Source organism: Streptomyces sp. NPDC051909, assembly GCF_040681095.1.
In the GTDB taxonomy this organism is placed as follows: domain Bacteria; phylum Actinomycetota; class Actinomycetes; order Streptomycetales; family Streptomycetaceae; genus Streptomyces.
Genome location: NZ_JBFAYA010000017.1, coordinates 1 through 115,069 on the forward strand (window position 1 = coordinate 1; position 115,069 = coordinate 115,069).

Annotated in this window: 93 protein-coding genes and 4 pseudogenes (1 of these 97 cut by a window edge); 44 read left to right on the forward strand and 53 right to left on the reverse strand. The window is 71.7% G+C overall.

Going from position 1 to position 115,069, the window contains the following annotated elements; translation table 11 throughout:
• Nucleotides 1–98: 98 nt before the first annotated feature.
• On the forward strand, nt 99–920 hold the full coding sequence (locus AB0M18_RS25390) for a sirohydrochlorin chelatase (RefSeq protein WP_365761773.1): 822 nt from the start codon (nt 99–101) through the stop codon (nt 918–920).
• Here AB0M18_RS25390 and AB0M18_RS25395 read toward each other — a convergent pair.
• The 4 genes and pseudogenes from AB0M18_RS25395 to AB0M18_RS25410 form a co-directional block, all read right to left on the reverse strand.
• Nucleotides 821–1,378 (reverse strand): annotated as a pseudogene (locus AB0M18_RS25395) (TIGR03086 family metal-binding protein); the annotation flags it as partial. The gene AB0M18_RS25390 and the pseudogene AB0M18_RS25395 sit on opposite strands and share 100 nt — an antisense overlap.
• A gap of 140 nt (nt 1,379–1,518) precedes the next feature.
• On the reverse strand, nt 1,519–2,124 hold the full coding sequence (locus AB0M18_RS25400; protein ID WP_365761775.1) for a DsbA family protein: 606 nt from the start codon (nt 2,122–2,124) through the stop codon (nt 1,519–1,521).
• Nucleotides 2,125–2,223: 99 nt separating this feature from the next.
• Nucleotides 2,224–2,790, reverse strand: a complete 567-nt coding sequence (locus AB0M18_RS25405) for a DUF1697 domain-containing protein (RefSeq protein ID WP_365761777.1) — start codon at nt 2,788–2,790, stop codon at nt 2,224–2,226.
• A gap of 92 nt (nt 2,791–2,882) precedes the next feature.
• Nucleotides 2,883–4,094, reverse strand: a complete 1,212-nt coding sequence (locus AB0M18_RS25410) for a S8 family peptidase (protein WP_365761779.1) — start codon at nt 4,092–4,094, stop codon at nt 2,883–2,885.
• A gap of 520 nt (nt 4,095–4,614) precedes the next feature.
• Between AB0M18_RS25410 and AB0M18_RS25415 the strand changes: the two genes are divergently transcribed.
• Complete coding sequence (locus tag AB0M18_RS25415) at nt 4,615–5,472, forward strand: aminoglycoside phosphotransferase family protein (RefSeq protein ID WP_365761781.1); 858 nt, start codon at nt 4,615–4,617, stop codon at nt 5,470–5,472.
• On the opposite strand, the gene AB0M18_RS25420 is transcribed toward AB0M18_RS25415, so the two are convergent.
• A complete protein-coding gene (locus AB0M18_RS25420) occupies nt 5,469–7,097 on the reverse strand; it encodes an IS200/IS605 family accessory protein TnpB-related protein (protein WP_365761783.1) in 1,629 nt (542 codons plus the stop codon). The two genes, AB0M18_RS25415 and AB0M18_RS25420, sit on opposite strands and share 4 nt — an antisense overlap.
• A 258-nt stretch (nt 7,098–7,355) precedes the next feature.
• Here AB0M18_RS25420 and AB0M18_RS25425 point away from each other — a divergent pair, with 258 nt between their 5' ends.
• On the forward strand, nt 7,356–8,186 hold the full coding sequence (locus AB0M18_RS25425) for an alpha/beta fold hydrolase (RefSeq protein ID WP_365761785.1): 831 nt from the start codon (nt 7,356–7,358) through the stop codon (nt 8,184–8,186).
• On the opposite strand, the gene AB0M18_RS25430 is transcribed toward AB0M18_RS25425, so the two are convergent.
• The 4 genes from AB0M18_RS25430 to AB0M18_RS25445 all read right to left on the reverse strand — a co-directional run bounded on the left by AB0M18_RS25430 (nt 8,183) and on the right by AB0M18_RS25445 (nt 12,545).
• The gene (locus AB0M18_RS25430; protein ID WP_365761787.1) at nt 8,183–8,905 is read right to left on the reverse strand and encodes a 3'-5' exonuclease; all 723 of its coding nucleotides are present in this window, start codon (nt 8,903–8,905) and stop codon (nt 8,183–8,185) included. The two genes, AB0M18_RS25425 and AB0M18_RS25430, sit on opposite strands and share 4 nt — an antisense overlap.
• 88 nt (nt 8,906–8,993) lie before the next feature.
• A complete protein-coding gene (locus tag AB0M18_RS25435; RefSeq protein ID WP_365761789.1) occupies nt 8,994–10,247 on the reverse strand; it encodes an SAV2148 family HEPN domain-containing protein in 1,254 nt (417 codons plus the stop codon).
• An 88-nt stretch (nt 10,248–10,335) separates the two neighbouring features.
• Complete coding sequence (locus AB0M18_RS25440; RefSeq protein ID WP_365761791.1) at nt 10,336–11,640, reverse strand: copper amine oxidase; 1,305 nt, start codon at nt 11,638–11,640, stop codon at nt 10,336–10,338.
• Nucleotides 11,641–11,720: 80 nt separating this feature from the next.
• Nucleotides 11,721–12,545: a Tat pathway signal sequence domain protein gene (locus AB0M18_RS25445; RefSeq protein WP_365761793.1), complete on the reverse strand. Its 825-nt coding sequence runs from the start codon at nt 12,543–12,545 to the stop codon at nt 11,721–11,723.
• 161 nt (nt 12,546–12,706) lie between these two features.
• Between AB0M18_RS25445 and glgX the strand changes: the two genes are divergently transcribed.
• Entirely contained in the window at nt 12,707–14,827 is a 2,121-nt protein-coding gene (gene glgX / locus AB0M18_RS25450; RefSeq protein WP_365761795.1) for a glycogen debranching protein GlgX, read from the forward strand.
• Here the strand turns inward: glgX and AB0M18_RS25455 are convergent.
• A complete protein-coding gene (locus tag AB0M18_RS25455) occupies nt 14,796–16,028 on the reverse strand; it encodes an MFS transporter (RefSeq protein WP_365762032.1) in 1,233 nt (410 codons plus the stop codon). The genes glgX and AB0M18_RS25455 overlap by 32 nt on opposite strands.
• 90 nt (nt 16,029–16,118) lie before the next feature.
• Here AB0M18_RS25455 and treY point away from each other — a divergent pair, with 90 nt between their 5' ends.
• A complete protein-coding gene (gene treY, locus AB0M18_RS25460; RefSeq protein WP_365761797.1) occupies nt 16,119–18,470 on the forward strand; it encodes a malto-oligosyltrehalose synthase in 2,352 nt (783 codons plus the stop codon).
• Nucleotides 18,471–18,581: 111 nt separating this feature from the next.
• Here the strand turns inward: treY and AB0M18_RS25465 are convergent, their stop codons facing one another.
• The 3 genes from AB0M18_RS25465 to AB0M18_RS25475 all read right to left on the reverse strand — a co-directional run bounded on the left by AB0M18_RS25465 (nt 18,582) and on the right by AB0M18_RS25475 (nt 22,684).
• Nucleotides 18,582–20,780, reverse strand: coding sequence for a hypothetical protein (locus AB0M18_RS25465; RefSeq protein ID WP_365761799.1), 2,199 nt, complete (start codon nt 20,778–20,780; stop codon nt 18,582–18,584).
• A 142-nt stretch (nt 20,781–20,922) separates the two neighbouring features.
• Complete coding sequence (locus tag AB0M18_RS25470) at nt 20,923–21,885, reverse strand: cytochrome P450 (protein ID WP_365762034.1); 963 nt, start codon at nt 21,883–21,885, stop codon at nt 20,923–20,925.
• 241 nt (nt 21,886–22,126) lie between these two features.
• Nucleotides 22,127–22,684: a DUF1707 and FHA domain-containing protein gene (locus AB0M18_RS25475; RefSeq protein WP_265867965.1), complete on the reverse strand. Its 558-nt coding sequence runs from the start codon at nt 22,682–22,684 to the stop codon at nt 22,127–22,129.
• Nucleotides 22,685–22,901: 217 nt separating this feature from the next.
• On the opposite strand from AB0M18_RS25475, the gene AB0M18_RS25480 reads away from it, so the two are divergent.
• A complete protein-coding gene (locus tag AB0M18_RS25480; protein ID WP_365761801.1) occupies nt 22,902–23,876 on the forward strand; it encodes a GNAT family N-acetyltransferase in 975 nt (324 codons plus the stop codon).
• Nucleotides 23,877–23,958: 82 nt separating this feature from the next.
• Nucleotides 23,959–25,710 carry a malto-oligosyltrehalose trehalohydrolase gene (gene treZ, locus AB0M18_RS25485; RefSeq protein WP_365761803.1) on the forward strand — a complete coding sequence of 584 codons (1,752 nt, stop codon included), beginning with the start codon at nt 23,959–23,961 and terminating at the stop codon, nt 25,708–25,710.
• Here the strand turns inward: treZ and AB0M18_RS25490 are convergent, their stop codons facing one another.
• The 4 genes from AB0M18_RS25490 to AB0M18_RS25505 form a co-directional block, all read right to left on the reverse strand.
• Nucleotides 25,711–26,868, reverse strand: a complete 1,158-nt coding sequence (locus tag AB0M18_RS25490) for a Xaa-Pro peptidase family protein (protein ID WP_365761805.1) — start codon at nt 26,866–26,868, stop codon at nt 25,711–25,713. It abuts the gene before it with no gap.
• Between the two features lie 97 nt (nt 26,869–26,965).
• Nucleotides 26,966–27,919 (reverse strand): hypothetical protein, encoded by a 954-nt coding sequence (locus tag AB0M18_RS25495; RefSeq protein WP_365761807.1) that lies wholly within the window; start codon nt 27,917–27,919, stop codon nt 26,966–26,968.
• Between the two features lie 56 nt (nt 27,920–27,975).
• The gene (locus AB0M18_RS25500; RefSeq protein WP_365761809.1) at nt 27,976–28,863 is read right to left on the reverse strand and encodes a LysR family transcriptional regulator; all 888 of its coding nucleotides are present in this window, start codon (nt 28,861–28,863) and stop codon (nt 27,976–27,978) included.
• An 18-nt stretch (nt 28,864–28,881) separates the two neighbouring features.
• Nucleotides 28,882–29,412 (reverse strand): tetratricopeptide repeat protein, encoded by a 531-nt coding sequence (locus AB0M18_RS25505; RefSeq protein WP_365761811.1) that lies wholly within the window; start codon nt 29,410–29,412, stop codon nt 28,882–28,884.
• Nucleotides 29,413–29,521: 109 nt separating this feature from the next.
• Here AB0M18_RS25505 and AB0M18_RS25510 point away from each other — a divergent pair, with 109 nt between their 5' ends.
• A complete protein-coding gene (locus tag AB0M18_RS25510) occupies nt 29,522–30,268 on the forward strand; it encodes a hypothetical protein (protein WP_365761813.1) in 747 nt (248 codons plus the stop codon).
• A 50-nt stretch (nt 30,269–30,318) separates the two neighbouring features.
• Here the strand turns inward: AB0M18_RS25510 and AB0M18_RS25515 are convergent, their stop codons facing one another.
• The gene (locus AB0M18_RS25515; protein ID WP_365761815.1) at nt 30,319–30,960 is read right to left on the reverse strand and encodes a nucleoside/nucleotide kinase family protein; all 642 of its coding nucleotides are present in this window, start codon (nt 30,958–30,960) and stop codon (nt 30,319–30,321) included.
• A 98-nt stretch (nt 30,961–31,058) separates the two neighbouring features.
• Here AB0M18_RS25515 and AB0M18_RS25520 point away from each other — a divergent pair, with 98 nt between their 5' ends.
• Both AB0M18_RS25520 and AB0M18_RS25525 read left to right on the forward strand, forming a co-directional pair.
• Nucleotides 31,059–31,463, forward strand: a complete 405-nt coding sequence (locus AB0M18_RS25520; protein ID WP_365762036.1) for a VOC family protein — start codon at nt 31,059–31,061, stop codon at nt 31,461–31,463.
• A gap of 91 nt (nt 31,464–31,554) precedes the next feature.
• Complete coding sequence (locus tag AB0M18_RS25525) at nt 31,555–31,908, forward strand: hypothetical protein (protein WP_365761817.1); 354 nt, start codon at nt 31,555–31,557, stop codon at nt 31,906–31,908.
• 13 nt (nt 31,909–31,921) lie between these two features.
• Here the strand turns inward: AB0M18_RS25525 and AB0M18_RS25530 are convergent, their stop codons facing one another.
• Nucleotides 31,922–32,686, reverse strand: a complete 765-nt coding sequence (locus AB0M18_RS25530) for an NAD(P)H-binding protein (protein ID WP_365761819.1) — start codon at nt 32,684–32,686, stop codon at nt 31,922–31,924.
• 123 nt (nt 32,687–32,809) lie between these two features.
• On the opposite strand from AB0M18_RS25530, the gene AB0M18_RS25535 reads away from it, so the two are divergent.
• The gene (locus tag AB0M18_RS25535) at nt 32,810–32,962 is read left to right on the forward strand and encodes a hypothetical protein (RefSeq protein ID WP_365761821.1); all 153 of its coding nucleotides are present in this window, start codon (nt 32,810–32,812) and stop codon (nt 32,960–32,962) included.
• A 5-nt stretch (nt 32,963–32,967) separates the two neighbouring features.
• Here the strand turns inward: AB0M18_RS25535 and AB0M18_RS25540 are convergent, their stop codons facing one another.
• Nucleotides 32,968–33,333, reverse strand: a complete 366-nt coding sequence (locus tag AB0M18_RS25540) for a DoxX family protein (RefSeq protein ID WP_365761823.1) — start codon at nt 33,331–33,333, stop codon at nt 32,968–32,970.
• A 95-nt stretch (nt 33,334–33,428) separates the two neighbouring features.
• On the opposite strand from AB0M18_RS25540, the gene sigJ reads away from it, so the two are divergent.
• Nucleotides 33,429–34,370 carry an RNA polymerase sigma factor SigJ gene (gene sigJ / locus AB0M18_RS25545; RefSeq protein ID WP_365761825.1) on the forward strand — a complete coding sequence of 314 codons (942 nt, stop codon included), beginning with the start codon at nt 33,429–33,431 and terminating at the stop codon, nt 34,368–34,370.
• Here the strand turns inward: sigJ and AB0M18_RS25550 are convergent.
• On the reverse strand, nt 34,350–34,583 hold the full coding sequence (locus AB0M18_RS25550) for an NAD-dependent epimerase/dehydratase family protein (RefSeq protein WP_365761827.1): 234 nt from the start codon (nt 34,581–34,583) through the stop codon (nt 34,350–34,352). The two genes, sigJ and AB0M18_RS25550, sit on opposite strands and share 21 nt — an antisense overlap.
• 80 nt (nt 34,584–34,663) lie before the next feature.
• Between AB0M18_RS25550 and AB0M18_RS25555 the strand changes: the two genes are divergently transcribed.
• A complete protein-coding gene (locus tag AB0M18_RS25555; protein ID WP_365761829.1) occupies nt 34,664–35,329 on the forward strand; it encodes a TetR/AcrR family transcriptional regulator C-terminal domain-containing protein in 666 nt (221 codons plus the stop codon).
• Between the two features lie 40 nt (nt 35,330–35,369).
• Nucleotides 35,370–36,233, forward strand: a complete 864-nt coding sequence (locus AB0M18_RS25560; protein WP_365761831.1) for an alpha/beta hydrolase — start codon at nt 35,370–35,372, stop codon at nt 36,231–36,233.
• Nucleotides 36,234–36,270: 37 nt separating this feature from the next.
• Here AB0M18_RS25560 and AB0M18_RS25565 read toward each other — a convergent pair.
• Together AB0M18_RS25565 and AB0M18_RS25570 are read right to left on the reverse strand one after the other, a co-directional pair.
• A pseudogene (locus AB0M18_RS25565) lies at nt 36,271–36,913 on the reverse strand (hypothetical protein); the annotation flags it as partial.
• A 75-nt stretch (nt 36,914–36,988) separates the two neighbouring features.
• Nucleotides 36,989–37,384, reverse strand: coding sequence for a RidA family protein (locus AB0M18_RS25570; protein ID WP_365762038.1), 396 nt, complete (start codon nt 37,382–37,384; stop codon nt 36,989–36,991).
• Between the two features lie 91 nt (nt 37,385–37,475).
• Here AB0M18_RS25570 and AB0M18_RS25575 point away from each other — a divergent pair, with 91 nt between their 5' ends.
• Both AB0M18_RS25575 and AB0M18_RS25580 read left to right on the forward strand, forming a co-directional pair.
• Entirely contained in the window at nt 37,476–38,471 is a 996-nt protein-coding gene (locus tag AB0M18_RS25575; protein WP_365761833.1) for a WYL domain-containing protein, read from the forward strand.
• Entirely contained in the window at nt 38,452–38,838 is a 387-nt protein-coding gene (locus AB0M18_RS25580) for a VOC family protein (RefSeq protein WP_365761835.1), read from the forward strand. The genes AB0M18_RS25575 and AB0M18_RS25580 overlap by 20 nt, the downstream gene beginning before the upstream one ends.
• Here AB0M18_RS25580 and AB0M18_RS25585 read toward each other — a convergent pair.
• Nucleotides 38,833–39,264 (reverse strand): ATP-binding protein, encoded by a 432-nt coding sequence (locus tag AB0M18_RS25585; RefSeq protein WP_365761837.1) that lies wholly within the window; start codon nt 39,262–39,264, stop codon nt 38,833–38,835. The two genes, AB0M18_RS25580 and AB0M18_RS25585, sit on opposite strands and share 6 nt — an antisense overlap.
• Nucleotides 39,265–39,401: 137 nt before the next feature.
• On the opposite strand from AB0M18_RS25585, the gene AB0M18_RS25590 reads away from it, so the two are divergent.
• The 3 genes from AB0M18_RS25590 to AB0M18_RS25600 are packed head-to-tail and all read left to right on the forward strand — an operon-like array spanning nt 39,402 to nt 41,235.
• Nucleotides 39,402–40,223 carry a helix-turn-helix transcriptional regulator gene (locus AB0M18_RS25590; RefSeq protein ID WP_365761839.1) on the forward strand — a complete coding sequence of 274 codons (822 nt, stop codon included), beginning with the start codon at nt 39,402–39,404 and terminating at the stop codon, nt 40,221–40,223.
• Complete coding sequence (locus AB0M18_RS25595) at nt 40,220–40,465, forward strand: DUF397 domain-containing protein (protein ID WP_365761841.1); 246 nt, start codon at nt 40,220–40,222, stop codon at nt 40,463–40,465. Before AB0M18_RS25590 ends, AB0M18_RS25595 begins: the two co-directional genes overlap by 4 nt.
• On the forward strand, nt 40,465–41,235 hold the full coding sequence (locus tag AB0M18_RS25600; RefSeq protein WP_365761843.1) for an SDR family oxidoreductase: 771 nt from the start codon (nt 40,465–40,467) through the stop codon (nt 41,233–41,235). The genes AB0M18_RS25595 and AB0M18_RS25600 overlap by 1 nt, the downstream gene beginning before the upstream one ends.
• 26 nt (nt 41,236–41,261) lie before the next feature.
• On the opposite strand, the gene AB0M18_RS25605 is transcribed toward AB0M18_RS25600, so the two are convergent.
• From AB0M18_RS25605 to katG, 3 genes are all read right to left on the reverse strand, one after another.
• Nucleotides 41,262–41,510 (reverse strand): hypothetical protein, encoded by a 249-nt coding sequence (locus AB0M18_RS25605; RefSeq protein ID WP_365761845.1) that lies wholly within the window; start codon nt 41,508–41,510, stop codon nt 41,262–41,264.
• Between the two features lie 23 nt (nt 41,511–41,533).
• A complete protein-coding gene (locus AB0M18_RS25610; RefSeq protein WP_365761847.1) occupies nt 41,534–42,307 on the reverse strand; it encodes a hyaluronoglucosaminidase in 774 nt (257 codons plus the stop codon).
• Between the two features lie 123 nt (nt 42,308–42,430).
• Nucleotides 42,431–44,656, reverse strand: coding sequence for a catalase/peroxidase HPI (gene katG / locus AB0M18_RS25615; protein WP_365761849.1), 2,226 nt, complete (start codon nt 44,654–44,656; stop codon nt 42,431–42,433).
• Nucleotides 44,657–44,803: 147 nt separating this feature from the next.
• On the opposite strand from katG, the gene AB0M18_RS25620 reads away from it, so the two are divergent.
• Nucleotides 44,804–45,262 (forward strand): Fur family transcriptional regulator, encoded by a 459-nt coding sequence (locus AB0M18_RS25620; protein WP_365761851.1) that lies wholly within the window; start codon nt 44,804–44,806, stop codon nt 45,260–45,262.
• A 63-nt stretch (nt 45,263–45,325) separates the two neighbouring features.
• Here the strand turns inward: AB0M18_RS25620 and msrB are convergent, their stop codons facing one another.
• The 4 genes from msrB to AB0M18_RS25640 form a co-directional block, all read right to left on the reverse strand.
• Nucleotides 45,326–45,733, reverse strand: a complete 408-nt coding sequence (gene msrB, locus AB0M18_RS25625) for a peptide-methionine (R)-S-oxide reductase MsrB (protein ID WP_365761853.1) — start codon at nt 45,731–45,733, stop codon at nt 45,326–45,328.
• Between the two features lie 10 nt (nt 45,734–45,743).
• On the reverse strand, nt 45,744–47,135 hold the full coding sequence (murC, locus tag AB0M18_RS25630; protein ID WP_365761855.1) for a UDP-N-acetylmuramate--L-alanine ligase: 1,392 nt from the start codon (nt 47,133–47,135) through the stop codon (nt 45,744–45,746).
• Between the two features lie 121 nt (nt 47,136–47,256).
• Nucleotides 47,257–47,727, reverse strand: a complete 471-nt coding sequence (locus AB0M18_RS25635; RefSeq protein ID WP_365761857.1) for an indole-3-glycerol phosphate synthase — start codon at nt 47,725–47,727, stop codon at nt 47,257–47,259.
• 106 nt (nt 47,728–47,833) lie between these two features.
• The gene (locus tag AB0M18_RS25640) at nt 47,834–48,649 is read right to left on the reverse strand and encodes a pyrimidine reductase family protein (protein ID WP_365761859.1); all 816 of its coding nucleotides are present in this window, start codon (nt 48,647–48,649) and stop codon (nt 47,834–47,836) included.
• 51 nt (nt 48,650–48,700) lie between these two features.
• Here AB0M18_RS25640 and zapE point away from each other — a divergent pair, with 51 nt between their 5' ends.
• From zapE to AB0M18_RS25655, 3 genes are all read left to right on the forward strand, one after another.
• Nucleotides 48,701–49,795 (forward strand): cell division protein ZapE, encoded by a 1,095-nt coding sequence (zapE, locus tag AB0M18_RS25645; RefSeq protein ID WP_365761861.1) that lies wholly within the window; start codon nt 48,701–48,703, stop codon nt 49,793–49,795.
• 33 nt (nt 49,796–49,828) lie between these two features.
• Nucleotides 49,829–50,254, forward strand: a complete 426-nt coding sequence (locus tag AB0M18_RS25650) for an OsmC family protein (protein ID WP_365761863.1) — start codon at nt 49,829–49,831, stop codon at nt 50,252–50,254.
• 118 nt (nt 50,255–50,372) lie between these two features.
• On the forward strand, nt 50,373–51,743 hold the full coding sequence (locus AB0M18_RS25655) for an alkaline phosphatase PhoX (protein ID WP_365761865.1): 1,371 nt from the start codon (nt 50,373–50,375) through the stop codon (nt 51,741–51,743).
• Here AB0M18_RS25655 and AB0M18_RS25660 read toward each other — a convergent pair.
• A pseudogene (locus AB0M18_RS25660) lies at nt 51,744–52,223 on the reverse strand (SDR family NAD(P)-dependent oxidoreductase); the annotation flags it as partial.
• Nucleotides 52,224–52,229: 6 nt separating this feature from the next.
• Here AB0M18_RS25660 and AB0M18_RS25665 point away from each other — a divergent pair.
• Both AB0M18_RS25665 and AB0M18_RS25670 read left to right on the forward strand, forming a co-directional pair.
• Nucleotides 52,230–52,619, forward strand: a pseudogene (locus AB0M18_RS25665) (TetR family transcriptional regulator); the annotation flags it as partial.
• 31 nt (nt 52,620–52,650) lie between these two features.
• A complete protein-coding gene (locus AB0M18_RS25670) occupies nt 52,651–53,517 on the forward strand; it encodes a PPK2 family polyphosphate kinase (RefSeq protein ID WP_365761867.1) in 867 nt (288 codons plus the stop codon).
• Here the strand turns inward: AB0M18_RS25670 and AB0M18_RS25675 are convergent.
• The gene (locus tag AB0M18_RS25675; protein WP_365761869.1) at nt 53,503–54,972 is read right to left on the reverse strand and encodes a helix-turn-helix domain-containing protein; all 1,470 of its coding nucleotides are present in this window, start codon (nt 54,970–54,972) and stop codon (nt 53,503–53,505) included. The genes AB0M18_RS25670 and AB0M18_RS25675 overlap by 15 nt on opposite strands.
• 85 nt (nt 54,973–55,057) lie before the next feature.
• Here AB0M18_RS25675 and AB0M18_RS25680 point away from each other — a divergent pair, with 85 nt between their 5' ends.
• Nucleotides 55,058–55,255: a hypothetical protein gene (locus AB0M18_RS25680; protein WP_365761871.1), complete on the forward strand. Its 198-nt coding sequence runs from the start codon at nt 55,058–55,060 to the stop codon at nt 55,253–55,255.
• A 27-nt stretch (nt 55,256–55,282) separates the two neighbouring features.
• Nucleotides 55,283–56,182 carry a polysaccharide deacetylase family protein gene (locus tag AB0M18_RS25685; RefSeq protein ID WP_365761873.1) on the forward strand — a complete coding sequence of 300 codons (900 nt, stop codon included), beginning with the start codon at nt 55,283–55,285 and terminating at the stop codon, nt 56,180–56,182.
• Nucleotides 56,183–56,225: 43 nt separating this feature from the next.
• Here the strand turns inward: AB0M18_RS25685 and AB0M18_RS25690 are convergent, their stop codons facing one another.
• The 4 genes from AB0M18_RS25690 to AB0M18_RS25705 form a co-directional block, all read right to left on the reverse strand.
• Complete coding sequence (locus tag AB0M18_RS25690; RefSeq protein WP_365761875.1) at nt 56,226–57,320, reverse strand: acyltransferase family protein; 1,095 nt, start codon at nt 57,318–57,320, stop codon at nt 56,226–56,228.
• Between the two features lie 91 nt (nt 57,321–57,411).
• The gene (locus tag AB0M18_RS25695; protein ID WP_365761877.1) at nt 57,412–58,062 is read right to left on the reverse strand and encodes an ABC transporter; all 651 of its coding nucleotides are present in this window, start codon (nt 58,060–58,062) and stop codon (nt 57,412–57,414) included.
• Nucleotides 58,059–58,877 (reverse strand): ABC transporter ATP-binding protein, encoded by an 819-nt coding sequence (locus tag AB0M18_RS25700; RefSeq protein ID WP_365761879.1) that lies wholly within the window; start codon nt 58,875–58,877, stop codon nt 58,059–58,061. The genes AB0M18_RS25695 and AB0M18_RS25700 overlap by 4 nt, the downstream gene beginning before the upstream one ends.
• A gap of 185 nt (nt 58,878–59,062) precedes the next feature.
• Nucleotides 59,063–59,737: an AIM24 family protein gene (locus AB0M18_RS25705; protein ID WP_365761881.1), complete on the reverse strand. Its 675-nt coding sequence runs from the start codon at nt 59,735–59,737 to the stop codon at nt 59,063–59,065.
• 72 nt (nt 59,738–59,809) lie between these two features.
• Here AB0M18_RS25705 and AB0M18_RS25710 point away from each other — a divergent pair, with 72 nt between their 5' ends.
• From AB0M18_RS25710 to AB0M18_RS25725, 4 genes are all read left to right on the forward strand, one after another.
• Nucleotides 59,810–60,502, forward strand: coding sequence for a peptidyl-tRNA hydrolase (locus tag AB0M18_RS25710; protein ID WP_365761883.1), 693 nt, complete (start codon nt 59,810–59,812; stop codon nt 60,500–60,502).
• 86 nt (nt 60,503–60,588) lie between these two features.
• Nucleotides 60,589–61,971, forward strand: a complete 1,383-nt coding sequence (locus tag AB0M18_RS25715) for a DUF692 domain-containing protein (protein ID WP_365761885.1) — start codon at nt 60,589–60,591, stop codon at nt 61,969–61,971.
• Nucleotides 61,968–62,987 (forward strand): TIGR04222 domain-containing membrane protein, encoded by a 1,020-nt coding sequence (locus tag AB0M18_RS25720; protein ID WP_365761887.1) that lies wholly within the window; start codon nt 61,968–61,970, stop codon nt 62,985–62,987. Before AB0M18_RS25715 ends, AB0M18_RS25720 begins: the two co-directional genes overlap by 4 nt.
• A gap of 156 nt (nt 62,988–63,143) precedes the next feature.
• On the forward strand, nt 63,144–64,829 hold the full coding sequence (locus AB0M18_RS25725; RefSeq protein WP_365761889.1) for an alpha/beta hydrolase: 1,686 nt from the start codon (nt 63,144–63,146) through the stop codon (nt 64,827–64,829).
• 49 nt (nt 64,830–64,878) lie between these two features.
• Here the strand turns inward: AB0M18_RS25725 and hemQ are convergent, their stop codons facing one another.
• Together hemQ and hemG are read right to left on the reverse strand one after the other, a co-directional pair.
• Entirely contained in the window at nt 64,879–65,592 is a 714-nt protein-coding gene (gene hemQ, locus AB0M18_RS25730; protein ID WP_365761891.1) for a hydrogen peroxide-dependent heme synthase, read from the reverse strand.
• Nucleotides 65,593–65,609: 17 nt separating this feature from the next.
• A complete protein-coding gene (hemG, locus tag AB0M18_RS25735; protein ID WP_365762040.1) occupies nt 65,610–67,088 on the reverse strand; it encodes a protoporphyrinogen oxidase in 1,479 nt (492 codons plus the stop codon).
• Between the two features lie 143 nt (nt 67,089–67,231).
• Here hemG and AB0M18_RS25740 point away from each other — a divergent pair, with 143 nt between their 5' ends.
• On the forward strand, nt 67,232–68,605 hold the full coding sequence (locus tag AB0M18_RS25740) for an FAD-dependent oxidoreductase (protein ID WP_365761893.1): 1,374 nt from the start codon (nt 67,232–67,234) through the stop codon (nt 68,603–68,605).
• Nucleotides 68,606–68,840: 235 nt separating this feature from the next.
• Here AB0M18_RS25740 and hemE read toward each other — a convergent pair whose 3' ends face one another.
• The gene (gene hemE / locus AB0M18_RS25745; protein WP_365761895.1) at nt 68,841–69,917 is read right to left on the reverse strand and encodes a uroporphyrinogen decarboxylase; all 1,077 of its coding nucleotides are present in this window, start codon (nt 69,915–69,917) and stop codon (nt 68,841–68,843) included.
• 91 nt (nt 69,918–70,008) lie between these two features.
• Between hemE and AB0M18_RS25750 the strand changes: the two genes are divergently transcribed.
• From AB0M18_RS25750 to AB0M18_RS25760, 3 genes are all read left to right on the forward strand, one after another.
• Nucleotides 70,009–70,725 (forward strand): DUF3000 domain-containing protein, encoded by a 717-nt coding sequence (locus AB0M18_RS25750; RefSeq protein ID WP_365761897.1) that lies wholly within the window; start codon nt 70,009–70,011, stop codon nt 70,723–70,725.
• 319 nt (nt 70,726–71,044) lie between these two features.
• Nucleotides 71,045–71,710 carry a response regulator transcription factor gene (locus AB0M18_RS25755; RefSeq protein WP_017242457.1) on the forward strand — a complete coding sequence of 222 codons (666 nt, stop codon included), beginning with the start codon at nt 71,045–71,047 and terminating at the stop codon, nt 71,708–71,710.
• Nucleotides 71,711–71,820: 110 nt separating this feature from the next.
• The gene (locus tag AB0M18_RS25760; protein ID WP_365761899.1) at nt 71,821–73,101 is read left to right on the forward strand and encodes a ribonuclease D; all 1,281 of its coding nucleotides are present in this window, start codon (nt 71,821–71,823) and stop codon (nt 73,099–73,101) included.
• 58 nt (nt 73,102–73,159) lie between these two features.
• On the opposite strand, the gene AB0M18_RS25765 is transcribed toward AB0M18_RS25760, so the two are convergent.
• Complete coding sequence (locus tag AB0M18_RS25765; RefSeq protein WP_365762042.1) at nt 73,160–74,203, reverse strand: alpha/beta fold hydrolase; 1,044 nt, start codon at nt 74,201–74,203, stop codon at nt 73,160–73,162.
• A 408-nt stretch (nt 74,204–74,611) separates the two neighbouring features.
• Between AB0M18_RS25765 and AB0M18_RS25770 the strand changes: the two genes are divergently transcribed.
• Nucleotides 74,612–75,826 carry an acetyl-CoA C-acyltransferase gene (locus tag AB0M18_RS25770; RefSeq protein ID WP_365761901.1) on the forward strand — a complete coding sequence of 405 codons (1,215 nt, stop codon included), beginning with the start codon at nt 74,612–74,614 and terminating at the stop codon, nt 75,824–75,826.
• Nucleotides 75,823–77,961 carry a 3-hydroxyacyl-CoA dehydrogenase NAD-binding domain-containing protein gene (locus tag AB0M18_RS25775; RefSeq protein ID WP_365761903.1) on the forward strand — a complete coding sequence of 713 codons (2,139 nt, stop codon included), beginning with the start codon at nt 75,823–75,825 and terminating at the stop codon, nt 77,959–77,961. Before AB0M18_RS25770 ends, AB0M18_RS25775 begins: the two co-directional genes overlap by 4 nt.
• 117 nt (nt 77,962–78,078) lie before the next feature.
• Here the strand turns inward: AB0M18_RS25775 and AB0M18_RS25780 are convergent, their stop codons facing one another.
• The 9 genes from AB0M18_RS25780 to ngcE form a co-directional block, all read right to left on the reverse strand.
• Nucleotides 78,079–79,593, reverse strand: a complete 1,515-nt coding sequence (locus AB0M18_RS25780) for an amino acid permease (protein ID WP_365761905.1) — start codon at nt 79,591–79,593, stop codon at nt 78,079–78,081.
• A gap of 144 nt (nt 79,594–79,737) precedes the next feature.
• Nucleotides 79,738–81,657: a 1-deoxy-D-xylulose-5-phosphate synthase gene (dxs, locus tag AB0M18_RS25785; protein WP_365761907.1), complete on the reverse strand. Its 1,920-nt coding sequence runs from the start codon at nt 81,655–81,657 to the stop codon at nt 79,738–79,740.
• Nucleotides 81,658–81,881: 224 nt separating this feature from the next.
• Nucleotides 81,882–83,216 carry a sugar ABC transporter permease gene (locus AB0M18_RS25790; protein WP_365761909.1) on the reverse strand — a complete coding sequence of 445 codons (1,335 nt, stop codon included), beginning with the start codon at nt 83,214–83,216 and terminating at the stop codon, nt 81,882–81,884.
• Complete coding sequence (locus tag AB0M18_RS25795) at nt 83,213–84,007, reverse strand: ATP-binding cassette domain-containing protein (protein ID WP_265868444.1); 795 nt, start codon at nt 84,005–84,007, stop codon at nt 83,213–83,215. The genes AB0M18_RS25790 and AB0M18_RS25795 overlap by 4 nt, the downstream gene beginning before the upstream one ends.
• Nucleotides 84,008–84,159: 152 nt before the next feature.
• Nucleotides 84,160–85,260 (reverse strand): substrate-binding domain-containing protein, encoded by a 1,101-nt coding sequence (locus AB0M18_RS25800; RefSeq protein WP_365761912.1) that lies wholly within the window; start codon nt 85,258–85,260, stop codon nt 84,160–84,162.
• A gap of 122 nt (nt 85,261–85,382) precedes the next feature.
• Nucleotides 85,383–86,603: an ROK family transcriptional regulator gene (locus tag AB0M18_RS25805; protein ID WP_365761914.1), complete on the reverse strand. Its 1,221-nt coding sequence runs from the start codon at nt 86,601–86,603 to the stop codon at nt 85,383–85,385.
• A 156-nt stretch (nt 86,604–86,759) separates the two neighbouring features.
• Nucleotides 86,760–87,764 carry a carbohydrate ABC transporter permease gene (locus tag AB0M18_RS25810; RefSeq protein ID WP_365761916.1) on the reverse strand — a complete coding sequence of 335 codons (1,005 nt, stop codon included), beginning with the start codon at nt 87,762–87,764 and terminating at the stop codon, nt 86,760–86,762.
• 15 nt (nt 87,765–87,779) lie between these two features.
• Entirely contained in the window at nt 87,780–88,709 is a 930-nt protein-coding gene (locus tag AB0M18_RS25815; RefSeq protein WP_365761918.1) for a sugar ABC transporter permease, read from the reverse strand.
• 55 nt (nt 88,710–88,764) lie between these two features.
• Nucleotides 88,765–90,204: an N-acetylglucosamine/diacetylchitobiose ABC transporter substrate-binding protein gene (gene ngcE, locus AB0M18_RS25820; protein WP_365761920.1), complete on the reverse strand. Its 1,440-nt coding sequence runs from the start codon at nt 90,202–90,204 to the stop codon at nt 88,765–88,767.
• 392 nt (nt 90,205–90,596) lie between these two features.
• On the opposite strand from ngcE, the gene AB0M18_RS25825 reads away from it, so the two are divergent.
• A complete protein-coding gene (locus AB0M18_RS25825; protein WP_365761922.1) occupies nt 90,597–94,418 on the forward strand; it encodes a GH92 family glycosyl hydrolase in 3,822 nt (1,273 codons plus the stop codon).
• A 74-nt stretch (nt 94,419–94,492) separates the two neighbouring features.
• On the opposite strand, the gene acnA is transcribed toward AB0M18_RS25825, so the two are convergent.
• Nucleotides 94,493–97,213, reverse strand: coding sequence for an aconitate hydratase AcnA (gene acnA / locus AB0M18_RS25830; RefSeq protein ID WP_365761924.1), 2,721 nt, complete (start codon nt 97,211–97,213; stop codon nt 94,493–94,495).
• A gap of 293 nt (nt 97,214–97,506) precedes the next feature.
• Between acnA and AB0M18_RS25835 the strand changes: the two genes are divergently transcribed.
• From AB0M18_RS25835 to AB0M18_RS25860, 6 genes are all read left to right on the forward strand, one after another.
• Complete coding sequence (locus AB0M18_RS25835; protein ID WP_365761926.1) at nt 97,507–98,685, forward strand: hypothetical protein; 1,179 nt, start codon at nt 97,507–97,509, stop codon at nt 98,683–98,685.
• 65 nt (nt 98,686–98,750) lie between these two features.
• The gene (locus tag AB0M18_RS25840; RefSeq protein ID WP_365761928.1) at nt 98,751–99,107 is read left to right on the forward strand and encodes an extradiol dioxygenase; all 357 of its coding nucleotides are present in this window, start codon (nt 98,751–98,753) and stop codon (nt 99,105–99,107) included.
• Nucleotides 99,108–99,203: 96 nt separating this feature from the next.
• Complete coding sequence (locus tag AB0M18_RS25845) at nt 99,204–100,733, forward strand: UDP-N-acetylglucosamine 1-carboxyvinyltransferase (RefSeq protein ID WP_365761930.1); 1,530 nt, start codon at nt 99,204–99,206, stop codon at nt 100,731–100,733.
• Nucleotides 100,734–101,042: 309 nt separating this feature from the next.
• On the forward strand, nt 101,043–104,708 hold the full coding sequence (locus AB0M18_RS25850) for a LamG domain-containing protein (protein ID WP_365762044.1): 3,666 nt from the start codon (nt 101,043–101,045) through the stop codon (nt 104,706–104,708).
• Between the two features lie 212 nt (nt 104,709–104,920).
• The gene (locus tag AB0M18_RS25855; RefSeq protein WP_365761932.1) at nt 104,921–111,523 is read left to right on the forward strand and encodes an RHS repeat-associated core domain-containing protein; all 6,603 of its coding nucleotides are present in this window, start codon (nt 104,921–104,923) and stop codon (nt 111,521–111,523) included.
• A 2-nt stretch (nt 111,524–111,525) separates the two neighbouring features.
• The gene (locus AB0M18_RS25860; protein ID WP_365761934.1) at nt 111,526–112,617 is read left to right on the forward strand and encodes a hypothetical protein; all 1,092 of its coding nucleotides are present in this window, start codon (nt 111,526–111,528) and stop codon (nt 112,615–112,617) included.
• A gap of 90 nt (nt 112,618–112,707) precedes the next feature.
• Here AB0M18_RS25860 and AB0M18_RS25865 read toward each other — a convergent pair whose 3' ends face one another.
• On the reverse strand, nt 112,708–114,261 hold the full coding sequence (locus tag AB0M18_RS25865; RefSeq protein ID WP_365761936.1) for an MFS transporter: 1,554 nt from the start codon (nt 114,259–114,261) through the stop codon (nt 112,708–112,710).
• A gap of 129 nt (nt 114,262–114,390) precedes the next feature.
• Nucleotides 114,391–115,069 carry the 3' portion of an alpha/beta hydrolase gene (locus AB0M18_RS25870; protein ID WP_365761938.1) on the reverse strand. The gene runs 167 nt beyond the window's last position, so 679 of the gene's 846 nt are visible here — the last part of the coding sequence; its start codon lies off the right edge, out of view — the gene reads right to left on this strand; its stop codon occupies nt 114,391–114,393.

Sequence of the window (115,069 nt, forward strand, 5' to 3'; positions counted from 1 at the left end):
TCCTGCTCGTCGGCGTCGCCATCGACCTGCTGATCTTCAGCCCCCTGGAGCGCGCGGTACTGCGCCGCCGCGGACTGCTGGTCAAGGGCTGAACCCCGATGAGCACCCCTGTCCTCCTCGTCATCGCGCACGGCAGCCGTGACCCGCGGCACGCGGCGACCGTCCAGGCCCTGGTGGCCCGGACCGCCGCGCTGCGGCCGGGGCTGCGCGTGGAGACGGCGTTCCTGGACTTCAACCTGCCGTCCGTGACGGGGGTGCTCGACCGGCTCGCCGCCGAGGGGGTGCGGGAGGTCGTCGCCCTGCCGCTGCTCCTGACCCGCGCCTTCCACGCGAAGGCCGACATCCCCGCCGTCCTGCGGCAGGCCCCGGCCTCGCTGCGGATCCGGCAGGCGGAGGTCCTGGGCCCGTCCCCGCTGCTGCTCGCGACGGTGGAACGGCGCCTGTACGAGGCGGGCCTGACGCCCGCCGACAAGAGCACGACCGGGGTCGTCCTGGCCTCGGCGGGCTCCACCGACCCGGAGGCGATCGCAGTGATCGCAGAAACGGCGCGGGAGCTGCGGAACACCGGTTGGTGCTCCGTGCGGCCTGCGTTCGCCTCCGCATCTCTTCCCAGGACGGACGAGGCGGTACGGGCGCTCCGCGCCGAGCCGGGCGTCCGCCGGGTGGCCGTGGCCCCGTACGTGATCGCCCCGGGCCGCCTCCCGGACCGCATCGCGGCGGGCGCGGCCGACACCGGGGCGATCCTCGCGGACGTCCTGGGCCCCTCGCCCGAACTGGCCCGGCTGCTCCTGGAGCGTTACGAGCCGGCGGCTGCGGCCCTGCGGCCGCTGAGCGCGAGGGCCCTGGTGAAGGCCGGGGCGTCGTCCGCCGTGGCGACGGCCGCGTCGAACCCCTCGTACTCCCGGTACATCTCCGCGTAACGCCCGACGACCTCGAGGACGAACGCCCCGGTCTCCTCGGGCACCTCGTACTCCTGCCCGGTGCTGTGGGCCAGGTCCCAGCCGTGCAGCGCGAGTTCGAGCACGAGCATGGCCGCGACCTCCCCGGCCGGCATGCCGCTCCCCCCGAGGTCGATCTCCCCCTCCCACGCCTCCGCCTTCCCCCAGGCGGCGAGCGCCCGGTCGAGCTGCGCCGCGTACCGCTCGGCCCAGTCCGCGTCGGCGGTGAAGTCCCGCTGCACGGTCTCCTCGGGCAGCTCGGTCCGCAGCGCCCGGTGCTCCAGGCCGTGGGCGCCGTAGAGGACGAGATGGTTGGCGAGCTCGCGGACGGTCCAGTCGGTGCAGCGGGAGGGCCCGGCGAGCTGTTCGGCGGTGACGCCGCGCGTGACACGGACGGACTCGGCGGCGCAGGCGGTGAGGTGTCGGTGCATCGTGTTCATGGTCCCGACGCTAAGTGCCGCCGTCCGGGCCGGTCTTGAAGTTTCGCGACAGCGGGGCGGACGGGGCCGGCGAACCCGGTGGACCGCACGATCGGCAGCATGATCGACTCCACCCATGAGTCTGAGCCGGCCGGCAGTCGCTAGGAGAAGTCGAGGCCGCCGGTGCGGGTGCGCTTGAGTTCGAAGAGGTCGGGGTGGGCGGCGAGGACGCGGAAGCCGTCGAAGAGTTCCACGGCGCGCTCGCCGCGCGGGACCGCGCGCAGGACCGGGCCGAACCAGGCGGTGCCGTCGACGTGGAGGGTGGGGGTGCCGACGTAGGCGTCGGCGTCGGGGTCCTTGCCGGCGTCGTGGCTGCGGCGGACGGCCGGGTCCCACGCCGGGTCGTGGGCCGCGGCGGCGAGTTCGGCGGGCAGGCCGAGCTCGGCGAGGGACTCGGCGATCACGGCGTCGAAGTCCTTGTTCTTCTGCTCGTGGATGCGGGTGCCGTACGCGGTGTAGAGCGGGCGCAGGATGTCCGCGCCGTGCTGCTCGGCGGCCGCGGCGGCCACCCGGACCGGGCCGATGGAGGCGTCGACGAGGGTGCGGTACCAGTCGGGCAGCTCGTTGCCCTCGTTGTGGAAGTACAGGCTCATGACGTGGAAGCGCACGTCGATGTCGCGGCGCTGCTCCACTTCGAGGATCCAGCGGGAGGTGATCCAGGCGAAGGGGCAGGCGGGGTCGAAGTAGAAGTCCACGGTGGTCGTCATGGGGACAAGCCTAGGGCCGGTATGGCCCGGTGGGGCGGGCCAATCACGACGTACTCGGCTGGGCCAATCCGGCCCTTCCCCTCAGTCCCCTCGGTCCTCTCAGTCCTCGTGTGCCGTCATCTCGACCAGCTTCCGCACCGTGTTCCAGTTGCGCGCCGTGACCGTGACTCCCTTGAAAAGGGCCGGCCGGGACAGGGCCTCGCCGAGTTTCGAGGTGCCGAGGCCGCCGGGGGCGTACAGGTAGAGCACGCGGTCGCCGAGGGCGAAGGCCTCGGGCCGGAAGGACTCGCGGTCGAGTGCGGCGAAGCGCTTCTCGTCGACCCGCTCGGAGAGGTAGAAGGCGTGCAGCTGCTTACCCTCCAGCTCCTCGGCGGGGAAGGGGCAGTCCGCGGCGACGGCGGCGAGGTAGGCGTGCTCGCGCACGAGGCAGTCGACGCTGAAGCCGAAGTGCTTCTCGATCGCCGCCTCGACGCCCTCCCGGACCGCTTCGTCCGCGGTGTCGGGCGCGTCGGCGGCGGTGGTGAAGACCGCGTTCCCGCTCTGCAGATACGTCTTCACGTCCCGGTGGCCGAGGCCTTCGAGGACGGACCGCAGCTCCGCCATGGGGACCTTGCGGTGTCCTCCGACGTTGATGCCGCGCAGCAGCAGGGCGTAGATCTTCGTCATGGCCACACCATAGGACGACCGCCGTGCCCCGTGGGGGAGGGCGCGGCGGTCGCCGGTCGTGCGAGGAGGATCAGCGGAAGGTCAGCGGAGCATCACTCGACGATCTTCAGGAGCTTGTTGGCGGTGCCGGGCGAGGCGTTGCCGATCTTGTCGGGGGTGGCTCCGCCGACCAGGGCCTCGGCGACCTGGTCCGGGGTGGCGTCGGGGTGGCCGGCCAGGTAGACGGCGGCGGCGCCGACCACGTGCGGGGTGGCCATCGACGTACCGGAGATGGTCTTGGTCCCGGTGTCGCTGTCGTTCCAGGCGGAGGTGATGTCCGAGCCCGGCGCGTAGAGGTCGACGACCGCGCCGAAGTTGGAGAAGCCGGACTGCTCGTCGTCCTTGGTGGAGGAGGCGACGGTGATCGCCTCCTGCACGCGGGACGGGGAGCCCTCGCCTGCGTCGGAGGACTCGTTGCCGGCGGCGACGCCGAAGGTCACGCCGGAGGCGATGGCCTTCTTGACCGCGTCGTCGAGGGCCGGGTCGGCCCCGCCGCCGAGGCTCATGTTGGCGACGGACGGGCCCTGGTGGTTCTTGGTGACCCAGTCGATGCCGGCGACGACCTGCTCGGTGGTGCCGGAGCCGTTGTCGTCCAGGACGCGGACGGCGACGATCTTCGCCTTCTTGGCGATGCCGTGGGAGGAGCCGGCGATGGTGCCCGCGACATGGGTCCCGTGGCCGTTGCCGTCCTGGGCCTCGTCGTCGTTCTCCACGGCGTCGAAGCCGTAGGAGGCCCGGCCGCCGAAGTCCTGGTGGGTGATGCGGACGCCGGTGTCGATGACGTACGCGGTGACACCCTCGCCCGCGGTGTCGGGGTAGGTGTACTTGTCGTCGCCGGCGGTCTCGGTCTGGTCGACCCGGTCGAGGCCCCACGACGGCGGGTTCTCCTGGGTCTCCTTGATGCTGAACGTGCGGTTCTGCACCACCTTGGCGACGGACGGGTCGGCGGCGAGGCGCTTGGCCTCGGTCTCCGAAAGGCCGTTCACCGAGAAGCCGTTGACCGCGGAGTCGTAGCTGCGGCGCAGGGTGCCGCCGTACTCCTTCGCGAGGTCGGTCTTCCCGGCCTGGTCGGTCTTCTCGTCGAGCAGCACGACGTAGCTGCCGGCGACGGCGCCTTCGACACCGAGTCCGTAGACCGTTCCTTCGGCGGGCGCGGGGGCCGCACCGGCGAACGGGCCGTAGAGGACGGTGACTCCGGCCGCGGCCGCGATAGCGGTCGTGACGGCGATGTAACGGGTCCGGCGGACACGCTTGTGTATTGCCATGAAGAGGGGTCTCCTCGTCAGGATTTGTGGGGGGTTGAGCCATCGGACGCAAACTCTCCGGTCGCTCGTTCGAAACCCTGTCCCATTGACGAGTGCAAATCAACCCCTTCTCGGACCTGTGACTTATCCAACAAGGCTTCTTAATGAGAAGGGTGGAAAATCTCCCCAACTCCCCCCTTGACTCGGGCGACTTGAGGATTCCGGGAGGGTGACGGAGGAGGATCAGCCGCGCTGGCGAGCGGACCAACACCCTGTTTCCATCGGTAACCAGACGCTGCCTCAACTCGTCGGTTCCGATGGCCCCGCTGTAGTCATCCTGGAAGGCGGGCGTGGCCACCACGCAGGGCGGGATCGGCGAGAAGCTTCCGGTCGGTCATGATCCGGCAGGGCCTGTCCGGGACGCGGTCATCGCCGTGACGGGCCGTCGGTACGTCAAGGTGACCAGCACGGATGCGAGACTTTGACGTCATCGCAACTGTCGGGCGCATCAGTGATACACCTCTGCTGTGGGGAGAGAACGATGGACGAGGCGCGGGCCCGGGAGATCCTGACCGCCGCCGGACTGCGGGCGGCCGACGCGACCCTGCTCGCGCTCGGCGAGAACGCGGTCTTCGCGCTCGGCGACCTGGTGGTGAAGGTCGGCCGGGACGCCGAGCTGCTGCCGCGCGCGGAGCGCGAGCTGACCCTTGCCGGCTGGCTGGAGTCGGCCGGCGTTCCCGCCGTACGGGCCGCGGAGCCGAAGCCGCTGCTCGTCGAGGGCCATCCGGTGACCGTCTGGCACCGGCTGCCGGAGGCCGTACGGCCCAGCGAGCCGCACGACCTGGCGCCGCTGCTGCGGGCGGTGCACGCGCTGCCCGAGCCGACCGAGTTCGAGCTGCCGCGGCGCGAGCTGCTCGGCGGGGTGGAGCGCTGGCTGCGCCTTGCGGGCGACGCGATCGACCCGGCCGACGCCGCCTATCTGCGCGAGCGCCGCGACGCCTTCGCCCCGACCGCCGCCGCGCTCGTCCCGCATCTCACCCCCGGGCCGATCCACGGCGACGCGCTGCCCCGCAATGTGCACGTCGGCCCGGACGGTCCGGTCCTGGTGGACCTGGAGACCTTCTCGTCCGACCTGCGCGAGCACGACCTCGTGGTGCTCGCGCTCTCCCGGGACCGCTACGGCCTCGACCCAACCGCCTACGACGCCTTCACCGCCGCCTACGGCTGGGACGTGCGCGAGTGGGAGGGCTGCGCGGTGCTGCGCGGGGCGCGGGAGACCGCCAGCTGCGCCTGGGTGGCGCAGCACGCGCCGACGAACCCGAGGGCGCTCGCCGAGTTCGAGCGGCGGGTGGCCTCGCTGCGGGACGGCGACCCCGAGGTGCGCTGGTACCGTTTCTAGAGACTGAGCGGGAGTGAGTCCTGTCGCCAGGTCTCGCGCTCAGCCGCGTGCCCCGAACGGTGTTGGGCACGCTGGTCGCCCGCTTTCACGCCGCGTCCGGTCCCAGCGGATCGTGTCCGTGGTCCGGGGATGCGGGGGCGGGTTCCCTCACGCCGACAGTCACCATGTCCGGCCTGGGCGGTCCGATGCCCGCGACGATCGCTCTGGTCGTCGCGGGGCGGTGCCGCCCGTCGCCGGATACGGTGCCCGAGGGCGCGTCGTCCGATCGCCACGGCAGCACTGTCGTGGCGAGTTGTCTTTCGGTGCTGGGCGGTGAGGGGCTGCTGCCAGTGCTGGGCGCCCCATTTGCTGGTGTACGCCGGATCCACGGCCGCAATCGTGATGCCGAGTTCGGCGGCCATCGACACGAGCCGGGCCCGCAGCCGGGCGACGGGCATGCCGCTGATGAGGTTGCGGAACCGTTTGCGGCGGCCGTGCTTCTCGCGGGTCTTCTCCGCGGCGAAGTCGAGGTCTTCGATGGCGATAGTGAGATTGTGGCGCTGGGCCCAGTGCAAGAGCCGGGTGAGGGCGTGGCGTACCTGGGCGTCCCGGTGGGCGGTGTTGCCGGACAGGTCGTAGAAGAAGCGACGTGGCTCACCCATCGGGTTGCCGTGCCGGTCGAGACGCCAGGAGGCCAGGTGGTCGGCATTGGTGTCCACGCCGATCACGCCGCCCGCCCGCGCCGTCTCCAGTGGCACGGTCTTCACTGGGGGAATGGTCCAGGAAGCGGTGAGGTACCAGCGTCCACGTGCGGTGTCGTGGTGGATGCGGTAGGCGACCGCACGGTTCGTGGCCACGCGGTCGGCCCACTGCTCGCCTCGATGCCGGAACGCCACGGTGCCGGTGAGGACGTACCGGCCGCGTGGGGAGTTGGCCAGATGAGCCAGCGTGGCCGGGAGCTTGAGCGACATTTCGCCGTCGGGGGTGACGCGGATGGTCTCGTTGCCGAACCGCTTGCCCGTCTCGCCGTCCGCAGTGAGGAACCAGCGCGCGGCCTCCCACCGCTCCCGCCACTCCGTCTCGGTGAGTTGGGCGGCGTCGAGATGATGCCGAGCGCGGAACAGGCGTCCGCCGCCCCGTACAACCCGGACCCGCCCAGCTTCCCGGTCGGCCCGCTCCCGGGCCAGACGGTCCTCCAGCACACCCAGACGCCGGGACTTGGCGAACCACTCCCACCGCGTCCGGTACCCACCCGGACACCGCTTCGAGCCTTTCTCGCCGACTGGCAGTGACAGGCGCTGTGCGACCGTCCTGACACCCGCTTCCAGCTCCTGGATGTGCGCGAGCTGCCCGCGCCGTGACAGCGCCCACTGATCATGGGTGGCCTTCGTGATGCTCCCGGCCCACCGGGAAGACGACTCCCCGCTCAAGGCTCGCTTCCGCGCCGCCCACGTGTCCGCCGAGTGCTCCAGCCCCTCCGCGCACCGTCGCCTCAGATCACGACCGGCCAGCGACCCCAGATGCGCACCGACCAGCCGCAGTACTTCCACGTCTCCGGGTGTCAGGTGCTTCAGGCGCGTGCGGATCGAAACCCCCGAAGGTCCCAGGGCGACGAACGGCGCCGACAACTCGCGCAGCACACCCACCCCAGCACCCCACCCTGACCATCCGAACGAAGCCCGCCATACGGCACAACGGCCACAGCCACCAAAAGGTCACTCATGCGAACCTGGATCATTCATTCGCTCACCCATCGGTCTGAGCCACACCCAGCGCACGCACTCCCCACAGACCAGAACGCACTCCCCCAAACTCAAGCGACAACAGCTCGCCCCCTCTTACGGCATCGCCCTTCTGACATCATGAGCCCTGTCGAACCGGCGGGTAACGAACGGGGTGTTGGGATGCGGATGGAACTGTCGGACGTCACGCTGGACGTCGAGGTGAGCGGCGAGGGCCCGGCCGTGCTGCTCCTGCACGGCTTCCCCGACTCGCACCACCTGTGGCGCCACCAGGTCCCGGCCCTGAACGCGGCCGGGTTCCGGACGATCACGCCCACCCTGCGCGGCTTCGGCGGCTCGGACCGGCCGGAGGGCGGCCCGGAGGCGTACCACCCGGCGAAGCACGTGGGCGACGTCCTCGAACTCCTCGCCCGGCTCGACGTCGACCGCTTCCACCTGGTCGGCCACGACTGGGGCTCGGGCATCGCCCAGGCCCTCGCCCAGGTCGCGCCGGACCGGGTGGCGAGCCTCGGCATCCTGTCCGTGGGCCACTTCGCGGCGGTCCGGAACGCCGGCTGGGAGCAGAAGCAGCGGTCCTGGTACATGCTGCTGTTCCAGCTGGCGGAGGTCGCCGAGACCTGGCTGGCCCACGACGACTACGCGAACCTCCGCGAGATGCTCGCCGAGCACCCCGACCGGGAGGCGGTCCTGGAGCCGCTGAAGGAGCCGGGCGGCCTGACGGCCGCGCTGAACATCTACCGCGCGGGCCTGCCTGCCGAGGTGCAGTTCGCCCCGGAACTCCCGCTGTCACCGCTCCCGGAGCAGGTCCCCGTCCTGGGTATCTGGTCCACCGGCGACCGCTTCCTCACCGAGCGTTCGATGGCGGACACCGGCGAGCACGTGGCCGGCTCCTGGCGCTACGAGCGCGTCGAGGACGCGGGCCACTGGCTCCAGCTCGACCAGCCGGAGAAGGTGAACGAGCTGCTGCTCTCCTTCCTCAAGGAGAACGGCTAACCCACCACCCCCGCGGGCGCGTGCAGCGGCCACGTCGGGTCCACCACGGCCTCGGTGTCACCCTTCCTGCGGAGGAAGGACTGGAAGTCCTCGGCCCACTCCCGGTACCAGACGATCTGGCGCTCGTGGAGCCGGGCCGGGTCGAGGGCGGCGACCGAGGCGTGCCGCCCGGCTATCGCGATGGCGACCCGGACCGCGGCGAGCGCGTCGGCGGCGGCCTGGTGGGCGGCGGTGAGCTCCACCCCGTACTCCCCGCAGACCGCTTCCAGGGTGCGCTTGCCGCGCCGGTAGCGGTCGACGGCGCGGTCGATGGTGTACGGGTCGAGGACCGGACCGGTGGCGGCGCCGCCGAGCCGCTCGCCGAGCGAAGGCAGTCCGTGCCGGCGCAGCTCGGCCGAGAGCAGGGTCAGGTCGAAGGACGCGTTGTAGGCGACGACCGGGACGCCGCGGCGCCAGTAGCCGGTCAGGGTGTCGGCGACCTCGTCGGCGACCTCGCGGACCGGGCGGCCCTCGGCGGCGGCGCGTTCGTTGCTGATGCCGTGGATCGCGGACGCCTGTGCCGGGATGCGGATGCCCGGGTCGGCGAGCCAGTCGTGCTGGCGCACCACCTCGCCGCCGTGGACGCCGACGATCGAGGCCGTGACGATGCGGGCCTCCAGCGGGTCCGTACCGGTCGTCTCCAGGTCGAAGCCGGCCAGCTCTTCCCCGTACCAAGCCATCGGGTCCTCCTTACGTGATCTCCCCCGTGGTGCTGAAAACCTTCGCACGCGCCACTGACAACGCGGTCGCCGGGCGTCGGGAGGCCGGTCAGGAGACCGGTCGGGAGTCGAGCCACACGGACTCGAATTCCTCCCGGTATGTCGAGAAAAGTCCGTGTTCGGCGCCCGTGTCGGGACCCTGTCCGGCCCGCACCACGTTCCGTCCGCCGCCGCGCAGGACGAGCACCGGCGCCTCCATGCCGCGCGCCTTGCGCAGATACGACTGGACGACCGCGACCCCGTCGGGACCGTCCCCGTCGACCAGGTAGGCGGTGAAGCGCGGGGTCTCGTCGAAGACGTGGATCTGGAAGGCGCCGGGGTCGCGCAGCTTGGAGCGCACCCGGCGCATGTGCAGGATGTTCATCTCGACCGAGCGGCTCAGCTCGCCCTTCTTCAGGCCGAGCTCGCGCTCGCGCCGCTTGACCGCGCTGCTCGCCGGGTTGAGGAAGAGCAGCCGTATGCGGCAGCCGGACTCGGCGAGGTGGACCATGCGCCGGCCGGAGAAGTTCTGCACGAGGAGGTTCAGGCCTATGCCGGTGGCGTCGAGCCGGCGGGCCCCGCCGAACAGGTCCTCGGCGGGCAGCTGCCGCTGCAGCCGCACCCGGTCGGGGTGCACGGACACCACGTCGGCGTAGCGGTCGCCGACCAGGTCCTCGACGGCGTCGACCGGCAGCCGGTCCGCCGAGGGCACCCCCGCCCCGCTCCCGAGGATCTCCAGGAGCCGGGCGGAGGCCCGTTCGGACTGGGCGAGCACGGTCAGCGACAGGGCCCGGTTGCGGGAGACGACATTGCGCGTCACCTCCAGCTCGTCCAGGGCGAGTTCGACCTCGCGCCGGTCGTCGAAGTACGGCTCGAAGCAGGGCCAGTGCTGGACCATCAGCTCGCGCAGTTGCGGGAGGGTGAGGAAGCTCAGCACGTTGTCGTCGGCCGGGTCGAGCAGATAGCCCTTGCGCCGGGACACCTCACGGACGGCGACCGCCCGCTGGACCCACTCCTGCCCGGCCGGCCCGGCCGCGGCCACCACCCACTCCTCGCCGTGCACCGGTTCGTACACCGGCCGGAGCACGGCGGCGACGACGGCCCGCAGCCGCTGTTCGACGAGATTCAGCCAGATGTAGGCGCGGCCGGCCCGCTGGGCCCGGGTGCGCACCTCGCTCCACGCCTCCGCGCCCCACTCCAGTTCGGCGCCGATCTCCACCGGCCGGGCGACGGAGACCGCGCCGGGCGGCACCTCGCCGGGGTCGGCCGGTCCCCCGTCGTGACCCGCCTCGCCTGGGGGCAGCTCCAGACCTCCCGAGCTCACCCGCGCACCGCCTTCTGCTCCCGACAACGATCAAGGAAGGGTACTCCGGGAGCGGGAGGCGGTGCAGCAGGATCGCCGGGCCGGTTGCTCAACTGCCCAGATTCGGGGCCCCGTTCTGACCGGCGAGATCAGCCGGAGTGAGCGGATTCATAGCGGTTACGTCCCTGGGCGCGAGCTGGAATCCCTGCCAGTGGACCGGCATCGGCTGCTGGTCCTCGTCCCGGGCGATGTGGTGGAACCCGATGTTGACCCAGACCGCCGGGTTGGTCAGAGTCTCCCCGTTGACCCATTTGTCCACGCTGTTGGGCGCGTTCCGGCCACAGTCCAGGATGTTGTTGCTGGCGAACTGCTCGCAGGCGCGGGCCTGGGTGAAGTAGACGTCGTGCTTCGTGAACGGGCGGCCGGCGTAGGTGTTGGTGTGGCCCGGCACGATCTCGTACGAGCGGGCGTGGCCGTCCTTGTTCTTGCCGTTCTGGCTCACCACCCGCCACCAGCGCATGTTCTTCGCGTCGCCGGCGAGCTCCTTGGTGACGACCGTGCGGGTGGTCTTCACGGTCGGGCTGCCGTCCCGGGCGGGCGGGGTGACCTTGGAGTCGTACTGCTCGACGCGCCCCTTGGAGTTGCCGTCGAGGCCGAAGTCGAGCTTCCAGAAGACGTTGTGGGCGTGGCTGGTGGCGTAGTCGCGGGCGCCCTTGCCGAGGGGCCAGCCGCGCCCGTCGGTGGCGTTGTAGTCGACCGGCGAGAGGCTGCCGGTGGCGCCGACGTTGGCCGAGATCATTCCGTCGGAGGAGAACCGCCACTCGCTGATGTACTCGTACCAGCCGACCTTGTTGACGGTGTAGACGAGCAGGTCCTTGCCCTGGGCCTGCCAGACCTTGCCGGGGGTGTCGGCGGCCATCCGGTAGGCGTGGCCGCGGGCCCGGGTGGTGGTGCACAGGCCGTTGACCTTGCCGACGTCGGGCACCTTGACCGAGGTGATGGTGCCGCCGGGGCACTCGCCGGGCTTGAGGTTCTGCAGGCCCCAGCCGAAGCCGGCGCCGGTGAGGTCGTCGTACTCGGCGTTGCCGTCGTCGTACGGGACGTGGATCTGGGCGAGCTTGGCGCTGTCGAGGACACGGATCGGGGCACGCTCGCCGGGCGGCTGGTAGGTGACCTTGTCCAGGATCAGGCCGGAGTCGGTCGAATAACGCCAGCACATGCGCCAGACGGTGCCGCCGTCGAGCTTCTGCTCGACGCGGTACGCGGCGGAGCAGTCGGCCGCCGGCGGCGGTGCGGGTGCGGCCGGGGCGGCCGGGGCCGCGCTGGCGGGGACGGTGGTGGCGGCGCCGATCAGGGCGCCGGCGGCGAGAACGGCGCCCGTGGTGCGGGCGTGCCGGAGTCGCGAAGAGGACATGCGGACGTACTCCCTCGGTACGGTCGTGCGGTGGTGTGGTTCCGGGCCGGTGGTCGGCCGGCTCCGGGCCGGGCCGGTGGTCAGCCGACGCGGGTGACGGTGCGGGCGCTGAGGTCGACGATCAGGCCGCGGGTGTCGATCCAGGCGCCGTTCAGCACCTTGGTGACGAGGCGGACGCAGCGGTGCTCGCCGCACTTCGCGAGCTGCGGCGGCACGTCCTTCTCTCGGTAGGTGCGGTAGACGTCGCCGTTGAACCACAACTGGTCCGGCGCGGTGAGCTCCTTGCCGGTGGCGTCCTTATAGTCCTCCTTGACGCCCTTGCCGAGCGGGCTGTCGAGGATGAGCCTCAGCGCGGCCCGCAGTTCCTCGGGGTGGGCCGAGGGCTGGACGCCGCGCTGCGCGCCGGAGGCCTCCACCTTCCCGGTGTCGAGGTTGACCGTCCTCGTGACGAGCTCGTCGCGGCCGTAGTCGTAGAGGCGGACCACGGCGCGGCGCGGTCCGCCGGTCTCCTCGCCGGGCCGCGGGTCGGCCAGCTCGGTGCCGAGGCGCTGCGGCCCCCGGCCGCCCTCGGCGTCGCGCTGGGCGGTGGCGGCCGGCGGGGTCAGCGCCAGGGCCTCGGCCCGCTTCAGCTCGTCGTCGGTGAGCGGATCGGTGCCCACTCCCTTCGCCCCCTCGGGCGGTGCCGCGGCCAGGGCGGCGGGCCCGGGTGCCGGGCCGTCGGACGTGGCGGCGCCCGGTCCCGTTCCCGTGGCGGCCGCGGTGCCGCTGCCCGACGGCGGCCCGGCGGCCCCGGCGGCTCCGGCGCTGCCCGGCAGGGTGACGGCGACCGCGACCGCGGTGCCGGTCACGGCCATGGCGGCGCCGGCCACCACCTTCCCCAGGTGGCGGCGCACGATTTCGTACACGTTTCCCCCCTACTCGTACAAGTCTTTCCGCATATCCCCCGGTTCGCGGCATGGTCACCCGTTAGGACGAGTCGACGTCCTAGGAGGTTGGGTCTCTTTCGGGCAGGATCTGGCCGAGTTGGACCCCTCTTGCCCCCGGACAGAAGTGGAAGAGTTCGTCTATGCAGGTCTGGCCGGGACAGGCGTATCCCCTGGGCGCCACCTATGACGGCGCCGGCACCAATTTCGCGGTCTTCTCGGAGGCCGCGCACCGGATCGAGCTGTGTCTGCTCGACGACGACGGCGGCGAGACGTCCGTGGAGCTGCGCGAGACCGACGCGTTCGTGCGGCACGCCTATCTGCCGGGCGTGATGCCCGGACAGCGCTACGGCTTCCGGGTGCACGGGCCGTACGCGCCGGAGCGCGGGCTCCGCTGCAACCCCGCGAAGCTGCTCCTCGACCCGTACGCGCGGGCGGTCGCGGGCGCGGTGGAGTGGCACGAGGCGGTGTACGGGTATCCCTTCGGGCGGCCCGACGCCCGCAACGACCTGGACTCCGCCCCGCACACGATGACGTCCGTCGTCGTCAACCCGTACTTCGACTGGGGCGACGACCGGCGGCCGCGCACCGAGTACCACCACACGGTGATCTACGAGGCCCATGTGAAGGGCCTGACCATGCTCCACCCGGACCTGCCCGAGGAGCTGCGCGGCACGTACGCGGGGCTCGCGCACCCGGCGGTCATCAACCACCTCAAGGAACTGGGCGTCACCGCCCTTGAGTTGATGCCGGTGCACCAGTTCGTCAACGACCACCGGCTCGCCGACGCGGGCCTGTCGAACTACTGGGGCTACAACACCATCGGCTTCTTCGCCCCGCACAACGCCTACGCCTCGTGGGGCGACCGGGGCCAGCAGGTCCTGGAGTTCAAGTCGGCGGTGCGGGCGCTGCACCAGGCCGGCATCGAGGTGATCCTCGACGTGGTCTACAACCACACGGCCGAGGGCAACCACCTGGGCCCGACGCTGTCCTTCCGGGGCCTGGACAACCCCTCGTACTACCGGCTCGGCGACGACCCGCGCTACTACACGGACACCACCGGCACCGGGAACTCGCTGCTCATGCGGTCCCCGCACGTGCTCCAGATGATCATGGACAGTCTGCGCTACTGGGTGACCGAGATGCATGTGGACGGTTTCCGCTTCGACCTGGCGGCCACCCTGGCCCGCCAGTTCCACGAGGTGGACCGGCTGTCCTCGTTCTTCGACCTGGTGCAGCAGGATCCGGTGGTCAGCCAGGTGAAGCTGATCGCCGAGCCCTGGGACCTGGGCGAGGGCGGCTACCAGGTGGGCAACTTCCCACCGCAGTGGGCCGAGTGGAACGGCAAGTACCGGGACTGCGTGCGCGACCTGTGGCGCGGCGAGCCGCGCACGCTCGCCGAGTTCGCCTCCCGGCTCACCGGCTCCTCCGACCTCTACCAGGACGACGGGCGCCGCCCGCTGGCCTCGGTCAACTTCGTGACCTGCCACGACGGTTTCACCCTGCGCGACCTCGTCTCGTACAACGACAAGCACAACGAGGCCAACGGGGAGGGCAATCGGGACGGCGAGAGTCACAACCGGTCCTGGAACTGCGGCGCCGAGGGCGACACCGACGACATCGGCATCCGCGAACTGCGCCAGCGCCAGATGCGCAACTTCCTGGCCACCCTGATGCTGTCGCAGGGCGTGCCGATGCTCGCCCACGGCGACGAGTTCGGGCGCACCCAGAGCGGCAACAACAACGCGTACTGCCAGGACAGCGAGATCTCCTGGGTGCGCTGGCCCAAGCCGGGCAGCGAACCGGAGTCCACGCTCCTGGGGTTCACCCGGGCGATGGTGCGACTGCGCCGTGAGCACCCGGTGTTCCGGCGCCGCCGCTTCTTCCACGGGCGGCCGGTGGAGGGCACCCACGACGAGCTCACCGACATCGCCTGGTTCACGCCGGAGGGCGTGGAGATGACGGCCCGGGACTGGCAGGCCGCGCACGCGCAGGCGCTCACCGTCTTCCTCAACGGCAACGCGATCTCCGAGCCGGGCACGCAGGGCGAGCGGATCTCCGACGACTCCTTCCTCCTGATGTTCAACGCCTCTTCGCAGGAGCTGGAGTTCGAGGTGCCGGACAGCCACGGCGAGTGCTGGAAGGTGGTCGTGGACACCTCCCATCCGGAGGGCATGCCGCCGCAGGAGGGCCCGCGGGTCGCGGCCGGCGAGCGGGTGACGCTCGCCCCGCTCACGCTGACGGTGCTGCGACGCCCGGCCTGAGCCCGTCCGGGCCGGGCTCCTTCGTACGGGAGGCGCGCACGGTCCACGACAGCACCGCGCACCCCACGGCCGCCCCGGCCGCCACTCCGAAGGCGGCCGGGGCGCCGTGCGTCTCGGCGAGCCGGCCGGACACGGCGAGCGCCACGGCCTGCCCGCCGACCACGCCGCTGGTGAGGAAGGCCATGCACTCGGCGAGCCGGGCGGGCGGCGCGGTGCGCTCGGTCAGCCCGAACACGGTGATCAGATGCGGGGCGTAGGCGACGCCGAGGACGACGACCGCCGCGTACAGCCCTCCCAGGGTGTCGACGAGGACGAGCGGCACGGCGAGCACCACGAGCGCGGCGGTGGCCGCCCGCCAGCGGGCGGGCAGCCCGATCCCGGCGGGTACGGCGGCCATGGCGAAGCCCGCGGCGGCGCTGGTGACGCCCATCGCCGCGTACACGAGCCCGGCCTGGTCGGGCACGCCGAGCCGTTCGGTGAGGGCGGTGATCCCGGCCTGCGAGGCCCCGAACATGGCGCCCTGGAGGACCATCGCGCCGCGCAGCGCGTACGTGGAGACCGGGAGCCGCGTCCGTTCGGCGGCACTCGAACGGGTGAGCTTGGGCGCGGCCGCCGACCGGGCGCTCGGGTGGAGGGCGAAGGCGGTGCCGCAGCCGGCGAGGAGCGCGGCGGCGGTCAGCAGGGCGGCGGCCGGGTGGGCGACGGTGGCGGCGAGGCCGACCAGGGCGGGTCCGAGGACGAAGGACACCTCGTCGAGGGTGCCTTCGAAGGAGAGCACCGTCGCCACGGTCCGGTCGTCGGCGCCCGCCCGGCGGGCCAGGGTCACCGAGCGGGTCCTGGCCAGCGGGCCGATCTGCGGGACGGTGGCTCCGGCGAGCGCGCCGAGGGGGATCAGCAGGCCGGTGGGGGCGCGGCCGAGGGCGGCGAGCACCAGGGCGGTGACGGCGGCGGCGTTGGCGAGGGCGGCGGCCAGGACGACGGGCCGCTGTCCGCGCCGGTCGGCGAGCCGTCCGATCAGCGGCCCGGCGCCGGTCTGTCCGGCCGCGAGCGCCCCGCCGACCAGACCGGCGGTCGCCAGCGAGGCGCTTGTCTCGGCGACCAGGAGGAGGCTGCCGAGCTGGCACATGGCGGTGGGCAGCCGGCCGAGGAAGGAGACGGCGGGCAGGACCGGGCCGAGCAGACGGAGCGTGTCGCGATACATCCGGAGCATCACGCGAACGTAACGCGGCTCACCCGAACGGGCGCATGGGGCGATGACACGGAACCCTCCGCGCGGGGTACGTACGTTCGCATGACGTCCTTCTCGCCGGGCTCGTCCTCGGAACGCGCGCTGCCCACCGCGACCTACCGGATCCAGCTCCAGCCGGAGTTCCCGTTCGCCGCCGCCGAGGCGGCCGTGCCACGGCTCGCCGCGCTCGGCGTCTCGCATCTGCACCTGTCGCCGGTCCTTGAGGCGGTGCCCGGTTCGACCCACGGCTACGACGTGACCGATCCGGGCCGGGTACGGGGCGAGCTGGGCGGCGAGGACGGGCTGCGGGCGCTCGCGGCGACGGCCCGCGCGCACGGCCTGGGCCTCGTCCTCGATCTCGTGCCCAACCACATGGCGGCCTCGCCCCGGCACAACCGGGCGCTGCGGGAGGTGCTGCGGGAGGGTCCGGAGTCGCCGTACGCGCGCTGGTTCGACATCGACTGGGCGGCCGGCGACGGGCGGATGCTGCTGCCGGTGCTGCCGGCCCGGCTCTCCGAGGTGCGCGACCGGCTGCGGGTCGCGGACGGGGTCCTGGTTCTGGACGGGCAGGAGTTCCCGCTGCGGCCGGGCACCGAGGACCTGCCCCTGGACGAGCTGCTCGACGCCCAGTGGTACCGGCTCGCGTGGTGGCGGCTCGCTCGCACCGAGCTCAACTACCGCCGGTTCTTCACCATTTCGGACCTGATCGGGGTGCGGGTCGAGGACCCGGAGGTGTTCGCCGCGACCCATGCCAAGGTCCTGGAGCTGGTCGCCGACGGTGTCGTCGACGGGCTGCGGATCGACCACCCGGACGGACTCGCCGATCCGGAGGGCTATCTGGAACGCCTCGCCGAGGCGACCGGCGGACGCTGCTGGACGGTGGTGGAGAAGATCCTCACCGGCACCGAACCGCTGCCCGCCTCCTGGCCGGTGGCCGGCACCACCGGCTACGACGCCCTGCGGTACGTGGACGGACTCTTCACCGACCCGGTGGGCGCCGACGAACTCGGCGACGTGTACCGGGAGTTCGCCGGGCGGGCCGGGGACCGGGGCGGCTACTGGGCGGCGACCGCGCGCCGCGCCGCCTACAAGGTCGTCACCCATGAGCTGGCCTCGGAGACCGCCGCCCTGACCCGGCTGGCCGGCCGGATCTGTGCCGCCGACCCCGCGCTGCGCGACCACGCACCCTGGGCGCTGCACACCGCGATCCGCGAACTCCTCGTCCGTGTCCCGGTCTACCGCGCCTACCGCACCGGCGGCGAGCACGTCCTCACCCCGGAGGCCGCGCGCGGCGCCAAGGCGGCGTTCGCGGTGCCGGAGGAGGCGACGGCGGTGGACGTGGTGCGCGACCTGGCGCTCGGCGTACACGGCGACGGGCCCGAACACCGGGCGTTCCGGGCGCGGTTCGCGCAGACCTCGTCCGCGCTGCGCGCCAAGTCCGTGGAGGACACCGCGTTCTACCGCTACACCCCGCTGCTCTCGGCGAACGAGGTGGGCGGCGACCCGGGCCGCCCGGCGGTCACCCCCGACGAGTTCCACGCCTTCTGCGCCCGGCTGGCCCGCGACTGGCCGGGCACCGGCACGGTGCTCACCACCCATGACACCAAGCGCAGCGCGGACGTACGGGCCGGGATCGCGGTCCTGTCGCAGTGCCCGCAGCGCTGGGCGGAGCTCCTGGAGGAGGTGGCCGGGGTGCCCGCGCCCGATCCGCACCTGGCGTGGACGGCCTGGCAGACCGCCTTCGGCTTCGGCACCCCCGACCCGGCCCGGCTCGGCCCCGCCGTCCTCAAGTCGGTGCGCGAGGCGGGCCTGCACACCAGCTGGACGGAGCCGGATCCGGCGTACGAGCGGGCGGTGACCGAGTTCGTGGCGGCCGGCCCGGGCCGGATCCCGCTCCGTACCGCCTCCGAGACGGCCTTCGCGCTGGAACCCCACATCCGCGCCCAGGTCCTGGGCGCCGCGCTGGTGCAGCTGACCATGCCGGGCGTGCCCGAGCTCTACCAGAACACCGAGCGGGAGTACCGGGCGCTCGTCGACCCGGACAACCGGGCGCCGTACGCGCCGGGCCCGGACGACGACAAGACGGCGCTGGTACGGGCGGCCCTCGGCCTGCGCCGTACCCACCCCGAGTGCTTCGGCCCGGCCGGGCACTACACGGCGCTGCCGGCGACGGGCCCGACGGCCCCGCACTGTCTGGCCTTCACCCGCGCGGACCGGGTGCTCACGGCGGTGACCCGGCTGTCGCTCCGCCTCGCGGAGGCGGGCGGCTGGCAGGACACGGCGCTGGCGCTGCCGGACGGCCGGTGGCTCGATGTCCTCGACGGCGTACGGGAGTTCAGCGGCGGCGCGCAGACTCCGGTGAAGCTGGCGGAGCTGTTCGAGTCGCGGCCGGTGGCGCTGCTGGCACGAACCTGACTCCGCCGGGGAGAAGTTGAGGGGCGAGGAAGGCGAAGGGACTACTGCGTCGATTGGATTCGATTGAGAAGGAAGCCCCTTCATGGCCTCGCCTTGGGAAGAACCTAACACTCAGGCGGGGATCAGGTCGCGCAGATTTTCCGGCGTGATCACCCGCGAGCCCGGGGCGAGCCCCTCGGGGCGCTCCAGACCGATGTAGGTGACCGGCTCCTCGGGTGCGGGGGTCCGGCCGTCCCACAGCTCGGTCCGGGCGCCCGCCGCGGTCATCAGGTCGGTGAGGTGCCGGACGGTGAGCGGGGTCCGCTCGACCAGGCCGCGGACGAGGACGGCGAAGGTCACCTTGTTCTCCTCGACCCGGTTCCCGTGCGGCTCGCCCTTGAGGTAGAGGTGCAGCCAGCGGGCGTGCCAGCCGCCCTCGGCGTCACGCTGGAAGGCCAGCGGCAGGGCGATCCGGCCGGGTCCGCGCAGGTCCGACTTCATGCGCACGGTGCGCGGTTCGAAGGGCCGGCCGCCCTGGTCGGCCTCGCGCAGCATGAAGCCGAAGAACGACTCCTCGACGCGGTCGAAGCCCTCGCCGCCGAAGACGTGCACCTGCGGCACGACGAAGTCCCCGCGCACCGCGCCGAGCCGCAGGTCGATGAACTCCGAGGCCCCGTCGGGCGCGTTGGTGACATCGCCGGAGTGCGTGCCCTCGACGGAGGTGAGGGAGGTGTACGAGAGCCAGGTGACGGCGTCGTAGTCGGCGTCCAGGACCAGCGCGGACAGGTCGTGGTCGGTGACGGCCTGCGCCTGCTTCCAGTACGTGAAGAAGCGCAGCAGCTCGCCCTCGACCCGCGACACGGAGCCGCGCGGCAGGGTGCCGAGGCCGGCCGCGGCGGCCCGGCCGCTCAGCGGCAGCGCCACGGCCAGGGCCTCGGGGTCGACCAGGAGCCGCTCCGGGACGGTGATCCGGCGCCGGATCTCGGCGTCGAGCAGCGCGGTCAGCCGGTCCCGTACGGCCTCGGGCAGGGGCCCGCGGGTGTCCTCGGTGACCCAGGCGCCGCCGGACCGGTTCACGAACACCCGGCGCGGCGCGCCGGCTTCGGCGACTCCTGTGCGGATCCGCCCCGTGCGGTTCTGCGCGTGCTCGCGCAGGGACAGCACGACACGGCCGGACACCCGGGCCGCGGCGCGCTCGGCGGCGGCGAGGACGGCGTCGAGTTCCGGGCCTTCCTGCGCGGTGCGGACGAGCCGGTCGAGCGCGCGGAACAACGCGCCGGGCGCGGTGGTCGCGAGCAGGTCGGCGGCGCCGGTGACGTCGCCGTCGGCGAGCAGCGCCTCGACCCGGCCGGCGAGCGAGGGCGCCTTGCGCTCGCCGCGCGCGACGGCGAACACCTCTGCCGCGTGCGGCCACTTCGGGTACTCGTGCGGGTGCAGCCGCTCCCCGAGCCGCTTCCAGGCCTCCCGGTGCCGGGTGACATCGGCGAGCTTCGCGGGCTGCGCGGCGACGACCGCGTCGAGCGCGGCGAGCATCGCGCGGCGGTGCGGCCGGGAGGGCGCGCGGAACCGGGTGGGCTCGCGCAGGCTCACGTCGCCGTCGGACAGCGCGCAGGCGAGCCGCAGCACATCGGTGACGGTGTCGACGAGCAGGGCGGCCCCGGCCTTCAGCCGCGCCCGGTTGACCACGGCCCGGATCTCCCGGACCGGGATCTTCTCCGGCTGCGGCCCGTGTGCCTGGCGCCTGGCGAGCACGGCCAGGTCGGCGAGGTGCTCCTCGCCGAGCGGGGTGCGGCTGCCGGCGAGGGCGAGGTACAGCGCGCTCACCTCGTCGAGGAGGGAGCCGCCGGGGTGCAGGAGCGTGACCCGGTCGCCGGCCGCCGCGACGAGTTCGCCGTGGGCGGCGAGCAGCTCCTCGTACGAGTGCTGGTAACGCCCGTACGTGGGAAGGGTCAGCAGGTCGAGCACCCCGTGACTGAGCTGCCCGAGCACCAGGGGGCGCGCCGTCTCGTCGGCGAGCGCCTTGACCAGGCACTCGGCCCAGAAGGCGGCGGTGTCGGGCACGCCGGCCGGGAAGTCGACGAAGTACGTGTTGTGCCGGACGTGGTCCCCGACGAGCTCCCGGACGGTGTCCAGGGTGCGGGCGGCGAGCGCGAGCACCGCCTTCTCCTCGCACCCGGAAAGGGCGGTGAACAGCTCGCCCGACAGCTTGAACCCGACCGACATCAGCGCCACGTCCAACTGCCGTGCGGCGGCGGCCCCTTGGCCGGTGCCGGAGGGGACGGGGACGCGGAGGGTGTGTCGTACGACCAGGCGTTCGAGGGTGTGGACCATGCGGGCATGGTTCCAGGGCCGGGCAGCCGGGCGCACACGGATTTCGAACGGGAGGCATGGGCGCGCCGACAACGTTAAGGCGGCCGGCCGGGCCCGAAGGCGGCCGGCCGGGCCTGACGACGCCGGTACGCCCTGAAGACGCCTAGCCGCCGGGGCGGACGATCAGGCTGCGCGGGGCGCGGGTGATCACTCCGGTGCGTCCCGGGCGGAAGCCGTCGGCGAGGCGGAGCCGGGGCATGGCCCGGAAGAGGGCGCGCAGGGCGTACTCGGCCTCCAGGCCGGCGAGCGTCACGGCGGGGCAGGGGCCGGGGCCGAAGGTCAGCTGGCCGGGGTCGTCGCGCAGCAGGTCGAAACGGTCCGGTTCGCGGAAGCGCTCGGGGTCGCGGCCCGCGGCCCCGAGGAGCAGGGCGACCGGGGCGCCGGCCGGGAGGGTGCCGCCGCTGACCGTGATCTCGCCGCGGGTGCGACGCATCATGATCTGCACCGGCGGCTCGCGCCGCAGCGACTCGGTCCAGGCCCGGGCGACCAGGCCGGCGGGCGCGTCGCGCAGGGCCTCGACGCGGTCCGCGTCGGTGAGCACGTCCGCGAGGAATCCGGCCAGGGCCTTCTCCCGTACGGCGATCTGCGCCGTGCACTGCCCGGCGAGCGCGGAGGCGGCCCGGCCGCGCACCAGCCGCATCATGTCCCGGTACGGCACGCCGACGGCGGCGGCCACGGTCCCGGCGGGCAGCCAGTGACAGAAGTCCGCCACCAGGTCGGCCCTCGGCCGGTCGGCGATCCGGCGGGCGAGCACGAACGCGGTGCGCTCGGCGACGGCCCGCAGTTCGCCCTCGTCCACGTCCGTGTGCGTCTCGGCGCACGGCGGGTCGCCGGGCCGGTGCCCGTGCGTGAACCGCGCGTCGGCGAGCGCCCCGGCCACGTCCGCGTACCGGCTGAGCACCCAGGCCCGCAGCAGCGGATCGTGCGTGAGCGGAAACTCCTCGCGCAGCACGCGATACGTGCGGTACGGATCGCGCCCGGCCCCCGGCTCCAGCGGACTCGGCGCGACCCGCCGCGGGCGCTCCGCCGCGGCCGCGGCGGCGGCCTGCGACCCGGCGGGCGCCATCGGGGGCAGCACGGCCCAGTGCTCGCGCCACCCACCCTGCCTCCGGTACGGCTCGTGGCTCATCTGGCCCCCTCGGTGGTCGGCCGGCTCGACTGGTGCGGTCCCCCAAGCACACCACCGATCGAGTGACATCGCAGCACGTACACCGCCGAACGGGTCGAATTCGACGCGAATCGACCGAAGTCGCTGAAGGGTAGAAGGGGCCGAAGGGGCCGAAGGGGCCGAAGCGTCCGGCCCGTGCTCAGTTCAGCGACAGCCGGAACGACATCTGGCCGAACCCCACCGCGTCCCCCGCCCGCACCACCACCGCGCCCGTGACCCGCCGGCCGTTCACCGTCGTGCCGTTCGTCGAGCCGAGGTCGCGCAGGATCCACGTGCCGGCCTGGGAGGAGAGTTCCGCGTGGAGGCGGGAGACCGTCTCGTGGCTGAGCCGGAGGCCGTTCACCGGGTCACGGCCGATGCGCAGCGGATACGGGCCGGGCACCGGGAGCAGGAGCTTCGGGAGGCGCTCGGTGTGCCAGGCGCGGCCGAGGCGGGCCGTGAAGGCGGACATCTTGCCGACCGCGCCGACCACGCGGCGGGTCCAGGTGGACTCGGTGGCCAGGTCCGCCGTGAGGAGGGCGAGTTCGTCGGAGCGGCGGGCGACCAGGGCCCGCTCCATGCGGAAGAGGAACGTGTCGTGCGACAGACGTCCCTGTGCCGCGCCCTCGCGGAGCACCGCGAGCGCGCGCTCCCGCTCGGCGTCGGTCAGCCGAGGCGCGTCCGGCGGTCCGGCCGGCAGCTCGTAAGGGGTCGTCACATCGTGATTGTCCGACGGGAGGCACCGGGGTGTCCAGAAGGGCCGTCGGCGGCCACCGGACAGGGCGACAACTCAGGTGCCACGCGGCCCGATCGTTGCTACGGTCGGCCGCCGATCACACCGGTCGGACCACCGGTCGGACCACCGACCGGACCATCGACCAGACCCACCGGCCGGAGCACCGACCGGATCACCGAACCACTGGGGGAACCCGTACATGACGCATGACCCTGCGCTCCTCGTCCGACCGCTCGCCGGACCGCAGGAGCTCGACCTCTTCAACCGGCTCGACTACGTCCTCGACCACGAACTCCCCGACGACCTCGCCACCGGCCGCCGCCTCCCCGAGTGGATGTGGGTGGCCCTGCGCGGCGACCGGCTCGTCGGCCGGATCGGCTGGTGGACCGGGCGGCCCGGCACCGCCCCGCAGGCACTCGACTTCTTCGACCTGGACCCGGAGCTGTCCGCCGAGGACGCCGCGACCATCGGCCTGCGCCTCCTCCAGACGGCGACCGCGGCCGTCGTCCCGGAGGGTGCGCCCCGCCCCGAGTACGGCCGGTTCATGCCGGCGGACTGGCGCGAGGTCCCGGAGACCCGCACGCGCCTTGAGCGCCTCTTCGGCGTCCTGGAGGCCTCGGGCGCCCGCCCGCTGGTGGAGCGGCTGCGCCTGGAGTGGCGGGCCGGGACCGCCGTGCCCGAGCCGACCGGGCGGCTCGCCTTCCGCCCCGTCCGCGACCGCGAGGACCTGCTCGCGCTGATGACCCCGGTCATGGAGGGCACCCTCGACGCCCACGGGCAGGCCGACCTCGCCACCGGGCTCTCCCTGCGCGAGGCCGCCGAGCTGCACTACGACGAGGAGCTGGCGCACTACACCACGCCCCTCGCCTGGTGGCGGATCGCCGAGCTGCCGGAGACCGGCGAGCCGGTCGGCTTCGTCGTGCCCGCCCGCAACAACTACCACCCGATCATCGCGTACATCGGCGTGCTGCCCGCCCACCGCGGCCATGGCCACGTCGACGAGATCCTCGCCGAGGGCACCCGGGTGCTCGCCGCCGAGGACGTGCCGAACATCCGGGCGGCGACCGACGTCGGGAACGTGCCCATGGCGAAGTCCTTCGCGCGGGCCGGTTACGTGAACTTCGAGCGCTCGATCAACTTCGTGTGGGACGCGCCGGGCGCGGCGGGCGCCTGACTGCCAGGATGGACTCCGCAGCCGTTGATCAGCCGACGGTTGATCAACCTGTCGGTTGACCAGTCGACGAGGGGACCTTCGCGTGCTGTTCGAGGTGTGGGCGCCGCACGCCCGTGACCGGGTGACGCTGGAGCTGAACGGCGTCCGGCATCCGCTGGAGCGGGACGCCGAGCGGGCCGGCTGGTGGACCGCTGTGCTCCCGGCCGCCGACGGCGACCGTTACGGCTACGCCCTCGACGCCGGGCATGTGGTCCCCGACCCCCGCGCCCGGCGCCTCCCGGACGGCCCGGACGGCCTCGCGGCGGTCGTCGACCACGACACGTACGCCTGGCGGTACGAGACCCCGCGGCTGCGGCTACGCAGCGGCGTCGTCTACGAGCTGCACATCGGCACGTACACCCCCGAGGGCACCCTCGACGCGGCGGCCGACCGGCTCGGGGAGCTCGCGGGGCTCGGCGTCACCCATGTGGAGCTGATGCCGCTGTGCCCGTTCCCGGGGGTGCGCGGCTGGGGGTACGACGGGGTGGCGCCGTGGGCGGTGCACGAGCCGTACGGCGGGCCGGCCGCGCTGAAGCGCTTCGTGGACACGGCGCACGGCCTCGGACTGGGCGTGATCCTCGACGTGGTGCACAACCACCTGGGCCCGTCCGGGAACCATCTGCCGTCCTTCGGGCCGTACTTCACCGAGACCCACCACACGCCGTGGGGCGCGGCGGTGAACCTGGACGCGCCGGGCTCGGACGAGGTCCGCGCGTACTTCCTGGGCAGCGCGCTGGCCTGGCTGCGGGACTACCGGATCGACGGGCTCCGGCTCGACGCGGTGCACGCGCTGGCCGACACCCGGGCGCTGACCTTCCTGGAGGAGCTGTCGGCGGCCGTGGACGAACTGGCCAGGGAGCAGGGCCGGCAGCACTTCCTGATCGCCGAGTCCGACCTGGCCGACCCACGCACCACGACCCCGCGCACGGTCGGCGGGCTCGGCGTCCACGCGCAGTGGAACGACGACTTCCACCACGCCCTGCACACCGCGCTCACCGGCGAGTCCCAGGGCTACTACGCGGACTTCGCGCGGGCCCCGATGGCCGCGCTCGCCAAGACCCTCACCCGGGTCTTCTTCCACGACGGCACCTGGTCCTCCTTCCGCGGCCGGCACCACGGGCGCCCGGTGGACCGCGAACGCACCCCCGCGCACCGCTTCCTCGGCTACGCCCAGACCCACGACCAGATCGGCAACCGGGCCACCGGCGACCGCCTCTCCGCCACCTGCTCCCCCGGCCTGCTCGCCTGCGCGGCGGCCCTCGTGCTCACCGGCCCGTCGGTGCCGATGCTGTTCATGGGCGAGGAGTGGGGGGCCACGACCCCCTGGATGTACTTCACCGACCACACCGACCCGGAGCTCGCGGAGGCCGTACGACGCGGCCGGCGCCGCGAGTTCGCCGCCCACGGCTGGGCCGAGGAGGACATCCCCGACCCCCAGGAACCGGCCACCCGCGACCGCTCGGTCCTCGACCGCGCCGAGCGCGAACGCGACCCCCACAAGCGCCTCCTGGCCTGGCACCGCGAACTCATCGCGCTGCGCCGCACCCTCCCCGACCTCACCGACCCGGACCTGGCCGGCGTGAAGGTCGCCTACGACGAGGAGGCCCGCTGGCTGGTCTTCCGCCGCGGCGACATCCGCGTCGCGGTCAACCTGGGCAAGGCCCCGGCCACCATCGCCCTCGGCTCGAACGGCCGCGACCGGGTCCTCGCCGCGTGGGACCCGACGGACCCCCCGGCCCGCGACGGCCTGCTGACCCTCGCGGCGGAGTCGGCGGTCGTTCTCGCCGACGGGTAGTCACTCCACGATGGCCATCTCGTGCGGGGTGTTGTTGAAGCGGCGGCCCGTGCCCGCCTCCGTCAGCGTGACGATGTCCTCGATGCGGACGCCGAAGCGGCCGGGGAGGTAGACGCCGGGCTCGATGGAGAAGCACATGCCGGGGACGACGGGTCGGGTCTCGCCCTCGATCATGTAGGGGGGTTCGTGGGTGGTGACGCCGATGCCGTGGCCGGTGCGGTGGATGAAGTACTCGCCGTAGCCGGCGTCCGTGATGACCTTGCGGGCCGCGCGGTCCACGTCCTGGCAGGCCGCCCCGGACCGTACCGCCTCGAAGCCGGCCTGCTGGGCCTCGCGGACGAGGTCGTGGACGCGGCGCTCCTCGTCGGTGGGGGCGCCGACGTGGACGGTGCGGGTGGTGTCGGAGCCGTAGCCGTGCTTGAGGCCGCCGAAGTCGAGGACGACCATGTCGCCGCGCTCGATGGTGCGGTCGCCGGCCTCGTGGTGGGGGTTGGCGCCGTTGGGGCCCGAGCCGACGACGGTGAAGTCGACCTGGGAGTGGCCGAAGCGCAGGAGGAGCGCGGCGAGGTCGGCGGCGACGTCGGTCTCCTTGCGGCCCGCGAAGCGCACCTTGAGGATCTCGCGGTACGCCTGGTCGGCAGCGGCCCCGGCGGCCTCGACCCGGGCCAGTTCGTGGGCGTCCTTGACGGCCCGGAGCATCGGCAGGGCCTCGGTGAGGGAGACGTACGAGGTGCCGGGCAGGGCCTGCTGGAGGCCGAGCAGGTGCATGGCCCAGGCGTTGTCGCTGACGCCGAAGCGGCCGGAGGCGTCGAGGAGCGGCGCGGTGACGGCGTACGGGTCCTTGCCGTCGGTCCAGTCCCGCAGGGACAGCGCTGCGGTGCCCGCGGCCTTCTCGGCGTCCGGGGCCTCCAGGGTGGGCACGACGAGCACCGGGTCCTGGCCGGGGGCGATGACGAGCACGGTGAGCCGCTCGGTGATCGCGGTGGGCTGGTACCCGGTCAGATAGACCAGGTCGGGCCCGGGCGCGACCAGCACCCCGTCGAGCCCCGCCGCGGCGGCGGACTCGGCGGCCCGGGCCATCCGGGCCCGGTAGTCGTCGGCGGTGAAGGGGGCGGGGGCGGTGCCGCTCTCGGACGCGGATGCGGTGCTCTCGGGCATGGGTGATCTCCTCCTCGACGTACCCCGACGTACCCCGACGTACAGCATCCTTCCGGGAGCCGCCGGGTCCGGCTACCCGGCTACCCGGCTACTCCGGCTACTCCGGCTCGCGGACGATGAGGCGTTCGAGCAGGGCCTGGAAGTCGTCGCCGACGACGATGCGGAGCTGGCCGTCGTCCTCGGCGTGTTCGCTGAGCTGGGTGAGGGTGCCGGCCCGCCACCAGAAGACGTAGGGGCTGATGGCGCCGGGGGTGTCCTCGTAGCCGGAGGCGGCGAAGGAGGCCATCGCGCCGAGGGCCGGGACGATGGTGGTGTCGCGGATGGGGTGGAAGGCCAGCTGGTGGCGGAAGGGCATGGCGACCAGGGCGCCGTCCTCCGTCAGCGGACGGCCGGTGACACGGCGGACGACCGCGTCGAGGTCGAGGACCCGGCTCGCCGTGTAGAAGGAGTCGCCGAGGATCACCTCGAAGCGCATGCCGTCCGCGTCCTTGACGGTCTCGTGGCCCTCGACCGGCAGCCCGCGCAGGTTGTCGATGGCCCGCTCGCGCAGCCGGACGGGGTCGCCGAGGCGTTCCAGGGCCTCGTCGGTGAGGGTCATGACGCTCTCCGGCAGGTCGAGCGCGAGGACCTCGTAAAGGCCCGGGGCGACGGTACGGGCGTAGCCGAACGCGCCGGGGTCGATGCCGTCACCGCTGACGACCCGCGGGTAGAGCTGGGCGCGGATCTGCTCGGGCGGCAGGGTGTCGAGGGCGGAGGGGCCTTCGAGGGCGCGGACGACGAGCCGGACGTGGCGCTCGATGAGGCGCGGCCAGATGCGGGTGCCGCGCGGGTCCTGGTGGCAGACGGCGGCGAGGTTCCCGAGGCCGAAGCGACGGCCGGAGTCGTCGGTCACGGAGTCGGCGTAGACGGTCACTTCGAGGCCGAGTTCGGCGAAGACCGCGCGGACCTCCCTGCGGAAGAGCGCGGCCTCGCGCTCGGAGAAGTACGTGAACTCCGGGTCCCGCGGCGCGTCGTCGCCGTCCCGCCTGGGCCCCCGCCGGAACCACCCCACGTCGTCCCGCCTTTCGTCGCCTGTTCCCGCCGCTCGATTTCGCCGTACCCGCCAGATTAGCGATCGGCCGCCTCCCGGTGGCCGAGACGACGGACCAACTCCGCCACCGGACCGTCCGGTTCCCGGCCGTGGAGAAGTTCGGTGCGGTGTACGAGGCGGGGCGCGGCGAGCGGCACAAGGGCCGCGTCGGAGGCGAGCGGGGTGGCGGACCGGGGCAGCAGGGCGAGCCCGTGCCCGGCGGCGGCGAGCGCCGCGACCGTACGGGCGTCGGTGCCCTCGTACCGCAGCGACGGGCGGAAGCCGTGCCCGCCGGGCGCCCCGTGGGCGGCGCGCAGCCGGTCGAGCGGGAGGCCCGCGTCGGGGGCGTCGAGCCAGCGGGCGTCGACGAGGTCGGCCAGGTCGAGCCTGGTGCGCCGGGCGAGCGGGTGGCCGGCCGGCAGGACGACGGCGAGCGGTTCCTCGGCGACCGCGAGCGCGGTGAGCGGGGCGACGTCGGGGAGCCGCAGCGGGTCGCTGGGCGCTGCGACGCCGTCGACGAGTCCGAGGTCGGCGCCGCCGGTCGCGACGGCGGTGGGCACCCCGTCGCGGGGCAGGGTGCGCAGGGTGACGCCGGTGGCGGGCAGCGCGGCGAGGACCCGCGGGTGCAGGGCGAGCGGGGTGGCGGCCAGCGTGAGGGTGCGGCGCGGCGGGGCGGCATACCGGGCGAGGTCGGCGCGTGCCGCGTCGAGCCGGAGCAGCAGCGAACCCGCGTGTTCGAGGAGCCGTTCCCCGGCCGGGGTGGGCGCGACCGGCCGCCGGCCGAGCAGCACCAGGCCGAGGTCGGTCTCCAGGGCGGCGATGTGCTGGGAGACGGCGGACTGGGTGTAGCCGAGTTCCCGGGCCGCCGCCGAGAAGGAGCCGAGCCGGGCGACGGTCACGTACGTACGGAGGAGGTGCGGGTCCATGGGCGGTGCGAGCGCGCCTCAGGAGGGGCCGGCGGTCTTGAGCAGATCGCGGGCGTAGTACGCGAGGGAGCGGTTGTAGCGCGGCAGCAGCGGGGCCAGTGCGCCGAGCGCGAGCGAGGCCGCTTCGCGCTCGCGGCCGGTGTCGGCGAGCGCGAGGGCGAGGAAGCCGTCGACGGCGGCGGACAGCGCGGTCTCGTCGGCGTCGAGCCGGTCGGCGGGGATGGCGCGCTCCTCGGTGAGGAGTTCGACGCTGACGTCGGGGCGGCCGAGGTTGCGCAGGCTGCTGGCGAGCTGGATGACGGCGCGGCGGCGGCGCAGCCCGGTGAGCCCGCCGTCGAGGGCCCGCCGGTAGAACCGGACGGCCAGCTCGGGCTCGCCCGTCGAGTCGTGGGCGGCGCCCAGCTCGAAGAGGGCGACCGGGTCGTCCTCGGGGAGCTCGGCGGCGAGTTCGGCGATCCGGGCCCGGAAGCCGGCCGGATCCCGGTCCTTCTCGTACGCGTCGAGCTCGGCCCAGCGATCGGCGAGGCGCTGCTCCCAGTCGTTGTTCATGGCGGCACCCTATCCGGCGGATCGGACCGAATGCCCATAAGCATCTGTGATGGAGGGTGCAGGAATCATCGTTGGACGTGAACGGGGCGGCGCGCCCACCATGGTCGGCATGAACTCCCACCTTCCCCGGATCGCCCTGGTCGGCGACCGTTCCCCGCACGTCAAGTCCCATGTCCGCATCCCGCTCCTGCTCGACGCGCTCGCCGAGCAGGACGGTCTCGTCCTCGACGCGTACTGGATCCGCAGCGGGGACGCGGCGGAGCCCGGCGCGGTGGAGGGCTTCGACGCGGTGTGGCTGCTGCCGGGCAGCCCGTACGAGAGCGAGGCGGGCGCGCTGGCCGCGATCCGTACGGCGCGCGAGGAGGGTGTTCCGTTCCTCGGGACCTGCGCCGGCTTCCAGCACGCGCTGATCGAGTACGCGCGGGACGTCTGCGGTCTGACCCGCGCCGCGCACGCCGAGAACGACCCGGCGGCCGACACCGGCGACCTGCTGATCGCACCGCTCGCCTGCTCGCTCGTCGGCCACGAGGGCGCGGTACGGGTGACGTCCGGCTCGCTCGCGGAGTCGGTGCTCGGCGCCGAGCGGTCGACCGAGCGCTACCACTGCAACTACGGGCCCGACAGCCGTCATCTGGACACCCTGGAGGCGCACGGGCTGCGCTTCACCGGCGTGGACGACGACGGTCAGGTCCGGATCGCGGAACTCCCCGGCCACCCCTTCTTCCTGGCCACCCTCTTCCAGCCGGAGCTGGCCGGCGACGGCTCCCGCCCGCACCCGATCGTGCGCGCCCTGGCGCGGGCGGCCGTCACCCGGGCGGGAGCCGTGCCGGCGGCATCCGTGCCGGTGACGGGCTGAAGTCCACGTCGGAGGCGGCCGAGGGTAACGCCGGGCGGGGATACGGGAGTTCAGTCCATCCGTACGACGAGATGGGCGCGGTCCCGGCCGCGCGCGACGAGCCGGGCGTTGGCCTCGTCGGACTCGGCGACCCAGCGTTCGGCGTGGGCCGGCTCCTTGCCGAAGCGCACATGCCGGGCGACCAGGCGCGGCACCCGGCGCCGGTCGTCCAGGTCCAGGTACCAGGCCTCGTCGAGGAGCGGGCGGACGGCGGCCCACGGGCCCTCGTCGTGCAGCAGGTAGTTGCCCTCGGTGATGACGAGGGGGACCTCGGGCGGTACGGGTACCGAACCGGCGACCGGCTCCTCCAGCCCCCGGTCGAAGGCGGGCGCGTAGACGGTGACCCCGGGTTCGGCGGCCCGGATCCGGGCGAGCAGCGCCGCGTATCCGGCGGCGTCGAAGGTGTCGGGCGCACCCTTCCGCCCGGCCCGGCCGAGCCGTTCCAGCTCGGCCTGCGCCAGATGGAAGCCGTCCATGGGCACCAGGACGGCGAGCCCGTCGAGCCGGGCCACCAGGCGTCCGGCGAGCGTCGACTTCCCGGCCCCGGGCGGCCCGGCGATCCCGAGCACCCGCCGCCCACCCCGGCCCCCGCCCTCGCCCTCGGCGAGCCGCCGGGCCCGCCCGGCGAGGCGATCGAGTTCCCGCGCGTCCATGCGGGGCATTCTCGCACCGGGCGGCGGGGGTGTCCCTTGGCAGCAGACACGTCATACGTATTACCTTCGCCCTCATGGACACCACCCCGCCGCCCACGCTGCCCGCCCTCGCCCTCGTCACCCTCGTCGTCCGCGACTACGACGAGGCCGTCGACTTCTACACCCGCGCCCTCGGCTTCGAGCTCGCCGAGGACACCGACCGCGGCGACGGCGCCCGCTGGGTCGTCGTACGGCCCCGGGGCGCGGGCGCGCACGGCACCGGCCTGCTGCTCGCGCGCGCCAAGGACGAGGCGCAGGCGTCGGCGGTCGGCGCGCAGACGGGCGGCCGGGTCGGGTTCTTCCTGCACACCGACGACTTCGCCCGTGACCACGCCCGGATGACGGCGGCCGGGGTGCGCTTCCTGGAGGAGCCGCGCCACGAGCCGTACGGCTCGGTCGCCGTCTTCGAGGACCTGTACGGCAACCGCTGGGACCTCCTCCAGCCGTCGGGCGGGGCCGCCTGAAATCCGGTGGTCCCGGCAGAGCCCGCGCCGGTACGGTCACGGCTCCCCGTCCCGTACCGGCCCACCGGGCCCGCGAACCGAGAGCGACACCATGACCAGCCGCCGCGCGACCACGACCCTCTGGCGCCCCACGGGCCCCAAGGCGCTGGACCTCGTGCGCGCCCTCGACTGGAAGGCGTGGCCGCCCCGGCTCCCGGAGCAGCCGATCTTCTACCCCGTCCTGAACGAGGACTACGCGATCCGGATCGCCCGCGACTGGAACGTGAAGCACAGCGGCGTCGGGTACGTGACCCGCTTCGAGGTCGACACCGCCTTCCTGGCCCGCTACCCGGTGCAGCAGGCCGGCGGGCGGACGATCCTGGAGCTGTGGGTGCCGGCGGAGGAGCTGGACGAGTTCAACGCGCACATCGTCGGCGCGATCGAGGTCGTCCACACCTTCCGCTGATCCGGACTCCTGGCTAGGCCTTCCTCCTGGCGGCCAGGAAGTCCTCGAACGTCCGCTTCCCCACGGCCCGTTCCGGCGTCAGGTGCCCGCCCGCGGCGAAGGCGCGGTACGTCTTGCCCGGGAGCCGTACGGGCAGCAGGCGGCGGCGCCGGCCGCTCGCGGCCAGGTAGGCGCGGGCCAGGTCGGCGAAGGTGCGCACCTCGGGGCCGCCCATGTCGGGCACCCGCCCGGCGGGCGCCCCGGTGGCCAGTTCGGCGAGCCGGGCGGCGACCTCCGCCACCTCGATGGGCTGGTCGGAGATCCCGGAGAAGTACGGCATGACCGGCGACTTCGCGAAGGCGGCGAGGACCTGGTGGACCAGGTCGTGGAACTGGGTGGTGCGCAGGATCGTCCAGCCAAGGCCGGGCTGTCCGGACTGCTCGATGATCTTCTCGACCGCGAGCTTCGTCCGATAGTAGGGGAACGGCACGCGGTCGACGCCGACGATCGAGATGTAGACCAGATGGCCTACCCCGGCCCGCCCGGCCGCCGCCACGAGGTGCCGGGCCGCCTGCTCGTCGCCGCCGCGCGGGGTGCTGGCGCAGTGCACGACGGTGTCGACGCCGTCCAGGGCCGCGTCCAGAGCGGGCCCGCCCTCGCGCAGGTCGACGGCGTACGGCTGGGAGTGGCGACTGAGCACCCGCACCTGGTGCCCGCCCGCCCGCAGCCGCTCGGTGACCAGCCGGCCCAGGGTGCCGGTGCCGCCGGTGACCAGGATCGTCTTCGTCTCGCTCGTCATCGCGATGCCCTCGCTCTCTCTGTTCGCATCGTCCGCCGAGAAGAGGACTGATCGCGACCGCGGAAATGTGACATCGGCCGGTCGGGCGCCCGGATCTTCGTCGGCACCGCCCCGCGCCGCGAGGTGTACGAGCAGTCGCTGCGGGCGGCGGGCTTCCGCGACCTGGAGTGGGTGCCGCTGGAGGTGTCGGAGGCCTGCCGCCGCGCGTACGACGCGGACTTCTGGGCCGATCTGACCGGCAACCCGCCGCTGGAGATGCTGCGCTGCCGGGCGTAGGAGGTCTAGTAACGCCCCCAGGCCACGAAGACGATGAGCGCGAGATAGACCAGGTCCACGCCCATCACCACGAACTCGCGGCGGCGCAGGCGCAGCGCCGCCGCGCCGACCATGATGAGCGCGAGTCCGGTGGCCGCGACCGGCACGAGACCCGGCGCGATGTCGAGCACGGCGGGCAGGACCATCCCGAGCGCGCCGAGCATTTCCAGCGCCCCGATGGCCTTGACGCCCGCCGCCGGGAAGTCCTCCACCCAGGCCGAGCTGTGGCCGAAGGCCGCTATCTTCTCCTTCGGCATGATCAGCTTGAGGCTGCCGCCGAGGAAGTAGGCGGTGGCGAGCAGTCCGGTCACGGTCCACAGCGCGATGTTCATGGGGTTCACTCTCTTCCGGTGAGTCGGTGTCGCCCTCTTGGACAGAGCACGCCCGCGCGCTGTGACACGGGTGGAACGACGGAGGGGAAAAGCGGGTGGCGGAGACCACGGTGGAGAGCGCGGCGGCGAGCTACCGGCCGCTGCTCTTCTCGATCGCGTACGGCATGACGGGCTCCGTCGGCGACGCCGAGGACCTGGTGCAGGACGCCTTCCTCGGCATGGCCAGGGCCCAGCGGGCGGGCACGGTGATCGACGCGCCCAAGGCGTATCTGGCAACGGCCGTCACCCGTCTCGGCATCAACCATCTCGGCTCGGCGCGGGTGCGCCGCGAGACCTATGTCGGGGACTGGCTCCCCGAACCTCTCGTGGCGTACGCCGACGGCCCCGACGGCCCCGGCGGCAGCCCGGCCGAGCACGCCGAGCTGACCGACGCGCTCTCGATGGCCCTCCTCGTCCTCCTCGAAGCGCTCTCGCCCATGGAGCGGGCGGTGTTCGTGCTCCGTGAGGTCTTCGGCCACGCCTATCCGGACATCGCGCGGACGGTCGGCAAGAGCGAGGCGAACTGCCGCCAGATCTTCGCCCGCGCCCGCCGCCGCATCCCCGCCGACGCCACCGCCCCTCTCTCCCGCGAGCGCCGCGCCGAGGGCGCCGAACTCGCCCGCCGCTTCTTCACCGCCGCCGACGGAGGGGACCTCGACGCCCTGCTCGGCATGCTCTCGCCGGACGTCGTCTTCCACGGGGACGGCGGCGGCAAGGCCCAGGCCATCAGCCGTACGGTCCACGACCCGCACCAGACCGCGGCCCTGCTCGTCGCGGGCTTCCGCCGGCTTCGCACCCTCGGCGCGACCCTGCGCCCGGCGCAGGTCAACGGGGCCCCGGGGATCGTCCTGTACGACACGGAGGGCCGTGTCCTCAGCGTCGTCGAACTCCACCTGGTGGACGGGCGGATCGGGGCGATCCACTCCCTCACCAACCCCGACAAGCTCGGCCACCTGGGGCCGGTCTCCGACCGGGGGCTACTGCCCAGGTTCCGCTGAGCCGAGCCCACCCGCGGCGTGGGCGAGGGCGCTGGGGGTGCGGCAGCCGACGATCGTGGGGCCGGGGACGACGGTGATCCGGTCGGCGAACCCCGCCAGCTTCGGCACGCTGCGCTCGCGGCACACGCCGACGACCTCGTAACCCCGGTCCAGCGCGTGCCGGACCATGTACTGCCCGAGCTTCCCGGAAGCTCCGACGATGCAGACCTTCATCGCACACCTCACCTCCGCCTTACCTTGTAAGGTACGGTAGCCTTACACCGTAAGGCGGTCAACCGGAGAGGACAAGGCGCATGCGAGCGGCGCGTACCCCGCTCAGTCGCGAGCGGGTGATCCGTACGGCCATGGCGGTGGCGGACGAGAAGGGTTCGGCCGCGCTCACCATGCGGGCCGTCGCACAGCCGCTCGGCGTCGAGGCGATGTCGCTCTACCACCACGTGGCGGGCCGCGAGGACATCCTCGACGGGATGGTCGACGCGGTCTTCGGGGAGATCGACCTGCCGCAGCGCGACGCGGACACGGGCTGGAAGACGGCGATGCGCGACCGCGCGCACTCCGCTCGCGCCGCCCTGCTGCGCCACCCGTGGGCCGTCGGCCTGATGGACTCCCGCGCCCAGCCCGGCCCGGCGACCCTGCGCCACCACGACGCGGTCCTCGGAGCGTTGCGGGCAGGCGGCTTCTCGGTCCGGATGACGGCACACGCCGTCTCCCTCATCGACAGTTACGTCTACGGCTTCGTGCTCCAGGAACTGAGCCTACCGTTCAACGGCGAGGCGGAGTCGGCGGAGGTGGCGGGCGCGATCGTGCGCGCCATGCCCGCCGACGCCTACCCCCACCTCGCCGAACTCGCCACGGAACACGTCCTCAAGCCGGGTTACGCCTACGCCGACGAGTTCGCCTACGGCCTCACCCTGATCCTGGACGCCCTCGCCCCGGACGAGCGGCCGTTCGACCACTAGGCCGCTAGGCCGCTAGGCCGTCGTATCCGAGTGAGGCGCCATGAGTGCAGGCCCCGCCCCCTATCGCACCGGGTCGGTGACGTCGAAAGACGGCACCCGTATCGGCTACCGCCGCCTGGGCGAGGGCCCCGGGGCCGTACTGATGCACGGGGCGATGATGTCCGCGCACAACTTCATGAGGCTCGGCACGGCACTCAGCCGCACCTGCACCGTCTACCTCCCCGACCGTCGCGGACGGGGCTTGAGCGGACCCTACGGACCGGACTTCACCCTCCAGCGGGCCGCCGAGGACGTCGAGGCGATCATGGACGGCACTGGAGCCCGCCGCGTCTTCGCTCTCAGCGCGGGCGCCATCCCGGTCCTGCAGTGGGCACTGGACGCGCCCCCCGATTGCAGGGTCGCCCTCTACGAGCCGCCCCTGCCCGTGGGCGGCTACGACCCCGCGGGCTGGCTGGACCGCTACGACCGGGAGATGAGCCGGGGACACCTGGCCGCCGCCATGGTCACGGTCGCCAAGGGCACCAAGGACTCCCGAATCCTGCGGATTCTCCCCCGGACGGTCGCCGTCCCGCTCATGAGCATCGCCATGCGGGCGCAGGCCAAGCAGGTCGCTGCCGACGAGGTGCCACTCGTCGATCTCATCCCGACCATGCATCACGACGCCCAACTCGTGCTCGGCGCACATGAACTCATCCGAGCGTCCGCAGCCGTCGGCACCGACGTGCTCCTGCTCGGCGGCAGCCGCAGCCCTCGCTACCTCAAGGACGCCCTCACCGCGCTGCGGGCCGCCATCCCCCGCAGCCACAGGGTCACACTCCCCGGCGTGGGGCACCTTGCCGCCGACAACGGAGGGCGCCCCGACCGGGTGGCTCGCCTGCTCGACGACTACTTCTCCACCAGGTGACGGTCGGGGTGGCCGAACGTGGACGATCTTGCCGGCCTCAGAAGATGCCGGCCTGCCTGTGGCGCGTGGGGTCGTCGAGGATCTCGCGGAGCCATGGGGTGCGGGCGGCAGGCAGGCGGGCGAGAGTGGACCGGAAGGTTACCGGGTCGGCACGGAACGGGAAGTTGTAGCGCGGCGGGGCAGGCGGGTAGTCGTCGCGGAGGACGCCGGCGGGCATCCGGCCCGAGGTCGGGACGGGCAGGTACGGCTCGGGAAAGGCCAGCGACTTCCACACGCCGAACGGCAGGGGGACCCGGCACGCGGAGACGGAGGCGGCCGGGCCGGCGGGGGTCCAGGTGCGCCCGGTCTGCGGATGGGTGGGGACGAGAAGGATGTCGGCGTCCGCGTCGGGGGCCGGCAGACCGGGTCCGGCGAGGACGGCTCGCCGGGCCGGTGGGCCCGCCGGCAGCAGGGTGTCGAGGGCGCGTCGGAACATGTCGGCGGTCAGTCCGTCCGGGACGGTCACCGAGCGAGCAGTCGTCGATCCGGGTCGCGACGGCCCGGCCGCAGGCCGCACACCCCATGTTCGGACCCTCCGCCCCGTCGAGACCGCAGCAGTAGCCACTGCCACGGTTCTCCGGGATCAGCACGGTGCCGTGGGCCTCGCCCGGCGCGATGACGGCCGCACCGGACTCAGAGAGGCACCGCACCCCGCGCACACGAAAACGAACAAACGTCCTCCGTCTGGGAAACGGAGGCATCATCGCATGCCCACGTCACGCGACGGCGGTGCCCTCCAGTTCGACCAGGAGGCCCGGGACCGCCAGGCGCGTGACGCCGAGCATCGTGGAGGCCGGGGCCACACCCGCCGCGGCCAGGCGGCCCGCGAGGAGGCCGTAGTGCGGGAAGAGGGCGTCGACGTCGGTCGTGTAGACGTTGAGGCGGACGAGGTTGGCGAGGGTCATGCCGGCCTCGGCGAGGACGGACTCCAGGTTGGCGATGCTCAGGGCCAACTGCCCTGCCATGTCGCCCTCGTGGCGGGGCTTGCCGTCGGGGCCGGTCGCGGTCTGGCCCGAGATGTAGAGAGTGCGGGTGTGACCGGAGACGAGTTCGGCCTGGTTGAAGCCCAGGTCCACGGACCAGTTCACCGGGTTGATCGCCGTGCGTTCCACTGCCACTTCAGCTCCGTTCTTCGGATGTCGTGGGACGAGCCTCGCAAGGAATCACGACACCCTTCGTCATGTATTCCGTTACGGTTCCGGGATGCGCGCCGACCGGCTGGTCTCCCTGGTACTCCTGCTGCGGCAGCGCGGGCGGATGACCGCCGACGCGCTCGCCCGCGAGTTGGAGGTGTCCACCCGCACCGTTCTCCGCGACATCGAGGCGCTGTCCTCGGCCGGCGTCCCCGTGTACGCCGAGCGCGGCCGGCACGGTGGCTTCGGGCTCCTTCCCGGGTTCCGGACCGAGCTCACCGGGCTCAACCACGACGAGGCGCTTGCTCTGCTGACCGCCGGATCGGGGCGTGGGGAGCGGGCGTTCGGGCTCGGGGCGGCGCTCGCGTCGGCGATGCGGAAGGTGGTCGACGCGCTGCCGGACGGCCCTCGGGGCACCGCGAGCGACGCGGCGCAGCGCATCCTCATCGAGCCGGAGACCGACCTGCTCTCCCGCCGGGCGGCCGCGGACGACGAGGAGATACCCGGCCCCGCGATGGCCGAGGTCCGGCGCGCGGTGCTCGCGGGACACAAGCTGCGCATCCATTACGCGGCCACGGACCAGGCCCCGCGCTGGCGCACGGTGGACCCGATCGGGCTCGTCACCGTGCGCGACAAGGCCTATCTGCTGGCCACCCGCTCCGGCGAGGACCGCACGTACCGCCTGTCACGGGTGCGGGCCGCGGAGGAGCTGCCCGAGCCGGCCGAGCGCCCGGGCCAGGTCGACCTCGACCGGATCTGGCGGGAGCGCTCCGCCCGCTTCCTCGCCGACGGCGACCACCTCACCGTACGGATGCGAGTGGACCCGGCGCGGCGCGAGGAGCTGTTGAACACCGCGCTGGCCGTACGCATGGAGGAGCCCGGCATCGGCAACTGGCTGCGGCTCGAAGTGACCTTCCAGGACGCGCGGCACGCCGAGTGGGCCCTGTGGCAGCTCGGTACGGACGCGGAGGCACTGGCCCCGGAGTCGCTGCGCACCGCGCTGCGTGCCCGTGCCGCAGCCCTTGCCGCGCACTACGATGCCGAACATGGCATGCCGCATCAGTGAGTTGATCCTTGACTGTGCCGCCCCCGAGCGGCTCGCCGCGTTCTGGAGCGAGGTGCTCGGGTACGTGGAGATCGAGCGGGAGGAGGACGGCAGCATCGCCATCGGGCCGCCCGACGCCGGGTTCGGCGGCCCGCAGCCGACGCTGATCCTCAGCCCCAGCAACACCCCGAAGCCCGGGAAGCTGCCGCTGCACCTCGATGTGAACCCCACCGACCGCGACCAGGACGCCGAGCTGGAACGGCTGCTGGCGCTCGGCGCCCGGCACGCCGACGTCGGGCAGACGGGCAAGGAGTCCTGGTACGTGCTCGCGGACCCCGAGGGGAACGAGTTCTGCCTGCTGCGGGCTCGGCTCGAACCGGTGTCATAGATCGAGCTCGGCGCGGACCGTCTTGCCGACCGGCAGGCGGTCCAGGACGTCCCAGCGGGTCGCGAGCGCGTCGACGAGGAGCAGGCCGCGGCCCGTGTCCGAGAGCGGCAGCGGGGCGACGAGGCCGGGCCGGCGTTCGGTGCGGGTGTCGGAGACGTCGACGGCGAGGAGTCGTTCCGGCGTGTACGAGAGCGTCAGCTCGAAGTCCCGGCCGGGCACCCGCCCGTGGGTGACCGCGTTCGCGGCGAGCTCGGCGACGATCTGCGCGACGGTGTCGGAGAGCGACGTTCCGTAGGCGTGCCCCCAGCGGTCGAGCTGGTGGACGGCGAGCCGGCGGGCGAGGCGGGCGCCGCGCGGGGTCGAGCTGAAACGCTGGGTGAACACACGTACGGTAACCGGCGCTTCGCGGGTCTGAGGGGGAGTCATGAGGCCAATGTGGCCACTTCCGGCCCGGTATCCCAGGTCAGAAACTCGTACGCTCCGCAAGCGTACGACCTCGGAGGGTAGACAGTACTCATCACGGCCCGTGACGATGTGCGCACGAAGCACGAAGGAGGTGCGTGATGACAGACGGCGACGCGGAGCCGGAGACCTCGGACAGTCTGAAGGCGTTCGGAGAGGTGATCAAGGCATTCCGCAAGCGGGCGGGGCTCACTCAGGAACAGTACGCCCCGCAGATCGGGTACTCGGTGGAGACCGTCGCGTCGGTCGAACAGGGACGGCGGTTCCCGTCGCCGAAGTTCGTGGACCGGTCGGAAGAGTTCTTCGACGCCTTCGGGGCGATCAAGGGTCCGGCGAAGCACCTGTCACGGGAGCCAATGGCCAACTGGTTCCGCCGTTGGGCCGCGCTTGAGGCGAAGGCGCTGTGCCTCTACACGTACGAGAACCGATTCGTACCTGGACTGCTCCAGACCGAGGCGTACCAACGCGTCCTCTTCGAGGAGCAGTTGCCGCCGTTGGGCGACGCGGAGATCGAGGAGAACATCGTCACTCGCGTGAAGCGGCAGAAGCTGCTCACCGAGCGGGTCAACACGGCGTACAGCTTCATCATCGAGGAGCACGTGCTACGGAGGGAGACTGGCGGACCCGAAGTCCACCGCGCACAGATCGAGCACATCCTGCGGATGTCCGAGCGGCGCAACATCGAGATCCAGGTGATGGAGCAGCGGCGGGGTAACCACTCGGGGCTCGCCGGAGCCATGCGGTTACTCGAGACTCCTGAGAACCGCTGGTACGGGTACGTCGAGGCACAGCGAGCCGGTCTGCTCATCTCCGACGCAAAGGAAGTCGGCGTCCTCCAGATGCGGTATGCCAGGATGCGGTCACAGGCTCTTACGCTGGAAGACTCCCAGAGCCTGTTGCGGCAGATGCGAGGAGCGACATGAGCACGACTGACCCGGCCTGGTTCAAGAGCAGTTACAGCAGCAGCGGCGACGGCGACTGCGTGGAAGTCGCCCTCTCCTGGCACAAGTCGACCTACAGCAGCGGCGACGGCGACGACTGCGTCGAGGTCGCCACCTGCCCCACCACCGTCCACGTCCGCGACTCCAAGCGTCCGGACGACGCCCAACTGGCCCTCGCGCCCGCCGCCTGGAGCGCGTTCGTCGGCGGCTGCGAGCGCCTGTAGTGGCGTACCTGGACGGGCTGTTCTCCCTCTCCGGGCGCACCGCCCTTGTCACGGGCGGCAGTTCCGGCATCGGCAAGGCCATCGCCCGGGCGCTCGCCCGGGCCGGGGCCCAGGTCGTCATCATCGCCCGGCGCAAGCCGGAGCTGGAGGCGGCCGTCGAGGAGTTCACGGGTCTGGGCGCCACCGCCGCCTGGGTCAGGGGCGATCTGGTCACCCCCGACGGTGTACGGGCCGTCGCCGAGGAGGCCGCCGCCGTCTACGGCGAGCCGGACATCCTCGTCAACTCGGCCGGGATCAACCTGCGTCCGCCCATGTCCGAGCTCACCGAGGACGTGTGGGACCGGACGATGGCGGTGAACCTGGCGGCACCGTTCCTGCTCGGGCAACGCTTCGGGCCCGGGATGGCCGAGCGGGGCTTCGGCCGGATCATCCACGTGACCTCGCAGCAGGCCCACCGTGCGTTCGTGCAGTCCGGGGCCTACGGGGTGTCCAAGGGTGGTCTGGAGTCGCTTGCGCGCTCGCAGGCCGAGGCCTGGTCGTCGTCCGGCGTCACCGTGAACACCCTCGTGCCCGGGTTCGTGATGACCCCGCTGAACGAGCGCCTGTCCTCCGACCCGGCCCGGGTCGCCGACCTGGCGGCCCGCACGCTGATCGGACGCAACGGCCTCGCCGAGGACTTCGAGGGCGCCGCCGTCTTCCTGGCGAGCCGTGCCTCCGCGTACGTCACGGGGCAGGCGATCTTCGTGGACGGCGGGTTCTCCGTCCACTGACGGCGCCCGGAGGAGGGCCGGTGGCGTTACTGCCCCGGCTCTCCCGGCGTCGGCCCGCCCGCGAACCACTGCTCGCCGGCCGGGTCGGCCTCCTGCGCCAGAGCCGCCTCACCGGGCAACTCCTGCGCCTGGGGCGGAACGGTCGGCGCCGCGAGCCGCGCCTTCAGGTCGGCGTTCTCGGCCTCCAGGTTCGCTATGCGCTTGCGCGCGAAGTAGAGCTCGACGACCGCGTCCTGGAACTCGGCGACCAGCTGGTCCGGGGTGAGCTGCACCATCGGTGGGTTTCCTCTCCTGTGTCCTATGCGGGGGCGATACGAGTGGGGATTCCGGCGGGGCCGCGCCACCACAGCTCGCCGTTCTGGGCGTAGAGGGTGCCGCCGCCGTGGGAGGAGACGGTGCCGGTGGGCGGGGTGGTGACGTTGCCGATCTCGACGGTGCCGTCGACGAGCAGGCCCGGCTTCTCCGTACGCTGGACGATGTGGACCTGGGCGCGCGGGGTGGCGCCGCGGTCGATGCCGATGCCGATGAGGCCGGTGCCCTTGACGGTGAAGTCCTCCAGGCCCGCGTTGTTGCGCAGGACGATCAGGGCGCCGGTGGTGGGGCCGTTGGTCGCGGTGACGTAGATGCCCTGCGAGGCGGTGCCCTGCGTCTGGAGGTCGATGGACAGCGCGGAGGCGCCGCCGTCGGAGCCGTCGGCGTAGCCGACGTGCGCGATCTTCAGCGTGCCGCGGCTGTTGCGCTCCTTGCCGCTGAGGTACATGGCCGAGCTGTCGGCGTTGTAGGAGCTGACGTTGAGCGCGGAGCCGCCGCCGGAGGTGGCGGCCAGGAAGACGGTGGCCGCGTTGTCGACGGTGTTCGTCGACTTCACGTACAGGCCCTCGCCGTCCGTCGTGGCGTAGAAGCGGGGCGCGGTGACCTGGCCCTGGGCGACGACCGGGCCGGGGAAGGTCGTGGTCTCCCCCGCCGTCTCCGACGTCTCCGCGGCCCCGGCCTCCCCCGCCGTCGCTCCGACGGCCACGGTCACGGCTCCGGCCGTGAATCCGCCCATGAACAGTCTGCGTGTGACAGTCATGCCCCCTCCTTCGATCGATTCGGGTGATCGATTCGGGCGCCATTCTGTCAGGACACGCGAGGGGCCCCGGGCGGAGGAACCGCCCGGGGCCCGGTCACCGGCACGTCACGTGCCGAGCGCCGATCAGCGCAGGTCGAACCGGTCCAGGTCCATGACCTTCGCCCAGGCCGCGACGAAGTCCGTCACGAACTTGTCCTTGGCATCGTCCGAGGCGTACACCTCGGCGACGGCGCGGAGTTCGGCGTTCGCGCCGAAGACCAGGTCGGCACGGGTGCCGGTCCACTTGACCTTGCCCGAGGCGTCGCGGCCCTCGAACGTGGACTGGTCGTCGGTGGTGGACTTCCAGGCGATGTCCAGGTCGAGCAGGTTGACGAAGAAGTCGTTCGTCAGCTTGCCGGGGGTCTCGGTGAGGACGCCGAGGGAGGTCTGCGGCTGGGTGACGCCCAGCGCGCGCAGACCGCCGACCAGGACGGTCATCTCCGGGGCGGAGAGGGTGAGCAGGTTCGCCTTGTCGACGAGCAGGTACTCGGCGGGGAGGCGCTGGCCCTTGCCCACGTAGTTGCGGAAGCCGTCCGCCTTCGGCTCCAGGTTGGCGAAGGAGTGGACGTCCGTCTGCTCCTGCGTGGCGTCGACGCGGCCCGGGGAGAACGGCACCTCCACGGTCACGCCGGCGTCCTTGGCGGCCTTCTCGACGCCCGCGGTGCCCGCGAGGACGACGAGGTCGGCGAGCGAGACCTGCTTTCCGCCCTTGGCGTTGAAGGACTCCTGGACGCTCTCCAGGACGCGCAGCACCTGGGCGAGCTCGTCCGGGTTGTTGACCTCCCACTGGTTCTGCGGCTCCAGACGGATACGGCCACCGTTGGCGCCACCGCGCTTGTCACTGCCGCGGAAGGAGGAGGCCGCGGCCCAGGCCGCGGAGACGAGCTGGGTCACGGACAGGTCCGAGCCGAGGATCTGCTCCTTGAGGGCGGCGATGTCCGCGGCGCCGAGGGTCTCGCCGGTGGCCTGCGGCAGCGGGTCCTGCCACAGCAGCTCCTCGCTCGGGACCTCCGGGCCGAGGTAGCGGACGACCGGGCCCATGTCGCGGTGCGTGAGCTTGTACCAGGCGCGGGCGAAGGCGTCCGCGAACTGCTCGGGGTGCTCGTAGAAGCGGCGCGAGATCGGCTCGTAGATCGGGTCGAAGCGCAGCGAGAGGTCGGTGGTGAGCATCGTCGGGCGGTGCTTCTTCGACGGGTCGAAGGCGTCCGGGATGGTCTCCGGGGCGTTCTTCGCCACCCACTGCTTGGCGCCGGCCGGGCTCTCGGTGAGCTCGTACTCGTAACCGAACAGGTTCCAGAAGAAGTTGTTCGACCAGCGGGTGGGCGTGCTGGTCCAGGTGACCTCAAGGCCCGAGGTGATCGCGTCCTTGCCGACACCCGTGCCGTACGAGCTCTTCCAGCCGAGGCCCATCTGCTCCATCGGCGCGGCCTCCGGGTCGGCGCCGACGTGGTCGGCCGGGCCGGCGCCGTGGGTCTTGCCGAAGGTGTGGCCGCCGGCGATGAGGGCGACGGTCTCCTCGTCGTTCATCGCCATCCGGGCGAAGGTCTCGCGGATGTCGCGGGCCGCGGCGATCGGGTCCGGATTGCCGTTGGGGCCCTCGGGGTTGACGTAGATGAGGCCCATCTGGACGGCGGCGAGCGGGTTCTCCAGGTCGCGGTCGCCGGTGTAGCGGGCGTCGCCCAGCCACTCGGTCTCGGGGCCCCAGTAGACGTCCTCGTCCGGCTCCCAGGCGTCGACGCGGCCGCCGCCGAAGCCGAAGGTCTCGAAGCCCATGGTCTCCAGGGCCACGTTTCCGGTGAGGATCATCAGGTCGGCCCAGGAGATGGACTTGCCGTACTTCTTCTTCACCGGCCACAGCAGACGGCGGGCCTTGTCCAGGCTCGCGTTGTCGGGCCAGCTGCTCAGCGGGGCGAAGCGCTGCTGGCCGGCGCCGGCGCCGCCGCGGCCGTCGCTGACGCGGTAGGTGCCGGCGGCGTGCCAGGCCATGCGGATCATCAGCGGGCCGTAGTTGCCGAAGTCGGCCGGCCACCAGTCCTGCGAGGTGGTGAGGACCTCGGCGATGTCCCGCTTCACGGCCGGCAGGTCGAGGGCCTCGAAGGCCTTCGCGTAGTCGAACTCCTCACCGAGGGGGTTCGCCACGGCCGGGTTCTTCGCGAGGATCTTCAGGTTCAGCCGGTCCGGCCACCACTGCCGGTTTCCGCCGCCCTGGGTGGGGTGCGGGGCGCGGCCGTGCGCGACCGGGCAGCCGCCCTTGGCTTCGGCCGCCGCCTCGTCCTCGGTGACAAGGGGATCGTGATTCTGCTCAGACATCGGTCTTTCCTTCCGAACCATTCCGGCTTACACCCTCTTGGCTACTACTGGAGTCGATCCTATGCTGGACGCTGTCCAAGTCAATACGACGGCCGGACTCATACGAATGACACGCGCCGCACCACTCGCGCAGCAAGGCTGGTGACCATGAGCAACCTGCTGGAACGGCTTCGCCGACGCGGCTGGCGGATGACCGCCCAGCGGCGCGTGGTCGCAGAGGTCCTCGACGGCGAGCACATCCACCTCACCGCGGACGAGGTGCTCGCCCGCGCCACCGCGAGACTGCCCGAGATCTCCCGCGCGACGGTGTACAACACGCTGGGCGAGCTCGTCTCGCTCGGCGAGGTGATCGAGGTGTCCGGCGTCGGCCGCGCCAAGCGTTACGACCCGAACGCGCACCGGGACCACCAGCACCTGGTCTGCGCGGGCTGCGGCACGGTCCGCGACGTGCACCCGGAGGGCGACCTCCTGGAGGGGCTGCCGGCGGCCGAGCGCTTCGGCTTCACGGTGACGGGGGTGGAGATCACGTACCGCGGGCTCTGTCCGGTGTGCGGGGCGGCGGAGGCGGAGACGGAGGCGGAGGAATCGGTGGCCGAAAACAGCTGAGCCGACCGGCGCGGGTCGCGCCGATCGGCTCAGGTGCTGGTGGAGCATCTCGCTCAGCCTCGCTCAGCTCTCGTCCGGCTCCAGGCGGAGCGAGATCGAGTTGATGCAGTACCGCTGGTCGGTCGGGGTCGGATACCCCTCCCCCTCGAAGACATGTCCGAGGTGGGAACCGCAGCGCGCGCAGCGGACCTCGGTGCGGATCATGCCGTGCGAGGTGTCGGCGACCAGCTCGACCGCCTCGGTGTCCTTCGGGTCGTAGAAGGACGGCCAGCCGCAGTGCGACTCGAACTTCTCGTTCGAGGTGAAGAGCTCCGCACCGCAGGCACGGCAGGAGTAGACGCCCTTCGTCTTCGTGTCGGTGTACTCGCCGCGGAAGGCGGGCTCCGTGCCGGCCAGCCGGAGCACCTGGTACTCCGACGGGGTCAGCTGGGCCTGCCACTCCTCGTCCGGCTTCTCGACCTCGTACGCCATCGTCCGCTCCCTACTCCGAAAGCCGGTCCAGGATCTTCGGGCCCAGGTCGGTCACATCACCCGCGCCCATGGTCAGAACCAGGTCGCCGGGCTTCGCCATTCCCGCCACGACCTCCGGGACGGCTTCCTTCTCGTGCACGGGCGTGACGTCGGCGCCGGCCGCGCGGGCCGCGGCGACGATCAGCTCGCTGGTGATGCCCGGGATCGGGTCCTCGCGGGCCGGGTAGATGTCGAGGACGACCGAGGCGTCCGCGAGCGCGAGGGCGTCGCCCATCTCCTTGCCCAGCTCCTGGGTGCGGGAGAACAGGTGGGGCTGGAAGACCACGAGGAGGCGGGAGGCTCCGGCGGCGCCGCGCATGGCCTCCAGGTCGGCGGTCATCTCGGTGGGGTGGTGCGCGTACGAGTCGATGACCTGCACGCCCGCGGCCTCGCCCTTGAGCTGGAGGCGGCGGCCCACGCCGGTATAGGCGGTGAGGGCCTGGGCGAGCGCGGCCGGGTCGATGCCGGCGCGGGAGCCGGCGGCGAGGGCGGCGGCCGCGTTGTGGGCGTAGTGGCGGCCGGGCACGGAGACGGTGAAGACGTGCTCGGCGCCGTCGAGGGCGACCGTGACCTCGCTCTTCATCCCGTTCGGGACGATCTTCAGGATGCGGGCGTCGGCGCCCTCGTCCTCACCGACGGTGAGGACGCTCAGGCCCTCGCGCCCGGCGACCCGGCGGGCCAGCTCGCGGGCGCCCGCGTGCTCGCCGACGACCAGGGTGCCGCCGGGGCGGATCTTGGCGGCGAAGGCCTCGAAGGACTCGTAGATCTCGTCCATGGAGGCGTAGTTGGCGTGGTGGTCCAGCTCCACGTTGAGGACGATCGCCACGCTCGGGTCGTACTTCTGGAAGCTGCGGTCGCTTTCGTCGGCCTCGGCGACGAAGACGTCCCCCTCGCCGTGCCGGGCGTTGGTGCCGGGGCCCGCCAGGTCGCCGCCGATCGCGTACGACGGGTCGAGGCCGAGCTCGGTGAGCGCGACGGCCAGCATCGAGGTGGTGGTCGTCTTGCCGTGCGTACCGGCGACGGCGATCGCGCTCAGGCCGTCCATGAGGGAGGCCAGCGCGTCGGAGCGGTGCACGACCGGGATGCCGAGCTCGGCGGCGCGCTTGAGCTCCGGGTTGTCGGCGCGGATGGCGCTGGAGACGACGACGGCGGAGGCGTCGTCGGCCAGGTGCTCGGCGGCGTGGCCGATGTGCACGGTGACGCCCAGGGCGCGCAGGGACTCGGCGGTCGCGGACTCCTTGGCGTCGCTGCCCGCGACCTTGGCGCCGCGCTGGGCGAGGATCTTCGCGATGCCCGACATGCCGGCACCGCCGATGCCGATGAAGTGCGGCCGTTCCATGGCGGCAGGGATGGCGGGTGCCATGCGGTTCTCTCCCCGAGTGCGTCTCGTGCGTGTGCGTGCGTGTCTTCGCTTGAAAGGCCAAGCCTAGTGGCTCGGGGCGGGCGGGCCGGGCGCCGAGCCCGGCCCGCCCTGCGAGTGACGATCAGTCGCTGTGCGCGAACAGCTTCAGGACCGGCACCCCCACCTTGTGGCGGGCCCGGGAGGCCCAGTCGCGGTGGAAGAACTCCTCCACGTAGTGCGGGGCGGTCAGCACGATCACCTCGTCCGCCTCGGACTCGTCGACCACCGATTTCATCTTGTTCAGGGGGTGATCCTCGATCACCTGTCCGACGGCCTCGCAGCCCGCGGCTCTGAGCGCCTTGAGCGAGGCCTCCAGGGCCTGCTCGGCGAGCGGCCGGGCCTCCTTGCCCTCGGGCTCGTCGCCCTCGCGGGCCGCCTCTTTCAGTTCGCCCATCGCCACGTCGTCGATGGCGCGCAGCAGTAGATCGGCCTGGTCACCACGCGGCTGCATCAGAACGATGAACGAGACGACCTCGTCACCGTGGAGCGTGGTGACGAAGTCCACGTCGGTGGACGTGAGGGGCTTCTCGATCATCAGAACGCTTGTGAACACCTCAGGAGCCCTTCTGCGGAAACCATCCTTCCCCGTGGCCCCACGGGGATTGCGAGAGTGATTCTGCCCAGCGGACGCTAAGCGGAACGACAAATTCCGCCGATTGTCAGATCCGACGGTAGCGGGTGAAGAGGAAGCCGTCCTGCTCCAGCACCGACGCCACGGCGAAGCGTTTCGGAACCGCGACGGACGGGCCCCCGGCGATCCGCTGCGCGGTGCCCGCCGTCATGGTCGGGGAGAGCGTCAGACACAGCTCGTCGAGCACCCCCGCGGCCACGAACTGCCCGAGCAGGCGCGGTCCGCCCTCGGTCAGCTGGCGCCGGAGGCCGCGCTCCGCGAGGGCCGTCACCGCGCGCTCCGGATCGACGCCGCGGTCGTCACCGGCGATGACCACCTCGGCGCCCGCGCGCTCGGCCTCGGCCCGGCGTTCGGCGGAGGAGGCGGCACCGGTGAGGACGAGGGTGGGGACGAGCGGCCCGGTGAAAAGCGGAAGCGAGAAATCCAGGTCGAGCGAGGCGGTCACGACGGCGATCACCGGGGCCGGGCCCTGGCCCGCCGCCGCCCGGCGGGCCGCGAAGGCGTCCCGCGCCCTGGCCGGGCGGTAGCCCTCGCTCCGTACCGTCTCCGCGCCGACGACCACGACGTCCGCCAGACCCCGCAGGGTGCCGAAGATCCGCATGTCGGCCTCGGAGGACAGCGGCTGCGAGCGCCCGTCGTGCTGGCCGGCGCCGTCGAGCGAGGAGACCATGTTGGCCCGCAGCCAGCGCCCGGACGCCGCCTCCGGCGGATACGCGTAGGCGTCGGCGAGCTCGTCGAGCGACCACTCGTGATCGGTGCGGTCGGCGCCGGGGGCCCCCTCCGGGCCCGCCGGGGCCTTCGCGTCGTGGGCTGTCATGTCCGTCACAGGAAGCAGGCGTCGCATCCCGGCAGTCTGACACGGCGCTTACAGTGGATAACTGTGTCGACCCGTGCCATGACAGAAGCCGCTTCCCTCGATTCCTCCGATTCCTCCGAGGCGGCCCCGCTCTCGCTCTGCTCCCGGGAGCCCCGCGTCCCCGCCGACCGGCTGGTGGCGGAGATGGTGCCGCCGCCGCGGTTCGACTCGGTGCGCTTCGACACGTACATCCCGGACCCGAACCAGTCCAGCCAGATCGAGGCGGTCAAGGTCCTGAGCGGCTTCGCCGAGGGCCTGGGCGGCGCGCACGCCACCGGCGCCGGCAAGCGCCGCTGGTTCTCCAGGGCTCCGAAGGCCACGGCCCCGGCCGGCCCGCGCGGTGTCTACCTGGACGGCGGCTACGGCGTCGGCAAGACCCACCTGCTCGCCTCCCTCTGGCACGCCACCCCGGCCGAGCCCTCGCTCAAGGCCTTCGGCACCTTCGTGGAGCTGACGAACCTGGTGGGCGCGCTGGGCTTCCAGCAGACCGTGCAGACCCTCAGCGGGCACCGGCTGCTCTGCATCGACGAGTTCGAGCTGGACGACCCGGGCGACACCGTCCTCGTCTCCTCGCTGCTCAGCCGCCTCGTGGAGCACGGCGTGGCGCTCGCCGCCACCTCCAACACCCTGCCCGGCAAGCTCGGCGAGGGCCGCTTCGCCGCCGCCGACTTCCTGCGCGAGATCCAGGGCCTGTCGGCGCACTTCCGCCCGCTGCGGATCGACGGCGAGGACTACCGCCACCGCGGCCTGCCGGAGGCCCCCGCGCCGTACGACGACGAGACCGTGACCAGGACCGCGTACGCCACCCCCGGCGCCTCGCTCGACGACTTCCCGCACCTGCTCGAACACCTGGCCAGGGTTCACCCGAGCCGGTACGGGGCGCTGACCGACGACCTGACGGCGGTCTGCCTCACCGACGTGCGGGCGGTACCCGACCAGTCGACCGCGCTGCGGCTCGTGGTCCTCGCCGACCGGCTCTACGACCGCGAGATACCCGTGCTCGCCTCCGGACTCCCCTTCGACAAGCTGTTCAGCGACGAGATGCTGAACGGCGGGTACAAGAAGAAGTACTTCCGGGCGATCTCCCGGCTCACCGCCCTCGCGCGGGACGCGAAGGGACTCGTCGCGCAGTAGCTTGGGGGCCATACCCGATCGAAAGGGATACACATGGCCACCGTGCGTCACGCCCACACCGTCTGGCAGGGCGACCTCCTCAAGGGTTCCGGTGTCGTCACTCTCGACTCCTCGAAGCTCGGCTCGTACGACGTCACCTGGGCGTCCCGCGCCGAGCAGCCGGAGGGCCGGACCAGCCCCGAGGAACTGATCGCCGCCGCGCACTCCTCCTGCTTCTCGATGGCCTTCTCCAACGGCCTGGCGAAGGACGGGCACGCGCCGACCCGCCTGGAGACCAAGGCGGACGTGACCTTCCAGCCGGGCGAGGGCATCACCGGCATCCACCTCACCGTGCGCGGCGAGGTGCCGGGCCTGGACGCGGACCGGTTCCAGGAGCTGGCGGAGGACGCGAAGAAGAACTGCCCGGTGAGCCAGGCGCTGACGGGCACGACGATCACGCTGACGGCCGAACTGGCGTAAGTCCTCCGCGTTCTCACGAGGCGACGTGCGACCCGCGTGGTTCACGTGTCACCACCGTGCGTGGTACACACATGCGGGTCGCACGTCATTTCCTGTACCGCCAGACAGGAGTTGCCTCATGTCCGCAACACGACGTCAGATCCTCGGCGCCACCGCCGGTATCGCCTTCACGGGCGCGCTGTCGGAGCTCTTCGCCGGCACGGCCGTCGCCGCGCCGCCCCTCCGCTCCAGCGGGTACGGCCCGCTGGTCCCCGACCCGGCCGGGCTGCTCGACCTGCCGGCCGGCTTCACGTACAAGGTCCTCTCCCGGGAGGGCGATCCGCTCCGCTCCGGCGAGGGACCGGTGCCGGGCAACCACGACGGGATGGGCGCCTTCGCGGGGCGCCGCGGCCGGGTGCATCTGGTCCGCAACCACGAGAACCGGGTCACCGGGAGAATCGGCGTGCCGGTCGTCGACGGCCTGACGTACGACCCGGCCGCCAAGGGCGGCTGTACGGCCCTCACTCTCGACGGCCGGAACGAGGTGCTCGGCGAGCGGGTCGCCATCGCCGGTACCGCCGTCAACTGCGCGGGCGGGCCCACCCCTTGGCGTACCTGGCTGACCTGCGAGGAGACCGAGGACCGGGCCGGCACCAACGGCTACACCAAGGACCACGGCTTCGTCTTCGAGGTCGACGGAGCGGACCCGCGCCGCACGGGCGCGGTGCCCCTGACGGCGATGGGCCGCTTCCAGCACGAGGCCGTCGCCGTCGACCCGTACAGCGGCATCGTCTACGAGACGGAGGACGCCTTCGAGCGCCCCTTCGGCCTCTTCTACCGCTTCCTGCCCCACAAGCCGCTCGGCGGCACGGGCTCCCTGCGCGCGGGCGGCACGCTGGAGGCGATGCGGGTGCCGGGGGTGCCCGACCTGTCGGTGGTGCGGGAGCCGGGCACCCGGTTCGAGCGCGTCGAGTGGGTGCCCGTACCGGATCCGCTGGCGGCCGGGACGCCGATCCGGCTCCAGGACTTCGGCCCGAAGGGGATCACGCACGCACAGAAGCTGGAGGGCTGCTACTGGGGCGGGGACCGCCTCTCCGGGGGCTCCGTGTATTTCGTGTCGTCGTTCGCGCGGACCAGGGACGGCTCGGCGGCCGGCCACTTCGGGCAGGTGTGGAAGTACGAGCCGGGCCGGCGCCGGCTCACCCTCGTCGTCGTCTTCGGCCCGGACACGGATGTGCAGCTGCCCGGCGAGTCGCCCGACAACATCTGTCTGTCGCCGACCGGCGGCCTGATGGTGTGCGAGGACGGCAACGGCGCGCAGCACGTGTTCGGCGTGAGCCGGAGAGGCGAGGTGTACGCGGTGGCGCGCGGTGTGCAGACCATCGGCGCCCCGGACGCCCCGGAGTGGGGCGAGTTCGCGGGGGTGACGTTCTCGCCGGACGGCTCGACGATGTACGTGAACTGCTACACGCCGGGGACGACGTTCGCGGTGACGGGCCCCTGGTGCTGATCAGCCCGGTCCGAAGTGCACGTCGGTGAGTTGCTCGGACAGCTCCCACAGGCGGCGGCCGGTCTCCGGATCGGTCGCCGCCCGCGCGTAGGCGACCGGGGTGTCGCGCTGGAGGTGGGTGGCGGTGTAGCCGGGGTGGGCGAGGACGCTGCGGACGGGGCTGCCGGCGGCGGTGAGACGCCGGTGCAGTTCGTGGCCGAAAACAGTGCTTGCGAGCTTGGACTGGTTGTAATGGCGCATCGGCGCATAGCGCCGGTCGCCGTGGATGTCGGCGAAGTCGAGGGTGCCCTTGCGGTGCTGGAGGCTGCTGACGGTGACGACCCGGGGGTCGCGGCCGGTGGCGGCGAGGTGGTCGAGCAGCAGCCGGGTGAGGGCGAAGTGGCCGAGGTGGTTGGCGGCGAACTGGAGTTCGTGGCCCTGGGCGCTGAGGGTGCGGGGCGGGGCCATGACGCCCGCGTTGTTGACGAGGACGTCGAGGCGGGGGCGCTCGCGGCCCGCCCGGCGGAGGAGTCCGTGTCCGAGGCGCTGCGCCACGCCCTCGCCGTACCGCTCCTCGCCTGCACCGACCGGCACCCCGACCACGCGGCCCGCGCCCTGCGGGTGGTCCAGCTGATCCTGCGCACCCCCGCGCTGCTCGCCCGCTTCCTGGAGCGCCAGGCAGAATGGCGCGAGGCGCTCGCGGCGGAGCTGGCCCGCCGCCGGGGCCTCGGCCCGGCCGCCGACCTCTACCCCCGGCTCGCGGCCGGCACCGCGCTGGTCGCCTTCCACACGGCGCTGCAACGCTGGGGCGACAGCGACGCGGCGGAGGACCCGCTGGAAGTGCTCGACCGGGCCTTCGCGGTGGTGCGACCGGCGCTCGACACGCAGGATCGGTAGATCGGTATCGGGAAATCGAAAGGGCGGGCGGATGGCGAAGAAGAAGGACGACCGGGGGAAGCAGTCCCTGCGGGAGCTGCTCAGGCTCCCGGTCGGGAAGCGCGTCGACCTCGCCTCGTACGACGCGGGCGCGACCCCGCTCGGCCCGGACGGCAAGCAGGCCGGTCTCGCGGCCACCGCCGAGCTGGGTCCGCGCCTGGCCGGCCTGCAGGAACGGCTGTACGCGGCGAGCACGGCGGGCGACCGGCGCCGGCTGCTGCTGATCCTCCAGGGCATGGACACCAGCGGCAAGGGCGGCACGGTCAAGCACGTCATCGGCAACTTCAACCCCTCGGGCTGCCGTATCCACGCCTTCAAGGCCCCGACGGAGGAGGAGCGCGGGCACCCCTTCCTCTGGCGGGTCACGAAGGCGCTCCCCCGGGTCGGCCAGGTCGGCATCTTCGACCGCTCCCATTACGAGGACGTCCTCATCGCCCGGGTCCGCGAGCTGGCCCCGGCGGCCGAGATCGAGGACCGGTACGGCGCGATCGCCGGTTTCGAGAAGTCACTCGCCGACGACGGCGTCACCGTCGTCAAGGTCTTCCTGCACATCTCGTACGAGGAGCAGCGCGCCCGGCTCCTGGAGCGCCTGGACAACCCCGAGAAGTACTGGAAGTTCAACCCGGGCGACATCGCGGAGCGGGCACTGTGGCCGGCGTACCAGGAGGCGTACGAGATCGCCCTGGAGCGTTGCGCGACCGACCGGACGCCGTGGTACCTGGTCCCCGCCGACCACAAGTGGTACCGCAACTGGGCGATCAGCCGACTGCTCCTGGAGCACCTGGAGGAGCTGGATCCGCGGTATCCGGAGGCGGACTTCGACGTGGCGGAGTGCCGGGCGAGGCTAGTCGCCTCGTGAGGCGCGGAGGGTGGTGTAGCGGCGGAGGAGAGGGGGGTCGTCGGCCAGGGCCCGACCGAACCGGTCCACCTTCCCGTCGACGTCCTCGATCTCTTCGAGATCGAGCCCGGCCATGAGGCCGAAGAGGATGTCGATCGCCTCGTCTCCGGGTTCGGTCTCCGCGAGCTCCCGCACGAGCACGTGCACGCGCACCCACTGCCGCCCGCCGTCTGTCGCGGGCAGGAGGGAGCGATACTCGTCGGCGACCGCCTCGGCCACATCGGCTCGCCCCGCCCGGGCGAGCCCGAGCATGACCTGGAAGGGGAACAACCGTCTCACCGGGTGAACACCCTGCCTGGCCATCACTTGCGCCGTGGAGCCGAGACGCGCCGGTGACCGCTCCTGCGCGAGCGCCGCGGCCGTCAGGGCGACTTCCCGGCCCGGGTCGTCCGTCCGCTGCATCATCCGGGCCAGCATCGCGTCGGCCTGGGAGTCGGCCAGGACCAGCCGGAAATCCTTCAGCCCCTCGTAGAAGACGGCGGCGTTGCGCTCGGTGACGCGCGTGGAGAGCGCGGTGGCCCAGGCCTCCGGCACGGCGAACCCCCGGGCACGCTCGGCCTCGGGCGCGAACCGGAGCAGGTCCTCCTCCGGCCGCAGCCGCCCGATGTCGGAGACGAACTGTGCGGCGGCGGTTTCCCGGCGGAGGCCCTCCAGCCACTCCAGCAGCTCCCCCGCCTCCTCCAGCGGCCGCGCCCACGCCGCCTCGGTCAGTTCCCGCCCCGCCTCCGCGAACTCCTCCGCCTCCCACAGCGCCTCCAGCTGCCCCTGGAAGGCCTCCAGCGGGAGCAGACCCGCACCGCCGCCCTCCGGGTACCGCCGCGACAGCTCGTTCTCCAGGCGCAGGACCTGCTGCCGGAGCTCCTCGCCACGGCGTTCCGCGTCCCGGCGCAGGCCCTCCGCGTCGGCGAGGTCCTGGCGGAGGGCGGCGATCTCGGCGCCCCAGTCGAGGCGCAGGCGGTCGAGTTCGTCGGTGGCGGCGCGGGCCTCCGCCTCCTTCTTCTCCAGGAGGGCGTGGAGGGCCTCGACGTTGCGGTCGGCGCGTTCGGCATCGCGCCGGGAGCGGGCCAGCTCGCCGCGGAGCTGCTCCAGACGGAACTCGTCCGGGTCGGTGACGCTCAGCGCCTTCAGGCGCAGCGCCTGGATCGCCTCCTTGGCCTCCAGTTTGAGAGGCGTACCCACGTGGGTCTCCACCTCGGTGACCAGCCGCTCGATGAACTGGGGATCGGCGAGCCGCTTGCCGCCGAGGAAGCGGGAGACGACCGACTTGTGGAGGTGGACGCGGTAGGCGTACTGGGTCTGCGTGATGCCGAGCCGGTTGAACAGCTCCTTCAACACGTTGCCGAGCTCCGCGACCTCGGGCACGACCCCGCGCTCGATCTCGGACGAGTTGCCCTGTGTACGGGCGACTTCGGTCATGTGGCACACTCCCCCCGGGTGTTGACTCCGAAGCGGCAACGGTTGCGGCTTCCGCAACGTTCCGTGCCCTCCCCAGCCTGGCCGCATGCGAACTCTCCGCTGGGCCCAGCGCGCCCTCATCGTCCTCGTGTCCACCCTCCCCCTGCTCCTCGTGACGCTCGCCTTCCTGCCGGCGCTGCTCGTCCTCCCCTTCCGCGCCGACCGCGCGGCGCACGCCCAGGCGATGGTGCGTGAGCTCACCGCGTGGACTCGGGCGCTGCTGCTGTCGAGCCGCGAACGATAGGAGCATCTGATCGGATATTTTCCAGTGATGACCACTTCCGTACGAAGACTGTCGGCACTTGCCCTGTTGGGTGCCGTACTCGTCGGCTGCGGCGGGGGCGCGGCCGACACCTCGGCGCCGGCGAAACCGGCCGCATCGACGAAGCCGTCCGTGCCGGCCAAGCCGGCCGCCGCCGGGTCCGGGGCGCCCTCCGCCTCGGGCGCTCCGGCCCCGCCCGTCCGCAAGGCCCCGCCGACACTCGCCCCGGCGGCCGGCGGGCTCGCCGCCGTCTACACCCACCGCGCCAGGAGCCCGGAGAAGGTCGTCGCGCTCACCTTCGACGCCGACATGACGGCAGACCAGGGCCCGCGCGCGGCGCGCGGCGAGCGCTTCGACAACCCGCAGCTCATCGCCACGCTCCGCCGCCTGAAGGTGGACGCGACCGTCTTCATGACGGGCCGCTGGGCCGAGGAGTACCCGGAGCAGGCGAAGTCCATCGGCAACGACCCGCGGTTCGAGATCGCCAACCACTCCTACAGCCACTACGCCTTCGCCGAGCCCTGCTACGGCCTGCCGACCGTCGCCCGCCCCGACATGGCCGCCGACGTCCAGCGCGCCTTCGACGCCTTCCGCGACGCCGGCGCCACCAACGTCGTCCCGTACTTCCGCTTCCCCGGCGGCTGCTACGACGACACCGCCCGCCGCGCCCTCGCCCCGACCGGCGTCACGGCGATCCAGTGGGACGTGGTCAGCGGCGACGCCTTCGCCAAGGACCCCGACGCGGTCGCCGACCAGGTCCTCGACGGCGTCAGGCCCGGCTCCCTGGTCGTCATGCACTGCACCCGCAGCGCCGCCCCGGTCACCGAGCAGGCCATCCGCCGCATCGTCCCGGAGCTGCGGGCGAAGGGCTACCGCTTCGTGAAGGTCTCGGAGCTGATGAGCCGGTAGTACCGGCTACCGCGGAACGGGGAGCGAAAGGCGAGGGACTCCGTCAGCTCGGTCCGTGCACGCGCGCGCTTTCGGATCGAGCAGGGGCGTCCGGACGGAAGAGCCAGTTCAGACGTGGTTCGACCAGCGGGCGCATCAGTGCCCGGACCGGGCGGGTGCACAGGAGCAGAGCGAGGGCGAGCGCGAGGGCGGTGAGTGCCAGCTGACCCGGGAGGCCCTGGAGGGCGTCGCGCTCATAGAGGCCGGTCGCAACCATGGCCTGGCGAATGAAGGCATGCAGCAGAAAAGCGCACATCGTGCCGGCGCCGAGAGACGTGTACCAGGTGCGGCGACTCGGGACGAGGACAAGGAACGCGGCGGTCAGGACGAGTCCGACCACGTGGATGACCAGGGCTTCGGCGACCCAGTGCCCGTAGGAGACATGGAGGTCCGGGGCTCCGGCACTGCGGTAGAGCCATACCGCGTTGAAATCGGGTGCGACCACGAATGCCGCCCCACCGACCGTGAGAAAGGAGATGACCGCCGCCGCCTTGATCCATCGCGCCTCGCGCAGCCGGGCGAGATGCCGGGGATCCATCACGAGGCCGATCACGAAACAGGGCAGGAATTGCAGAACACGGGTGATGGACAGTTGGGCCCCGAGCGAGAAGGCACCCGCGGCGAGGAAGAGGGCGGTCGCGGTCGTCACGGGGGCCCGCAGGTTCCGCCACAGCGGGGTGGAGAGCCGCCACAGGAAGAGAGCGATCAGGAACCAGGTCACCCAGACCGGGGTGAGCGGCTTGATCGTCACGGATTCATCGGTGACGAATCCATTGAAAAGAGCGAGGAGGGTTCCCCATAGAACGAAGGGGACGAGAACCCCGCTCACGAGACGACGTATCTGGCGTGGCTGCGCCGTGAAACCGCGCGAGAAGAAGCCCGAAACGAGGATGAAGGCGGGCATGTGGAAGGTGTACACCAACAGATACAGCGCCTTGATGTGCCGCTGTTCGGGCTGTCCGATCAACGGCTCCCAGAAATGACCGCACACCACCAGGACGACCGCCAGTAGTTTCGCGTTGTCGAAATACGCCGTGCGCCCGGCAGGCGAGGAGTCTGAGGCGCCGGAACTCAAGGCCGACGGCGCGTTCTGGGACACGGTGCTTCCTCTGCGGGCTGACTCTTCTGGGGGTTCTGCAAGCGGGACGACGGGATGAACGCCGATCGTAGCCCGGCCGCTCCCGTCGTCCTCACTCGCGCCAGGCCGTGGCCCGGCAGGCCAGGGCGACGGCCGCCGCCGCGAGGGCCGGGGCGGTGGCCGCGGCGAGCCAGGGGAACGGGGGCTCGGTGGTGCGGGCGGCGTTGACCAGGGCGGAGACGGCGCCCGCGGCCGGGGAGCCGGGGGTGACCAGGGCCAGCAGGGAGCCGAGCAGCAGGGTCGTGAGGGACCAGCCGCGGGACGGGACCAGGGGGCGGGTGGTGAGCGTGCCGACGGCGGCGCCCGTCAGGACGCAGACGCCCATGGCGAGCAGACCCGAGGCGGCGGCCACCGGCGGGCGGACGCCCCGGGGGTCGGCGATCACGGTCAGGGCGAGGACCGCGACCGCGCCCACCAGGAGGACCGCGCCGGTCGCCGTGAGGACCGCCGCGAGGTGGGCGCGGGCACGGCCGGAGGCCGCCGCGACGACCGTACGGGCGGCGGGCGGCTCCTGGTCGAGGCAGATCCGGACCGCCCAGGCCGCGACCGGGACCAGGCCGGCCACCGCGTAGCCGAGGGCCCCGAGCACCGGCTCGCCCGCCTGGACGCCGACGCCCACGAAGGCCGCGTACAGGAGGAAGGGCGCCAGCCAGCGCTGGGAGCGCAGGAGCAGGGCGGCCTGATAGCGGAGCAGCGCGCTCATTCCCGTACCCCTTCCAGAGCTTCTTCGACCACCCCTGCGATGTGCCAGCCGGCGTCCAGCAGCGAACGCAGCGCCTCGTCCGAGCGGTCGGCCTCGACGGTGACCGTCAGCCGGCCGGCCTCCCACCGCGCACCCGCCGGGAGTTCCGTGCCACCGGACGCGGTGATACGGATCCGGGGTCCGGGCTCCGGCTGCGGCGCGGGCTCCACCGGGTGGACCCGGCCCGCCGTCACCGCGTACGCCGCGTCCGCCTCGCCCGCGAGGCGCCGCGGGTCGTGGTCGACGAAGACCACCCGGCCGCCCGCCGCGACCCGCTCGCGCACCGCGCGGTCGAGTTCGGCGCGGGCGCCGGTGTCGAGGCCGGTCCAGGCCTCGTCGAGGACGAGGAGGCCCGGTTCGGCGAGGAGGGCCTGGGCGACGGCCACCTTCTGGCTGGTGCCCTTGGAGAGTTCGGCGAGCGGGGTGTTCCGGTAGCCGTCCGCGCCGAAGCGCTCCAGCCACTCCCCCGCCCGGGCGCGGGCGGTCCGCCCGTCCAGGCCCTGGATGCGGCCGAGGTGGACGAGGTAGCCGGCCGCGGTGAGCGGGAGGGCGGCGGGGAAGCGCTCGGGGACGTACGCGGTACGGGCCGGGCGGCCGGTGATCCGGCCCTCGCCGGGCGCGTCGATGCCCGCGACGAGCCGCAGCAGGGTCGACTTGCCGCTGCCGTTGCCGCCGCTGACGCGGACCAGGGTGCCCGCGGGCAGGACGAACCCGACCCCGCGCAGCACCCAGGGCCCGCGCGGCCCGTACCGCCGTCCGACGCCTTCGAACCTCATGCCGTGAATCCTAGGGGGGTGTCTTGTCGATCAGGCCGGGTCAGCGAGCGGCGTCTGGTGCCGTGGATCGCAAGGCGGAGGAGGGAGTCAACGCGGAGCGTTGCCGACCGACGACAACGCGGCGAGGCGCGGTGACAGGCGTCGGGAGCCCGGCATGATCGGCGAGACACCCCCTAGGACCCGGGTCAGTTGGACACCTTCTGCGGAACGGCCTCGCTCGGGCGGACGATGACGAAGCCCTGACCGTCCAGGCGGAGCTGGACCGCCTCGCCCGAGCCGCCGCGGATCATCGAGCCGAAGGACTGCGAGCGGTGCAGCGAGGTCTGCAGGTCGGCGCTCCAGCCGACGACGGCGTCGGTGTCGACGAAGACGGGAGCCTGCGGGGTGACCGGTATGACGATCGGGTTGCCCTCGCACATCAGGGCGAGCTTGCCGTAGCCGGTGAAGACGCTGTTGAACAGGCCGCCGCCGGTCATGCCGGCGCCCTTCACCGTCTTGATCTCGTAGTGCAGTGTGGCGTCGAAGCACAGCACGTTGCGGCCGTTGACGGTGAGCGCGTCGCCCTGCTCGACCTCGACGATGAAGCAGTTCTGCGCCTCGTGCGCGAACCACGCCTCGCCCTGGCCGCGCACGGCCATCAACGCCAGGCCCTCGCCGGTCACGGCCCGCTTGAGCAGCCCGCCGAGGCCCTGGCTCTTGTGCTCGAACTGCAGGTTCCCCCGGAAGGCGACCATGGAGCCCTGCCGGGCGTGCATCTCCCCGTTGACGGTGTACTTGACCGACTTGGCGTTCTGGAGGGTCATCCCCGGTATCGGCGCCGCCTCGGCGAGGTGTTCCTTGTTGAAAAGATCGCTCTTCATGGCAGGCATCCTGTCCCGGAACGTCCCGTTCCCACAAGGAACACCTCCCGTGCGCGGTGGCAGACTTGCCGGGTGAGCAGCAACGACCCCCGTGACGAGAAGCCGCAGTTCGTCCTCCCCCTCGTGGTGCGCATCGAGCGCGCCGCGCCCCCGGCCCGTACCGACGCCCTGGAGACCTCGGCCCGCGCGGTCCTGGAGATCCTGGCCGACGAGCGCTCGCAGGGCGAGGGCGAGTGGGCGAGGGCCATCGAGGACTGGCAGGACGCCCGGATCCGCAAGGTGGTGCGCCGGGCGCGCGGCGCGGAGTGGCGCCGCGCGGAGGCGCTGCCGGGCCTGACGGTGACGGGTGCTCAGGGCACGGAGGTACGGGTCTTCCCGCCGGTCCCGCTGGACGGCTGGCCCAAGGACCTGGCCCGCCTCCAGGTCTCGGGCACCGACCTGGAGGACCCGGCCGCGCCCGGCCCCGCTCCGGCGGACGTGCCCGTGCTGTGGCTCAACCCCGAGCTCGACATGTCGGCCGGCAAGACGATGGCCCAGACCGGCCACGGCGCCCAGCTCCTCTGGTGGCGCCTCTCCGGCGCCGACCGCAAGGCCTGGCGCGCCGCCGGCTTCCCCCTCGCGGTCCGCACCGCCGCCCCGTCCCGCTGGCCGCTCCTCACGTCGGGCGACCTCCCGGTGGTCCAGGACGCGGGCTTCACGGAGATCGCACCGGGCTCGTGCACGGTCGTCTCGGAGTACCCGGCGCTGGGAATCCGGGCGAGCTGAACCTCAAATCAAGCTCTGAAGGTTCCCCGCTGCGGATTCGAACGACGGCTTCCGGGCCATCACCCCTGGGACCGAAGGAGGGGGACATGGGGGACGTGAAGAAGCTCGGGGTCGGGATCGGGTGGCGGCCGGAGATCGCGGAGGCGGTCGAGGCGCTGGCCGGGGTCGACTGGGTCGAGGTCGTCGCCGAGAACATCTGCGCCGACCACCTGCCCGACTCCCTGGCGCGGCTGCGGGCGCGGGGGACGACCGTCGTGCCGCACGGGGTGTCGCTGGGGCTCGGCGGGGCGGACCGGCCCGACGCGGGGCGGCTCGACGCGCTCGCGCGGAAGGCGGAGGCGCTGGGGGCGCCGCTGGTGACGGAGCACATCGCGTTCGTACGGGCCGGGGGGCCGCTGACCGCGAGCCCGCTCCTGGAGGCCGGGCACCTGCTGCCGGTGCCGCGCACCTGGGACGCGCTGGACGTGCTCTGCGAGAACGTGCGGATCGCGCAGGACGTGCTGCCGGTGCCGCTGGCCCTGGAGAACATCGCCGCCCTGGTCGCCTGGCCGGGCGAGGAGCTGACGGAGGGGCAGTTCCTGGCGGAGCTGGTGGAGCGCACGGGGGTGCGGCTGCTCATCGACGTGGCCAACCTCCACACCAACCGGGTGAACCGGGGCGAGGACCCGGCCGAGGCCCTGTCGGCGCTGCCGGTCGAGGCCCTCGCGTACGTGCACGTGGCCGGCGGCCTGGAACGTGACGGGGTCTGGCACGACACCCACGCGCACCCGGTGCCCCCGGCGGTGCTCGACGTGCTCGCCGACCTGTCCTCGCGGATCGCCCCGCCGGGCGTGCTCCTGGAGCGGGACGACAACTTCCCGGCGCCGGAGGAGCTGGCCGCCGAACTCACCGCGATCCGTACGACCGTGACCGTGGCGGCCGTCCGGCCCCGGCCGCTGCTGATCGGGGCGGGCGCCCGGGCCTCGGGCGGCGCGATGCCGCTCGGGCCCGTACACCCGTCGGCGCCCGTGCCCCCTCCCCGTACGGCCGACCCGGCGGCGGCCCGGCAGCGCGTCGGCCTCGCCGAGGCCGCGCTGCTGTCCGCGCTCGTCGCCGGGACGCCCGCGCCGGAGGGCTTCGACGTGAAGCGGCTCGGCGTGCAGAGCCGGGCGCTCGCGGCCAAGCGAGCGGACGTGGTCGCGAAGGTGGCGCCCGAACTGCCGGACATCCTCGGCGAGGAGTACCGGCCCGCCTTCCTCGCGTACGCCAGGAAGCGGCCCATGACCGACGGCTACCGGCACGACGCCCTCGACTTCGTCGAGACGCTGCTCGTCGCCGGCCGCCCCGAGGACGACGCGGCGCGCACCCGCCTCACCGCCTGGTGGAAGGAACGGGCGGGCATCCGGCCGCCCGGCCCGGCGGCCCGCCTCGGGCATCGCATCCGTACCGCACTCGGAAAGACCGCACTGGGAAGGGGTGAGCGCCGGTGAACACCGTGGCCTTCCTCTACTACCTGTTCCTCGGCCCCCTGGCCGCCGTCCTCGTCGTCAAGCTGCGCCGGATCCGGCGCACACCGCCCGGCGGTGTCACGGTCCACGACCGCTACGAGACGGCGTTCCTCAACGGCGGCCCGGCCCGGGTCGCCGACACCGCGATCACCGCCCTGCACGCGGACGGGCGGCTCGTGGTCGGCGGCCCCGGCATCGTGCAGGTGCTGCGGCCGACCGCGTACGACCCGGTCGAGCGGGCCGTGCTCCAGGAGCTGTCCACGGCCTTCACGGCGGCGCTCGGCCCGCTGCGGTTCGCCGTGATGCGGCACCCGGCGGTGCAGGAGATCGGCGACGCGCTGGCCGCGCGCGGGCTGATCATGGAGCCGAGGGCACGCCGTTCGGCAGGCGTGTGGGGTGCCTCCGTGGGCATGCTCGGCGCCATGGCGACGCTGTTCGCCCTGATGTTCTCGCTTGTCGACCTCGTCGGCTTCGGGCCGCCGCGGGTGCCGCTCGTCCTGAAGGTGCTTCCGGTGCTCGCCGTCACGCTGACCGCGGCCGTGATGTGCGCGGTCGCGGCGAAGCGGCGGGTCACCCCGGCGGGGCGGGCGGCGGTCGACGCGTTCGCGCGCTCGCAGGCCGTCGTGGACCCGGCCCTGCTCGTGGCCCTGCAGGGCCTGCCGGGGCTGCCCGACCCCGTCCTGCGCGACCAGCTGGCCACCACGGCCCGCACCTACCGTCCGACGCCCCCGGTCCGCCGCTCCTCCACGCACCACCACGCGTCCACTCACTCGTCCTCGTCCGACGCCGCCCTGATCCCCGTGATGTGGTGCGCGGCGGCGGCCGGCGGGGCGGGCGGCGGCTGCGGGGGCGGCGGAAGCTCGTGCTCCGGCGGCAGCTCCTGCTCCGGGGGCGGCGGCGTCAGCGGCTGCTCCTCGTCCAGCGGCAGCTCGTGCTCGTCCTCGTCGGGCAGTTCCTGCTCCTCCAGCAGCGGTTCGAGCTGCGGTTCCAGCTCGTAGAGCGGTCAGAGCGGTCAGACCGGTTTCCGGTGGCGGGCCGTTCCGGACGGCCTTTCGGGTACATGACACCCGACACCGGCCGTAGATCCTTTACTTGTGCGGTGCGCTGGGGTCCGCTGAAACCCCTCCCCCCACGGCCACAAGAAGGGGACGCGCATGAAGTCCGCCGCGCTGCTGCTGTCCGCTCTCCTCGCTCCCACCGCCGTCTCCCCCGCCGTCGCCGTCCCCCGCACCGACGCCCCGCCCTCCGAGAGCCGGGGTGTCACCGTCGCCGCCCGGGCCGCGGCGGCCGAGGGGATCGCCTTCGGGCCCTGCCCGGCGGTGGAGAAGCTGCCGGCGCCGGTGGAGTGCGGCACCGTGCGGGTGCCGCTGGACTACGCGCGTCCCGACGGGACCCGGATCCCGCTCACCGTCAGCCGGGTGAAGGCCTCCGGGCCGGCGGCCGAGCGGCAGGGCGCCCTGGTCTACAACCCGGGCGGGCCGGGGGCCTCCTCGACGTACTTCCCGATGGCCGCCGGGCTCCCGGCCTGGCAGCGGATCTCCGCCGCGTACGACCTGGTCGGCTACGCCCCGCGCGGGGTGGGCCGGTCGGCGCCGGTGTCCTGCCAGGACCCGGCCGACCGTACGAAGGGGCCGACGCTCGCGCCGACGGTGCCGTCGGAGGTGTTCAAGCAGGAGCGGATCGCGCGTGCCCGGACGTACGCGCAGGGCTGTGCCCGGCGTACCGGCACGGCGCTGCGCCACTACCACTCGCTGAACAACGCCCGTGATCTGGAGGTGCTGCGGGCGGCGCTCGGCGAGCGGCGGCTGACGTACATGGGCGCGTCCTACGGCACGTACTTCGGGGCGCTGTACGCGACGCTGTTCCCGCACCGGGTGCGGCGGATGGTGTTCGACGCGCCCGTGAACCCGGCGCCGCAGCAGATCTGGTACGTGAACAACCTCGACCAGTCGGCGGCCTTCGAGCGCCGCTGGACGGACTTCCGTACCTGGGCGGCGAAGCACGACGCGGTGTACGGGCTCGGCGCGACGGCCGCCGAGGTGGCGCGGAACTACGAGAAGGTGCGGGCCGAGCTGGCGGCGGCGCCGGCGGGCGGGAAGGTCGGGCCCGGCCAGCTGCATTCGGCGATGCTTCAGGCGTTGTACGACGACCGGTTCTGGTCCGCGCGGGCGGGCGCCCTCGGCGCGTATCTGAAGGGCGATCCGAAGGCGCTGGTCGCGCAGGCGGGTCCGGCCGATCCGCCGCCCGGCCGCGCCGAGGGCGCGGAGATCGCCGATCCGGGGAACGCTGGGGCCGTCTACACGGCGGTGGAGTGCAACGACGCGCCGTGGCCGGAGGACTTCGCGCTCTGGGACCGGGACAACACGCGGCTCGCACGGCAGGCGCCGTTCGAGACCTGGGACAACGTATGGGCGAACCTGCCCTGCGCGTACTGGGAGACGTCGCGGCAGAAGCCGCTCGACGTGCGGACCGGGCCCGGGGTGCTGCCGCCGGTGCTGATCCTGGCGGCGGAGCGGGACGCGGCGGCGCCGTACGAGGGGGCCCTGGAGCTGCAGCGCAGGCTGGGCGGCGCGGCGCTCGTGACCGAGCGGAACGCCGGGTCGCACGGCATCGGGGGCGGCCCGAACGCCTGCGTGAACGGCCATCTGGAGCGCTATCTGCTCACCGGGGCCGTGCCGGATGCGACGAGGGCCGCCGGAGAAGGGACGCCGGTGCGGCGCGCGTCATGCGCGCCGCACCCGGAGCCGGACCCGGTGTCGCTGGAGCGGCAGGCGAGGCTTCGCCCGCCGTCTGATCTTCCGGGTCAAGGGATCACCGCCCGGCTGGGCGCCGGGCGGTGACCGGGTCGGGAGGGCCTTGATCCGCCGGACAGGCCCTGGTCGGGGGCCGTCAGGCCAGGCCCGCCACCAGGTCGGCGACGCTCTTGCGGCGGCCGGTGTAGAACGGGATCTCCTCGCGGACGTGCATCCGCGCCTCGGAGCCGCGCAGGTGACGCATGAGGTCGACGATGCGGTGCAGCTCGTCGGCCTCGAAGGCGAGGATCCACTCGTAGTCGCCGAGCGAGAACGAGGCGACCGTGTTGGCGCGCACGTCCGGGAAGCCGCGGGCCATCTTGCCGTGGTCGGCGAGCATCCGGCGGCGGTCCTCGTCGGGCAGCAGGTACCAGTCGTACGAGCGCACGAAGGGGTAGACCGAGACGTAGTCGCGGGGGGTCTCGTCGGCCAGGAAGGCCGGGATGTGCGACTTGTTGAACTCGGCGGGGCGGTGCAGCGCCATGTTCGACCAGACCGGCTCCAGAGCGCGGCCCAGCCTGGTGCGGCGGAAGAGGTTGTACGCCTCCTGGAGCTCGTCGCTCGTCTCGGCGTGCCACCAGATCATCACGTCGGCGTCGGCGCGCAGACCGGACAGGTCGTACGTGCCGCGGATCGTGATGTCCTTGGCGGCGAGCTGGTCGAACAGCTCCTGGACCTCGTCGGCGTAGCCGCTCCGGTCCTCGGGCAGAACGTCGCGCAGCTTGAACACAGACCACAGGGTGTAGCGGATGACCTCGTTGAGGTCCTTCGCCTTCTTACCGGCGTTCGGGATCTTTTCGGGCGCACTCATACGCCTATTCTCGCCCGTCACGATGCGTGCCCCGCACCAGGGTGGGTGGTTTTCGACGTGGCGATGATCTCGTCGGCCGCGCGCTCGGCGGAGGCGACGCAGGCGGGGATGCCGACGCCCTCGTAGACGGCGCCCGCGAGGGCGAGTCCGGGCAGTCCCGCGACGGCGGCGCGGATCCGCTCGACCCGGGCGAGGTGGCCGACCGGGTACTGCGGCAGGCCGCCGAGCCAGCGGGTCACGGTGGTGGCGACGGGCTTGGCGGCGAGGCCGGTGGCGGCGGCCAGGTCCTTGAGGGAGACGTCGACGAGGTCGGCGTCCTCGCGGTGCACCTGCTCCTCCTCGCCGTACCGGCCCACGGAGGTGCGCAGCACGAAGAGGTCGGGGGCGCCCTCGCTCACCCAGCGCCACTTCTGGCTGGCGAAGGTGGAGGCCTTGATGGTGTGGCCGTCGACGGGCGGCACCAGGAAGCCGGAGCCGGGGAGCGCGGGCAGGTCGGCGCGCCGGAAGGCGAGGGTGACCAGGGCCATGGAGGCGTACTCGACGGCGGCCAGTTCGGTGGCGGCGGCGGGGGCGTGGGCGCCGAGGAGTGCGGCGGTGGGCCCGGCGGGGGTGGCGAGGACGACGGCGTCGGCGGTGTACGTACGGTCCGGGGTCACGACCTGCCAGCCGGTTTCGCCCGTGCGGTGGAGCGCGGTCACGGGGGCGCCGGTCAGGATCTCGCCGCCGGCGGCGCGGATCACGTCGGCGACGGCGAGCGGCAGGGTGCCGACGCCGCCCTCGATGCCGGCGAAGGCGGCTCCGCCGAGGCCGGACCCGCCGATCCCGGTGCCCGCGCCCGCCGCGTCGCTCGGGGTGGCCGCGCCGGCCCGCTGCACGGCGCGCACGGCCTCGCCGAGGGTGGCGTGCTCGCGGGCGGCGGCGAAGAGCGCGGGGACGGCGGCCTTCATGGAGATGCGGTACGCGTCGCCCGCGTACACGCCGCCGAGGAGGGGTTCGACGAGCCGGTCGACGACCTCGTGGCCCATGCGCTCGGCGACGTACGCGCCGATGGCGATGTCCTCGCCGATCTCGGTGGGCGGGAGTTCGCGGTCGCGGCCGATCCGTTCGATCGCCTCGGCGGAGAGCAGCCCCTCGACGGCGCGGCCGTCGGCGGGGACGCCCATGACGTGCCCCTTCGGCATGGGCACGAGCGCGCCGCGGGACCAGACGGAGGCGGTGGTGGTGGCGGGGGCCTGGACGCGGCCGGCCAGGCCGACCCGCTCGGCGAGCGCGACGGCCTCGGGGCGGCGGGCGAGCAGGGACTCGGCGCCGAGGTCCACGGGGGCGCCGGCGATCTGTCCGGCCAGCAGCTTTCCGCCGATCCGGTCGCCGCCCTCCAGGAGGGTCACCCGGGCTCCCGCGGTGACGAGTCGGTGCGCCGCGGCGAGACCGGAGATGCCGCCGCCCACGACGACGACCTCGGGACCGCCCGCGACCTGCTGCGCGTTCGCGTTCATGGGGCTCATGCTCCTCGCTCCTGGGGACCGTGCTCAGGGGGCCGTGCTCAGGGGACCACTCTCTCAAATCGCCCGGGCCGCCCCGTTCCGGACCCTGGCCGAAGGGCCCCGGCCGAACGGGCCCTTCGTCGTAGCGTGTTCGTATGAGCGAACGACTGGTGGTCATCGGCGGCGACGCGGCGGGCATGTCGGCCGCCTCGCAGGCGCGCAGGCTCAAGGGGCCGGAGGAACTGGAGATCGTCGCCTTCGAGCGCGGGCACTTCAGCTCGTACTCGGCCTGCGGCATCCCGTACTGGGTCGGCGGTGACGTTCCCGTACGGGACAGGCTGATCGCCCGCAGCCCGGAGGAGCACCGGGCCCGGGACATCGACCTGCGCACCCGGACCGAGGTGGTCGAGATCGACGTCGCCGGTCAGCGGGTGCGCGCCCGGGACCTGGAGTCGGGCGCGGAGGAGTGGACCGGCTTCGACAAGCTGGTGATCGCGACCGGGGCGCGGCCGCTGCGCCCGCCGCTGCCGGGCATCGACGCGCCGGGCGTGCACGGGGTGCAGACCCTGGACGACGGGGAGGCGCTGCTGGCCTCGCTGGCCCGGGCGAAGGGCCGGCGGGCGGTGGTGGTCGGCGCCGGGTACATCGGCGTGGAGATGGCGGAGGCTCTGCTCGGCCACGGCTTCGAGGTGACGGTCCTGAACCGGGGCGAGCAGCCGATGGCCACCCTGGACCCGGACATGGGGCGCCTGGTGCACGAGGCGATGGACGGCCTGGGCATCACCACGGTCGGCTCGTCGCCGGTGACGAAGGTCCTGACCGGCGCGGACGGCCGGGTGCGGGCGGTGGCGACGGACTCGGGCGAGTACCCGGCGGACGTGGTGGTCCTCGGTACGGGTGTGGTGCCGGAGACGACGCTCGCCCGGGCGGCGGGGCTGCCCCTCGGGGTGTACGGCGGGCTGCTCACCGACCTCGCGATGCGGGTGCGCGGCCACGAGAACATCTGGGCCGGCGGCGACTGCGTGGAGGTGCTCGACCTGGTGTCGGGCCGCGAGCGGCACATCGCGCTCGGCACGCACGCCAACAAGCACGGTCAGGTGATCGGTTCGAACGTGGGCGGCGGCTACGCGACCTTCCCGGGCGTGGTGGGCACGGCGGTGTCGAAGGTGTGCGACCTGGAGATCGCCCGGACCGGGCTGCGCGAGAAGGACGCCCACGAGGTGGGGCTGCGCTATGTGACGGTCACGGTGGAGTCGACGAGCCGCGCGGGCTACTACCCGGGGGCGGCGCTGATGACGGTGAAGATGCTCGCGGAGCGGCGTACGGGCCGGCTGCTCGGGGTGCAGATCGTGGGCCGCGAGGGCGCGGCGAAGCGGGTGGACATCGCGGCGGTGGCGCTGACGGCCGGGATGACGGTGGAGCAGATGACGGCGCTGGACCTGGGCTACGCGCCGCCGTTCTCGCCGGTGTGGGACCCGGTCCTGGTGGCGGCGCGGAAGGCGGTGGCGGCCGTACGGGCGGCGGGGTGAGCCTGTGTGACCGCCGTGGAGCCGTCGGAGCGACGGGGCGACCCGGGCGGAGCAGTCACATGTGGTGACGAATTGCGGCAGTCACCTCACCGTGGGTGACTGATCCCATGACTCGCACGATCAGATCCGCGCCGCGCGCGCCCGGCACCGCCCCTCACCTCATACCCCTGCCCGCCCCGACCGCCGGAGGCATCCCCGGCGGTCGGGGCGCCTCCGGTTCGCGCCCGGACGGCGGTCAGACGGCCGTCCGGGTGTGGACGTAGTCGACCAGGCGGGTCAGCGCGTCCGGGTCGGTCGTCGGCAGCACCCCGTGACCGAGGTTGAAGACGTGCCCCTCCAGGCCCTTCGCGGCGGCCAGGACCTCGTCCGTCTTGGCCTCCACGGCCTCCCGGGTCGAGAACAGCACGGCCGGGTCGAGGTTGCCCTGGAGCGCCTTGCCCGGCCCGACCCGGCGGGCGGCCTCGTCGAGCGGGACCCGCCAGTCGACGCCCACGACGTCGGCGCCCGCCTCGCCCATGAGGCCGAGCAGCTCGCCCGTACCGACACCGAAGTGGATGCGCGGCACCCCGTACGAGGCGACCGCGTCGAAGACCTTGGTGGAGGCGGGCATGACCGAGCGGCGGTAGTCGGCCGGGGCGAGGGCGCCGACCCAGGAGTCGAAGAGCTGGACGGCGGAGGCGCCGGCCTCGATCTGCACCTTGAGGAAGGCCGAGGTGATCTCGGCGAGGCGGTCGAGCAGATCGGCCCACAGCTGCGGGTCGCCGTACATGAGCGCCTTGGTGTGCTCGTGATTGCGCGACGGACCGCCCTCGACGAGGTAGCTCGCGAGGGTGAACGGGGCGCCCGCGAAGCCGATCAGCGGGGTGGGGCCGAGCTCGGCGGTGAGCATGCCGATGGCCTCGGTGACGTAGTGCACGTCCTCCGGGGTGAGGTCGCGCAGCCGGGCCAGGTCGGCGCGGGTGCGGATGGGCTCGGCGACGACCGGGCCGACGCCGGGCTTGATGTCGAGGTCGACGCCGATGGCCTTGAGGGGGACGACGATGTCGCTGAAGTAGATGGCGGCGTCGACCTTGTGGCGGCGCACCGGCTGCAGGGTGATCTCGGTGACCAGCTCGGGCAGCATGCAGGACTCGAGCATCGGGACGCCCTCGCGGACCTTGAGGTACTCGGGCAGCGAACGGCCGGCCTGGCGCATGAACCACACCGGCGTGTGCGGCACGGCCTCCCGCCGGCACGCCTTGAGGAAGGCGGAGTCGTACGTCTGCGGCTGGTGCTTCGTCTGCTGCCCCTCGGGGCCGTGGTTGGCGCTCACGCCCAGAATCTTCGCATGTGGCGAGAAGCCGCTCGCCCGGCCCGGGTGTCCCTCCCCGCACGCGGGCTCCGTTCCGCCTACTCTTCCCCGCATGGCTGCGGCTCAGGGACATTTTTCCGATCATTCCGACGGCATCAGAGGGACGAGGAAGACGGCGGGCGACAGGGTGAATCCCACGGAGACGAACCCCGTGCCGCCCGCGTTCCGGCGGGCGGTCGAGGGGCTGCGCGCGGCCCGGCTGCGGCCGGAGATCGAGGTCGACCCGACCCGCCCGCCGCAGCGGCTCGCCCCGCACGCGTACGCCCTGGAGGCGACGGTCGTGGCGGGCGAGGAGGACCTGGCGGACGGGCGGCTCGTGCTGCTGCACGACCCGGCCGGGCACGACGCCTGGAAGGGCGCCTTCCGGCTGGTGACGCTGGTACGGGCGGAGCTGGAGCCGGAGATGGCGGCGGACCCGCTGCTCCCGGAGGTGTGCTGGTCCTGGCTGACGGGGGCGCTCGACGCGCGCGGGCTCTCGTACGGGGAGGCGAGCGGGACCGTCACCATGGCGGGCTCCCACTACTTCGGGGGACTCGCGGAGCGCCGTCCGGCGACGCAGATCGAGATCCGGGCGTCGTGGTCGCCGCAGGAGGGTCCGGCGGGGGTGCCGGACACCGGGGCGCATCTGGCGGCCTGGTGCGATCTGCTGTGCCAGGTCGCGGGGCTGCCGCCGGCCCCGGCCGACCCGGGGGCGGGGCCGGGCGCGGGGACGACCTCGGGGGCGGGTGTGGTGTCGCTGCCGCAGCGGCGGGGGCCGCAGCAGGCGTAGCGGGCGGGCGGCCCTGGCGAGCAGGGGCGTTTTTCGGACATATTCGGTCGGGCCGCGGGCGGCTCCGGGCCCGGGAGGGCTCGAAAGCGTCCGGAAGGGCCCGCCAACCGTCCCCCGAAAGACTCACGCACGCGTGAGGCTCGTACGATGATCGATCACGCGTCCGAATTGCCCCAATTGTTACTCACCAAATCGTGATCTTTCCCTAAAGGCGGGCGGGCAAGGTGCCGAAGGAGTCAGTGACCCCTTCACAGCACGGGTTCGCCCCCCGGCTTCTTCCCCGAGCCGGCTCCGTCCCGCACCTTCCCCAGGAGGCCTGGTGTCCGTTCTCCTCGAGCAGCCCGCAAGCCTGGTCGCCTACCGCCCGAACAAGCCGACGGCCATGGTCGTCGTGGCCGACCCGCGCGTCCGCTCCACCGTCACCCGCCACCTGTGGGCGCTCGGGGTGCGCGACGTCATCGAGGCGTCGTCCATCGCGGAGGCCCGTCCCCGCGTCGGCAATCCGCGCGACATCTGCGTGGCCGACGTCCACCTGCCCGACGGCAGCGGTCTGACGCTGCTGTCCGAGACCCGCGCGGCGGGCTGGCCCAACGGCCTCGCCCTCTCCGCCGCCGACGACATCGGCGCCGTGCGCAACGCCCTGGCCGGCGGCGTCAAGGGATACGTCGTCACCGGCACCCGCACCAACATCGGGCACCCCACCCGCCCCGGTGCGGCCCCCATCGGCTCGGCGGCCGCCCGCCTCGGCCACCGCCGCCCCCCGGGTGCCCCGAGCCACCCGGGCGGCTACCGCGAGCTCTCCGGCCGCGAGGTCGAGGTCCTGCGCCTCGTCGCCGAGGGCCAGTCGAACAAGGCGATCGGCGTCTCCATGGGCCTCTCGGCCCTCACCGTGAAGAGCCACCTCGCCCGCATCGCCCGCAAGCTGGGCACCGGCGACCGCGCCGGAATGGTCGCCGTGGCGCTGCGCACGGGGATCATCCACTGAGTCGCGGGACCCGCTCCCCGGTGGGTCAGAACGGCTGACGCCCGGCGACGGAACGTTCCCTCTGAATGTTCCGTCGCTGGGCGCTTGCCATTCACGGATACCCTTGACAGGTGACCGACGCCCAAGACACCGCGAGTGACACCGCACTGCGAACCACCGGGGGCGCCCCCTCGGACGAGAACGTCCCTCCGCGTGGGCTGCCGATCCCGCTGCTCGAACCCCGCGAGGGCATCCCGCCCGTCGTGGCGACCGAGGACGCCCTGGCTCAGGTGGTCGCCGCCTTCGCGGCCGGCCGCGGACCCGTCGCCGTCGACGCCGAGCGCGCCTCCGGCTACCGCTACGGGCAGCGCGCCTATCTGGTCCAGCTGCGCCGGGAGGGCGCGGGGACCGCGCTGATCGACCCGGTCGGCTGCCCCGATCTGTCCGGCCTCGGCGAGGCCCTCGACGGCACCGAGTGGATCCTGCACGCCGCGACGCAGGACCTGCCGTGCCTGCGGGACATAGGCATGCTGCCGAGCCGGCTGTTCGACACCGAGCTGGCCGGGCGGCTCGCGGGCTTCCCGCGGGTCGGCCTGGGCGCGATGGTCGAGTCGGTGCTCGGTTTCGCCCTGGAGAAGGGCCACTCCGCGGTCGACTGGTCCACCCGCCCGCTCCCCGACCCGTGGCTGCGCTACGCGGCGCTCGACGTGGAGCTGCTCGTGGACCTGCGCGACGAGCTGGAGCAGGAGCTCGACCGGCAGGGCAAGCTGGAGTGGGCGCTGCAGGAGTTCGACGCGATCGCCTCGGCCCCGCCGGCGCCGCCGCGCAAGGACCCCTGGCGCCGCACCTCGGGCATGCACAAGGTGCGCCGGCGCCGTCAGATGGCGGTGGTACGGGAGCTGTGGACGACCCGCGACCGGATCGCCCAGCGGCGCGACGTCTCCCCCGGCAAGGTGCTGAGCGACACCGCGATCGTCGAGGCGGCCCTCGCGCTGCCGCCGAACGCGGGCGCGCTCTCCGCACTGCCCGGCTTCGGGCAGCGGATGGGCCGGCGTCAGCTGGAGCAGTGGCAGGCGGCGGTGGACCGGGCGAAGGCGCTGCCGGAGTCCGAGCTGCCGCAGCCGGGCCAGCAGGTGGCGGGCCCGCCGCCGCCGCGTGCCTGGGCGGACAAGGACCCGGCCGCCGCGGCCCGCCTCGCGGCGGCGCGCACCGCGGTGTCGGCGCTCGCGGAGGAGCTGAACCTGCCGCAGGAGAACCTGATCACCCCGGACACCGTGCGCCGGGTGTGCTGGGAGCCGCCGGTGGCGACCCCCGACTCGGTCGCGGCGGCCCTCACCGGCTACGGAGCCCGCGCCTGGCAGGTGGAGCTGGTGACGCCGCTGCTGGCGGCGGCCCTGTCCGCGAAGGCCTGAGCGCCGGCCGTACGCGGGGCGGAGCCCCCGGTGCCCACGCACCGGGGGCTCCGCCGTCCTACGCCGGGCTGAGGTCGCCGTTCGTGCTCATCTCGAAGACGCCCTGGGTCTTGCCGTCGACCTTGAGCTGCTTGAGCCAGTACTTCGAGAGGTTGTGCACGTTCTTGTGCTGCTGCTCCCAGATCACCGTGTGCCCCGCGCATTCCAGCTTGACCATGAGCTTGTGGGCGCCCGCGACGGCGTCGTAGAGCGCGGGGACGGAGAAGTTGAGTTCCGGGTTGGAGCTGGGCGGTGACGTGTTCACCGTGGCGTCGTGGTCCCCGTACACGATCAGCACGGGCACGCTTCCGCCGAGGACTCCGCCCTGCGCCGCGGTCGTCTTGTTCCAGCCCCACCGGACGAAGTTCCGAATCCGGTTGAGGCCCTCCGGCGGTCCCCACGTCCTGCCCACGGGCTCGTTCTCCATCATCGCGGCCCACGCCTTCTCGACGATGCCGAGTTCGCGCTGGCCGTCGCAGCCCAGTTCGTTGTTCCACCCCGACTCGAGACCCCATCTCGTGCCCAGGAACATCGGGAAGCCCGGCTGCGGAAGCTGGCTCGGCGGGTTCGACGTGCCGTTGGGCGGGAAGACCGGCGCCAGCAGGAACAGGCTCTCCACCGTGGTGGGGTTGTTCACCGCGTACGGCCCCATGGTGATCGCTCCGGCGGAGTAGGCGATGAACGCGACCGTGCTCACCTGCCGCTCTTTGCGGATGTACTCCACGACGGTGTGCAGCTCGTCCCGGTCGCTGTACGAGTTGTTCAGCTGGAACGCGTAGTTCGGCGGGCCCGGGACGAATCCCGCCGGTCTCGGCTTCAGAAGGCTCTGGTTGGCGGGGTTGGCGTTGCGTGGGTCGTCCATCATGGGACGCGGCGACCGTCCGGAGCCCTGGAGGTCCATCATGAAGACGTCGTAGCCGGCCTTGGCCAGGGACTCCCCCCAGCTGTAGGAGCCGTGCTGGAGATCGAAGGCCGCGAGCGCCGGAACGCTCCGGCCGTGCAGCATGAGAACGGCCTTGCGCTCCGGGAGATGCCCCAGGGGCGTGCCGTCGTACTCCCGCACGAAGAGCTTGACGAGCTCGTCCTGGTTCGCGGGGACGGTGGACTTGTGGGGGACCTCATGGTCCTTCGTGATGATCGCTGCCACGGGAATCCTTCCGTGTGATCGGTCCGGGGGCCTCACGCCCCGACGACGCCAGCCTCGGCACGATGCGTGCCCGTCGCCACGGCACGGCCGCCTTCCTGAGCCCTTCCGGTGGGGGAAACCTCCGATCGGACGGGCGCACGGAGGGGGCGCACGCAGGCGCTGAGGAGGTGTCGTGGGATGTGACCTTCGCCGCTTGGCCCTCAGGGGGTGGGCAGCCTGGTTACCCGCAAGTAGCATGGGGGGAGCAAGCGCGCGCTTAGGTGCGTGCCGGGCCGTGTGCCCGCGCAGCAGCAGTGCCATCCCGCACCCTGGAGGAGAGCCATCGTGCCTCGTACCGTCAGGGACGTCGTCTTCGTCGACGGCGTCCGTACCCCGTTCGGCAAGGCGGGCCCGAAGGGCATCTACCACGAGACCCGCGCCGACGACCTCGTCGTCAAGGCCATCCGGGAGCTGCTGCGCCGCAACCCCGGCCTCGACCCCGCCAAGATCGACGAGGTCGCCATCGCCGCGACCACGCAGATCGGCGACCAGGGCCTGACCCTCGGCCGCACCGCCGGCATCCTCGCGGGCCTCCCGCAGTCCGTGCCGGGCTACTCCATCGACCGCATGTGCGCCGGCGCGCTGACCGCCGTGACCACGACGGCCGGTTCGATCGCCTTCGGCGCGTACGACGCCGTCATCGCCGGTGGTGTCGAGCACATGGGCCGCCACCCCATGGGCGAGGGCGTCGACCCGAACCCGCGGTTCGTCAGCGAGAAGCTGGTCGACGAGTCCGCCCTGTTCATGGGCATGACCGCCGAGAACCTGCACGACCGCTACCCGAGCATCACCAAGCAGCGCGCCGACGAGTACGCCGTGCGCTCGCAGGAGAAGGCCGCCAAGGCGTACGCCGACGGCAAGATCCAGCAGGACCTGGTGCCGATCTCGGTCCGCCGCACCTCCCCCGAGGGCGGCGAGACGGGCTGGGGCCTGGTCACCGCCGACGAGCCGATGCGCCCGGGCACCACCCTGGAGTCGCTGGCGAACCTGAAGACGCCGTTCCGCGTCCACGGCAACGTCACCGCGGGCAACGCGGCCGGCCTCAACGACGGCGCCACCGCCTCGATCATCGCCTCCGAGGACTTCGCCCGCGAGAACAACCTCCCGGTGAAGATGCGCCTGGTCTCCTACGCCTTCGCCGGCGTCGAGCCCGAGGTCATGGGCTACGGCCCGATCCCCGCCACCGAGAAGGCCCTGGCCAAGGCCGGTCTGTCGATCGACGACATCGGTCTCTTCGAGATCAACGAGGCCTTCGCCGTCCAGGTCCTCGCCTTCCTGGAGCACTACGGCATCGCCGACGACGACGCCCGCGTCAACCAGTACGGCGGCGCCATCGCCTACGGCCACCCGCTCGCCTCCTCCGGCGTCCGTCTGATGACGCAGCTGGCCCGCCAGTTCGAGGAGAACCCGCAGGTCCGCTACGGCCTCAACACGATGTGCGTCGGCTTCGGCATGGGCGCGACGGTCATCTGGGAGAACCCCCACTGGGAGGGCAAGTGAGCACCACCGCCGAGCTTCTGAAGGGCGCCGCCGAGCTCTTCCCGGACGAGGTCGTCACCTCGCCCCACGTACGGCACTTCGAGCTGCCGGCCAACGCCGGCCGGTTCGCGCTGATCACGCTGGACAACGGCTTCGACCACACCAAGCCGACCACCTTCGGCCCGCAGTCCCTCGCCAACCTGAACACGGCGATCGACCAGGTCGAGGCCGAGGCCGCGAACGGTGAGATCGTCGGCGTCGGCATCACCGGCAAGCCGTTCATCTTCGCCGTCGGCGCCGACCTCAAGGGCGTCGAGCTGCTGAAGAAGCACGACGAGGCCCTGGCCATCGGCAAGGGCGGCCACGACGTCTTCAAGCGTCTCGCCGCGCTCGCCGTGCCGACCTTCGCGTACTACAACGGCGCGGCCATGGGCGGCGGCGTCGAGGTCGGTCTGCACTGCAGCTACCGCACCGTCTCCAAGGCCCTGCCGGCGTTCTCGCTGCCCGAGGTCTTCCTCGGTCTCGTCCCCGGCTGGGGCGGCTGCGCGATCCTGCCGAACCTGATCGGCGCGGAGAAGGCCGTCTCGGTCATCATCGAGAACAGCCTCAACCAGAACCGCCAGCTCAAGGGCAAGCAGGTCTTCGAGCTCGGCATCGCCGACGCGATCTTCGAGGGCGCCGACTTCCTGGAGCAGTCGCTCATCTGGACCGCCGGCGTGCTGAACGGCTCCGTGACCGTCGAGCGTCCCGAGGTCGACCGCGGCGAGGCCTGGGACCAGGCCGTCGCCAAGGGCCGTGCCATCGCCGACTCCAAGGTGCACGGTGCCGCCCCGGCCGCCTACCGCGCCCTGGCGATCATCGAGGCCGCCAAGGACGGCGACCTGCAGAAGGGCTTCGACGCCGAGGACCAGGCCCTCGCGGACCTGATCATGGGCGGCGAGCTGCGCTCCGGCATCTACGCCTTCAACCTGGTGCAGAAGCGCGCCAAGCGCCCGGCCGGCGCCCCGGACAAGAACCTGGCCCGCCCGGTCACCAAGGTCGGCGTCGTCGGCGCCGGTCTGATGGCCTCCCAGCTGGCCCTGCTGTTCCTGCGCCGCCTGGAGGTGCCGGTCGTCCTGACCGACATCGACCAGGAGCGCATCGACAAGGGCGTGGGCTACGTCCACGGCGAGATCGACAAGCTGCTCGGCAAGGGCCGCATCAACCAGGACAAGGCCAACCGCCTCAAGGGCCTGGTCACCGGTGTCCTGGACAAGGCCGCCGGCTTCGCGGACGCGGACTTCATCATCGAGGCCGTGTTCGAGGAGATGGGCGTCAAGCAGCAGGTGTTCGCGGAGGTCGAGGCGGTCGCCCCGGCGCACGCGATCCTCGCCACCAACACCTCCTCGCTGTCCGTCAGCGAGATGGCCTCCAAGCTCCAGCACCCGGAGCGCGTGGTCGGCTTCCACTTCTTCAACCCGGTCGCGATCCTCCCGCTCCTGGAGATCGTCCGCGGCGAGAAGACCGACGACGCCTCGCTGGCCACCGCGTTCGGTGTCGCCAAGAAGCTGAAGAAGACCGCGGTCCTGACGAAGGACGCCCCGGCGTTCGTCGTGAACCGCATCCTCACCCGCTTCATGGGCGAGATCCAGAACATCATCGACGAGGGCACCCCGGTGGCCGTGGCGGAGAAGGCGGTCGAGCCGCTCGGCCTGCCGATGTCGCCGCTGGTCCTCCTGGAGCTCGTCGGCCCGGCCATCGGTCTGCACGTCTCCGAGACCCTGAACCGCGCCTTCCCGGAGCGCTTCAAGGTCTCCCCCAACCTGAAGGCCGTCGTCGAGGCCGGCAAGCGCGGCTTCTACGTCTACAAGCCGGAGAACGGCTTCAAGCCGGAGCTCGACCCCGAGGTCGCCGCGCTCCTGAAGCAGGGCGACGTCGTCCTGACGGAGGAGCAGGCCCGCGACCGCGTCCTGGACGCGGTGGCGCAGGAGATCGGCCTGATGCTGGAGGAGGGTGTCGTCGCCGAGGCGCAGGACATCGACCTCTGCCTGATCACCGGTGCGGGCTGGCCCTTCCACCTGGGCGGCATCACGCCGTACCTGGACCGTGAGGGCGTCTCGGAGCGCGTCAACGGCAAGCGGTTCCTGGCGCAGGGCGTGGCGAGCGTCCCGGCGTAACCCCGCACGCACGCGTACGTGAGACAGCCCCGGCACCCTGTGGTGCCGGGGCTGTCATGCTGACGAGATCGTGCTCGTCCTGGAGGCCCTTCGTCGGTCCGAACGGGTGACGGGCTCTCAGTACTTCGCGTCCTGGCCCAGCTTGCCGAGGCGGCTGTGGTTGCGGCCGTACAGGAAGTAGACGACGAAGCCGATGATCATCCAGATGGCGAAGCGCAGCCAGGTCTCGCCGGGCAGGTTCAGCATCAGCCACAGCGAGGCGGCGATGGAGAGGATCGGCAGCACCGGGACCCACGGGGTGCGGAAGGCGCGGTGCAGGTCGGGGCGGGTGCGGCGGAGCACCATGACGCCGGCCGCGACCATCACGAAGGCGAACAGGGTGCCGATGTTCACCAGGGTCGCCAGCTCGTTGATGCTGGTGAAGCCGGAGACGACGGCGATGATCGCGCCGAGCAGGATGGTCGGCCGGTACGGGGTGCGGAACTTCGGGTGGGTGATGGAGAAGAACCGCGGAAGCAGCCCGTCGCGGCTCATCGCGAAGAACACCCGGGTCTGGCCGAGCAGCAGGATCAGACAGACCGTGGTGAGGCCGACGGCGGCGCCGAAGCTGATCACGCCCGCGTAGAACGGGTGCCCGACGGCCTTGAAGGCGTCGGCGAGCGGGGCGCTGACGGACAGTTCGGTGTAGTGCTGCATTCCGGTCACGACCAGCGCCACCGCCACGTACAGCACGGTGCAGATGAAGAGCGAGCCGAGGATGCCGCGGGGCATGTCGCGCTGCGGCAGCTTGGTCTCCTCGGCTGCGGTGGCGACCACGTCGAAGCCGATGAAGGCGAAGAAGACCACGGACGCGGCGGTGAAGATGCCCATGACGCCGAAGTTGGTGGGCTCGTAGCCGAACATCAGCTGGACCAGCGGGGCGTCCTGCCAGCCGAGGCCGCTCTCCGGGGTCACCGCGTCGGGGATGAAGGGCTTGTAGTTGTCGCCGACGATGAAGAACAGACCGGCGACGATGACGATCATGACCACGGTGACCTTGATCGCGACGACCAGGGCGGTGATCCGGGCGGACAGCTTCATGCCGAGGACCAGGACCACGGTGAGGACCAGGACCAGGATGAAGGCCAGGAGGTCGAAGGTGCCGCCCGGTACGTCCGGCCCTTCGAGTGACGCCGGCAGATGCCAGCCGATGTTGTCCATCAGCGAGCGCACATAGCCGGACCAGCCGACCGCGACCACCGCCGTGCCGAGCGCGAACTCCAGGACGAGGTCCCAGCCGATGATCCAGGCCGGCAGCTCGCCGATGGAGGCGTACGCGAAGGTGTACGCCGAACCGGCGACGGGCACCGTCGACGCGAACTCCGCGTAGCACAGGGCGGCGAGCGCGCAGACGATGCCGGCGGCCACGAAGGCCAGCGCGGTCGCCGGTCCCGCGTTCTCCTTCGCCACCTTGCCGGTGAGGACGAAGATGCCGGTGCCGATGATGACGCCGACACCGAAGACCGTCAGGTCCCACGCGGACAGCGACTTCTTGAGCGCATGCTCGGGCTCCTCGGTGTCACGGATCGACTGTTCGACCGATTTCGTCCGGAACAACCCGTCATTCGCTCGTGGCTGCTGATCCGTACTCACGTCGCACCTCCCTGGCGTGGGACATGGCAGGGGGCTGCCCGCCTTCAGGCCAGGATGCACGCGGAAGGGCCGGTCGGCACTCCGAAGAGTGAGCCGACCGGCCCAAGGGTGACGCGAGGTGACCTCACGGGAGGTCGCGGAGGGTCAGTCCCGCGCGGGCTCCACGGCCTTGCTGCTGCTCTCGAAGCGGCCGTCCAGCCGTGAGACCAGACCGGTGACCTGGCGCGCGATGTCGGGGGCCGTGAGGCCGATCTCGGCCATGACCTCGCCGCGGGAGGCGTGGTCGAGGAAGCGCGGCGGGATGCCGAAGTCACGCAGCGGCACGTCCACGCCCGCGTCGCGCAGGGCCTGCGCCACGGCGGAGCCGACACCGCCGACACGGCTGTTGTCCTCGACGGTGACGACCACCCGGTGGCGCTCGGCGAGCGGGGCCAGGGCCTCGTCGACGGGCTTGACCCAGCGCGGGTCGATCACCGTGGTGGAGATGCCCTGCTGGTCGAGCAGCCCGGCGATCTCCAGGCACATCGGGGCCAGTGCGCCGACCGAGACGAGCAGCACGTCCGGCTGGTCCGAGCCGGCCTCGCGCAGCACGTCCATGCCGCCGACCCGGCGCAGCGCCGGGACCGCGGGGCCGACCGCGCCCTTGGAGAAGCGCACCACGGTGGGCGCGTCGGTGACCTCGACGGCCTCGCGCAGCTGGGCGCGGACCTGGTCGGCGTCGCGCGGGGCGGCGAGCCGGAGGCCGGGCACGACCTGGAGGATCGACATGTCCCACATGCCGTTGTGCGAGGCGCCGTCGGTTCCGGTGACACCCGCCCGGTCGAGGACGAAGGTGACACCGCACTTGTGCAGGGCCACGTCCATCAGGACCTGGTCGAAGGCGCGGTTGAGGAAGGTCGCGTAGACCGCGAAGACCGGGTGCAGACCGCCGGTGGCCAGGCCGGCCGCGGAGACCGCGGCGTGCTGCTCGGCGATGCCGACGTCGAAGACCCGCTCGGGGAAGGCCTTGGCGAACTTGTCGAGGCCGACCGGCTGGAGCATGGCCGCGGTGATCGCGACGATGTCCTCGCGCTCCTTGCCGAGCGCGACCATCTCCTCGCCGAAGACACTGGTCCAGTCGGCGCCCGAGGAGGCGATCGGCAGACCGGTGTCGGGGTGGATCTTGCCGACGGCGTGGAAGCGGTCGGCCTCGTCCTGGAGGGCGGGCTGGTAGCCGCGGCCCTTCTCGGTGAGGCAGTGCACGATGACCGGGCCGCCGAAGCGCTTGGCGCGGGTGAGCGCCGACTCCAGGGCCTCGATGTCGTGGCCGTCGATCGGGCCGACGTACTTCAGGCCGAGGTCCTCGAACATGCCCTGCGGGGCGATGAAGTCCTTCAGGCCCTTCTTGGCGCCGTGCAGGGTCTCGTAGAGCGGCTTCCCGACGACCGGGGTGCGCTCCAGGATGTCCTTGCCGCGGGCGAGGAAGCGCTCGTAGCCGTCGGTGGTGCGCAGGGTCGCCAGGTGGTTGGCGAGACCGCCGATGGTGGGGGCGTAGGAGCGCTCGTTGTCGTTGACGACGATGACGACCTGGCGGTCCTTGGCGTCGGCGATGTTGTTGAGCGCCTCCCAGGCCATGCCGCCGGTCAGCGCGCCGTCGCCGATGACGGCGACGACGTGGTCGTCCTTCTTCAGGACCTCGTTGGCCTTGGCGAGGCCGTCGGCCCAGCCGAGGACGGTCGAGGCGTGCGAGTTCTCGATGACGTCGTGCTCGGACTCGGCCTGCGAGGGGTAGCCGGACAGGCCGCCCTTCATCTTCAGCTTGGAGAAGTCCTGGCGGCCGGTGAGCAGCTTGTGCACATAGCTCTGGTGGCCGGTGTCCCACAGGACCCGGTCCTTGGGCGAGTCGAAGACGCGGTGCAGGGCGATGGTCAGTTCGACCACGCCGAGATTGGGGCCGAGGTGCCCGCCGGTCTTGGAGACGGCGTCCACGAGGAAAGTCCTGATCTCCTCGGCCAGCTGTTCCAGCTGTTCCGAGGAGAGCCGGTCCAGGTCTCGCGGTCCCCTGATACGGGTCAGCAGAGCCACCCGTGCCTCCTTGCTTTGAACTGGTCGAGCTTGCCGATTTGTCGAGTCTAATGTTCCGTCTTGGATCGTGGGCATCGGGCCGGGGACTCGGGCCCCACCCGGATGGCCGACACACCGCTGATCCGTGCGGTCGCCGCATTGATCCGGACGCAGCAGCGCCCGGCGCCGGTTTCCCGGCGCCGGGCGGACTGTACGTGATGCGGGTTACAGGGTTCTTTCCACGCCTACGCGCGGCCTGCGGTCTTCTGCGTACGGCGGGACACCGAGTCGATCACGACGGCGGCGAGCAGCACCGCGCCGGTGATCATGTTCTGGATGGCGTTGGACATGCCGATCATGTTCAGACCCTGCTGGATCGACTGGATCACGATCATGCCCAGGAGTGCCGACCAGACCTTGCCGCGGCCGCCGAAGAGGCTGGTGCCGCCGATCACGGCCGCGGCGATGACCAGCATCAGCGTGTTGCCGCCGCCGAGGCTCTTGGTCGCGCCGCCGGAGAGGCTGGCGATGAACAGGCCGCCGAAGGCGGCGAGGGTGCCGGAGATCGCGAAGACCGCGATCCGGACGCCGTCCACGCCGATGCCGGCGCGGCGGGCCGCCTCGGCGTTGCCGCCGACCGCGAAGACCTTGCGGCCGAACAGGGTGCGGCGGGCGACGAAGTCCGCGAGGACCAGGACCGCGAGGAAGAGCACCAGGGCGAGCGGCAGGCCGCGGGCGCCGGCGGGCTCGTTCATCACGTACGCGACGGCGAAGACCAGGAGGGCGACGACGGCGGTGCGCAGCACGATCTCGCTGACCGGGCGGGCCGGGAGCAGCGCGGCCTTGCGGCGGCTGCTGTCGCGCAGCAGCGAGAACAGGTAGGCGGCGACCGCGACCAGGGCCAGGCCGTAGGCGGCGATCTTGTCGGCGAAGAAGTAGTTGGTGAGGTTCTCCACGACACTGCCGGACGGCGTGTTGATGGAGCCCTCGCCGCCCATGAGCCATTCCTGGAGACCCATCCAGCCGAGGAAGCCGGCCAGGGTGACCACGAAGGCGGGGACGCCGATCTTGGCGAAGAAGAAGCCGTGCAGCGCGCCGATGGCGGTGCCGGAGAGAACGGCGAGCACGATGGCCAGCCATTCGTTCATGCCGTTGCTGACCTGGAGGCCGGCCCAGACGGCGGCGCCGACACCGGCGACCGAGCCCATGGAGAGGTCGATCTCGCCGAGGACGAGCACGAAGACGATGCCGACGGCCATGATGCCGAGGCCGGAGGCGTAGACCGTGACGTTGGCGACCGAGCTCGCGGACAGGAAGTTGCTGTTCTGGAGCTGGAAGACGATCGCGATGACGATCAGGCCGAGGATGACGGGCAGGGAGCCGAGCTCGCCGCCGCGGATCTTGCGGGTGAACTCGGTCCAGTAGCCCTTGATGCCCTCCTCGCGGACGAGGAGGCGGGGGTCGACGGCCGGGACGGGCGCCGCGGACTCGGCCGCGGGAGCCTCCGCGACAGGGGTCTCGGGGGCCTCAACCGTCTCAGGGGCCTCGGAGGCTTCGGGGGTCTTGGCGAGGTCGCTCACTTGGCGTCCTCCTTTGCAGCCGTACGGGCCTGCCGGCGGGTCACGGCGTTGTCCGTGGCCCCGGTGATGGCGGCGATGATCGTCTCGTGGGTGGTGTCCGCGACGTCGAAGACGCCGTTGTTGCGGCCGAGGCGGAGCACGGCGACCTTGTCCGCGACGGCGCGGACGTCGGCCATGTTGTGGCTGATGAGGATGACGCCGTGGCCGCGCTCGCGCAGCCGCTCCACCAGGTCGAGCACCTGTGCGGTCTGCTCGACGCCGAGGGCGGCGGTGGGCTCGTCCAGGATCACGATCTTCGGGTCGCCGATCAGGGCGCGGGCGATGGCCACGACCTGACGCTGGCCGCCGGAGAGGGCGGCCACGGGTATGCGGACCGAGGGGATCCGGATCGACAGGGTGTCGAGGAGCTCCCGGGCGCGCTTCTCCATGGCGATCTCGTCGAGGACGGTGCCGGAGCTGAGCTCGCTGCCGAGGAAGAGGTTGGCGACCACGTCGAGGTTGTCGCAGAGCGCCAGGTCCTGGTAGACGGTCGCGACCCCGAGGTTCTGGGAGTCGTGGGGCTTGGTGATCTGGACCGGGCGGCCGTCCCACTCGATGGTGCCCTCGTCGATCGGGTGGACACCCGAGATCGTCTTGACGAGGGTGGACTTGCCGGCTCCGTTGTCGCCCACCAGGGCGACGACCTCTCCGGCGTGGATCTCCAGATCGACATCGGTGAGCACCTGGACGGCGCCGAACCGCTTGGAGACCCCGCGCAACGCCAGCACGGGCGTAGCGGACACGTGAATCATCTCCTTCGCCGCCTGACCGGCGGGGATGTGGTGCGGGGCACCCCTACCGACGGGGGCGGTGGGGGGTGCGAGGGGAGTCCGGCGCCCCGCCCCCGCTTGCGGGGCGTGGAGTGGGGCGGGTGCGCCGGACCGGTTCCGTGGGACGGGAGGGGTTACTTGATGCCCGCCGCGTCGCAGGCCGCCTTGTACTCGGCGGTGCAGATGTCGGCCGCCTTGTAGACGTTGTCCGCGATGATCGTGGAGGCGATGTTCTCCTTGGTCACGACCTGCGCGTCGTACAGCTTGGCCGGGATGCCCTTGAACTCGCCGGTGAGGCTGTCGACCTTGACCGGGACGAGGTCGTCGATCTTCTCGCCCTTGAGGAGCTTGACGGCGATCTCGGCGGTGGTCTCGGCCTCGGGCTTGATCTGCTTGTAGATCGTGAAGGACTGGTCGCCCTTCAGGATGCGCTGCAGACCCGCGAGTTCGGCGTCCTGGCCGCCGACCGGGACCTTGACACCCTGCTTGGCGAGGGCGGTGATGATGCCGCCGGCCATGCCGTCGTTGGCCGAGTACACGCCCTGGAAGCCGGTCTTGCCCAGGGAGTCGATGGCGGCACCCATCTTCTTGTTGGCCTCGTCCGGGGACCAGTCCGGGATGTCCTGCTCGTAGACGACCTTCTTCACTGCGCTGTCGATGGCGCTGTGGGCGCCCTTCTTGAACAGCGGGGCGTTGGGGTCGGTCGGCGAGCCGTTGATCATGACAACGTTGGCGTCCTTGGCGTTGGCGCCGAGCGCCTTCACCAGGGCCTCGCCCTGCAGGCGGCCGATCTTCTCGTTGTCGTACGAGACGTAGGCGGAGATCGGGCCCTCGGCCAGGCGGTCGTACGCGACGACCTTCACGCCCTTCTTCTCGGCCTGCTGCACCCAGGACTTGGTGGCCTTGTAGTCGACCGAGTCCAGGATGATGACCTTCACGCCCTGCGTGACGAGCGCGTCGAACTGCTTCTTCTGCGTCTCGGTGTCCTGCGCGGCGTTGTTGTACTTGACCTCGCAGTCGGCGCAGAGCGCCTTGATCTTCGCCTCGATGATCGGGCGGTCGAAGGTCTCGTAGCGCGTGGTCTTGTTCTCCGGCAGGAGCAGACCGATGGTCTTGCTGTCGCCGCCGGCGGCGCCGTCCGCGCCGTTGTCGCCGGCCTTGCCACAGGCGGCGATCGAGAGGGCCATGGAAACAGCGGCCGTACCTATGACGACGCGTCGCGTCACTGCGTTCATGTGGGGTTGCCTCCCTGACGAGGCCGCGACGTTGCGGCCGAGGTGGCTGGAAGTCAACTCGGCCGCGAGGCAACCGTCAAGAAGTAAATCCTTAACGAGATGGCAACGGTGCCATTCGTTATCTAAGTGAACGCAGGCGTGCGGGTGGACGAAGCACCCGGAAGCGCGCTCTCCGACCCGTGCAAAAGCGTGGAATCGCCCATTTCGCTCAGTACGAGGGCCAGGGCGCCCAGGACCTCCGCGCGGCCTCCCAGGGCCCCTGGGGCCACCGAGAGCTGTCGGGCGGCGCTGGGGATCGCGTAACGCGACACGGAGTCCCTGATGGGCGCCAGGACCAGCTCCCCGGCCTCCGCGAGATCGCCGCCGAGGATCACCCTGCTCGGGTTCAGGAGATTGCAGAGGTTGGCGACACCGCTGCCGATGTGCCGGCCGACGTCCGCGATGACCCGGCGGCAGCCCGGATCGCCCTCGCGGGCCAGCTGGACCACCCGCTCCATGGTCAGATCGGCCCCGTGGCTGGACTGCAGCAGCGGCAGCACGTAGCGCGCGGCCGTGAAGGTCTCCAGGCAGCCGCGGTTGCCGCAGCGGCAGACCGGGCCCGACTCGTCGAGCGTGATGTGCCCGATCTCGCCGGCCGTGCCGCCCGGGCCCCGGTAGACCCGTCCGTCGATCACCAGGCCGGCGCCGACGCCGCTCGCCACCTTGATGTACGCGAGGTCCTTGACGCCCCGCCCGCTGCCCCAGACCAGCTCGCCGAGCGCACCGAGGTTGGCGTCGTTGTCGACGTGCACGGGGACGCCCAGGCGGGCCGAGAGCTCGTCGGCCGGGTTGATCCCGCTCCAGCCCGGCAGGATCGAGGTGGAGCCCAGCAGGCCCGAGGAGACGTCGATCGGGCCCGGCACGCCGAGGCCGACCCCGACGACCTTGTCCCGGCCGATGCCGGTGGTCGCGATCAGCCGGCTGACCAGCTGCTCGGCCCGGTCGAAGCCCTCCGCGGACGAGGCGTCCACGTCCAGCGGCTCGGCCTCCTCGGCGAGCACCTGGTGCGCCAGGTTGCCGACCGCGACCCGCAGGTGCGTGTGCCCGAAGTCGACGCCGATGACGATGCCGGCGTCGCCGCTGAGCGAGACGCTGCGGGCCCGGCGGCCCCCGGCGGAGGTCGGGGTGACCTCGACCGTGCCGCCTTCCTTCAGCTCCCGCACGATGTTGGAGACCGTGGCGGCGGACAGGCCGGTCGTCCGGGCGATCTCCGCCTGGGTGAGCGATCCGGCCATCCGTACGGCACGGACGACCCGCTCGAGATTGGCCCGGTGCAGCGAGGACTGCGACCCCGGAGTCTCCATTGACTCTCTCCACCCTACGACGTGTACAAGTTATGAACTCCAAGCTCCGCTCTAGGGCTCGTCGCCGTCAAGTCCTCGACGGTAGTGGAATCCGGAAGCAAAAAGTCCGGCCCCGAGGACTGTGTCCTCGGGGCCGGACCTGAGCGGGTCGACTCGTTACTTGAGCGTGGCCGAAGTGAGACCCGCCTGGACCTGCCGCTGGAAGGACAGGTACACGACGAGCATCGGGATCATCGCGATGGTCACGCCGGCGAAGAGCACCGGCAGATCGGTCGCGTAGCCCTGCTGCTGCTCCAGCTGGATCAGGCCCTGGGTCAGCACGTAGCGCTCCGGGTCGTCACCGCTCTGCGGCTGCATCAGCACGGTCGGCAGGATGAACTGGTTCCACTGCCCCAGCGTGTTGAAGATCCCGACGCTGAGCAGGCCGGGCTTGGCCATCGGCAGCATCACCTGGAAGAAGGCCCGGGTGTGCGAGGCCCCGTCCAGGATCGCCGCCTCGAAGACCGCCGTCGGCAGCGTCCGGAAGAAGGAGTGCATGAAGAAGACGGTGAACGGCATCGAGTAGGCGACGTACACCAGGACCAGGCCCTGGTAGGTGTTGAGCATCCCGAGCATCTTCACCATGAAGAAGAGCGGGACCAGGGCCAGGAAGACCGGGAACATCGCGCCGGCCACGAAGAAGTAGTAGATGAGCCGGTTGCCCCAGAACTCGTAGCGCGCCAGGACGTAGGCGGCCATCGAGCCGAAGAGCATGGTCAGCGGCACCGAGAACACCAGGACGATCACGGTGTTGAGGAAGTAGTCGCCGATGCCCTTGTTCCAGGCCCGGCCGAAGACGTCGAAGGACCAGTTCTCCGGCCAGCCGAAGGCCGACCCGGCGATCTGCGCGTCCGTCTTGAAGGAGCTCAGCACGAGCCAGAGGAGGGGCAGCACGATCAGCAGGGCCCAGACGGCGAGGAAGCCGTGCGAGAAGACGTTCAGGACGACGCCCTCGCGGGCCGGTCCGGAGGCCGGGGCGCTCCCCTTGCGGGCCGCGCGCTGGCGCGGCACGGCGGCCCCGCCCGCCGTGGCGGCGTCGGACGTCTGGGCGTCCGGCTTCTGGGCGTCGGACGTCTGGGCGTCCGGCTCAGGGGCGTCGGACTTCTGGATGGGTGCAGTCATCGTCGGTTCTCCCGCTCAGAACTCGAGGCGCTCGCGGCGGGTGGCGCGCAGCGTGACCACGGACACGATCAGGGTGAGCAGCAGCATCACGACGCCCATGGCGCAGGCGTAGCCGCTCTTTCCGAAGTAGAGGAAGTTGCGCATCATGACCGTCGACATGACCTCGCTGTGGTGGTCGGGCCCACCGCCGTAGTCGCCGGAGGTCATGGTGGAGACGAGGACGAACATGTCCATCGCCACGATGCCGAGGTAGACCCAGGCGGTCTGGACGGAGTCCCAGAGCAGCGGCAGCGTGATCTTGAAGAACGACTGGGCGCGGCCCGCGCCGTCGATCAGCGCGGCCTCGTAGATGTCCCTCGGGATGGACTGCATGGCGGCCGAGAACAGCACCAGGTAGAAGCCGACGCCGTGCCAGACGACGACCGCCAGGAGGGCCCACAGGACGAAGTCGGGCTCGTTGAGCCATTCCACGGGCGAGTCGGCCTCGATCAGGCCGAGCTTGAGCAGCAGGCCGTTGAGCATGCCGCCGGCGTCGCTGCGGTAGACGGCGCCGAAGAGCACCGCGAGGATCGCGAGCGAGAGCACCTGCGGGAAGAAGTAGACGACCTTGTAGAACTTCGACCCGGCGACGCCCGCGACACCGCCGGCCCGGCTCCGCCCGCCCGCGTTCACCATGAAGGCGAAGAAGAGGGCGAGCAGGATGGTGACCACCGGGATGAACACCAGGAACAGGATGTTGTGCCAGACCGCTCCCAGGAAGACGTCGTCCTCGAAGAGCGCGACGTAATTGTCGAGGCCGACGAAGGAGAAGTCCTGTGACTGGCCCTTCCAGTCGGTCAGCGAGTAGCCGAACGTCTGGATGTACGGCCAGATGACGAAGACCAGATAGAGGGCCACGGGTATGAAGAGGAATCCCGTGACGAACTTGTACTGCCCTTTGCGCATGGCGTTCCTGTCCCTGATGTCCCCGGCGGAGTGATACGCGAGTGCTGTCCGCCCGTCAGTCGCGGTGGTTCTTCTTGGCCGCCGGGTCCTTGGCGGCCTTGTCGACCGCGGCCTGGGCCCGCTTCAGCCATTCCGCGGGCTGGATGCGCTTGGCCATCAGCTCGTTGGAGGCGTTCTGGATCTCGGTGTCCATCTCGCTGTACCACTCGGTGTAGAGGTAGCGGAACGTGTCGGTGCCGGCCTTCTTGGAGGCCTCGACCGTGGACTGGGTGCCCGGGCGGAGCTTGACGCTCGGGTCCACGCCGTCGGCGAGGATGGTGAGCGAGTTGGCCTCCTTGGCGAAGAGCGTCGACCACTCCTTGGAGAGCATCAGACGCATGAACTCCTTCGCCTCGGCCAGGTTCTTGGCCTTGGCCGGGATGATGAAGGGCTCGCCGGAGCCGGCGCGGATCGCCTCGTACGGCATCTTGCTGCCGGGCAGCAGCGGCATCGGCATGAACTTCATGTCGAAGTCGGCGGGGGTCTGCTTGAGCTGCTCGTTCTCCAGCCAGGAGCCGCAGGTGATGAAGGCGGCCTTGTACTGGTTCCAGCGGGTCTGGGACTCGGTGTGCTCCAGGCCGTTGGTGCCGGGCATCAGGTAGCCCTTCTCGACCACCTCGTAGATCGCCTCGACGGCCTGCTTGGCGGCGTCGGAGCCGACGAAGGCCTTGGGGTCGAGGTTGTCGATGGCCTTCATGGCCTCCAGACCGCCGGTCTTGGCGATCAGGTCCATGATGGCGACGTTGATGTAGTACGGGTACTTGCCCTGGTGGGCGAGGCCGCCGATGCCCTGGGCGGTGGCGTCCTTGCAGATGGCGAGGAAGTCGTCCCAGGTCTTCGGCTCGGTCCAGCCCTTCTCCTTGAAGAGCTTGCCGGAGTACCACAGGCCCCACACCGTGTAGATGTAGTTGAGGGCGACGATCTTGCCCTCCTGCAGACCCGCGTCGACGGTGCCGGGGATGAGGGTGTCGCGGACCTTCTTGCTCGGGTCGTCGACCGACGGCGCGTCGAGGACCTCGGCGAGGTCGAGCAGCTGCCCGTTCTTGTGCAGCACGTCGATCTTGATCTTCTGGGCGCCGGAGTCGTCGACGATGTCCGGCGGGTTGCCGGCGTTGAAGCGCGGCTGGAGCTTGCCGGTGATCTCCTGGGTGCCGGTGTGGGTCGCGGTGACGCCCCACTTCTTGTTGAAGCTGGCCTCCCAGGCCTTGGCGTACTCGTCGCCGTAACCGCCCTTGAAGACCACGACGTCGATCTTGCCGCCCTTGGCGACACCGAACGGATTGTCCTTCGTCTTCTCGCCCTTGGGCTTGTCGGACGCCGAGTCGTCGCCCCCGCTGGAAGCGCAGGCGGACAGGAAACTCATGGTGGGCACCGAGATCAGACCGAGTGCGGCAGAACGCTTGATCAGATCGCGACGGCCGAGACCGTCATTGTTCGGGGCGGAGGTGGATCCCATGCTCAAGTCCTCGCCTTCATTCAGGACTCAGGCGGTGTACCGGTCGCCCGTACAGAGTTCGCCTCAGGCGAAGGGCCCCGCCACCGCGGTCAATTGCAGCTGGGTCGTGCAGGCGTCGGGCCGCCGTTGGTTTCCGCGTTTCCGCGACGACGGGCTGGACGCCGACAGGTATAGTCCACTTCCCTTCGCGGGAGCAAGATCGAAACCAGCTTTCCCGTGCAGTCTTCTCCGAGTTGAGACCTGCCGATCGACGATGGCGTTTCTGCCCCGTTTCCTCCTTCCGATTGTCGTCAACACCCTTGACAGCAGGCATCCTTCACCCTTCTCCTGGGTTCTCGCGCAATCGGTCTGACAACGTTGTCTAGAACCAGGGGCAGGAGCGACGACACGGCATGCGTCCCCATCTCAGAGCGGTCTCTCTGGCGGCCTCGGCAGCACTCGTCCTGAGCCTCACCCCCACGGTGGCTCAGGCGCTTCCGGGCCGATCGGGTGAATCCGATGCTTCCGCACGGGAGTTCACCAACTCCTTCGAAGCGGAGGAAACCCAGCCGACCTGGCGGAACACCGTCGAAGTCGGCCCTGACGGAACGAAGCGGACATCCGGGGTCGACGGCGGATTCGTCACCGGCATCCCGGGCAATGTGACCGACCGGGTCACCGCCGTCCGCGCCAGCGGCGAGAACGCCGGCGCCGGCGAGGTCAAGGAGAACCTGGTCGATCTCCAGCCTGGCACCAAATGGCTGGTCTTCGAGCCCACCGCCTGGCTCGAGTTCGACACCGACGAGCCGGTGAAGCTCGCCGCCTACGCGCTCACCTCGGCCAACGACGCCGCCGAGCGCGACCCGAAGGACTGGGTCCTCAAAGGCTCGGCGGACGGCGAGAACTGGACGGTGCTCGACACTCGGAACGGCGAGAGCTTCGCCAGGCGCTTCGAGACGAAGTCGTACGACATCCCGGGCGCGGCCGGCGGAGGGGCGACCGCCTACGCCCACTACCGCCTGGAGATCACCAGGAACGCCGGCGCGGGCCTCACCCAGCTCGCCGACCTCCAGTTCTCGAACGGTGACACCTCCCAGCCCGTTCCCGAGGAGATGCGCAGCGCCGTCGACCGCGGCCCCAGCGGCTCCCCCACCGCCAAGGCCGGAGCGGGCTACACCGGGAAGCGGGCGCTGCGCTACGCGGGCACCCACCAGGGCGGGGGCCGGGCGTACTCGTACAACAAGGTCTTCGACGTCGACACCCGGATCGTCCGCGACACCGAGCTCTCCTACAAGATCTTCCCGTCGATGTCGGCCTCCGAGACCGATCTGAACTACCCGGCCACGAACGTGTCCGTGGACCTGGCCTTCACCGACGGCACCTATCTGAGCGAGCTCGGCGCGACGGACTCGTACGGCGGGCCGCTCACCCCGCAGGGCCAGGGCGGGGCCAAGCGCCTCTACGTCAACCAGTGGAACCAGGTCACCGCCCGGATCGGCGACGTGGCGAACGGCAGGACGGTGGACCGGATCCTGGTGGCGTACGACTCCCCCAAGGGCCCGGGGAAGTTCCAGGGCTGGCTCGACGACGTCTCGATCGCGCCGAAGACCCCGCGGCAGCCTTACGACCGCCTGTCCGAGTACGCCTCGACGACCCGCGGCACCCACTCCTCGGGTTCCTTCTCGCGCGGCAACGACTTCCCCGCGACCGCCGTCCCCCATGGCTTCAACTTCTGGACGCCGGTGACCAACGCGTCCACGCAGAGCTGGATCTACGAGTACGCGCGCGGCAACAACGCCGACAACCTGCCGACCCTGCAGGCGCTGTCCGTCAGCCACCAGCCGAGCCCGTGGATGGGCGACCGGCAGACCTTCCAGGTGATGCCCTCGGCGGCGGCCGGGGCCGTGCCGACCGACAAGGCGGCCCGCGCGCTGCCGTTCCGGCACGCCGACGAGTCGGCGAAGCCGTACGCGTACGGGGTCGGCTTCGCCAACGGGCTGAAGGCGGAGGTCGCACCGGCCGACCACGCTGCGGTCATGCGTTTCACCTACCCCGGTGACGACGCGAGCGTGGTCCTGGACAACGTCACCGCCCAGGGCGGACTGACCCTCGACCCGGCGACCCGCTCCTTCACCGCCTTCTCGGACGTGAAGAGCGGACTGTCGACGGGCGCGGGCCGGATGTTCGTGTACGGCGTCTTCGACGCGCCGGTCACGGACTCGGCGGCGCAGGGCGTGAAGGGCAGTCTCCGCTTCGACGCGGGCGCCGACCGGACGGTGAACCTGCGGATCGCGACCTCGCTGATCTCCGTCGAGCAGGCGAAGGCCAACCTCGCCGACGAGATCCCGGAGGGCACCTCCTTCGAGACCGTGCGCGAGCGGGCGCAGGACGCCTGGGACGAGGTGCTCGGCCGGGTGACGGTGGAGGGCGCGAGCCACGACCAGCTGGTCACCCTCTACTCCAGCCTCTACCGGCTCTATCTGTACCCCAACTCCGCGTACGAGAAGGTCGGTTCGGCGTACCGGTACGCCAGCCCCTTCTCGGCCCCGGCCGGGCCCGACACCCCGACCCGTACCGGCGCGAAGATCGTCGACGGCAAGGCGTACGTCAACAACGGCTTCTGGGACACCTACCGCACCACCTGGCCGGCCTACTCCTTCCTCACCCCGAGGAAGGCGGGCGAGCTGGTCGACGGCTTCGTGCAGCAGTACAAGGACGGCGGCTGGATCTCCCGCTGGTCCTCCCCCGGCTACGCGGACCTGATGACCGGCACCTCCTCGGACGTGGCCTTCGCGGACGCGTACGTGAAGGGCGTCGACTTCGACGCGGAGGCGGCGTACGAGGCGGCCCTGAAGAACGCCACGGTGGCCCCGCCGAGCGGCGGCGTGGGCCGAAAGGGCACGGCGACCTCCACGTTCACCGGCTACGCCTCCACCACGACCCACGAGGGCCTGTCCTGGTCCCTGGAGGGCTACCTCAACGACTACGGCATCGCGAGGATGGGCCGGGCGCTCTACGAGAAGACCGGCAGGAAGCGGTACGCGGAGGAGTCGGCGTACTTCCTCGACCGGGCCCGCAAGTACGTCAGCCTCTTCGACGCCAAGGCCGGCTTCTTCCAGGGCCGGGACGCGAACGGCGCCTGGCGGGTGCCCTCGGAGTCGTACGACCCGCGGATCTGGGGCTACGACTACACGGAGACCAACGGCTGGGGCTACGCCTTCACCGCCCCGCAGGACTCCCGTGGTCTGGCCAACCTGTACGGCGGGCGGTCCGGCCTCGCGAAGAAGCTGGACGCCTACTTCTCGACGCCCGAGACGGCCTCGCCCGACGTCGCCGGCTCGTACGGCAGCGTCATCCACGAGATGACCGAGGCCCGGGACGTGCGGATGGGCATGTACGGGCACTCCAACCAGGTCGCGCACCACGTGCCGTACATGTACGACGCGGCCGGGCAGCCCTGGAAGACGGCGGAGAAGGTGCGTGAGGTGCTGTCCCGGCTCTACACGGGCAGTGAGATCGGGCAGGGCTACCACGGCGACGAGGACAACGGCGAGCAGTCGGCCTGGTTCCTGTTCTCGGCGCTCGGCTTCTATCCGCTGGTGATGGGCAGCGGGGAGTACGCGATCGGCTCGCCGCTCTTCACGAAGGCGACGGTGCGGATGGACAACGGGCGCACCCTGGTGGTGGAGGCGCCGCGCAACAGCGCCCGGAACATCTACGTCCAGGGCGTGAAGGTGAACGGGGTGCACTGGAACTCGACGGCGCTGCCGCACGGGCTGCTCGCGCAGGGCGGCACGCTGAAGTTCGACATGGGTCCGAAGCCGTCGGCGTGGGGCACGGGCGCCTCGGCGGCCCCGGTGTCGATCACGAAGGACGACAAGGTGCCGGCGCCGCGCGGGGACCTCGTCCAGGGCGCCGGTCCGCTGTTCGACGACACGTCGGTGACGGCGGGGCCGGTGGCGGCGAGCGTCGATCTTCCCGTCGCCGGTCAGGTCAAGGCCGTCCAGTACACGCTGACGTCCTCGGCGGACCGGGCGAAGGCGCCGGCGGGCTGGGCGCTCCAGGGCTCGGCGGACGGGGTGACCTGGACGGACCTGGACCGGCGGGACGGTGAGTCCTTCGCATGGGCCCGGCAGACGCGGGTGTTCTCGGTGGCGAAGCCGGGGACGTACGCGAAGTACCGGTTGGTGGCGGCCGGTTCGGGTGAGCTGGCGGAGGTGGAGCTGCTGGGCTGAGGCCCGTACAGGAGCATGAGTAAGGGCCGGTCTCCATGGAGACCGGCCCTTACTGCTGGGCTACTGCTTGATCCTTAGCCGCGGATCAGGTTGCGCAGCACGTACTGCATGATGCCGCCGTTGCGGTAGTAGTCCGCCTCACCGGGGGTGTCGATGCGGACGACCGCGTCGAACTCGACACCGGTGTCGGTGGTGACCTTCACCGTGCTCGGCGTGGTGCCGTCGTTCAGCTCGGTGATGCCGGTGATGGAGAAGGTCTCCTCGCCGGTCAGGCCGAGCGAGTCGGCCGACTGGCCGGCCGGGAACTGCAGCGGGAGGACGCCCATGCCGATGAGGTTCGAGCGGTGGATGCGCTCGTACGACTCGGTGATGACGGCCTTGACGCCGAGGAGCGCGGTGCCCTTGGCGGCCCAGTCGCGGGACGAGCCGGAGCCGTACTCCTTGCCACCGAGGATGACCAGCGGGGTGCCGGCGGCCTGGTAGTTCTGCGAGGCGTCGTAGATGAACGACACCGGTCCGTCGGCCTGGGTGAAGTCGCGGGTGAAGCCGCCCTCGGTGCCCGGCGCGATCTGGTTGCGCAGGCGGATGTTGGCGAAGGTGCCGCGGATCATGACCTCGTGGTTGCCTCGGCGCGAGCCGTAGGAGTTGAAGTCACGACGCTCCACACCGTGCTCGGTGAGGTACTTGCCGGCCGGAGTGTCGGCCTTGATGGCACCGGCCGGGGAGATGTGGTCGGTGGTGACCGAGTCGCCGAGCTTCGCGAGCACGCGGGCGCCCGTGATGTCGGTGACCGGGGTGGTCTCCATCGTCATGCCCTCGAAGTACGGGGGCTTGCGGACGTAGGTCGACTCGGCGTCCCACTCGAAGGTGTTGCCGGTCGGGATCGACAGCGCCTGCCACTGGGCGTCGCCGGCGAAGACGTCCTGGTAGGACTTGGAGAACATGTCCTCGCCGATGGCGTTGGCGACGACGTCGTTGACCTCGGCCTCGGACGGCCAGATGTCCTTGAGGTAGACCGCGTTGCCCTCGGTGTCGACACCGAGCGCGTCCTTGGTGATGTCCACCTTCATGGAGCCCGCGATGGCGTACGCGACGACCAGCGGCGGGGAGGCCAGGTAGTTCATCTTGACGTCGGGGTTGATGCGACCCTCGAAGTTGCGGTTGCCCGAGAGCACCGAGGTCACGGCCAGGTCGTGCTCGTTGACGGCCTTGGAGACCTCCTCCGGCAGCGGGCCGGAGTTGCCGATGCAGGTGGTGCAGCCGTAGCCGACGAGGTTGAAGCCGACCTTGTCGAGGTACGGGGTGAGGCCCGCCTTGTCGAAGTAGTCGGTGACGACCTTCGAACCCGGGGCGAGGGTGGTCTTGACCCACGGCTTGCGGGTCAGGCCCTTCTCCACGGCCTTCTTCGCGACGAGCGCGGCGGCGACCATGACGTACGGGTTCGAGGTGTTGGTGCAGGAGGTGATGGCCGCGACCGTCACCGCGCCGTGGTCGAGGGTGTAGGTCGTGCCGTCGGGGGCGGTGACCTGGACCGGGTTCGACGGGGCGCCACCGTTCGGGTGGTTGGCCGGGGCGTCGGAGGCCGGGAAGGACTCCAGCTCGGCCTCGTCGGCGGTGGTGACGTAGTTGAGGACGTCGCTCTTGAACTGCTCGGCGGCGTTCGCGAGGACGATGCGGTCCTGCGGGCGCTTCGGGCCGGCGATCGACGGGACGACGGTGGAGAGGTCGAGCTCCAGCTTCTCGGAGAAGTCCGGCTCGGCCTTCGGGTCCAGCCAGAGGCCCTGCTCCTTGGCGTACGCCTCGACGAGCGCGACCTGCTGCTCGGAGCGGCCGGTGAGCTTGAGGTAGTTCAGGGTCTCGTCGTCGATCGGGAAGACCGCGGCGGTGGAGCCGAACTCCGGCGACATGTTGCCGATGGTGGCGCGGTTGGCGAGGCTCGTGGCCGCCACGCCCTCGCCGTAGAACTCGACGAACTTGCCGACGACACCGTGCTTGCGCAGCATCTCGGTGATGGTGAGCACCAGGTCGGTGGCGGTGGTGCCGGTGGGGAGCTCGCCGGTCAGCTTGAAGCCGACGACGCGCGGGATGAGCATGGAGACCGGCTGGCCGAGCATCGCGGCCTCGGCCTCGATGCCGCCGACGCCCCAGCCGAGCACACCGAGGCCGTTGACCATGGTGGTGTGGGAGTCGGTGCCGACGAGGGTGTCGGGGTAGGCCTGGCCGTTGCGGACCATGACCGTGCGGGCCAGGTGCTCGATGTTCACCTGGTGGACGATGCCGGTGCCCGGCGGGACGACCTTGAAGTCGTCGAAGGCGGTCTGGCCCCAGCGCAGGAACTGGTAGCGCTCCTTGTTGCGGCCGTACTCGAGCTCGACGTTCTCCGCGAAGGCGGAGTTCGTGCCGAACTTGTCGGCGATGACGGAGTGGTCGATGACCATCTCGGCCGGGGACAGCGGGTTGATCTTCGCCGGGTCGCCGCCGAGCGCCGCGACGGCCTCACGCATGGTGGCCAGGTCGACGACACAGGGGACACCGGTGAAGTCCTGCATGATCACGCGGGCCGGCGTGAACTGGATCTCCTGGCTGGGCTGGGCCTGGGAGTCCCAGTTGCCCAGGGCCCGGATGTGGTCGGCGGTGATGTTCGCGCCGTCCTCGGTGCGGAGCAGGTTCTCCAGGAGGACCTTCAGGCTGTAAGGGAGGCGCGCGGAGCCCTCGACCTTGTCCAGCTTGAAGATCTCGTACGACTCGTCGCCCACGCGCAGCGTGCTGCGGGCGTCGAAGCTGTTCGCCGACACGACAGTCTCCTTCATATATGTGCGCGTTCCACCACATCCTGCCGCCACGTACTCGTCGTCGATCCGCTAAGGTAAGGCTAAGTTAGGTAACCCTTACCAGGGTGGCGGCAGCGGTGCGCCTCGGCAGATATCTCGATGTCGAGATAACTCTAGTACATCACCGGCGGTCGGTCATGCCCGGACCGCCCCCGATCCCGCGTGGCGACCCTTCCGGCACGGCGGGTCTTCCCGCGCGGCGGGCTTCCGGCGCCCGAGGGTGTCGGACCCGGTCGGCCGCCTTTACGATCACCCGCATGACCAGCGGCATGGCGGGGGCGCTCCGGGGCCTGTTCCGAGGGCGCGGACGCGAGGAGGGGGCGGGCCGGGCGGACGGCGACCTGGCCCGGGTCGACGCCGAGATCACCGCCTTCGGGGAGGCGCTCGCCACGCATCCCTTCACGCCCGACCACGAGGTGCACACCCCGGGCCTCCTCGCCGACTACCGACTCGCCCTGGACGCGTACGAACAGGCCAAACGGGACTTCGTCGGCGACCGGACCCTGCGCGACGCCGCCGACGTGCTGCGCTCTCTCGACGCGGGCCGGTACGCCCTGGCCTGCGTGGACGCGGCGCTCGCAGGCCGCCCGCGGCCGCATCGCCTCCCCCTGTGCTCCTTCGACCCGCGCCACGGGCGCGCCGCCGAAGAGGTCGCCTGGGCGCCTCCCGGCGGCGCGGCCCGGATGGTCGCCGTGTGCGCGGCCGACGCCGTGCGGCTCGCGGAGGGCCGGTCGCCGATCGAGAGCGGGCTGCGCGGGCCGGAGCCCCGTTCCGCGCCGCGGCCGCGGCGCGGAACGGACACGATTCCCGCCGCGGCCCCGCCCGCGCCGCCGGCCTCCGAGGCGTACGAGGCGTGGCCGGCACACACCGGGGCGGGGCAGCGGCGGGAGGGCCGGGGCGGGGCGGCGGTCCTGCTCCACCGCACCGGCGCGGCCGAGCCCGCGGTGCTCGTCGTCCATCTGGAGCGGGCCGAGAACTCCTGGGTGGAGCTGACCGGACCCTCCGGCGACGGGCCGCGCCGGCAGCCCCTCACCCACGCCTCCGCGCTGACCCGGGCGGTCGTCCCGCTCCCGGCCGACGGACGGCCCGAGATCCGCCTCCAGATGCACACCGGGAAGGGGTGGCGGGCCTGGCTGCACCCGGTCGACGCGCTCCCCTCCCTGGACCCCCTGCTCCTGGACGACGAGCTCACGTCGGCCGGTTCATACGTGCTGCGGCACCCCGGCGGCCGGGAGCGGATCCGGGTCACCCAGCACTCCGGCTCCGCCTTCGCACTCCACGTCCTGCGTCCGGACCTCCGGCCCGGGCAGGCGCTGTGCGAGGGGGACGGCGCCTTCACCCGCACGGTGGTCACACCGAGGAAGCCGGGGCTGCTGTACGTGCGGTCGCGCGGGACGTGGACGCTGACACCGACCGGGACGGCGAAGCGACCCTGAGCCGGGGCCGCTCGTTCGGCCGCGCGCGCGTTGCCGGGGTGGTGGGGCGGGCCGAGGATCGGAGCATGTTCAGCGGCGCGCACGTCATCCTCTACACCCGCGACGCGGAGGCCGACCGGGCCTTCCTCAAGGACGTCGTCGGCTTCCCGCACGTGGACGCCGGGCGGGGCTGGCTCATCTTCAAGCTGCCACCGGCCGAGATCGCGGTGCATCCGACGGAGGGCGAGCCGAAGCACGAGGTCTATCTGATGTGCGAGGACCTCACCCGTACACTGGCCGACCTGGAGGACCGGGGCGCCGAGATCTCACAGGCCATCACCGAGCAGTCGTGGGGCCTGCTTGCGGCGGTACGGCTGCCGAGCGGGACCGAGCTGCCGCTCTACGAGCCGCGACACCCCACGGCACTCGACCTCCCCGCGTAGGCCGAATCGGGCATATAGCCTCATAAGTAACGACACGTCACCCGAGTGCCACACCCCGATGATCGTCGCATCTCATATCTGAGATAACGTGACGGCATGGCAGACGACTACCTCGTACGCATCGGCAAGCTCATCCGTGACGCACGGCAGCACCGCGGCTGGACCCAGACGCAGCTCGCCGAGGCCCTGGCCACCAGCCAGAGCGCCGTCAACCGGATCGAACGCGGCAACCAGAACATCAGCCTTGAGATGATCGCCCGCATCGGCGAGGCCCTCGACAGCGAGATCGTCTCCCTCGGCTACGCCGGCCCGATGCATCTGCGCGTCGTCGGCCGCCGCCGGCTCTCCGGCGCCATCGACGTCAAGACCAGCAAGAACGCCTGTGTCGCGCTGCTGTGCGCCTCGCTGCTCAACAAGGGCCGCACGGTGCTGCGCCGGGTGGCGCGCATCGAAGAGGTCTTCCGCCTCCTCGAAGTCCTCAACTCCATCGGCGTCCGCACCCGCTGGATCAACGAGGGCGTCGACCTGGAGATCGTGCCGCCGGCCGAGCTGGACATGGAGTCCATCGACGCCGAGGCCGCCATCCGCACCCGCTCCATCATCATGTTCCTCGGCCCGCTGCTGCACCGCCTGGACCGCTTCAAGCTCCCGTACGCGGGCGGCTGCGACCTCGGTACGCGCACGATCGAGCCGCACATGATCGCGCTGCGCCGCTTCGGCCTGGCCGTCACGGCCACCGACAACCAGTACCACGCCCAGGTCGAGCCGGACGTCTCCCCCGACCGCCCGATCGTGCTGACCGAGCGCGGCGACACGGTGACCGAGAACGCCCTCCTCGCCGCCGCCCGCCACGACGGCGTCACCGTCATCCGCAACGCCTCCTCCAACTACATGGTCCAGGACCTGTGCTTCTTCCTGGAGGCCCTCGGCGTACGGGTGGAGGGCATCGGCACCACGACGCTGACCGTCCACGGCATCCCGCAGATCGACGTCGACGTCGACTACTCCCCCTCCGAGGACCCGGTCGAGGCGATGAGCCTGCTCGCCGCGGCCGTCGTCACCGAGTCGGAGCTGACGATCCGCCGGGTCCCGATCGAGTTCATGGAGATCGAGCTCGCGGTCCTGGAGGAGATGGGCCTCGACCACGACCGCTCCCCCGAGTACCCCGCCGACAACGGCCGCACCCGCCTGGTCGACCTGACGGTCCGCCCCTCCAAGCTGGAGGCGCCGATCGACAAGATCCACCCGATGCCCTTCCCGGGCCTCAACATCGACAACGTCCCCTTCTTCGCGGCCATCGCGGCCACGGCCCAGGGCAAGACCCTCATCCACGACTGGGTCTACGACAACCGCGCCATCTACCTCACCGACCTCAACCGTCTCGGCGGCCGCCTCCAGCTCCTCGACCCCCACCGCGTCCTGGTCGAGGGCCCCACCCGCTGGCGCGCCGCCGAGATGATGTGCCCGCCCGCGCTCCGCCCGGCGGTGGTCGTGCTGCTGGCGATGATGGCGGCGGAGGGCACCTCGGTGCTGCGCAACGTGTACGTCATCAACCGCGGGTACGAGGACCTGGCGGAGCGGCTGAACTCGGTGGGGGCGCAGATCGAGATCTTCCGGGACATCTGAGGTGCGGATGCCGAGCCCTGCCCCGTGCGCCCGCGCGGGGCAGGGCTCGGCATCAGGACGCCAGGGGGTCGTGCCGACATTACTCATGGGTAACGATCACATCGCAACCCTGTGCAGTCGGCCGAACACCCTCTACCCTCCAAGATCGTTTGATCTGAATTCGTCAGATCCAATGGGGGGGATGTGGCTATGAGGTGGAGACGCCGCACACGCGGCTCGAGCGGCAGACGTGACCGGCTGCTGATATCGGGGGCCGCCTCGGCGGTGGCACTGTCCGTCCTGTCCGCGCTCGGTCCCGGTCCGGTGGCGATGGCCGCGGCCGGTGCGCCCGTCTCGCCCGAAGCGAGCGAGGCGGAAAGGGCGCTGACACAGGCACAGGAGACCGGCAAGCGGGTCGAGGTGCTCGGCGAGCGCTCGGAACGTTCGACCGTCTTCGCGAACCCGGACGGTTTCTCCTTCACGCTTGAGGAGTCCGCGGTTCCGGTGCGTGTGGCCAAGGCGGGCGGAGGCTGGGCGGCCCCCGACGCGACCCTGGAGCGCCGTCCGGACGGCTCCGTCGTGCCGAAGGCGGCCACGGTCGCCATGGAGTTCTCCGGCGGCGGGCAGGACGACCCGCTGGTGCGGATCGAGAAGGACGGCCGCTCCCTCGCGCTCAGCTGGCCCGGCGAACTGCCGAAGCCCGAGCTGGACGGGGACAGCGCCCTCTACAAGGAGGTCCTGGCGGGCGTCGACCTGAAGGTCACCGCCTCCACCGAGGGCTTCCGCCACGTGCTGGTCGTCAAGACGCCGCAGGCCGCCGCCCGGCCCGAGCTGAAGAAGATCGACTACTCCCTCGAGGCGGAGGGCCTGCGGATCGTCAAGGGCGTCCACGGTGACCTCACCGCCCTCGACGAGGACGGCAAGCGGGTCTTCCGTGCCCCGCCGGCCCAGATGTGGGACTCGGCCGGCGACGCCCGGGCCCAGCAGGCGCGGCAGACCCGGCAGGCGCAGAGCCGGAAGACGTCCAAGACGCCGCTCCAGGCCACCGGACCCGACGGCGCGGCAGCGGCCCCGGCCGCCGGCACGGCCGACGCCGCCCCCGGAGCCGACCCCTTCGAGGCCGCGGCTCCGGCCGCTCCCGCCGATCCCGCCGATCTCGGTGTCGAGCCCGCCGCCGGTGACAACGTCGCCACCATGGGCGTCGCGGTCGGCCGGAGCTCCCTCGCGGTCGTCCCGGACGCCAAGATGCTCACCGGCACCGACTCCGCCGCCTTCCCCCTGTACATCGACCCGACGGTGACGTGGGGCGTGTCGGAGCGCACCCTGCTGCGCTCGGACGGGTACACCTCGTACGGCTGGAGCAACGGCACCGACAACGAGGGCAAGGGAGTGGGCCACTGCGGCACCTGGGGCGGCTACACCTGCGGTTCCGGGTACACCCAGCGCCTCTACTTCGAGTTCTCGCCGGCCAGCCTGGCGGGCAAGCAGGTCCTCGACGCCACCTTCCGCGCGACCGAGACCTGGTCGTTCACCTGTGACGCGCGCTGGGTCGACCTGGTCCGCACGAACAACATCTCCTCCTCCACGACCTGGTCTTCGCGCCCCGCGGAGCTGGACTGGATGGGCGACCGGTATGTCTCGGCCGGTCGCGGCACGGCGTGCAGCCCCTCGCAGCCGGCGGCGGCCATCGAGTTCAACGACAACCCGGAGGAGACCAACGAGAACCTCACCCCGACGGTCAAGGCCTTCGCCGAGGGCAAGTTCTCCCGGCTCACGCTGGAGCTGCGGGCCCACGACGAGTCCGACACCTCCGCCTGGAAGCGATTCCGGAACGACGCGGTCCTCGCGGTGAGCTACGTCGGCCTGCCGGACAAGCCCACCGGGGTCGGCCTGGTGACCGGTTCCGGAACGGTGTGCGAGAAGAGCGAGGGCGACCCCGCGATCATCTCCGACCCGACCCCGACGCTCTCCGCCATCGCGCAGACCAAGTCGGGCGGCGAGTCCGGTGCCCAGCTGCAGGTGTACTTCGACCTCGACGAGAAGAACTCGTCCGGCACCTGGGTGGACTCCACCGACGGCAACGGGTCCCTGCGCCCCACGTCCGGCTACGTCGGTGACAACACGAAACTGACGATGTCCTGGTCGACCCTGAAGGAGGGGACGCTGTACCGCTACCACGCCTGGACGTGGTCGTACTACGGCTCCAACCACCTGAGCAGCGCCGTCTCCGACGGCGACTGCTACTTCAAGGTCGACACGACCGCGCCCAAGGCCCCGCAGGTCACCCTCGGCGCCCCGTACACCGTGTGCACCACGAACGACTGCGCGGCGCACGGCGGACCGGGAGTCGCCGCGCCGCTGACCTTCAAGCCCGCCTCGGGCGACACGAACAACGTCGCCTACCAGTACAAGCTCTCCTCGGCCGCGGCCTGGTCCGCCGAGAAGGCGGGCTCGACCGTCTCGGTGTCCATCACCCCGGCCGCCTCCGGCACCCAGCGGGTGTACGTACGCGCCAAGGACACCGTGGGCCGCTGGGGCGCCCAGCAGGTGATCGACTTCCTGGTGGCCGCCGGTGAGGGCCCCGTGGGCCTCTGGCACTTCGGCGAGGCCTCCGGCGTCGCCGTGGACTCCGCCACGGCGCCCGGCACCACCCGCCACGACGCCACGCTCGGCGGCGACGCCGTCCGCGACGACCGGGGCCGGCGCGGTCTGATCACCCACGACAGCAACGGCGTGGAGCTGCCCAGCCCGGTGACCGACAAGGGTCTCGCCGTCAACGGCACCGGCTACGCGGCGACCTCGGGCCAGGTCCTGGAGACCCGGTCGTCCTACACCGTGGCCGCCTGGGTCCGGCTGGACAAGCCCGGCCGCAACTACACGGTGCTGAGCCAGAACGGCACCCACCGCAGCCCGTTCTACCTGGGCTACGAGGAAAAGCTCGGCGCCTGGACGTTCCGCGCCGTCAACGAGGACGCGCCCAAGGACGGGTCCTGGTCGTACCAGCGGGTCAGCTCCGCGCAGAGCCCCGCCTGGGGCACCTGGACCCACCTGGCCGGTGTCTACGACTCCACGGCCAAGGAGCTGCGGCTGTACGTGAACGGCACCCTGCAGGGCAGCGTGCCGTACACGACGGCATGGGCCGCGACGGGTCCGCTGCAGATCGGCCGCACCTGGTGGTCGGACGTGTACACGGACTACGTGCCCGGTTCGGTCGACGAGGTCGCCGTCTGGCAGCGCGCGGTGACGGGCGAGGAGATCGGCAAGGAGGCGGACCCGAAGATCTCCGAGGGCTTCGCCGCGGTCGAACTCGTGGCCGACTGGAGCGCCTCGCGCGGCAGCGGGACCACGATCGCCGACACCACCTCCGGCTACGGCAAGGCGCTCACCCTGAGCAACGCCACCCTGTCGGAGGACGCCATCGAGCTGAACGGGACGAACGGCTCCGCCACGGCGCCCGGCCCGCTGGTCGACGGCACCGGCTCCTTCACCGTGACCACGCTGGTCGGACTCGACTCGGCGAAGCTCGCCGCCAAGCAGGCTCCCTATCCGTACTACGGGCAGGTCCTCGGACAGCGCACCGCCGACGGCTCCGCCTGGGGCTTCTGGTTCGAGCTGACCAAGGTCGTCGAGGAGTTCAACCCGGAGACGCTGCAGGATGAGCGCAAGCCTTACGGCGTCTGGCACTTCGGCCGCCTGAAGGCGGACGGCGGAACCGAGTGGGTCACCTCCGAGGAGATGGCGGAGATGGACAGCCCGGTCCGGCTCACCGGCGTCTTCGACGCCCGGACCGGGACGATCTCGCTCTACCTCGGCCACAACCGGAACGGGTCGGCCAAGGAGTACAGCGCCACACTCGGCACCGGGGAGTTCGCCGTCGGCAAGGGCTACACCAACAGCACCTGGCAGCACTACCTGCCCGCCAGGGTGCACGAGGTCCGGCTCTGGGCCGGGGCGATGGCCGGCTCGGAGCAGATCGACCACCGCGTCGGCGACTGACATCACCAGCGCGGGCGGAGCCTCACCGGCTCCGCCCGCCGGTCGTTCGCGCGACCTCGCGGTGCCGGACAGTACCCGGCACCGCCGACCACGGACGCGAACGGCACGGCCCGGGGCGCATCGCCCCGGGCCGTGCCACGCCTCGTCGGGCAGCACCATGCCCGGGTCCGTCGTCCCATCCTTCATTCCGGTTATTTGGGGGCGGAATTCTCATGTCATTCGGAAGACAACACCCGACACCACGGGTGCGCGGCCGCCGGCGAGGGAACCGGCTGCTGCTCGGCTCGCTCTCCCTGGCACTGGTCGTGCCTCTGGGCCTGGCACCATCGGCCCTCGCGGCCGAGGGCCCCAAGGGCCTCGGCCGCAGCGATGTGCCCGATCCCCGGTCCAGCAAGGTCGCGCCTGTCACGGGGCAGGGCGCCAAGAAGGCCCGTGATCGGCGGGCCAAGGACGCCGAGGCCAACGCCCGGCAGACGGCAGAGGCCAAGACCGAGCGGCAGGCCCGCTGGCCCGGCGCCGGCAAGGCCACCCTGAAGCTCGCGGCCGCGCCCAAGTGGGCGGCTCCGGCCGCCGGTCCGCTCGCGCCGGCCCGCGCGGCCGCCGGGAACGCCGGGGACGTCCCGGTCGCCGTGACTCCGGCACCGGCCGGATCGGCCCTGTCGCCGCGCGCCTCGGGCCGGTCGGCTCCGCAGGCCCCGGCCGCCGGTGACGCCCATGTCACGGTGCTGGACCAGAAGGCGGCCGAGCGGGCGGGCATCACCGGTGTCCTGCTCACCGCCACCGCCGACACCGCGGGCCGCGCCGAACTCAGCGTCGACTACAGCGGATTCGCCGGCGCCGTCGGCGGCGGCTGGGCGCAGCGCCTGCGGCTGGTGCGGCTGCCCGGCTGTGCGCTCACCACGCCCGAGAAGGACGAGTGCCGGACGCAGACGCCGCTGCCCTCGCGCAACGACGTCAAGGGACAGTCCGTCTCCGCCGAGGTCACCCTGGGTGCCGGTGACGACGGCCTGAGCACCCAGCTGCTGTCCGCCGCCACCGGGAGCACCGCGGTGTTCGCCGTGGCCGCGACCGGCGGCGACGGCGCGTCCCCGGCAGGCACCGGCGACTACTCGGCGACCGAGCTGTCGGAGTCCTCCTCGTGGCAGGCGGGCGCCAGCTCCGGCGCCTTCACCTGGTCGTACGACTTCACCACACCGGCCCCGGCGGCCGGGCCCGCCCCGGAGCTGAAGCTCTCGTACGACTCCGGCAGCGTGGACGGCCGCACCGCGGGCACCAACAACCAGGGCACCACGGTCGGTGAGGGCTTCTCGATCACCGAGTCGTACATCGAGCGCTCCTACGGCCGCTGTGACGACGACGGCCACGCGGACGTCTTCGACAGCTGCTGGAAGTACGACAACGCCACCCTGATGCTCAACGGCAAGGCGTCCCGGCTGGTCAAGAACGGCAGCACGTGGCGGCTCCAGGGCGACGACGCGTCCAAGGTCACCCGCTCCACCGGTGCGGACAACGGCGACGACGACGGCGAGTACTGGACCGTGGTCACCGGCGACGGGTCCAAGTACGTCTTCGGCCTGAACAAGCTGAGCGGTGCCGGCACCGAGCGCACCGGCTCCACCTGGACCGTCCCGGTCTTCGGCGACGACTCCGGCGAGCCCGGCTACGACAAGGGCAGTTCCTTCGCCGACCGCTCCGTGACCCAGGCCTGGCGCTGGAACCTCGACTACGTCGAGGACACCCACGGCAACGCGGCCACGTACTGGTACGCCAAGGAGACGAACTACTACAAGAAGAACAAGGCGACCAAGGCGAGCGCCGACTACACGCGCGGCGGCTACCTGAAGGAGATCGACTACGGTCTCCGCAAGGACGCGCTGTTCACCGGCAAGCCCGACGCGAAGATCACCTTCGGGTACGCCGAGCGGTGCACGGCCACCGACTGCTCCTCGCTCACCAAGGACACCGCGAAGAACTGGCCCGACGTGCCGTTCACCGCGATCTGCTCGCAGGACGACACCGACTGCTACGCGACGGCGCCGTCGTTCTTCACCCGCAAGCGGCTCACCGCGGTCAACACCTACGTGTGGGACGCCGCGTCCACCACGCACCAGCCCGTCGACTCCTGGGCACTCACCCAGGAGTACCTCGACGGCGGTGACATCGGCGACTCCAGCGACCAGGTCCTCACTCTGAAGTCGCTGCGCCGCACCGGCAAGGCGGGCACGGACATCGCGCTGAACCCGCTGTCGTTCACCTATCAGATGCGGCCCAACCGGGTCGACGCCACCGACGACATCCTGCCCCTGACCCGCCCCCGCATCTCCACGATCACGACGGAGACCGGCGGCATCACCACCGTCACGCTGTCCGGCCCGGAGTGCGTCCGCAGCGAGGTGCTGGGCGCGGCCGAGGACACCAACACCCGCAACTGCTACCCGCAGTACTGGAACATCAACGGCGCCGCCGAGGCATCGGTCGACTGGTTCCACAAGTACCGGGTGACGGCGGTCAACCTGACCGACCCCGCCGGCCAGAACGACGGCGTCGAGCACGAGTACGTCTACGGCGGCGCCGCCTGGCGCTACAACGACGAGCCGCTGGCGCCGAAGGACGAGCGGACCTGGTCCGACTGGCGCGGCTACCGCGAGGTGACCGTCTACAACGGAGCCCGCGACACCACCCGCAGCAAGACCGTCACCCTCTTCATGCAGGGCATGGACGGCGACAAGAAGAAGGACGGCACCACCAAGTCCGTCTCCCTCGCCCCGCTGAGCACGCCGGATCTCGGCATCGCGCCGGTCACCGACAGCGAGCAGTACGCGGGCACGGCGCGGGAGACCGTCACCTACGACGGCGCCACGCCGATCAGCGCCTCGGTCAACGACCCGTGGTCGCAGGAGACGGCACGACAGACCGTGCCGGACGCGGCGGACCTGGTCGCCCGCTTCGTGGGCACCAGGAAGTCCACCGCGTACACCTATCTGACAGTGCCGAAGACCTGGCGCTCCACCGCCACCGCGACGACCTACGACGCGTACGGCATGGAGAGCACCAAGACGGAGTACGGCGACACCGCCAAGAGCGGTGACGAGACCTGCACCCGCACCTGGTACGCGCGCAACGACGCGGCCGGCATCACCAAGCTGGTGTCGCGCACCCGCAAGGTCGGCAAGGCGTGCTCCGTCGCGGACAGCAGCCTGGTCCTGCCCGCCACCACGGACACCCGCGGCGACGTCATCTCCGACACCGCCACCGTCTATGACAAGACGGGCGTCACCGGCTGGACCGCGTCCCAGACGCCGACCCTCGGCGAGGCGACCTGGCAGGGCCGGACCTCCGGCTACGCGGCCACCGCCGACACCAGCGGGAACCGCAACCCGACCGGCTGGCAGACCACCGAGAAGACCACCTACGACTCCCTCGGCCGCTCGCTGACCACCGAGGACGCCCTCGGCCAGACCTCCAGCACCGCCTACACCCCGACCGACGACGGCCCGGTCACCCGGACCGTCACCACGGACGCGGCCGGCCATCGGGAGGTCGCCCTCCTGGAGCCGCTGCGCGGGCAGCCGGTCACCAAGTACGACAAGAACCTGAAGAAGACGGAGATCACCTACGACGCCCTCGGGCGGATCACACAGGTCTGGCTGCCCAACCGCAGCCGCGCCGTGGGCTACTCCCCCAACAAGAAGTTCAGCTACGCGATCAGCAACACCAAGCCGTCCGCGGTGGGCACCTCCGTGCTCAAGGCCGACGGGGAGACGTACAGCACCCAGTACACGATCTACGACGCGCTGCTGCGCAAGCTGCAGACCCAGTCCGACACCCCGCAGGGCGGACGGCTGCTCACCGACACCCGCTACGACAGTCGCGGTCTGGCCTACGAGACCCACGTCGACATCTTCGACAGCACCACCGCACCCAACGGGACGTACACCCGGGCGGAGTACGGCGAGTCGCCGAAGCAGAGCAACGTCGTCTTCGACGGCGCCGAGCGCACCGTCAGCAACACGCTGTACACCTTCGGCGTCAAGAAGTGGTCCAAGGCGACCAGCTACACCGGTGACTCCACCGCCGTCACCGACGTGACCGGCGGCGTCGGCACCCGCAACATCACCGACGCCCTCGGCCGCACTGTCGAGTCCCGTGAGTACGCGGGTCCCGGCACCTCGGACAGCGGCTACGGCGGCAGCCTCGGCGCCGGCTACAGCTCGGTGCGGACCAGCTACGCCCCGGACGGCAAGAAGACCTCGGTCACCGGCCCGGACGGCGCGAAGTGGTCTTACGGGTACGACCTGTTCGGCCGCGAGAAGACCGTCTCGGACCCCGACAAGGGCACGTCGTCGAACGACTACGACGCCCTCGACCGGGTGGAGAAGACGACCGACTCGCGAGGCAAGTCGATCATCACCGAGTACGACAAGCTGGGCCGGGTCACCGGCACCTGGGCCGGCTCGAAGACCGACGCCAACCAGCTGACCGCCCGTACCTACGACTTCCTGCTCAAGGGCAAGCCGTACACCACCACCCGCTACGTGGGCGGCAAGACCGGCAAGGCCTACACCAGCACGGTCACGGCGTACGACGACAACATGTCGGCCACCGCGACCAAGGTGGAGCTGCCCGCCGACGACCCGCTGGTCAAGGCCGGGGTCCCGTCGGTGATCGAGTTCGATACCCAGTACCGGCTCGACGGCACGATCAAGAACTCCACCGAACCGGGCCTCGGCGGCCTGGCCAAGGAGATCGTCGACTACGACTACACCGACACCGGACAGGTCACCAAGATCACCGGTGCCACCGGCTACCTGCTGGACGCGGACTACGCGCCGACCGGCGAGGCACAGCAGTACGTCCTCGGCACGGCGAACACCGAGACCACGAAGAAGATCTACCTCACCAACACCTACGAGGAGGGCACCGGAAGGCTGACCCGCAGCCATGTCACGGACCAGACGCACCCGTACATGCTGCAGGACCTCAACTTCGCCTACGACCCGGCCGGCAACGTCACCTCGGCCACCGACCCGGCCCTCATCGGTGGCCAGGGCCAGGCCGAGACCCAGTGCTTCAGCTACGACGGCCACCGCCGGCTGACCGAGGCCTGGACCCCCGCCTCGCAGAAGTGCGCGGACCCGCGCGACGCGAGCAGCCTGTCGGGCCCGGCCCCGTACTGGAACGGCTACACCTACAACACCGCCGGCCAGCGGACGTCGGAGGCCCGGCACACCGCCAACGGCACCGCGACCGACACCTACTGCTACACGTCGGGCGCCCAGCCGCACACCCTGGCCGGCATCAGCACCAACGGCGACTGCGCGGCACCGCAGCGGACCTACACCTACGACTCGTCCGGCAACACCCGCAGCCGTCCCGGCGACCAGGGACAGCAGGACCTCATCTGGTCCGCGGAGGGCAAGCTCAGCAGGCTCACCGAGGGCACGCAGGGCACGGACTACGTCTACGACCCCGACGGCGCCCTGATGATCAAGCAGGCCGCCAACGGCGAACGAATCCTGTACGCCGGCAACACCGAGCTGCACCTGCGCGCGAACGGCACCACCTGGGCACAGCGCAGCTACCGGTCGGGCAACCTCACCGTCGCGGTCCGCACCAACCAGACCGGGACGAACAAGCTGTACTACCTGGCGGCGGACCACCACGGCACGCAGAGCCTGGCCATCACCTCGGACGCCGCCCAGACGTTCAGCAAGCGGTACACCACGCCGTTCGGCGACAAGCGCGGCGGCGCCGTGGGCTCCTGGCCCACGGACAAGAGATTCCTCGGCAAGACCGCGGACGACGACACCGGACTGACGCACGTCAACGCCCGCGAGTACGACCCGGGCATCGGTCAGTTCCTCAGCGTCGACCCGGACTTCAACGCGAGCCGGCAGCAGTCGCTCAACGGCTACGCCTACGCCGGCAACAACCCGGCGACGCTGTCGGACGGCACCGGCCTGGCGGTGCCCGAGTGCATGCAGCCGAGCAAGTACGGCATCACCTGCCGCGGTGGCATCCCGGTCTCCAGCGGCTCCGGCAGCGGATCCGGTGGCAGCGGTGGTGGAGGCGGCGGCGGCTCCGGTGGCGGCGGTGGCGGTGGCGGCACCGCGGGCACCGGCAACACCACGCCGTCCTATGTCTCGGGCGCGACCATCTACCAGGGAAGCACCGGCTACACGTCCGGCTACCTGATGGAGATGTACACCATCCGCCAGGACTACAAGGCCGCTGACGCCGCGATCCGGGAAAACGGGCTGCGTCTGGTCAACGCGGGCGGCGACGCGTCGGCCATCGCGCAGGAAGCCGTCATCGCGCGCAACCTCAACCGGTTCAACGCCCGTGGACCGATCGAGCAGCTCGCCTTCCCCGTCGTCCGACGGTTCACCGGGACGGTCGACTTCCCGACCTACGAACAGCTGAGAGAAGGCTCGCAGCGAGCCACGGCCACACCCAAGACGGACATGGGCATCATCGATTCCGCGGCGAAGACCAATCCGACCGCCGACAGGCTGGCCCGCGGAGCGCGCATCGCCGGACGCGGACTGATCGGGCTCGAGGTCGGGGTCGGCGTCTACAACGTCGCCACCGCCCCCGAGGGCGAGAAGGTCCAGACGGCCGCTCGTGAGACCGGCGGCATCGTCGGCGGCCTCGCGGGCGCCCAGGTCGGCGCGATGTACGGAGCCAGCATCGGCACCCTGTGCGGCGGACCGGTCGGTACCGCGGTCGGCGGTATCGTCGGCGGCGTCGTCGGCGGCGTGATCGGAAGCGGCGTCGGCCGGAAGATCGGCGACTTCCTGGGAGGTCTGTTCTAGCTGTGGCGCAGCAGTCACAGGAGTCCGTGGTGTCCGTCCTCGTGACGGACACCACGGGTGTCTCCTTCGCAGAGATACGCGCCGGTGAACTGCACCGGCTGCACGCCGTGCCCGGCGAGATGCGCAAGGCAGTCGGCACCACCCGCCGGGCGGTGCGCCACCGGCGCGGGCTCACCCTGCTCTCCCGGGTCCCGGAGCGGAAGGTCCCGGTCCTGAACGGGCCCGGCGACGCCTCCGCTGCGCTCCCGGCACCGGAGCTGCCCCGGCAGAGGAACGAGGTCACCGTCAGCGGAGTGACCGCCGGGGGAACGGTCCTCGCCTTCGGGGACTGGAACACCGACAGGCTCTCCCCCGACCTGTACGCCCTGCCCTGGGGCGCCGACGCCTGGCAGCACATCGAGGTGCCGGAGGACTTCGCCCTGGCCCACCTGGCCGGCTCCGACGGTGACATCGCCCACGTCGTGGGCGGCGTCGGCAGGGCACCCGCGGTGCTGCTCGCCGACCGGCGGCCCGCCCTGTTCGCCGTGGACACCGCCCGCGGCACCGTCACCGAACTGCCCCTCCCAGTGGCCGGCCCGGCCCGCCGCCGGTGGGACCGATGGCGCCTGTCGGGCATCGACCCCGCCGTGGGCAAGTTCGAGGACGCGGCGTACCACGACGACGTGCTCGTGGCGTCCGCCTCGTACGGCGAGTACTTCGAGTACGAGGTCCTGCACGCGGTGGACCGTGCCCGCGGCACCTGGTCCACGGTCCAGCTCCGCAACGGCGAATGCGCCCGCGCGCAGTACGTGGACGCCCGCCGCACCGCGTACACCGTCACCAGTTTCGGCAACCTGTGGATCTCGCAGGCGGGCGGCCCCTGGCAGCGCACACCGCTCCGCAAGCGGCTGGCGGAAGTCACCGGCGTGTCCACCCGGGGGTTCGCGGCGGGCCCGGCCGCCTTCGTCGACGGCCGGCTGCTCATCGACGCCGACGGGGCCGTCGTGGCCTGCGAACCGGACGGCACCCGTCCGCGCGTTCTGCACTGGTACGACGAGGACACCGACATCCTCGCCTTCGTCGAACCACCCGCCGGAACCGTCGGCGCCGCCTGACCACCACCCCGCCATTGGCCGAGGCCCCCTCGTACCGGTTCCGGTACGAGGGGGCCTCGGTCGGCTCCGGCTCCGTGGTCTCCGTCCCGGTCACCCGCCCGGCATCATCGCGCCTCCCTTGAGGCGTTCCATGTCCGAGGGGCGGACCTTGATGGCGAGGATGGAGATGATCGCGGCGAGGATGGCGAAGGCCGCGGCGACGACGAAGCCGGAGGTGACGCCGCTGGTCAGGACCTGGTCGGCCCAGGGTTTGGGCAGCTGCTGGGTCTTGGCGAACTGGGCCTTCTCCAGGGGGCCGGCCTGGGCGAGGAAGGCGGGGACCTGGACGTCGGCCTCGTTGCGGCTGGCGGTGCCGAAGACGGTCACCAGGATGGAGAGGCCGAGGGAGCCACCGACCTGCTGGGTGGCGTTGAGGAGGCCGGAGCCTGCGCCGGCCTCGGACGGCTCGACCCCCGAGAGAGCCATCAGGGTCAGCGAGACGAACATCATGCCCATGCCCGCGCTGAGAATCAGCATCGGGCCGAGGATGCTGCCGGCGTAGGTGGAGTGGACGTCGACCTGGCTCATCCAGGACATGCCCGCCGCCAGGCACAGCGAGCCGATCACCATGAAGGGCTTCGGGCCGAACCTGGGCAGGGTCTGGGAGGTCACCCCGGCCAGGACCGCGATCACGGCGCTGACCGGCAGGAAGGCGAGGCCCGTGCGCAGCGGGCTGAACTCCAGGACGCCCTGCACGAAGAGGGTCAGGAAGAAGAACATCCCGAAGATCGACGCCGCCAGACAGAGCATGATCCCGTACGTACCGGCCCGGTTGCGGTCCGCGAACATGTGCAGCGGGGTGATCGGCTGCCGAGAACGCCGCTCGATCAGGATGAACGAGACGAGCAGGACGACCGCGGCGGCGAACGAGGCCACCGTGACCGGGTCCCGCCAGCCCTCCTGCGCCGCGCGGATGAACCCGTAGACCAGGGCCACCATGCCGAGCGTCGAGGTGAGCGCGCCGAGCAGGTCGAAGTGGCCGGGGTGCCGCTCGGACTCCTTGACGTGCCGCGGGGTGAGGAAGGCGATGACGACCGCGATCGGCACGTTGACGAAGAACACCCAGCGCCAGTCGAGCCATTCGACCAGGATCCCGCCGGCGAGCAGACCGATCGCGCCTCCACCGGCCGAGACTCCCGCGAACACGCCGAAGGCCCTGTTGCGTTCGGGGCCCTCGTCGAAGGTGGTCGTGATCAGTGACAGCGAGGTCGGGGACGCGATCGCGCCGCCGACGCCCTGCAGCGCGCGGGCCGCGAGCAACTGCCAGGACTCCTGGGCGAATCCGCCGAGCAGCGAGGCCAGGCCGAAGAGCAGCACGCCGAAGATGAAGACCCGGCGGCGGCCGAGGATGTCACCGGCACGCCCGCCGAGCAGCAGCAGACCGCCGAAGGTCAGGGTGTAGGCGTTGACCACCCACGAAAGGCTCGTCGTGGAGAAGTCGAGCGCACTCTGGATGTGCGGGAGCGCGATGTTCACGATGGTGATGTCGAGCACCACCATCAGCTGACACGAGGCGATCACGAACAGGGCGATGCCCTTGCCGTCGTCTCCCGACTTCTTCGGGGCCGCGGTCTGCTGCGGGGTGGTCGGCTTGGGTGTAGTCATGGCGCATCGCGCCCTCACCTGAGGGAGCCGTGGGCCGGTCAGTCCACCTTTCGACACTAAGCCCCGCCTCCGGGACCGACCAGTTGATCAAGGGCCGCTGATCGAGGGCCGCCGACCAGGGGCCGCTGGTCAGGAGCCGGTTCTTGACGGCTCCTTGGCGAACGCCCGCAGTTCCGCCGCCAGCCGCTCCGGCTGGTCCTCGGCGATCAGCGTGCGCGCGTCCGCGATCTCCACGTACCGGCCGCGCGGCAGCAGCGCGGCGAGGCGCCGCCCGTGCTCGGGCGGCATCATCAGGTCGTCGGCGGCCCAGATCACCAGTGCCGGGCGGTCGAACGAGCGCAGGCCCTCGGCCGCCCGCAGCAGTTCGTCCTTCCGTACGGCCAGGTTGTAGCGGCGGAAGTCGTGCCGGACGGCCGGGTCGGTGCGCAGCGGGCGCAGCCAGCCGTCGACGATCGCGTCCGGTACGGGGCGCCGGGTCAGGGCGCCGAAGCCGACGGGGAGGCGGCGCAGGGGCTTGAGGCCGAGGATCCGGGCGAGGAGCGAGACGCCGCCGGGGATGCGGCAGGCGAGCGCGATCAGCTTGCCGGGCACGCCCGGCGGGTAGTTGTCGAAGGCCTCGCAGGAGATCAGGACGAGCCGGGCGAGGCGGGCGGGGTGGCGGACGGCGACGGTCTGCGCCCGGCCGCAGTCGCTCTCGACGAGGGTGACCTCGTGCAGGTCGAGCCGGTCGAGGAGTTCGGCGATCAGGTCGACGACGCTGTCGGGCGAGAGAGGTACGCCGGGTCGCAGCGGGACGCGGTGCGAGCCG

Coding starts and splice junctions, on each gene's coding strand:
- AB0M18_RS25390 (WP_365761773.1), top strand. CDS start 99: ATGAGCACCCCTGTCCTCCTCGTCATCGCGCACGGCAGCCGTGACCCG.
- AB0M18_RS25400 (WP_365761775.1), bottom strand. CDS start 2,124: ATGACGACCACCGTGGACTTCTACTTCGACCCCGCCTGCCCCTTCGCC.
- AB0M18_RS25405 (WP_365761777.1), bottom strand. CDS start 2,790: ATGACGAAGATCTACGCCCTGCTGCTGCGCGGCATCAACGTCGGAGGA.
- AB0M18_RS25410 (WP_365761779.1), bottom strand. CDS start 4,094: ATGGCAATACACAAGCGTGTCCGCCGGACCCGTTACATCGCCGTCACG.
- AB0M18_RS25415 (WP_365761781.1), top strand. CDS start 4,615: ATGGACGAGGCGCGGGCCCGGGAGATCCTGACCGCCGCCGGACTGCGG.
- AB0M18_RS25425 (WP_365761785.1), top strand. CDS start 7,356: ATGCGGATGGAACTGTCGGACGTCACGCTGGACGTCGAGGTGAGCGGC.
- AB0M18_RS25430 (WP_365761787.1), bottom strand. CDS start 8,905: ATGGCTTGGTACGGGGAAGAGCTGGCCGGCTTCGACCTGGAGACGACC.
- AB0M18_RS25440 (WP_365761791.1), bottom strand. CDS start 11,640: ATGTCCTCTTCGCGACTCCGGCACGCCCGCACCACGGGCGCCGTTCTC.
- glgX (WP_365761795.1), top strand. CDS start 12,707: ATGCAGGTCTGGCCGGGACAGGCGTATCCCCTGGGCGCCACCTATGAC.
- AB0M18_RS25455 (WP_365762032.1), bottom strand. CDS start 16,028: ATGTATCGCGACACGCTCCGTCTGCTCGGCCCGGTCCTGCCCGCCGTC.
- treY (WP_365761797.1), top strand. CDS start 16,119: ATGACGTCCTTCTCGCCGGGCTCGTCCTCGGAACGCGCGCTGCCCACC.
- AB0M18_RS25465 (WP_365761799.1), bottom strand. CDS start 20,780: ATGGTCCACACCCTCGAACGCCTGGTCGTACGACACACCCTCCGCGTC.
- AB0M18_RS25470 (WP_365762034.1), bottom strand. CDS start 21,885: ATGGCGCCCGCCGGGTCGCAGGCCGCCGCCGCGGCCGCGGCGGAGCGC.
- AB0M18_RS25480 (WP_365761801.1), top strand. CDS start 22,902: ATGACGCATGACCCTGCGCTCCTCGTCCGACCGCTCGCCGGACCGCAG.
- AB0M18_RS25490 (WP_365761805.1), bottom strand. CDS start 26,868: ATGCCCGAGAGCACCGCATCCGCGTCCGAGAGCGGCACCGCCCCCGCC.
- AB0M18_RS25500 (WP_365761809.1), bottom strand. CDS start 28,863: ATGGACCCGCACCTCCTCCGTACGTACGTGACCGTCGCCCGGCTCGGC.
- AB0M18_RS25505 (WP_365761811.1), bottom strand. CDS start 29,412: ATGAACAACGACTGGGAGCAGCGCCTCGCCGATCGCTGGGCCGAGCTC.
- AB0M18_RS25510 (WP_365761813.1), top strand. CDS start 29,522: ATGAACTCCCACCTTCCCCGGATCGCCCTGGTCGGCGACCGTTCCCCG.
- AB0M18_RS25515 (WP_365761815.1), bottom strand. CDS start 30,960: ATGGACGCGCGGGAACTCGATCGCCTCGCCGGGCGGGCCCGGCGGCTC.
- AB0M18_RS25525 (WP_365761817.1), top strand. CDS start 31,555: ATGACCAGCCGCCGCGCGACCACGACCCTCTGGCGCCCCACGGGCCCC.
- AB0M18_RS25530 (WP_365761819.1), bottom strand. CDS start 32,686: ATGACGAGCGAGACGAAGACGATCCTGGTCACCGGCGGCACCGGCACC.
- AB0M18_RS25540 (WP_365761823.1), bottom strand. CDS start 33,333: ATGAACATCGCGCTGTGGACCGTGACCGGACTGCTCGCCACCGCCTAC.
- AB0M18_RS25550 (WP_365761827.1), bottom strand. CDS start 34,583: ATGAAGGTCTGCATCGTCGGAGCTTCCGGGAAGCTCGGGCAGTACATG.
- AB0M18_RS25555 (WP_365761829.1), top strand. CDS start 34,664: ATGCGAGCGGCGCGTACCCCGCTCAGTCGCGAGCGGGTGATCCGTACG.
- AB0M18_RS25560 (WP_365761831.1), top strand. CDS start 35,370: ATGAGTGCAGGCCCCGCCCCCTATCGCACCGGGTCGGTGACGTCGAAA.
- AB0M18_RS25575 (WP_365761833.1), top strand. CDS start 37,476: ATGCGCGCCGACCGGCTGGTCTCCCTGGTACTCCTGCTGCGGCAGCGC.
- AB0M18_RS25580 (WP_365761835.1), top strand. CDS start 38,452: ATGGCATGCCGCATCAGTGAGTTGATCCTTGACTGTGCCGCCCCCGAG.
- AB0M18_RS25585 (WP_365761837.1), bottom strand. CDS start 39,264: ATGACTCCCCCTCAGACCCGCGAAGCGCCGGTTACCGTACGTGTGTTC.
- AB0M18_RS25590 (WP_365761839.1), top strand. CDS start 39,402: ATGACAGACGGCGACGCGGAGCCGGAGACCTCGGACAGTCTGAAGGCG.
- AB0M18_RS25595 (WP_365761841.1), top strand. CDS start 40,220: ATGAGCACGACTGACCCGGCCTGGTTCAAGAGCAGTTACAGCAGCAGC.
- AB0M18_RS25605 (WP_365761845.1), bottom strand. CDS start 41,510: ATGGTGCAGCTCACCCCGGACCAGCTGGTCGCCGAGTTCCAGGACGCG.
- AB0M18_RS25610 (WP_365761847.1), bottom strand. CDS start 42,307: ATGACTGTCACACGCAGACTGTTCATGGGCGGATTCACGGCCGGAGCC.
- katG (WP_365761849.1), bottom strand. CDS start 44,656: ATGTCTGAGCAGAATCACGATCCCCTTGTCACCGAGGACGAGGCGGCG.
- AB0M18_RS25620 (WP_365761851.1), top strand. CDS start 44,804: ATGAGCAACCTGCTGGAACGGCTTCGCCGACGCGGCTGGCGGATGACC.
- msrB (WP_365761853.1), bottom strand. CDS start 45,733: ATGGCGTACGAGGTCGAGAAGCCGGACGAGGAGTGGCAGGCCCAGCTG.
- murC (WP_365761855.1), bottom strand. CDS start 47,135: ATGGCACCCGCCATCCCTGCCGCCATGGAACGGCCGCACTTCATCGGC.
- AB0M18_RS25640 (WP_365761859.1), bottom strand. CDS start 48,649: ATGCGACGCCTGCTTCCTGTGACGGACATGACAGCCCACGACGCGAAG.
- zapE (WP_365761861.1), top strand. CDS start 48,701: ATGACAGAAGCCGCTTCCCTCGATTCCTCCGATTCCTCCGAGGCGGCC.
- AB0M18_RS25650 (WP_365761863.1), top strand. CDS start 49,829: ATGGCCACCGTGCGTCACGCCCACACCGTCTGGCAGGGCGACCTCCTC.
- AB0M18_RS25655 (WP_365761865.1), top strand. CDS start 50,373: ATGTCCGCAACACGACGTCAGATCCTCGGCGCCACCGCCGGTATCGCC.
- AB0M18_RS25670 (WP_365761867.1), top strand. CDS start 52,651: ATGGCGAAGAAGAAGGACGACCGGGGGAAGCAGTCCCTGCGGGAGCTG.
- AB0M18_RS25675 (WP_365761869.1), bottom strand. CDS start 54,972: ATGACCGAAGTCGCCCGTACACAGGGCAACTCGTCCGAGATCGAGCGC.
- AB0M18_RS25680 (WP_365761871.1), top strand. CDS start 55,058: ATGCGAACTCTCCGCTGGGCCCAGCGCGCCCTCATCGTCCTCGTGTCC.
- AB0M18_RS25685 (WP_365761873.1), top strand. CDS start 55,283: ATGACCACTTCCGTACGAAGACTGTCGGCACTTGCCCTGTTGGGTGCC.
- AB0M18_RS25695 (WP_365761877.1), bottom strand. CDS start 58,062: ATGAGCGCGCTGCTCCGCTATCAGGCCGCCCTGCTCCTGCGCTCCCAG.
- AB0M18_RS25700 (WP_365761879.1), bottom strand. CDS start 58,877: ATGAGGTTCGAAGGCGTCGGACGGCGGTACGGGCCGCGCGGGCCCTGG.
- AB0M18_RS25705 (WP_365761881.1), bottom strand. CDS start 59,737: ATGAAGAGCGATCTTTTCAACAAGGAACACCTCGCCGAGGCGGCGCCG.
- AB0M18_RS25715 (WP_365761885.1), top strand. CDS start 60,589: ATGGGGGACGTGAAGAAGCTCGGGGTCGGGATCGGGTGGCGGCCGGAG.
- AB0M18_RS25725 (WP_365761889.1), top strand. CDS start 63,144: ATGAAGTCCGCCGCGCTGCTGCTGTCCGCTCTCCTCGCTCCCACCGCC.
- hemQ (WP_365761891.1), bottom strand. CDS start 65,592: ATGAGTGCGCCCGAAAAGATCCCGAACGCCGGTAAGAAGGCGAAGGAC.
- hemG (WP_365762040.1), bottom strand. CDS start 67,088: ATGAACGCGAACGCGCAGCAGGTCGCGGGCGGTCCCGAGGTCGTCGTC.
- AB0M18_RS25740 (WP_365761893.1), top strand. CDS start 67,232: ATGAGCGAACGACTGGTGGTCATCGGCGGCGACGCGGCGGGCATGTCG.
- AB0M18_RS25750 (WP_365761897.1), top strand. CDS start 70,009: ATGGCTGCGGCTCAGGGACATTTTTCCGATCATTCCGACGGCATCAGA.
- AB0M18_RS25795 (WP_265868444.1), bottom strand. CDS start 84,007: ATGATTCACGTGTCCGCTACGCCCGTGCTGGCGTTGCGCGGGGTCTCC.
- AB0M18_RS25800 (WP_365761912.1), bottom strand. CDS start 85,260: ATGAACGCAGTGACGCGACGCGTCGTCATAGGTACGGCCGCTGTTTCC.
- AB0M18_RS25805 (WP_365761914.1), bottom strand. CDS start 86,603: ATGGAGACTCCGGGGTCGCAGTCCTCGCTGCACCGGGCCAATCTCGAG.
- AB0M18_RS25810 (WP_365761916.1), bottom strand. CDS start 87,764: ATGACTGCACCCATCCAGAAGTCCGACGCCCCTGAGCCGGACGCCCAG.
- AB0M18_RS25815 (WP_365761918.1), bottom strand. CDS start 88,709: ATGCGCAAAGGGCAGTACAAGTTCGTCACGGGATTCCTCTTCATACCC.
- ngcE (WP_365761920.1), bottom strand. CDS start 90,204: ATGGGATCCACCTCCGCCCCGAACAATGACGGTCTCGGCCGTCGCGAT.
- AB0M18_RS25825 (WP_365761922.1), top strand. CDS start 90,597: ATGCGTCCCCATCTCAGAGCGGTCTCTCTGGCGGCCTCGGCAGCACTC.
- AB0M18_RS25835 (WP_365761926.1), top strand. CDS start 97,507: ATGACCAGCGGCATGGCGGGGGCGCTCCGGGGCCTGTTCCGAGGGCGC.
- AB0M18_RS25840 (WP_365761928.1), top strand. CDS start 98,751: ATGTTCAGCGGCGCGCACGTCATCCTCTACACCCGCGACGCGGAGGCC.
- AB0M18_RS25845 (WP_365761930.1), top strand. CDS start 99,204: ATGGCAGACGACTACCTCGTACGCATCGGCAAGCTCATCCGTGACGCA.
- AB0M18_RS25850 (WP_365762044.1), top strand. CDS start 101,043: ATGGCCGCGGCCGGTGCGCCCGTCTCGCCCGAAGCGAGCGAGGCGGAA.
- AB0M18_RS25855 (WP_365761932.1), top strand. CDS start 104,921: ATGTCATTCGGAAGACAACACCCGACACCACGGGTGCGCGGCCGCCGG.
- AB0M18_RS25865 (WP_365761936.1), bottom strand. CDS start 114,261: ATGACTACACCCAAGCCGACCACCCCGCAGCAGACCGCGGCCCCGAAG.